Source organism: Rugamonas aquatica (assembly GCF_009380215.1).
Lineage (GTDB): Bacteria > Pseudomonadota > Gammaproteobacteria > Burkholderiales > Burkholderiaceae_D > Rugamonas > Rugamonas aquatica_B.
Genome location: NZ_WHUG01000001.1, coordinates 1 through 112157, shown reverse-complemented (window position 1 = coordinate 112157; position 112157 = coordinate 1). Strand labels below are relative to the sequence as shown.

Genomic DNA, 112157 nt, shown 5'->3' with positions numbered 1-112157 from the left:
TGGCGGCGCCGCCGAAGGTGCAGTACTTGCCGATCTTCGCGCTGCCGGCCACGCCGACGCAGCCGGCCATCGCCGTGTGCGCGCCGATATGGCAGTTGTGGCCGATCTGGATCTGGTTGTCCAGCTTCACGCCGTCTTCCAGTATCGTGTCGGCCAGCGCGCCGCGGTCGATGGTGGTGTTGGCGCCGATGTCCACATCGTCGCCGATCACTACCCGCCCGGTCTGCGGAATCTTGATGTAGACCCCGCCCTCGTTGGCGAAACCGAAACCGTCGGTGCCGATCACGGCGCCCGAATGAATGATGCCCCGCTTGCCGATCACGCAGCGCGCCTGGAAGGTCACGTTGGCGAACAACTGCGTATCCTCGCCGATGACGGCGTCGCGGCCGATGTAGCAGCCGGCGCCGATCACCGCGCGCTCGCCGATCACCGCGCCGCTTTCGATCACCACGCGCGCGCCCACGTGGGCGCTGGCGGCGATGCTGGCGTCATCGGCCACCACCGCGCTGGCGTGTACGCCGGGCGCCGGCACGATGGCCGTCAGGGATTCGAAATACTGCGCAGCGCGGGCGAAATACACGTACGGGTTGTTGGTGACGATGCGCGCGCCGCTGTAGCCGGCTGCGATGAAATCGTCGTCGGCGGCCGACACGATCAGTGCCGCCGCCTGGCTTTGCAGCGCCTGCGCGCGCAGTTTGCTATTGCTGAGAAAGCTGATGTGCGAAACGCCGGCGTCCGTCAGTGGCGCGATCCCGGTGACTACCAGGTTCGCGTCCCCCACCAACTGCCCGCCGAGGCGTTCGACCAATTCCCCTAGTCGAGTGCCCATCGGGTGATCCAATCTTGATGTGTTTTACTTGTCTTTATCCAGCGCGGCCAGCACTTTGTCGGTGATGTCGATGCGCGGGCTGGCCCAGACCGCATCCTGCAAGACGATGTCGAACCCTTCCACCGACGCCATCTGCTTGATGATCTTGGTGGCTTTTTCCGAGATCGCCTGGCGCTCTTCGCTGGTGCGCTGGCTCAGGTCTTCACGGAACTCGCGCTGGCGGCGCTGGTATTCCTTATCGAGCTCGAACACGTCGCGCTGGCGCTTGACGCGGTCGGCTTCGGCCAGCGTCGGCATGTCCTTCTCCAGCTTTTCCGACGCCGACTTCAGGCGCGCGGCCATATCCTGCATGGCTTTCTCGCGGCTCTTGAACTCTTCCTGCAGCTTCTCGCCGGCCAGCTTGGCCAGCTTGGATTCGTTGTAGATGCGCTCAGCGCTCAGCCAGGCGATGCGCGAGGCCGAGGTCTGGGCCTGCACCGGCGCCAATGCACACCAGCCCAGTGCAAGCACGGCGAGAGATTTGGTCAGGGTAGCGGACGCAGTCTTCAACTTGTTTCTCCGAAGTAAATATTAGTACTCAATGCCATCGCAGTATCAACCTGCCGCCTTAGAAGCCGGTACCCATCTGGAACTGGAAGCGTTCCAGACGATCGCCCGGCTTGGCGTTCAAAGGCTTAGCATAACTCAACTTGAGCGGACCCACCGGCGAAATCCAGCTGATGCCCAGACCCGAGGAGTAGCGCAACTCGGAATAACGCATCTTCTGGCCTTCCTGGTAGACCTGTCCGGTATCGAGGAAACCGAACCAGCGCAGGCTGCGGTCCTGGCCCGAACCCGGGAACGGCAGCTGCAGCTCGGCATTGCCGATCACGCGCGAGGCGCCGCCCAGGGCGTCGCCGTACACATTGTCGACCGCGCCCAGCGAAGAGCTCAGGTAGCCGCGCACCGAACCGATGCCGCCGCCGTAGAAGTTCTTGAACACCGGATAGCTGCTGTTGCCCAGGCCGTGGCCGTAGTCGATCTCGCCCTTCAGTGCCAGCGTGATCTTCGGCGTCAGCGGTTTGAACCAGTTGTGCTCATACACGGCGCGGTAGTATTTCTGGCGGCCTGCCACGTCCAGCTCGAAGTTGAAGCGCTGGTAGCGGCCCACGGTCGGCGTCAGCGCAGAATCGCGGCTGTCGCGCGCCCAGGCGGCGGTCAGCGGCAGCGCGTAGGTCGAGGCGGTACCGATGCCGTCCTTGGCGCCGGTGATGGTGGTGACGTATTCCTTGAAGCGCACCGGCGAGGTGGCGTCGGTGGTGATCTTCGAGCGCTCCACGCCGATACCGAAGAACACCGTATCGACTTCCGAGAACGGCACGCCGTAGCTGATGCGGCCACCGGTCTGGCGGATGGTGTAGCTACCGATGTTGAGCGCCGGCGGCTGCTGCGTACGCAGGTATACCTCGTAGGCGCGCGACACACCGTCGTCGGTGTAGTAAGGGTCGGTCTGCGAGAACGACACAGTGCGGCTGTACTTCGAGGTGTTGAATTCGACACCGACGGTGGTGCCCGAACCGGCGAAGTTGGCCTGCTGGATCGCCGCCTGGAAGGTGAACTTCTCCGACTGCGAGAACGCGCCGCCGATCTGGAAGTTACCGGTCGGGCGCTCGACCACGGTCAGGTTGACGTCCACCTGGTCGGACGTGCCCTGCGCTTCAGGCGTGTCGATGGTCACGTCCTTGAAGTAGCCCAGGCGGTCGACGCGGTCGCGCGAATACTTGATCTTGTTGGCGTCGTACCACGACGATTCGAACTGGCGGAACTCGCGGCGGATGACTTCGTCGCGGGTGGTGGTGTTGCCGGCGATGTTCATGTGGCGCACGTAGGCGCGCTTGCCCGGATCGATGAAGAAGGTGAACGCGACTTCGCGTTTCTTCTGGTCGATATCAGGGCTGGCGTTAACGTTGGCGAAGGCGTAGCCGAAGGTGCCCAGGCGATCCGAGATCAGCTTGTTGGTGGCGGTCAGGCGCTCGCCCGAATAGGTCTCGCCCTGGCGCAGCAGCACCAGCGAGCGCAGTTCCTCTTCGCGGCCGAAGGTCTCGCCTTCGAACTTGATGCCGGAGACCTTGTACTTCTCACCCTCGGTGATGTTGATCGTGATGTAGATGTCCTTCTTGTCCGGCGTGATCGACACCTGGGTCGAATCGATCTGCATCTCGATGTAGCCGCGGTTCAGATAGTAGGACTTGAGCGACTCGATATCGCCGGTCAGCTTGGTCTTGGAGTACTGGTCGGCCTTGGTGTACCAGCTGAACCAGCCGCCGGTGTTCAGGGCCAGCTGGTCTTTCAGCTCCTTGTCCGAGAACACCTTGTTGCCGACGATGTTGATCTGCTTGATCTTGGCGATGTCGCCCTCGTCCACCGCGAAGGTGATGTTGACGCGGTTACGCTCGATCGGGGTGACGGTGGTGACGATCTTCACGCCGTACAGGCCGTGCGACAGGTACTGGCGCTTGAGCTCTTGCTCGGCGCGGTCGACCGACGCCTTGTCGAAAATCTTGGTCTCGCCGACGCCGATGTCTTTCAGCGCCTTGACCAGCGTGTCTTTTTCAAATTCCTTGGTGCCGGTGAACTCCACCTTGGAGATGGCCGGACGTTCCTCGACCAGCACCACCAGCACGCCGCCGTCGGCTTCCAGCTTGACGTCCTTGAAGAAACCGGTGGCATACAGCGCCTTGATGGCGGTGATGGACTTGTCGTCGTTGAAGGTCTCGCCGACCCGTACCGGCAGGTAGCTGAAGACCGTACCGGCTTCCGTACGCTGGATCCCTTCGACGCGGATGTCTTTGATGACGAAGGGCTCGATGGCCATGGCGCTGCCGGCGCACAGCGCCAGGACAGCGGCGCCGATCAGGCTGCGGCGAAAGGAAGATGAAGTAATACGGTCAGAATATAATTTCATTGGGGTTATTCAATGGCTAAATCAACGAACTACTCATAAACATGGTCAAAGCGAAAACGGGCCTGCTACAGCAGCCGCGCGACGTCGTTAAACACCGCCAGCAGCATTAATGTCAGTAGCAAACCCATGCCCAGGCGCTGCGCAATCTCACCAAAACGCTCCGGCACAGAACGCCCAGTTAAAACTTCCAGCGAATAATACAGCAAATGCCCCCCATCTAGAACGGGAATTGGTAGCAAATTCATTACCCCCAAACTGATGCTGATGAAGGCGATGAAGCTCAAATAGCTGGCCGCGCCCATTCGTGCGGTCTGCCCGGCATAATCGGCGATGGTGATCGGGCCGGTGACGTTCTTCAGCGAGACTTCGCCGGTGGCCATCTTGCCGATCATTTTCACCGTCATGGTGCAGGTATCCCATACCCGCGCCAGCGCCTTGCCGACGGCCGCAATCGGGGACGATGGCACGCTGATCATATCCGGCAGCTGCGCGACGTAAGCGCTGATCTTACCGACTGTTACAGTTCCCTTACCGGTCTTTGCCTGCTCGGCCAGCGGCACCATGGACAGCACCAGTTCCTGGCCGGCGCGGCGCACCGCCACCTGCACGGTCTTGCCGGCGGCGGCGCGGATGATGTCGATGAAGGCGATGCCGTCGGCGACAGGCGTGCCATCCACCGACAGCAGCAGGTCGCCCTTGAGCAGGCCGGCGCGCGCGGCCGGGCCGCCCGCGACCACGTCCTGCACCACCGGCGCCGGACGGGCCACGCCCACCCCCAGCTTGCCGGGCACGTCGCCCTCCAGGTCCAGCGTCGCCAGCACGGCGGCCGGCAGCACGAAGGTGAAGCGGCCCTGCCCCGTGCGCTCGACGGCGACGCGGGCTTCGGTTTTGTCGATGGCCGATTGAATCAGGTTCCAGCGCAGCTCGGACCACACGGCCACCGGCTGCTCGTTGACGGCGGTGACCACGTCGCCGCTGCGCAGGCCCGCGCTCCACGCGGCCGTCGGCACGGCGGCCTCATTGGCGCGCACGCTGATCTTGCTGGTCGGTTCTTCGACGCCGTGCATATACAGGCCTGCGAACAGCACGATCGCGATCAGGAAGTTGGCCGCCGGACCGGCGGCCACGATGGCGATGCGCTTCCACACATTCTGGCGGGTGAATTCGCGTTTGAGGTCTGCAGGCGGCAGGTCGCCGAGATCGGCCTCGCGGGCATCGAGCATCTTGACGTAGCCGCCCAGCGGCAGCGCCGACACGGCCCATTCGGTCTGGTCCGGCCCGAAACGGCGCGACCACACCACCTTGCCCATGCCGACCGAGAAGCGCAGCACCTTCACGCCGCACCAGCGCGCCACCAGGTAATGGCCCAGCTCATGGAAGATAATCAGGGAGCCCAGGCAGACGATGAAGGCCAGCGCGGTTTGCAGGAAGTTCATTTTGCCAGTCCGGCGATATAGGTTTCAGCGGCGACGCGGGCGGCGGCGTCCTGCGCCATCACCGCCTCGATGCTGTGCGCCGCGCCGTGCGGCAGCGCCGCCATCACATGGGCGATCACGCGGTCGATCTGGCGGAAGCCGATCTTCAGATCGAGGAAGGCTTGCACCGCGATCTCGTTGGCCGCGTTCAGCAGTGCCGGCGCGGTGCCGCCGGCCTTGAGCGCGTCGAAGGCCAGCGCCAGGCACGGGAAGCGGTTGAAGTCCGGACGTTCGAATTGCAGCGTGGCGATCTGCGTCAGGTCCAGCTGGGCCACGCCGGATTCGATGCGCTCCGGGTAGGCCAGCGCGTGCGCGATCGGCGTACGCATGTCGGGATTGCCCAACTGCGCCAGCACCGAACCGTCGACATACGACACCATCGAATGGATCACCGACTGCGGATGGATCACCACCTCGATCTGCTCGGCCGGTGCGCCGAACAGCCAGTGGGCCTCGATCACTTCCAGGCCCTTGTTCATCATGGTCGCGGAATCGACCGAGATCTTGCGGCCCATCGACCAGTTGGGATGCTTGCAGGCCTGCTCCGGTGTGACCGCGTCCAGCGTGGCGACGTCGCGCGTCAGGAACGGACCGCCGGAAGCGGTCAGCAGGATCTTGGCGATGCCGGCCTTGGCGTCGCGCACTGCCGGCACGCGGCCGCCGAACTGCGGCATGCCCTGGAAGATCGCATTGTGTTCGCTGTCGATGGGCAGCAGCACCGCGCCCGCTTCGTGCGCGGCGTCGATGAACAGCTGGCCGGACATGACCAGCGCTTCCTTGTTGGCCAGCAGGACCTTCTTGCCGGCGCGGGCCGCGGCCAAGGTCGGCGCCAGGCCAGCGGCGCCGACGATGGCCGCCATCACGCTGTCGACTTCGGGCGCGCTGGCGATGCTGCACAGCGCCGCTTCGCCATATTCCACTTCGGTGTTGACGCCGGCGGCGCGCAGCAGCGCCGTCAGGCGGCCGGCGCCTTCTGCCGTGCCGACCACCGCGCGCGCGGGACGGAAGGCGATGCACTGGGCGGCCAGTTCGTCGATGCGGTTGTGGGCGGACAGCGCGTAGACCGAATAGCGCTCCGGATGACGGGCGAGCACGTCCAGCGTGGACACGCCGATCGAGCCGGTGGCGCCAAGGATGGTGATGCGTTGCATAGTGATTTCTTTCAGAACCAGGAGCCGATCAGCGCTGCCAGCGGCAGGACCGGGATCAAGGCGTCAATACGGTCAAGCACGCCGCCGTGGCCGGGCAGCAGGTTGCTGCTGTCCTTGATGCCGGCGCGGCGCTTGAGTTGGGATTCGAACAGGTCGCCGATGACCGAGGCGGCCACGATCAGCAGCAGCACCAGCAGCGCCAGCGTCCAGCCGAAGCGCGCTTGCAGCTGGTAGGCGAAGGTGTCCTGCAGCCACGGTGCGCCGGCGGCCAGCACGATGGAGAGCGACGAGATGGCCAGCACGGCGACGCCGCCGCCGATGGCCCCTTCCCACGATTTGCCCGGCGAGATAGACGGCGCCAGCTTGCGCTTGCCGAAAGCCTTGCCGGAGAAGTAGGCGCCGATGTCGGCGATCCATACCAGCACCATCACCGACAGCAGGTACAGCGGCGAATGCTGGTACAGGCCGACGATGGCGAAGAAACAGGCGAACACGGCGAAGCTGAAGGTGATGGCCAGCGACCAGTTGGCCGCGCCGCCCAGCGGCGGCAGGCCCAGGCCCAGCGACGGCGCATAGCGGATCAGCCACAGCAGGCAGGCCGCGCCGTACAGCGCGTTGACCGCGCCCGGCTTGGCCGCGTGCGTCAGCAGCACGGCAAACAGCACGGCGCCGGCGATGCCCACCAGGCGGGCGCGCATCTCGGCCAGGCCGAACAGGCGCGCGCCCTCCCACATCGCGGCGCCGACAAACAGCGTGACGACGACGGCAAACGCAGGGAAGTAGTTGAAGAACAGGACCGGCAGCAACACCGCCAGCAAGATCACAGCGGTAATAATCCTAGTTTTCAGCATCAGCTTGTCTTCTCGGCGAGTTGCGCGCCGGTGCGGCCGAAGCGGCGTTCGCGGTGCTGGTAGGAGGCGATGGCCTCGTCGAGGCTCTCGATGGAAAAATCGGGCCAGTAGGTATCGGTGAAGAACAGCTCGGTATAGGCGAGCTGCCACAGCAGGAAATTGGAGATGCGCTGCTCGCCGCCGGTGCGGACGAACAGGTCGGGCTCGGGTGCGTAGGCCATGGCCAGGTGCGGCGCCAATTGCTCTTCGGTGAAATCGCCGGCGCCCGGGTGGGCGGCGACCATCTTGCCGACGGCCTGCATGATGTCCCAGCGGCCGCCGTAGTTGGCGCACACGGTGACGGTCATGCGGGTGTTGTTGGCGGTCTTGCGCTCGGCGCTGGCGATCATGCTTTGCAGCTTGTCGTCGAAGCGGCTGAGGTCGCCGACCACCTTGAGGCGGATGTTATTGGCGTGCAGTTTGGAGACTTCGCGGTCCAGCGCCGTGACGAACAGGCGCATCAGCAGCGACACTTCCTCTTCCGGGCGGCGCCAGTTTTCGGAGCTGAAGGCGAACAGGGTCAGGTACTCGACGCCGCGGCGGGCGCAGGCCTCGACCACGGTACGCACCGCTTCCACGCCCTTGACGTGGCCCGCCACGCGCGGCAGGAAGCGCTTGGTGGCCCAGCGGCCGTTGCCGTCCATGATGATGGCAACGTGGCGCGGCACGGCCGGCGCGTCTGGAACCTCAGTAGTCGAACTCGTATATTTCATGAAGACTTTGGTGCCAAAGTATAAAGTATTGCAGGTGTGACGCAAAAAGACAAGACGCCCGAAACGTCATTCCCGCGAAGGCGGGAATCCATGGAACCTTAGCTCAGCATGGATTCCCGCTTTCGCGGGAATGACGGCGTCGGAGGTCGACGGCAACTTAAACCGTCAGAACTTCTTTTTCCTTTTCAGCGACCATCTTGTCGATGTCGACGATGAACTTGTCGGTCAGCTTCTGCACTTCATCGGTGCCGCGACGCTCGTCGTCTTCCGAGATGGCTTTGTCCTTGACCAGCTTTTTCATGCCTTCATTGGCATCGCGACGGATGTTGCGGACGGCGATCTTCGCGTCTTCCGCTTCGCTCTTGACCAGCTTGACCATTTCCTTGCGGCGCTCTTCGGTCAGAGGCGGGGTCGGCACGCGGATCATGTCGCCCTGCGACGATGGGTTCAGGCCCAGGTCCGCATCGCGGATGGCTTTCTCGATGGTAGCGGCCATCTTCTTCTCGAACGGCTGCACACCGATGGTGCGGGCGTCGATCAGGGTCACGTTGGCGACCTGGGTCAGCGCGGTCGGCGAACCGTAGTACTCGACCTGCACGTGGTCCAGGATGCCGGTGTGGGCGCGGCCGGTGCGGACCTTGGCCAGATCGGCGCGCAAGGTTTCCAGCGATTTGATCATGCGCTCTTGCGCACTCTTTTTAACGTCAGCTACGGACATTGCTGCTCTCCTGTGATCGGAATGTAATATAAACGTGAAGCGTTAAACGTGGACCAGTGTACCTTCATCCTCGCCCATGATGACACGCATCAGCGCGCCCGGCTTGGTGATGGAGAACACTTTGATCGGCAGTTTCTGGTCGCGGCACAGCGCGAAGGCGGTGGCGTCCATCACTTGCAGGTGCTTGGCGATGGCTTCGTCGAAGGTGATCGAGCTGTACAGCGTGGCGTTAGCATCCTTCTTCGGATCGGCGGTGTAGACGCCGTCGACCTTGGTGGCCTTGAGCACGATCTCCGCGCTCATCTCCGAACCACGCAGCGCCGCTGCCGTGTCGGTGGTGAAGAACGGGTTGCCGGTGCCGGCCGCGAACACCACGACCTTGCCTTCTTCCAGGTACTGCAGGGCTTTCGGGCGCACATACGGCTCGACCACCTGTTCGATGCCGATCGCCGACATCACGCGGGCGGTGATGCCGACATGGCGCATTGCATCCGCCAGCGCCAGTGCGTTCATGACGGTGGCCAGCATGCCCATGTAGTCGGCGGTGGCGCGGTCCATGCCCTGGGCGCCCGGGGCGACGCCGCGGAAGATGTTGCCGCCGCCGATGACGATCGCCAGCTCCACGCCCAGTTTCGCGACCTCGGCCACATCGGCGACCATCCGTTCGATCGTGCCGCGGTTGATGCCGTAAGGATCATCGCCCATCAGGGCTTCGCCGGACAATTTGAGGAGGACGCGCTTGTAGGCTGGTTTTGACATGAGACGAGGCTCCTAAGTTGGTTTATTCGGGTAAGGCTGCCGGCGCCTATGATACCTTGGACGACGCCGGGAACGACTGGTTGACTTACAGTGCTGCGGGTGAAACTTTGGCCAGGCTAAAAAAACGGGCCTCTCGGCCCGTTTTTCTTTGGTATTACGCTCCTTTGGAAGCAGCCATCTGAGCGGCTACTTCGGCGGCGAAGTCGTCAACCTTTTTCTCGATGCCCTCGCCTACCACGTACATGGTGAAGGCTTTAACGGTGGTCGATTTTTCTTTCAGCATCTGCTCGATCGATTGCTTGTCGTTTTTCACGAAAGCCTGGTTCAGCAGCGACACTTCTTTCAGGAACTTCTGTACCGAACCTTCCAGACGCTTGGCCAGGATTTCTGGCGATTGCGCTGGCTTGCCTTCGGCGGCAGCTTTGGCTGCATCTTCTTCAGCTTTCAGTTTTGCAACCGAACGCTCTTTTTCGATCAGTTCCGCTGGAACCTGCTCGGACGACAGCGACACTGGCTTCATTGCAGCGATGTGCATGGCCACGTCTTTACCAACTTGCTCGTCGGCGCCGTCGAAGTCGACGATCACGCCGATGCGCGCGCCGTGCAGGTAGGAAGCCAGCTTGCCGGTGGTTTCGAAACGCTGGAAGCGGCGGATCGACATGTTTTCGCCGATTTTACCGATCAGTGCTGCGCGCACTTCGTCCAGGGTCTTGCCGTCCAGCGGCAGCGCCAGCAGAGCGGCGACGTCGGCCGGGTTGTGCTCGACAACCAGGCGGGCGGCGTTGTTTGCCAGGGCCAGGAAGTCGTCGTTTTTCGCGACGAAGTCGGTTTCGGAGTTAACTTCAACCAGCGCGCCGACGTTGCCGGCGATGAAGGTTGCTACTACGCCTTCAGCGGTGATGCGTGCCGATGCTTTCGATGCCTTGCCGCCCAGTTTGACGCGCAGGATCTCTTCAGCACGACCCATGTCGCCTTCGGCTTCGGTCAGTGCTTTTTTGCATTCCATCATAGGCGCGTCAGTCTTCGCGCGCAGTTCGCCTACCATTGCTGCAGTAATAGCTGCCATGTGATTCTCCTGTATTCGGTGTTCGGGTGGGGTGGTGAGCGCTGCTCTAACCACTTACGTTAAAAAAAAGGGGGAGCTGTTGGCCACCCCTTTTTCCTTACAGCTTGTTACGAACGATTAAGCCTGTTCGTTAACTTCGACGAATTCGTCGCCAGCTGCAGCTTTAACCATTTCAACTACTTCGTTACCGGCAGCAGCACGGCCTTCCAGGATCGCATCTGCAACGCCGCGGGCGTACAGAGTGATGGCTTTCGACGAGTCGTCGTTACCTGGAATTACGAACTGAACGCCTTCTGGCGAGTGGTTGGTATCGACCACGCCGATAACTGGGATGCCCAGTTTTGCGGCTTCGGTGATGGCGCCTTTATGGTAGCCAACGTCAACGACGAAGATTGCGTCAGGAACGCCGCCCATGTCTTTGATGCCGCCGATCGATTTTTGCAGCTTGATCATTTCGCGTTGGAACATCAGCGCTTCTTTTTTCGACAGCTTCTCTACCGAACCGTCTTCGATCGAAGCTTCCATGTCTTTCAGGCGCTTGATCGAGGTCTTGATCGTTTTGAAGTTGGTCAGCATACCGCCCAACCAACGCTGGTCGACGAAAGGAACGCCTGCGCGTGCTGCTTCAGCAGCAATGATTTCGCGAGCTTGACGCTTGGTGCCGACCATCAGGATGGTGCCACGGTTCGAAGCGACCTGTTTCACGTGCTTCATCGCTTCTTGATACATACCCATCGTCTTTTCCAAGTTGATGATATGGATCTTGTTGCGGTGACCGAAGATGAACGGTGCCATCTTTGGGTTCCAGAAACGGGTTTGGTGGCCGAAGTGGACACCGGCTTCCAGCATTTCGCGCATAGTTACGGACATATTAAACTCCAGGGTTGGGTCTGGAATCCGATCAGTCACCATAGAGGCACCCTTGTCGACCGGATTCGCGTTTATTAATAGAAATTAACAACTTGATTTTGCAACATTGCTCAAACCGAATTCAAGCAACCCGAGATTCTACCCTGAAAACAGCCACTTAGGCAAGCGCCGCACGCCTCCCACCCGCCACCGCCCCAAACTGGTGCGCCGTTCCGAATTTCACCATGCTTGTTACAAATCAAGTAAAAGTGTAAATCTTTAAGCATTGCTGCCGAACTTGTAATATCATTGCCAAAATTAAAATTACATACCGTTAATAAATATTGATTTGCAAGACACGAATTGCAAGGCACACACCTTTGATAAAGGCGCACCACCATGTCCATCCTCTTCGCCGTGACGCTAGCCGCAGCCTCCACTGTTCAGCCAAGCTGCTCCTGGGACCACCCGGGCGTGAATCCGTACACCGGCAAGACGGCTGCGGCCATCGATCGCTACACCGACATCCCGGCCGCCGTGCGCAGCACGCTCAAGCGCCGCATGGAAGAAGGCCAGTCGGACGACAAGGTCATCATCACCCGCGACGGCATCAGCGGCAAGAGCCAGTACGATCCGGCCATCCGTGACATGCACTTCGGCGCCGCGTCGGTGTGCGCCACGGTCACCCGCAGCAAGTGGGCCGAGCAGCGCCAGGAACCGGGCGCCGTCTATTGCGTCGACCAGCACTGCATCCTGGTGCCCAAGATTTGCGGCAACGTCAGCCGCATCAACCGGGCGCCGGTCGCCGTCGCCAAGGCGCCAGTCGCGCCGCCACCGCCGGTCGCCAAACTGGGCGGCAAGCTGGGCGACAAAGACTTGGGCCTGGCCGATCCGGAGAAACACGATTCCGATGAGCCGAGCGTCGAAGAACTGGCCAAACGCGAGCACCTGCTGCGCCAGACCGCCCTGAACTCCGCCAAACCCAGGCTAGGCGTGGAAGAGTTCGACCTGCCCGAGGAATTCGACTTCGAGGGCGACATCGGCGACCGCGTGACCGGCGACATCGGCGGCCACCCGCTGCTGCCTCCGTTTATCGGCGACGACGACGGCATGTCGATCAACCCGGTCCCCGTGCCGGAAGCCGACACCTGGGCCATGCTGCTGGCCGGCCTGGGCATCCTGGGCGTGGTCGCGCGCCGCCGCAAACAGCGCAACCGGGGCTGAATCCCGCCGGCACGGGCCGCGCCCGTGCACTGTGCCGTGGCACTATCCTTGCATTCCCGAGCGGGGCCGTCCCGCGTCGTTTATAATTTCGACATATTTGCACGCCGCGAGCCGATTCCATCCGCTCGCCGCCTGCGTTTTTACCGTTTACTTTGCTGATTGCGATCCATTATGTCTATCTCCATTAAATCCGCCGAAGATATCGCCGGCATGCGCGTGGCCGGCCGCCTGGGCTCCGAAGTGCTGGACTACATCACGCCCTTCGTCAAACCCGGCGTGACCACGGGCGAACTGGATCGCCTCTGCCACGAATACATGGTCAACGTGCAGGGCACCATTCCGGCGCCGCTGAACTACTGCCCGCCGGGCTACACGCCCTACCCTAAAGCCATCTGCACCTCGGTCAACGACGTCATCTGCCACGGCATCCCGGGCGACAAGGTGCTGAAGAACGGCGACGTGGTCAACCTCGACATCACCGTCATCAAGGATGGCTACCACGGCGACAACAGCCGCATGTTCTTCATCGGCGAACCGTCGATCCTGGCCAAGCGCCTGTCCGACATCACCTACGAGTGCATGTGGCTGGGCATCGCCAAGGTCAAGCCGGGCGCGCACCTGGGCGACATCGGCCACGTGATCCAGCAGCACGCGGAAAAAGCCGGCTACAGCGTGGTGCGCGAGTTCTGCGGCCACGGCATCGGCAAGATCTTCCACGAAGAGCCGCAAGTGCTGCACTACGGCCGCCCAGGCACGCTGGATGAACTGCAACCGGGCATGATCTTCACCATCGAGCCGATGATTAACGCCGGCAAGCGCGAAATCCGCGAAATGGGCGACGGCTGGACCATCAAAACCAAGGACCGCAGCCTGTCGGCGCAGTGGGAACACACCATCCTGGTCACCGAGACCGGCTACGAAGTGCTGACCTTGTCGGCCGGCAGCCCGCCGCCGCCGGCGTTCATCACCAACGCCGCAGCCGTAGCAGCGTAAGCACCGGATGTCGACGGCGGCGATGAAGAAGGAACTGCGCGAGCAACTGAAGCGCCAGCTGAAGGCCGACCGCCAGGTCGTCATCGCCGGCTTCCAGGCCGACTGCATGCCCGAGAAGCTGTTGCGCAGCCTGCGCCAGAGCGTCGACGCGGTGCTGACCACGGCCTGGCACGAAGCCCGGCTGCCGGCCAACACCGCGCTGGTCGGCGTCGGCGGCTACGGCCGCGGCGAGCTGTTCCCCTATTCCGACGTCGATCTGCTGATCCTGCTGGAAAAAGCGCCGGACGCCGACACCACCGGCAAGCTGGAGGAACTGGTGCAGCTGCTGTGGGACCTGGGCCTGGAAATCGGCCACAGCATCCGCACCGTGGACGAATGCCTGAGCGAATCGGCGGCCGACATCACGGTGCAGACCAGCCTGCTGGAAGCGCGCATCATCTGCGGCGACGAAGCGCTGTTCGAGCAGCTGCAGCAGCGCTACCAGGCGGCGATGGACCCGCGCGCCTTCTACCACGCCAAGGTGCTGGAAATGCGCCAGCGCCACGCCAAGTACGAAGACACCGCCTTCAGCCTGGAACCCAACTGCAAGGAAAGCCCGGGCGGCCTGCGCGACCTGCAGGTGATCCTGTGGATGGTCAAGGCCGCCGGCCTGGCCAACTCCTGGCGCACGCTGGCCACCAGCGGCCTGATCACGCAGACCGAAGCCAAGCAGCTGATGGAAAAGGAACGCGCCTTCAAGGACATCCGCGTGCGCCTGCACCTGCACGCCAAGCGGCGCGAAGACCGGCTGGTGTTCGACGTGCAAACCGCGATCGCCGAATCGCTGGGCCTGACCGCCACCGGCAGCGGCGTCCACATGCGCCGCGCCAGCGAGTACCTGATGCAGCGCTATTACTGGGCCGCCAAGACCGTCACGCAACTGAACACCATCCTGCTGCAGAACATCGAGGAGCGGTTGTTCCCGAAATCGGGCGAGGCGGTGCGCATCAACGAGCGCTTCAACGATGTCAACGGCCTGATCGACATCAGCGAGGACGACACCTTCGCCACCACGCCGTCGGCGATGCTGGAGATCTTCGTGCTGATGACGGAGCGCCCTTCGCTGCAAGGCATGACCTCGCGCACCATGCGCGCGCTGTGGCACGAACGCTTCCAGATCGACGCCGCCTTCCGCGCCGATCCGGTCAACCGCGCGCTGTTCCTGCGCATCATGCAGGCGCCGGTGGGCATCATCCACGCGCTGCGCCGCATGAACGACATGTCCGTGCTGGGCCGCTACCTGCCCAACTTCCGCAAGATCGTCGGCCAGATGCAGCACGACCTGTTCCACGTCTACACGGTGGACCAGCACATCCTGATGGTGGTGCGTAATATGCGCCGCTTCACGATGGCCGAGCACGCGCACGAATACCCGTTCTGCAGCCAGCTGATGGCCAACTTCCCGCAACCGTGGCTGCTGTACCTGGGCGCGCTGTTCCACGACATCGCCAAGGGCCGTGGCGGCGACCACTCCAAGCTGGGCACGGTCGACGCCGAGCAGTTCTGCGTCGAGCACGGCATGAGCGCCGAGGACACCGAACTGGTGGTGTTCCTGGTCGAGAACCATCTGACCATGTCGCAGGTCGCGCAGAAGCAGGATCTGTCGGACCCGGACGTCATCGCCGCCTTCGCCAAGGTAGTGAAAGACGAGCGCCACCTGACCGCGCTCTACCTGCTGACCGTGGCCGACATCCGCGGCACCAGCCCGAAAGTGTGGAACGCCTGGAAGGCCAAGCTGCTCGAAGACCTGTACCGCATCACCTTGCGCGTGCTGGGCGGCGAGCCGCACAGCGCCGACCACGAACTGAAGAACCGCCAGCAGGAAGCGCTGGCCACGCTGCGCCTGTACGGCCTGCCGCCGGACGCGCACGTAGCGTTCTGGAAGCAGCTCGACGTCGCCTACTTCCTGCGCCACGACGCCTCCGACATCGCCTGGCAGACGCGCGCGCTGTACGACCGCTTCACCAGCGACAAGCCGGTGGTCAAGTGCCGCCTGGCGCCGATCGGCGAAGGCTTGCAGATCGCCGTCTACATCCAGGACCAGCCTGACCTGTTCGCGCGCATCTGCAGCTATTTCGACCGCAAGAACTTCAGCATCCTCGACGCCAAGATCCACACCACCCGCCACGGCTACGCGCTCGACACCTTCCTCGTCACCGAGCAGAGTTTCGCCAAGAGCTACCGCGACATCATCAGCCTGATCGAGCACGAACTGTGCGCGCTGCTGACCAACCCCGAGCCGCTGCCGGCGCCGGGCAAGGGCCGGCTGTCGCGCCTGTCGCGCACCTTCCCGATCCAGCCGACGGTGGACCTGCGGCCGGACGAGCGCGGCCAGTACTACCTGCTGTCGGTGGCCGCCAACGACCGCACCGGCCTGCTGTACTCGATCGCCAACGTGCTCACCAAGTACAAGATCAACCTGCACACCGCCAAGGTGATGACGCTGGGCGAGCGCGTCGAGGACGTGTTCCTGATCGACGGCGCCACACTCAGCAACGCCCGCAGCCAGATCCAGCTTGAAACCGACCTGCTGGACGCGATCAAGGTATAAACTCAGACTTAGTTTCAGGCTTACGCCGCACTTCACCTTTATAGAAAACGCATCATGTCCGAAGAATTATTACGCCTGTCCAAACGCATGTCCGAACTGGGCCTGTGCTCGCGCCGCGAAGCCGACGAGTGGATAGCGCGCGGCTGGGTACGGGTTGACGGCCAGGTCGTCTCCGAACTCGGCACCAAGATCTACCCGAGCCAGCGCGTCACCGTCGAGCGCCAGGCCGCCGCCGAGCAGTCCAAGCGCGTGACCGTGCTGATCAACAAGCCGATGGGCTACGTCAGCGGCCAGGCCGAGGATGGCTACCAGCCGGCCGTGGTGCTGGTCAAGCCGGAAAACCGCTGGGCGGACGATCCGTCGCCGGAGATCTTCCACCCGACCCAGCTGCGCTCGCTGGTGCCGGCCGGGCGCCTGGACATCGATTCGGTCGGCCTGCTGGTGCTGACCCAGGATGGCCGCGTGGCCAAGCACCTGATCGGCGAAACCACCGATGTCGACAAGGAATACCTGGTGCGCGTCGAGTACACCAAGCCGGGCAAGCTGCCGGACAGCGACCTGAAAAAGCTCAACCACGGCCTGTGGATGGACGGCAAGCCGCTGCTGCCGGCCAAGGTGCGCTGGCAGAACGACGACCAGCTCAGCTTCACGCTGCGCGAAGGCAAAAAACGCCAGATCCGCCGCATGTGCGACATGGTCGGTTTGAAAGTTGTTGGTTTGAAACGTGTACGCATCGGCAAGGTCAAACTGGGCGACCTGCCGGTGGGCCAGTGGCGCTACCTGCGGCCTGAAGAGCAGTTCTGACACAATCTCTAAATATTCTTGCTCTTTTGCAAGCCAAGATTGCGAATAGCCTGTAAACTGTGCGGACCGACCTCGCATTGTAGAGTCATTATCAAAGAGATATGCCGTCGTGAACGATCCAATTCCAAATGAATTTCGCCGCGGTCCTCCCAGCCTAAAAGACGCTGTGGAACCAATACCGGCGGGTTCGAAACCGCATGAAATGACCGATGAACATGACATCGGTGATTCCTTGACCCTGCTTGCCGAAAACGGCGATCCGATCTCGATTTATCCGTCCAGCACCACCAACGTGGTAATGGCGCGCATCAAGTCGGTCGATCCCGAAAATCCGCAATTTGTGCTGGAGCTGAACGAGGGTGAATTCATCCCGCCCGGCGACGCCGTGTTCGTGGCCTGGCTGCGCGCAGCCAAGATCCAGTTCAAGATCAGCTCACCGGACTGGGCCTGCACGCCCGGCGAACCTACGCTGATCCCGCTGGAATTCCCGCTCAAGTGCCATGTGCTGAACCGCCGCGCCTCGACGCGCCTGGAAACCCCGCTGGGCATTTACTACATGGCTTCGTTTGTCCTGAACGGCAAGCCGTATGAGCTGCAGCTGTACGACTTCTCGGCCGGCGGCGTCGGCATGCGCGCACCGCCGCGCGATTGCCAGGGCCTGTACGTGGGCCGCAAGCTGCAGCGCGTGCGGCTGGAGCTGGGTCCGGACTCGGTGATGATCGCCGACCTGGAAGTGCGGCTGTCGCGCACCTTCCGCTCCTTCCTGCTGGGCGAGCAGGTGCAGATCGGCTGCCAGTTCTCCAACCTGTCGCCGTCGATGCAGGAAGAGCTGGCCCGTCTGCTGGACAAGCTCAACCACGGCAAGCAGCGCTAAGCCTGGCGCGTCAGAACGACGGCAGCCGCAATCCCAGCTGGATCGCCAGCAACCGCACCACCACGATGGACACCAGGCCGGCGCCGAAAGCCCAGCGCGGCGGTGTGCCCGCCTTCTTCAGCAGGATGTACAGCAGGATGCCGGCGATGGCTGCGGTGGCGTAGATGTCCTGACGCAGTATCAGCGGCACCTTGGCGGCCAGGATATCGCGCACCAGGCCTCCTCCCACGCCGGTCAGGGTCCCCATCAGGATGACGATCAGCGCGCGGCAGCCCTGCGCCTCGGCCACCTTGGCGCCCGACATGGCGAACAGCGCCAGACCCAGTGCATCGGCGATCAACAGCGCGTCGGTAGGCACCGGCAGCACCTGCACCCACAGTATCGTGAACACCGCCGAAGCGACGATCACCAGCAGCGGCTTGGGGTCTTCGATCCAGAACACCGGATGGCGGTTCAGCAGCAAGTCACGCACCGTGCCGCCGCCGATCGCGGTCATCGCGGCCAGCACCATGATCCCCAACAGATCCAGATGCGAAGCCATCGCCGCCAGCGTACCACTGGCAGCGAATACGGCTACGCCGATCAGATCGAGGATATAAAAAAGCAAACGAAACTCCACAGCAAACCTGACAGATAAAAAAGGACCGTTACTTTATCAGCAATCTGCGGCGCGGCCAAATTCAGGCCGCTGGCTCAGTGCTGTTTTTCGACGGCGTGCGTGCTGATCTTCCGGCCTTCGGCGACGGCCAGCTTGATCTGCTCCGGCGACAGGCCCTGCGCCATGCGCTGCATGAAATCGTCGGTGAGCGGATTGGAGCCGTTGCGCGGATCGCCGCCAAGCAGCGCATCATAGTAGCCGTGGACTGCGGTCGCGTAGCGCAGCGCCGATAGCGTATGCTTTTTCGCCAGGTCGGGATCTTCGTTGTACTCGCCCACCAGCGTAATCATGCTGCTCAGACTGCCCCGCTCCGCCTGCATCTCCAGATAGCCAACCGCTTCCTCCTTCCAGGCCAGCACCAGCGGATCGTCCGGGCGCGACTCCAGCGCGGACGGATCGCCGAACGGGCCGGCCTTCAGGAACAGCAGATCGGCCGCGCTGACGCCGCCCCTGGCCGCCAGCACAAGGTGTTCGAGCCGCGTGGTCTTCATCCGTTCCGTGACGCCGCCGCATCGGCGCGCCTCCTCCACCTTTTCGGCGGCGGTCGCCGGCCTGAAGGCGTCGCCATCCTCGACGCGCAACTCGCCGGTGCGCGTGTAGTCCATGCAGGTCTGCACCAGCCAGTACGCCACATACGCATCCTGCGGGCGCCGCGTGGCGGCGAGCATGTCGACTTGCTGGGCCAGCGTGTAGCGCGCGTCCGGCGCGGGCAGGCGCGGTGCTGTCATCGGCGTGGCTGGCAGGCCACCGGCGTTGACGGCGCGTGCGGCGGCCTGTTTTTTCACTGGCCCGGCTTCATCGTCTGAACGGCTCGAAGCCAGGTACAGCGCCACCAGCAATACAGGCAGCAGCCAGAACGCGTTGCGCCACAGGTGCGGTTTCATGGCTTGCGCAATTCTGCGACCGCGCGGTCGAGCACCGGATCGGCGCCAGAACGCAGCGCGGCCACCGTGCGGCGCACTTCGACATCGGGCATGACACCCTTGCCGACAAAGAGGCTGCCGTCCGGGTAGACATCGCGCTTGACGCAGATGCGCGCATTGCCGCCGCCCGGCAGGCCAAAGAACAAAGGCTGGCCGGTGCTGCCACCGGTGGCCTCGCCGACGATGACGCCGCGCTTCATCAGCTTAAAGGCGACGGCAAAGTCTTCCGCCGCGGAGAATGTCTGGGCGCCGGTCAGCACCGCCACCGGGCCGTCGAACACATCCTTATGCTGCGCCCGATACGCCTCATCGCCGAAACCCGCAGGCACCCAGCGGATTATGACGCCTCCCCGCGCGCGGCTGGCGGCATCGTCGTCGCGCCGGTAGGACGCGGCGCTGATGACAGGCTGGCGGCTCAGCCAGGACAGTATCCTCAGGCCAAAGTAGCTGGAGCCGCCACCGTTGCGCCGCACATCGATCACCAGTCCCTTCGCTTTCAAAATCTCAGGTATCGCTTTCTCAAACGCCTTCACGCTTTCATCGCTCTCGAAATGATCGATGGAGATGTAGGCGATATCGCCCGGCAGGGTCTTGAAGACGAAACGTTCGGGCGCCTGATAAGAGCCGGTGCGCTCCACCATCTCGGTGCGTTCCGTCCCGTCCGCGGCGCGCACGCGCAGCGCCACAGGCTTGCTGACGTCCCCCATCAGCAGCTCATACGAATAGGTGCGCAGCGCACGGTCCTGCGGCGTGGATGCGCTGACAAAAGGCTCGATGTGCTGCCGCCCATACTGCAACGCCGGCTCGCCATCGATGGCGACGATCTCTTCGCCAACCCGCAAGCGCGCCTGCAGCGCCGGATTGCCCACCCGCTCAACCAGCACCTTGCCCTCCACCAGCGTGGTGCGCAGCGGCGGACGCGCATACAACTCGCCTTCCAGTTCGTCGGGCGGATAAATGTTGGTATGGCCATCCTGTAGCAGCGGCGCCAGTTGCATCATGATCCGGTAGTAGTCGCGCGTGGTGGGCGCGGCGATCACCTTGGCCAGATAGTCCATGTAGACCTGGTCCCAGTTCAGGTCCGGTACGTGGTCGAAGTGGACAAAGCCGCTGCGCGCTTCGGCCCAGAACAGCGACAGGCCGGCCACTTTCTCCTCCACTGTCAGCACAGGCTTGTACGGCGTGGCGATGGCGGCAGCTTTATACAGCCGGTCCGGCAGCGCCATCGTCCGCCGTACCGCCTTGAAGCGCGGCTCGTCACGCAGAGCGTCATATGTCGGCGCGTCCAGCTGCGGAACAAACGGCGCCGCCCACAACATGCCTTGCACGCGCTCCAGCGCAGACAAAGCCTCTTCCTTCATGCCCAGCCGCGCATACGTGCCGGCCAGCGGCAGCAGCAGATTGACATGCTCGGCGTACAGCGGCAGGTAACCGGTCGCATGTTCGGCCACCTGCGGCGTCGCCAGGTAGTCCAGCAGCTTCTGGTACTTTTGCGCTGCGCTTTGCAGGTCGCCCCTGGTCGCAGCGGCAGGTCCGCTCAGTCCCTGCGCCTCGCTGCGCAGCGTGCGCAGGTATTTGTAGATGGTTGCAGTGCTGGCGTCCGGCGGCGGCACTGCCACATCGGCCACCGCCAGCGGCGCAGCCAGCGCCAGCAACATCAGCAAGGCGGAGAGTTTAGGCTTCATGACATCCTTTTCGGTTGTGGAGGTGCTGGCGATGTTGGCATATATGCACGGGTAACGCAATGCCGGCCGCGACACGGAATTAATGGCACAATACCGGCTTACTTTTTCGGAGCCTCACCATGACCATCTTCGCCGCCCCCGTATTCGACGCCACCGTGATCTACGAAGGCAATGAGCTGTTCAAGGGCCAAGGCGCGGCACGCGGCTGGGCCGAAAAACTGGCGAAGGAGCTGGAGTGCGAAATCGGCGTCGAGAAGATCGGCACCGGCTGGGTGCTGACCGGCACCGTCGACGGCGAAGCCTGCAAATGGAGCATCGTCGGCCAGCGCCTCAAGCGCATGGACTAAAGCGTGCGTTAGCGCACAACATCGCCGGCCCTGGCCGGGTACGATCTGCGATCATCCGCCCACCAAGGACAACGATGAAACGCGACCTGCCCGATGCCGTCGATTCCACCGCCGCCGCCAGATCGGCCGGCCTGCGCTACGTGCACGACTACCAGCCCGGCATCGCCCGCCGCAAGCGCGGCAAGCACTTCCACTACGTCGACGCCGACGGCCATGCCGTCAAGGATGCCGACACGCTGGCCCGCATCAAATCACTGGTCATCCCGCCCGCGTGGAGCGATGTCTGGATCTGCAGCCATCCGCGCGGCCACCTGCAGGCCACCGGCCGCGACGCGCGCGGGCGCAAGCAGTACCGCTATCACCCGCTCTGGCGCAGCCACCGCGACGAATCCAAATACGACCGCATCCTCGGCTTCGGCAAGGCGCTGCCCGCGATACGGCGCGCGGTCGATGCCGCGCTCAGGTTGCCCGGCCTGCCGCGCGAGAAAGTGCTGGCCACCATCGTCTACCTGCTCGAAGCGACGATGATGCGGATCGGGAACGAGGAGTATGCGCGCGAGAACAAGTCCTTCGGCCTGACCACGCTGCGCGGCCGCCACGTGCGGCTGGATGGCAGCAAGGTTGAATTCCGCTTTCGCGGCAAGAGCGGCGTGCTTCTCGCCGTCGAGGTGGCGGACCGGCGCCTGGCCAACATCATCCGCCGCACGCGCGACCTGCCGGGCCAGGAGCTGTTCCAGTACATCGACGACGACGGCAATCCGCACGCCATCGGCTCGGCCGACGTGAACGACTACCTGCAGGCGATCGCCGGAGAGGACTACACCGCCAAGGATTTCCGCACCTGGTCCGGCACGGTCCTGGCGTCGGTGGCGCTGCGCGAACACGAGAAGTTCGACTCGCCAGCGCAGGCAAAAAGGAATGTGGTGCGGGCCATCGAATCGGTCGCGAAAAAACTGGGCAATACCCCCACCATCTGCCGCAAGTGCTACGTGCATCCCAGCGTGATCGCATCCTACCTGGACGGCAGCATGCTGAAGCCGCTCCACCACCGCGACCGCGAGCAGCTGCGGCGCGATGTGCATGCGCTGCGGCCCGAGGAGACGGCGCTGCTGGCGCTACTGCAGCAACACTCAGCGGCCAGCGGCGACCGGCGCTGAAGCCTCGGCGCGCAGGATGATGACGGCGGTGGCGATGTCCTCGTGGCGATTGCGCGCCGGCGAGTTGAGCGTCATGTAGATTTTCACCGCCGCCAGCGTCGCGTGGTCGCCGAAAAACGCGCCCTCGGCGTCGTAGCGCTCCGGGAAGTTCTCCTTGTTCAGTGGGCACGACAGCGATTCATTCTTCCCGCGATTCGGCCGCTTCTCGCATTTGACGTAGCTGTCGCCGTTGACGGCGGCGGCGACCAGATGATCTGTGGCCTGGTCCAGCATCACCGGAAAACTGAAGCGGCGCGCAACCCCGTCCACCTTCATCTCGAAACTGAGCACACCCTTGTAGGCCGGCAGATTATCGAGTTTCAGTTTGGCGTCCGATATTTTACCGGGCGGGATAAAGCCGTCGCCGCCAAGGCCGCCGCGGAAGGTCGCGTCGGTGCCGTCGACCTGGCGGTACTCCATGCTGCGGTGTATGAACAGCAGATTGTCGTAGGCCGATTGCGGAATCGGTTTATTGGCCGCCATGGCCTGGGCCTGGGCCTGGGCCATGATCGCCAGCATGCGCGCCTGCCGCTCCGCCGGTCCCGGCATCGGTCCGCGACTGGCCTCCACGTTCAACCGCACCTTCGACTCCTGGCCGACAAACAGATGCAGGTTGTCGCGCCGGCCCCACCATAATTCGCCAACCGGCCCGGTGCTGCCGGACTGCTCCCACGCCGCCGGGTCGTAGGTATCCTTCGGCGCCGGATCTTCACGCCCCAGGTCCGGATTGCGAAGTCCCACCAGCTTGCCGTCCTTGCTAAACGCCGCCATTTTTTGCGAGCTGCCGTAGTTGGTCGCGCCGACGCCGGCGTTGGACGAATACTGCGAACACACGTTCTGGCTGGCGCCGGCGGGCAGCCATGGTTTGGCCGCCGGCGGGCAGCGCTCCAGTGTTTCCGGGCCCGCTGCTGCGGGCAACGCCACGCACAGTGCTGCCAGTAACGGCAGGGTCGAGTACTTGTTTTTCATGCGGCGCAGGCTTGAGTTAAAAAATAATATTATATGCATGATAACAATCAGGCGTCGCACAATGCGGTGTTCGGAGTAGAATTTAGCTTTGACTATGCCGCCGGGTCGTTTCGCCATGCCTCAAGCACTGCCCTTTCAGCTTCGAAAAGAATGCCCGCCCGGCGCGTGCGAGTGCCGCCGCGACGAACTGCTGGAACAGTGGGACCAGGCGCCAGAGGAGACGGACATCCGCATCCTGCGCCTCACGCGCGATGAAGAAAAACTGCTGATTGCCAGGATAGAGAACATCGCCAGCTTCGAGGAGCTGGGCCGCATCGAGCAACGCATGCTGGAGCAGCTGGGCATACGCCTGACCATCACGCCCAGCCTGAACGGCGTGCGCACCGTGATGGGCTTGCAGATACGTCTGGCGGAGCAGCAGGGCCTGTGCCGCAAGACCCGCGAGCAAGTGCCCGCCGCCGTGCGGCGCTGCCTGCACAACCACCCCGATATCGTCTACGCGCTGCTGAACTCTCGCGACCTGCTGGGCGCAGGCTGACGCGCTCCCCTCTTAGCCGGGGTGCGCCAGCGCCGCGCCGGGCATGCTGCCGCCGGCCGTGCCGTCCGGGTAGATGTCGTGGAATTTGCTGTAGTCCAGTATCCGCACATTGCCCTCCAGTTTATCCGACATGATGTCGGCGAAATGGTGGTTGAAGTAGATGTGCTCCGCCGCGTAGGTCTGGCGCGCGTGGACGAAATCGTTGAGCGTGTCGTCGGTGCCGGAAACGGCCACCGACAAGGTCGCGCCTTCATTGTGCAGGTCTTGCTGCGACTTGCCCCAGAACGGACTCGATTCGTCGATCTTGTGCAGGATCGTCCACGTCAGCGCGAACACGCCGGAGTGCTCGCGCTCCAGTTGCAGGTCGTAGAAGCGCGTGAAGATCTGCCCTTCCATCGTGGTCTCGCGGCGTATCAGCGTGGCCCGCACCGAGGCTTCCAGTATCAGGTTGCCACGCTCATTCCCGGTCCTCAGCATCAGCGTCGGCACGCCGTTGAACGGCGTGATGACGGCGACATCGGAAAACATGATGCGCGAGGTCGGCCGCGAGAAGCGCGCGAACAGCAGCCCAGTCACCGCCGCCACTTCCACCATGCCGAGCAGGATTTCGGTCGAGGCGACGATGTGGCCGTAGGTCGAGCCGGGGTTCATATACCCGTAGCCGACGGTGGCCAGCGTTTCGATCGAGAAGAACACCGTGTCCAGGAAGTAGCCCGGCCGCGCATTCGAGATCGAACCGGGCACCAGGAAGAACGCCAGCGCGAACGCCAGGTTGGTGACCAGGTACAGCGCGCCGACCAGCAGGAAGAAATGCGTCCAGCTCAGGGTCAGCATCCAGTGGTAGATGTCGCCCCAGTGGCGGCGGCCCAGGCCCACCCGCTTGATCTGCGAAGTCCCCATCTGGAACACGCCGCGGTCATTGCCGACGCGTGGGCGAATGACCTTCTGCACCGGCTTGCGCACCGGACCTTCACTCATGGCCGGGCCTCAATCGTCGTCGTTGGGATCGAGGTCGGGGAACATCACCTCGGTAAAGCCGAACTTCGAAAAGTCGGTGATACGCATCGGGTACAGCACGCCGAGCAGATGGTCGACCTCATGCTGCACCACGCGCGCATGGAAGCCGTCGACATCGCGGGAGATAGGCTGCTTGAACTGGTCCACGCCCTCGTAGCGCAGCTTGACGAAGCGCGGCACGCTGCCGCGCAGGCCCGGCACCGACAGGCAGCCTTCGAAACCCTCTTCCTTTTCGTCGGACAGCGGCGTCAGGACCGGATTGATTAATACTGTTTCCGGCACCTGCGGCGCATCGGGATAGCGCGCGTTCTGCTTGAAGCCGAAGATCACCAGTTGCAGGTTGACGCCGATCTGCGGCGCCGCCAGGCCCGCGCCATTGGCCGCGTGCATGGTGTCGAACATGTCGGCGATCAGCTCGCGCATGGCGGGCGTGTCGAACTCCGTCACCGGCTCCGCCACGCGCAGCAGGCGCGGGTCGCCCATCTTCAGGATTTCGCGGACGGTCATTTGACGCCTCCGCCGTTGATCTCGCACTGCATGTCGCGCAGGAACTGGCAGTACTCGGCGCCGGTCTCAGGGTGCTTGAGGCCCATCGCCGTCATCGCCTTCAGGTAGCCCAGCTTGGAGCCGCAGTCGTAGCGCTGGCCGTCGTAACGGTAGGCCAGCACGCGCTCATCCTTCATCAGCGCGGCGATGCCGTCGGTCAGCTGGATCTCGCCGCCGGTGCCGGTACCGAGGTTTTCCAGGTATTGGAAAATCCGGCCCGACAGCACGTAGCGGCCCACCACCGCCAGCGTGGACGGCGCCACTTCGGGCGAAGGCTTCTCGACGATGCCGTGCACCAGTTCCAGCTTGGGCTGGTAGGCCGAGGCGCTGACGATGCCGTACTGGCGGGTGACGGCGCGCGGCACTTCCTGCACCGCCAGCACCGTGCAACGCTCGTAGGCGTACAGGTCGGTCATCTGCGCCAGCACCGGCTTGACGCCGTCGGCGGTGTCCATGAAGTCGTCCGCCAGCAGCACGGCAAACGGTTCGTCGCCGATCACCGGACGCGCGCACAGCACCGCGTGGCCCAGGCCCAGCGGCTCCGACTGGCGGATGTAGATGCAGTTGACGTTCTTCGGAATGACGTTCTGCACCAGCTCCAGCAAGGCTTTCTTGTCGGCCGCTTCCAGTTCCGCTTCCAGCTCGTAGGCTTTGTCGAAGTGGTCCTCGATGGCGCGCTTGTTACGGCCGGTGATGAACACCATCTCCGTGATGCCGGCGGCGACCGCCTCTTCGACCGCGTACTGGATCAGCGGCTTGTCGACGATGGGCAGCATTTCTTTCGGCTGCGCTTTGGTCGCTGGAAGAAAACGGCTGCCAAGACCGGCGACCGGGAATACTGCTTTTCTGATTTTGGACATGATAGCTATCTTGTTTTAACTGACGTCCAGCAGCGCCAACAGGCCTGCCTCGTCCAGTATGGTGACTTCGAGTTCCTGTGCCTTGGCCAGCTTGCTGCCGGCATCGGCGCCGGCAACCAGGTAATGGGTTTTCTTGGATACCGAGCCGGATACCTTGCCGCCCTGCGCTTCGATCATGGCGCCCGCCTGATCGCGGCTGAGGTTAGGCAGAGTACCCGTCAATACAAAGGTCTTGCCGGTCAGCGGGCCTTCGGCCGCCTGCTCCGGCAGTTGCGCCAGCAAATCCTTGCGCAACTGGTCCAGCGCGATCAACTGCTCGCGGTGGCCGGGTTCCGCCATCCACGTTTCCAGCGCTTCGGCCACGCCGGCCGGCAGGCCGAACACGGTGAACACCGGCAGGTGCGCCAGCACTTCCAGCGTCACTTCCTGTTCGACCAGCTGCTTGCTGCGTGGTTCCGTCAATTTCGGTATGCCCAGCGCTGCCATCAGCTTGACGGTGTCGAGCTTTTCGCGCAGCTTGGCGCTCGGCGCATGCTCGCCGGCCGGCGCGACGCCGGCGGCCAGCAAGGCGTCGATGGCCTCCTGGTTCTTCGGCTCGGCGAAGAAGTCGGCGATCGATTCGGCGACGATGCCGCCGATATCGGGCAGCACGCGCAGCAGCGCGGCCGGCACGCGGCGGATCAGATCGAAACGGCCCAGCCATTCGGCCAGCGTCTTGGCGGTCGATTCGCCGACGTGGCGGATGCCGAGCGCGAACAGCATGCGCTCCAGCGGCGGGTTCTTGCTGGCGGCGATGGCTTCCAGCAGATTGTCCGCCCACTTGGTGGCGATCTTGCCCTGCGCGACAGTCTCCGGCGTCGTGCCTTCGCGTTCGTCGGCCAGGCGCTTCATCTCCAGCAGGTCTTCCAGCTTGAGCGCGTACAGGTCGGCCACACGCTGCACCTGGCCATGCTCGACCAGATTGTCGATGTAGCGGTCGCCCAGACCTTCGATGTCCATCATGCGGCGGCCGGCGAAGTGGCGGATCGCCTCCTTGCGCTGGGCCGAGCAGAACAAGCCGCCGGAGCAGCGCGCAATCGCCTCGCCCTCTTCGCGCACGACGTGCGAGCCGCATACCGGGCAGGTCTTGGGCAGCACGTAGGCTTCCGGCTCCGGCGACAGGCGGCGCTCCAGCACCACGGACAGCACTTCAGGAATGACGTCGCCCGCGCGGCGCACGATGACGGTGTCGCCGATGCGTACGTCCTTGCGGCGCACTTCATCCTCGTTGTGCAGCGTGGCATTGGTGACGTTGACGCCGCCGACGAACACGGACGCCAGCCGCGCCACCGGCGTGATGGCGCCGGTGCGGCCGACCTGCACTTCAATCGCCAGCACGGTGGTCAGCGCTTCTTCGGCAGGGAACTTGTGCGCCAGCGCGAAACGCGGCGCGCGCGACACGAAGCCCAGCGTGCGCTGGTCTTGCAGCAGGTTGGCCTTGTAGACCACGCCGTCGATTTCGTATGGCATAGTCGGACGGGCTTCGCCGATCTGTTTGTAGTAGGCCATCAAACCGTCGTAGCCGCTAACCACTTTGCCTTCTTTCGCGACCGGCAGGCCCATGGTGCGGTACCAGTCCAGCAGCGCGGAGTGCGACAGCGGCATCTCCGCGCCTTCCAGCGCGCCGACGCCGTAGGCGAAGAAACTCAGGTTGCGGGAGGCGGTGATGCGCGAATCGAGCTGGCGCAGGCTGCCCGCCGCCGCGTTGCGCGGATTGACGAATTCCTTCTGGCCGGCTTCACGCTGGCGCGCATTCATCGCTTCGAAATCGCTCTTGAACATCAGCACCTCACCGCGCACGTCGAGTACCGCCGGCGGCGTCGGCGTGACGAGGCGCAGCGGGATGGTGCGGATGGTGCGGATATTGGCGGTGACGTCCTCGCCGGTGTAACCATCGCCACGGGTGGCGGCTTGCACCAGCAGGCCGTTCTCGTAGCGCAGGTTGATGGCCAGGCCGTCGTATTTGACTTCGGCCGCGTATTCAACGGCGGCCGCCGCATCCAGGCCTTCGCGCACGCGGCGATCGAAGTTCTCGATATCCTCGTCTGTAAAGCCGTTGTTCAGCGACAGCATCGGCACCGTGTGCGTGACCTGGTCGAACTGCGGCAGCGGCGCCGCGCCCACGCGCTTGGTGGGCGAATCGGGCAGCGCGAACTGCGGGTGCGCTTCCTCCAGCTTTTGCAACTCGACGAACAGCTTGTCGTACTCCGCGTCCGGTATGGTGGGCGCGTCTTCCACATGATAGGCGTGCAGGTGCTTGTTGAGCTCAGCGCTCAGCGACTCGATGCGCGCCTTGTAATCCACTTCAGTCATTCCACTTCCTGTCAGCTAAACAAACGCAGCGCGCGAATCGAACCTGCCGGAATATCGGCGTCGTTCATCTCGGCGTAGAAGTCCTGTACCTGGCCGGCGATCTCCGACAAGGCGGTGTCCGACAACGGCTGGTTGTAATCGTCGACGATGGTCGCGTCCAGGCGGCCCACCAGCGATTTGGCGCAAGCGACCATGGCGCCGAAGCCGTCGCGGGCCGGAGCCACGCACGGCACATCCAGCAGCAAGGTCAGTCGCGGCGTGGTCTCTTCGGCCAGCGTGACATTGGTCGACAGCGAGAACAGATGACCGCCCTCACCGTCCGGCATCACGTAGCGGCCGTCGGGACGCACGTCGAAGCCCTGCTTCTCCAATGCGCCCAGCAGCGTGGAGATGGCCCACGGCGCGCCGTTGGTTTGCAGGTTGACGCCCAGTTGCGCGTCGTGGCCGGCGACGAAGCGGTGCAGGTTGCGCGCTTCGGCCATCACTTCGATCATGTCCGGGATTTCCGGCTCGGCGCCGATTTCATCGGCCATCGCGCGCAGGCGCGTGACCAGTTCCGAGTATTCCAGTTCATTCAGCGCGGTGCTGCGGCTGGCCAGCTGCACGCCGCCTTGCAGCTTGGTGTAGACGCCGCCGTGGACGATGGGCTCCCAGTCGCCGCTGACGGCCAGGCCGATGTAGTGCACCGGCTTGTTGCCGACCATGCGCAGCGTTTGCAGCACCGGCAGCAGCTTGTCGCCGCGCGCCGCGCCTTCCAGCGCCAGCGGCAGCAGGCAATCGATCAGCGGGTCGACCAGCGCGGTGGCCTGTTCGGCGGCCGGCGTCACGTTGTTGGCGCGGGGCGCGGCCGGCGGCGCGGCCGGGTCGGCGGCATCGGTTTCGAATTCGGCGGCGACCGCTCCCAACGCGGCGGCTGCGGCGGAGGCTTCGCCACCGGCCACGCCAGGCGCCGCGCTGTCGAGCGAGAAACTGGGTTCGTGGCGCGCGCCGGACGCAGGCGGCGTGTCGCCGGTCCGCATCAGCACATCGTCATGGTCGGTCGAGAAGGCGCGTTCGACGCTCTTCTTGGCCTTGTATTCCTGGATTTTGTTGTACGTGAAAACGCCGGCGACGAATACGCCGGCGATCCCGATCAAACTTATTTGAAAGTCGTTCATGCTGCTTGTGCCTCGGAAGCGAAGTTTGCGGCGGATTCCATATCCACCGCCACGATGCGCGATACGCCCTGCTCTTGCATCGTCACACCGATCAGTTGATTGGCCATCTCCATCGCAATCTTGTTGTGCGAGATGAAGAGGAATTGGGTCTGGTCAGACATGCGCTTGACCATCCGGCAGAATCGTTCGGTATTGGCGTCGTCCAGCGGTGCATCGACCTCGTCGAGCAGGCAGAACGGCGCCGGGTTAAGTCGGAACATCGAGAACACCAGCGCCGTTGCGGTCAGCGCTTTTTCACCGCCGGATAACAGGTGAATGGTGGCGTTCTTTTTGCCCGGCGGCTGGGCCATGACCTGCACGCCGGAGTCGAGAATTTCATCGCCGGTCATAATCAGCTTCGCCTGGCCGCCACCGAACAGGATCGGGAACAGTTCGGAGAAGTGACCGTTGACGCGGTCGAAAGTGTCTTGCAGCAGATCGCGCGTCTCTTTGTCGATGCGGGCGATCGCGTCTTCCAGCGTGTTGATCGCCTCGGTCAAGTCGGCGTTCTGCGCATCGAGGAAGTTCTTGCGTTCGGAAGCCGTCGCCAGCTCGTCCAGCGCCGCCAGGTTGACCGCGCCCAGCATCGAGATCGCATTGGTCAGGCGCGTGACTTCACCTTGCAGGTACGAGGCCTTCATATCGGGGTGCAGCTTCTCGGCCAGCGCCGCTTCGTCGGCCTGCACTTCGGCCAGCTGCGCGGCGAACTGCTCCTGGTTCAGGCGCGCCGCCTGTTCCTTCAGCTGCATCTCCATGATCTTGTCGCGCTGCGGTTGCAGCGCGCGCTCGGTCGACATGCGGCCTTCCTCGAACATGCGCAGCTGCTGCGTGATCTGGTCGAGTTCATGGCGCGCGTCGGACAGCGCTTTTTCCTGGCCGGTGCGGCGGTCCAGCAGATCCTGCAAGCCTTCGTTGGCCTGGCCGGATTCGAGATTGGCCAGTTCGGCCTGTCCAGCTTCCAGGCTTTGCGTGACCTGCGCTACCTGCGCGGTCGCGGTGGCGATCGAGCGGCGGAATTCTTCGATCTTGCTGCGCTGGGACTTCTCCGCGAACTGCGCTTCCTGCGCGCCGCGTTCCAGGTCGCGCAAGGCTTCGCGGGCGTCGGCGAGGCGTTGCTCTTTTTCGAGGAACAGCGTCTGGCCCTCTTCGTGGTCGCCCTGGAGATTGCCGAGTTCCATATCGAGCTGCTCGAACTTTTCCTCGGACTCCATCTTGATCTGCGTTTGCTCTTCTTCCTGCGCGGCGATTTCGGCCAGGTCGGTTTCGATCTGGTTGCTGCGCTGGTTGAAGCGCGCTTCGATCTCCGACAGCTTGACCACGTCCAGCTGCAAGGTGTGCACCGATTGCTGAAGGCTTTGAAGCTTGGCGCGGTACTCGGTCAGGCGGCGCGTCAACTCGGCGACGGCGGCATCGGCGCGCACCGAACGGGCGCGTGCCTCGTCGGCCAGCATCTGCTGCGCGCGCAGCTGCTTGGTGATGTTGTCGATTTCCTGCTGGCGGCCCAGCATGCCGTCCTGCTCCGAGTCGGCGGCGTAGAAACGCACGCTGCCCTGCGTGACGGCGTGGCCCTGGCGCGTGACGAAGCAGGCGCCGGCCGGCAGCCTGGCGCGCTCGGCGAAGGCTTCAGCCGTGTCCTCGGCGATGTAGACGTTGTGCAGCCAGTCTTGCAGCAGGCCGCGCAGGCCCGGGTCATTCAGCTTGAGCAGATTCAGGAACGGCTTCAGGCCCGCCACTTCCACCGGCGCAGGCGGCACGGCGGTGGACGGCGCAAACAGCGCCAGCTTGGCCGGCGGCGCATCGCTGAAGAAGGCCTTGGCCCATTCGATGTTCGACATCTGCAAAGCCGAGGTGCGCTCGCGCAGCACGGATTCCAGCGCGGTCTCCCAGCCGGATTCGATGTTCAGCTTTTGCCACAGGCGCGGCAGCGTATCCAGCTCGTGCTTTTGCAGCCATGGCGTGACTTTGCCCTGCGTCTGCACGCGTTCCTGCAACTGGCGCAGCGCGTTCAAGCGCGCTTCAAGTTGGGCGTTGGCGGCGGTTTCGGTGTTGACCTGCTGCTGCGCGGTCTGGCGTTCCTCGTCCAGGCGCGGTTGCTGCTCCAGCGCTTCTTCCAGCAGGAAGCCTTGTTCTTCCAGGGCTTGCTGTTTCTCTTCCAGTTGCAGACGCAGGTTGTTCAGGTGTGCGCTGTCCGGCAGATTGAGGCCGCTCTTTTCCTGTTGCAGGCGCTCGCGCCGCACGGCCAGGCCGTTGAGGATGTTGTTGGCGTTGCGCTGGTGCGCCGATTCCAGCTCCAGCTGCTGCTGTGCCTGCATGATGCGGGCGCGCGATTCCGTGCTCTTGCCTTGCGCCTCGCGCCACAGCTGCTCCAGCATCGGCAGCGACTCGGCTTTTTGCTCGGCCATCATCTGCGACTGTTCGACCTTGGCCGACAGCTCTTCCAGCGTGAACTCGGCTTCCTCGATCTGGCCGCCGTATTCGCTGGCCTGGTTCTGCCATTGGTCGCGCTGCGCGGTCAGCGCGGCCAGCTGCGCTTGCAGGCGGCTGCGCGATTCGATGACGAACTTGATCTGCGCTTCCAGGCTGCCGATTTCGGCATTGGTCTGGTACAGGCTGCCCTGCGCAGTGTGCAGGCGGTCGCCGGCCGAGAAGTGCGCCTGGCGCATCTGCTCCAGCGACAGCTCGACATTGCGCAGCTTGGCGGTCTGTTCTTCCAGGTCGTTCTGCGCCTGCTCCATCTCGCGGAAGTACTTCTTCTGCTCGTTCTCGGCTTCGATCTTGCGCAGCAGCCAAAGCAGCTTCTGCTTTTCTTCCTGGTCCGACTGCAGCTGGTGGAACTTGGTGGCGACGGCCGCCTGGCCTTCCAGCTTTTCCAGGTTGGAGTTCAGCTCGCGCAGGATGTCGTCCACGCGCAGCAGGTTCTCGCGGGTGTCGTGCAGGCGGTTTTCGGTTTCGCGGCGGCGTTCCTTGTACTTGGAAACGCCAGCGGCCTCCTCCAGGAACACGCGCAACTCTTCCGGCCGCGATTCGATGATGCGGCTAATCATGCCCTGGCCGATGATGGCGTAAGCGCGCGGGCCGAGGCCGGTGCCGAGGAAGATGTCCTGGATGTCGCGCCGGCGCACCGGCTGGCCGTTGATGTAGTAGGTCGAGGTGCCGTCGCGGGTCAGCGTGCGCTTGACGGCGATTTCGGCATACTGGCCCCACTGGCCGGAGGCCTTGCCGTCGTTGTTGTCGAACACCAGTTCAACCGACGAGCGCCCGGCCGGCTTGCGGAGGGTCGAGCCATTGAAAATAACGTCCTGCATGGACTCGCCGCGCAGCTCGGAAGCCTTGGATTCGCCCAGCACCCAGCGCACGGCGTCGATGATATTCGACTTGCCGCAACCGTTGGGCCCCACCACGCCAACCAACTGACCCGGTACCTGAAAATTGGTGGGATCAACGAAAGACTTAAATCCCGACAATTTGATGGAAGATAGACGCACGTTGTTATCTGGTGTGTGGGCTGGAAAAGTTCACAATAATACCATTTTGCGCATCAAATCAGGCCGAAAACGCGTCATGGCGGAGCGTGCGCCTATCGTAGCGGGGATTTGGGTGTGCGCCAAATGTCGCGGGTATAGGGCTTGTCGTGGCCGGACAGGTACAGGGCCGCCTCGGTGATCCACATTTCGGCCGGCACCGGCTCGACGCGCGGGGCGATCAACACGATCGGAATGCACAGCAACACCAGCAGCCGGCTCAGCGCCATGTGGCGTTCGGTGCTGGCATACCAGATGAACACCGCCGCCACCGCCAGGCCCAGCAGGCAACCGGTGACGACTTCGGACACCGAATGGGCCTGGACGTAGACGCGCGAAACGCCAATCATCATCGCCAGCTGGACGCCGGCGAAGGTGGCCAGCCAGCGCAGCGGCTGCGACGACGAGCGGAAGGCCAGGAAACAGGCGACGGGGAACACGGCGGCGGCACGCATGGCATGGCCGCTGATGCCGGAAAACTCGACCGATTCCACGCCGATGCCCCAACCAACGAAAGCCATCTTGGTGGCCACCACCAGCGTCATGCCGATGCCGAACAGCGCGCACCAGGCCGCCGTCAGGCGCCAGGATTTGCCAGCCAGCAGCCAAACGGCGATCGCCACGCCTATCGGCCCGGTCACCGCCAGACTTCCCGTAATACTCAATCCCTGCCACCACATCATCTAAAGCGCCCTGTCGTTGTTTTGCACCGCATCATTAAAACACATGCGGGCGCATTCTATCGAAAATTGCCGTGCAACAACAGCTCAGACTGAATCCGGCAGTGGCCGACGCGTCCCGGCGTGTCGTGGCATACTGTTGCTCATGCTCACCATTCTTGGAAAATCCTCGTCCATCAACGTCCGCAAAGTGCTGTGGACTTGCGCGGAAATCGGCCTGGACTATCGGCTGGAACAGTACGGCAGCGGCTTCCTGCCGACCGCCACGCCCGGCTTCCTGCGCATGAATCCCAACGGTATGGTGCCGGTCATCATCGACGACGGGCACAGCCTGTGGGAATCCAACACCATCTGCCGCTACCTGGCCGGCAAGCATGGCCGCAGCGACCTGCTGCCGTCCGAGCCGATGGCGCGGGCGCAGGTGGAAAAGTGGATGGACTGGCAGGCGACCGAGTTGAACAATGCCTGGCGTTACGCCTTCATGGCCCTGGTCCGGCAAAGTCCGGCACATGGCGATGCGGCGGCGCTGGCGGCCAGCGTGGCGGAATGGAACCGTCTGATGGCCATGCTGGACGCGCAGCTGGCGGCCGGCGGACCTTACGTCTGTGGCGAAACGCTGACCCTGGCCGATATCGTGCTCGGCTTGTCGGCCAACCGCTGGCGCGCGGCGCCGATGGCGCGGCCGGTGCTGGCGGCCGTCGACGCCTGGTTTTCCCGTTTGAGCGAGCGCGCAGGTTTTCGCACCCATGGCTGTAACGGCCTGCCCTGACAATCTTTTTGGAGTTTAGCAATGACTGTATCGACCTGGCTGTTGTTCTTATCGGTTTCCCTGGCGGCGGCGTTCAGCCCGGGGCCGGGTGTGCTGATGGCGATCTCGACCGCGACCACCATGGGCGCGAAGCGGGCTTTCTACAGTTCGGCGGGCAATGCGCTGGGCGTGTTCATCGTGGCGACGACGGCGGTGGCCGGCCTGGGCCTGCTGCTGAAGACGTCGGCGCTGGCGTTCGGCGCATTGAAGGTGGCTGGTGCGGCGTATCTGATTTACCTCGGCATCAAGGCCTGGCGCAGCGCGGGCCTGGTGACGGCAACCGCCGAAGCGGCCGCAACGGCTGAAGCGGCGCCGGGCGCGGCCGAGGCCAGCCGCTTCGCCACCTTCCGCAGCGGCTTGCTGGTGGCGGTGTCCAATCCGAAGGCGATCCTGTTCTTCACCGCCGTGTTCCCGCAATTCATGCCGCCGGACCACGTGGACCCGGTGCGCTTCCTGCTGCTGACTTCGACGTTCACCAGCTGCACCTTGCTGTCGCACTTCTTCTACGTGGCGTGCGCGTCGTGGCTGAAGCGCAGCGTCAAGCAGAGCATCGCCCGCACCCGCCTGGCCAAACGCACCACCGGCGTGATCTTCGTCGGCATGGGCGGCGCCTTGCTGACGTTGACGAACTCGAAGTAACTGTAACGAAGGCCTAGCCAAACGCCGAGGCTGGCGGGTCGATGGAGGCGTCGTTATCGGCGTTGCGGGCCAGGGCTTGCGACAGGGCGACGGCGACCACGCCTTCGCTGCGCACCACTTGCACGCTCTGCTCGCGGAAGCGTTGAGCCAGCTGTTCGCCGGACATGGAGAACGCCTCCTGCCGCGCCGCCGTCGAGAAGATGTACAGCGTGCGTAGCGGACTGATCCAGGCTAGCTTGACCTTGCGGCTGCTACCATCCTCCTGCTCGAATTCCAGCCACATGCCACGCGTCAGACTGTCGACTTCGATGGCGGCCTCTTCCTCTTGCGGATCGACTTGCTGCAATGCGCGCGCCTCGGCTTCCGCTTGGGCGGCGGCTTCGGCTTTCGCTTGCAGTTCCAGGCGCCGTTCGGCGGCCTGCTGCGCCACCTGCATCGATATCTCCAGCTGACGCTCCGGCGACATCTCCAGCGGCGCACGCACGATGGACGCGTGGCACTCCGCCAGCTCGGCAAAGAATTGCAGGCGGTCGGCATCCTGCCACTTGATGATGTCCAGCCATTTGTTCAGCGTGCTCAGCAGCACCGGCAGCTTGGCGATCAACTGCTTGCGGTCGTCTGCGTTGAGCTTGGGGCGTACGCTCCAGATCAAATCGTCCATCGTCTTGGTGGCGTTGTTGACGGCGCCCGGCTTGTCATCCTCGATGCTGTAGGCGATGGTCAGCACGGACACCCAGCGCTGTTCGAGGAAGGCTTCAACCACGGCGATCACTTCGCCGGTGCCGATGCGCAGGGCGACGGCGTTCCGCGCCAGCTTGCCCGATTCGGCCATCTTCTCCTGCTTCAGCGCGGCGGCGACCGGCTCGGCGATGGCGGCCGCGGCGGCGCGCTCTTCGGCCTGGATCGAGGCTTCCAGTTCGTTGACCGCTTCGGTGAACACCGACAGCTCGTGATCGTAGTCGCGGCCGACGCGGTCGACGCTGCGCTGCATGGCCTGGAACAGCGGATCTTCCGGCCCCTTGCGCTGCTCCCAACCCATGCGCGACAGCAGGTCGATCAGGCGGCGCGCTGGATGGGCTTCCTGGAAGAAGAAGTTTTTATCGACCAGCGCCGCCTTCAAAACCGGGATTTGCAGGAAGCGGATCAGGTCGCGGATTTCCTGCGAGATGTTCTGGTCGCGGAAGACGGTGTCGAAGATCGCCGACAGCAAGTCGATGGTGCTCTCGTCGGTGCGCGACAGGCTGCCTTGCGGCATGCTGGCTTTGATGTTGGGCAGATAGAAGACGTTGCCGCCAGCCGCGCCTGCCGTTGCGGAGGATGCGGTGCCATCGGCGGCATGTGAGGACGGCAGCGGTGCAGCGCCGGCCACCGCGCCGAGCGTGCCGATAGATTCGTAAGGCACCGCTTTTTGCAGCTGCGCCAGATACGCCAGCAGCGGCTGCTTGGCGCCGATCTGCGACAGGCGCTGCGCGTCTTCGTTGCTCAAGGCGCCAGGCACCAAGCCTTGCGCCGGTCCCTGCACCCAGACGCCGGCCGTCCCCGGCACCGGCCCGGCCGGCATGAATCCGCCTGCGGCGACGGCCGGCACGCCGGCTGCGCCAGCGGCAAAACCGGCGGCCATCAACACACCTGCGCCGGATGAGCCAACGGCATGCGGCACCGCGCCGTGCGGGACTGCGGCCTGGGCGGGGCCAGTACCGGCACCGCCCTGCTCGCCAGCCTTCGGCACCCACACCGCGCCGGAATTCAGCGCCGACATCGGCAAATCGGGAATGCTCAAATCCACACCCTGCATCAGGCCATCGGCAATGTTGTCGACGATCTCGCCAGCAACCGAACCCGCCACATCGCTGGATGCGAAGAACTGCCGCAACTGCTGCGCCAGCGCCGCCTGGTTGCCGCGCACGCGCGACGGCGCTGCAGCCTTGGGCTTGTCCGCCTTGCGGCCCTGGTAGCCATCGACCGAGCCGGGCAACACGCCCTTGCTCTGCAAGGCCAGGTTCAACGCGTCGAGCATCGGCCCAAGCTCGATGAACATGCCCGGCTTGATTAAAGGCTGCAACAACGGCGCGGCATCGGCCTCGGTGTCGAACTCAACCCAGGCCTGCTGCAAAGCCACCAAAAACACTTCGGGACGGAATGGATTCTGGCTGACGCGCAAGATGTCGCGATCCAGCAGGAAGGCCAGGCGCACGTTCAGCGTTTGCAGTTGATCGGAATACAGACTCTCGAACGGTTTGCTGACGCCGCCGAGCGCGACCTTGTTATCCATTTCTTCGAACGGCACCAGCGACAGCGGCTGCTCGCTCAAGCGCGGCGCGCCCTTGACCGTCGGCGACAGCTCGGCGATCTCGCGCCGCAACGCCTTCTCCAGCGTGCTGGAAGCCAGATGCAGGAAGGCGAAGTTGCGGTTACGCAGCTGATTGCCGGCGCGTATGCGCTGCTGCATGGAGCGCGGGTCGCCACCGGTGGCGTCGATCAGCGCGCCGGCCAGTTTGTTGGCCAGGTCCAGATACTGGTCGCCCGCATGCTTGGTGGCGATGCCGATCAATTCTTCCAACAAGGCATGCCGCGGCGAGACCGGCTTTTTCGGCGCTGCGGACGTTGTGGAAGTTGCAACCATGATGTTACCTGCTGTGATAGAAGAGTCTGTTTACGCCATTCTTGCACATTCTTTCCACAAGGCAATACCGGAAAGGAAAGACTGTGCAATATTTCGCGTATTTTTCTGTTTTCCCACAACTTTTATGGCATGAAACCCAGCATTGACGGGACGCAAAGGACAAGGTTGAAGTTTCCCTAACATAACAAATTCCTACCGCCGCCGCCGAGACCCCGCCATGAAATTCCTGCATAACCTGGAAACTTCCAGCAAGCTGCTGGCCGCCTTCGCCACCCTGATCGGCCTGACCGCGTTGCTGAGCCTGAGCGCCCTGGCGCGCATGAGCCGCATCGACGATGCCTCCTCTGAATTGTCCGGCAAATGGCTGACTCAGACTATAGCAGTGCTGTCACTACGCAACGATTTGCAGGAAGTTCGCAAGCTGGAACATGTGGTCCTGGCCGATAAAGACAGCATCGCCGATGCCGATCGAAAACTGGACGTAGCCTTCGCGGCCTTGCGCAGCAATGCCGGCCAGTTGACGCGCCTGCTGGCCGGGACGGCGGATCAATCCCTGGGCGCCGAACTACTGCGCCTGATTGGCGACTACGCAGCCGAGCATGACCGCATGATCGCCCTGGCCGCCAACGGCAAAATAGACGAAGCCAAACCGCTGCTGAAGGGCCGCTCGCAACTGGCGCTGGATGCGGTGAACGGCCAGCTGGACAAGCTGCTGTCAGCACAACTGGCCGGCAGTCAGCAGGCAGCGCGCACGGCCGACGAGCTGTACAACGGCTCCCGCTTGATTACGCTGAGCACGCTGGGCGTGGCCGTGTTCGGCGGCGCACTGCTGACGTTGTGGCTGGCTCGTTCGATCTCCACGCCGTTAAAGCGGGCGACGCAAGCGGCGCAGCGCATCGCCAATGGCGACCTCGGCACACGCATCGGCGACAGCGCCAACAACGAGACCGGCAAGCTGCTGCAAGCGATGCAGCACATGAACGACAGCCTGCTGCGCATGATAGGCCAGGTGCGGCAAGGCGCCCGCGCCATCGACGGCGCCGCGCGCGAGATCGCCGAGGGCAATCTGAACCTGTCGACCCGCACCGAGCAACAAGCCGCGTCGCTGGAGGAAACCGCATCGTCGATGGAGCAGCTGACAGCCACCGTCAAGCAAAACGCCGAGCACGCGATGCAGGCCAATCAGTTGGCGCTGTCGGCGTCCGCCGTGGCGCTGCGCGGCGGCGCCGACGTTGAGCAAGTGGTGGGCACGATGGCGTCCATCAACGACAGCTCGAAGAAGATCGCCGAGATCATCGGCGTGATTGACGGCATCGCTTTTCAGACCAACATCCTCGCGCTGAACGCGGCGGTGGAGGCGGCCCGCGCGGGCGAACAGGGACGGGGATTCGCCGTGGTGGCGTCCGAAGTGCGCAACCTGGCCCACCGCAGCGCGGCGGCCGCCCGCGAGATCAAGGAGCTGATCGCCGATTCGGTCGACAAGGTGGCGCTCGGCACGCAGCTGGCCGACCAGGCGCGCAATACGATGGACGAGGTGGTCGGCAGCGTCAAGCGTGTTACCGGATTGATCGGTGAGATCGCCGACGCCAGCGCCGAGCAGACCGCCGGACTGGAACAGGTCAACCAGGCGGTGGCGGAAATGGACCAGGCCACCCAGCAGAACGCGGCGCTGGTCGAACAGGCGGCTGCCGCAACAGCCGCGATGCAGGGGGAGACCGCCAAGCTGAACGACGCGGTCGGCATGTTTTCCGGGGATGGCGATGCGGCGGCGCAGACGCCCGCCCTCGCCCTCCCCCTTGTTGCCGAGCTCGCCGCACCGGCCAAGCATATGGCGCCTGCGGGCGGCAACGCCAGCACCGGACCAAGCGCGCCGGCATCGGCGCGACGCAACGCCGCGCCCGCCATTCGTCCGGCACCAGGCGGCAAGGAAGTTGAGTGGGAAGAGTTCTGAGGGGAGCAGCAAGGCATGCTCCTACATGCCACCAAGACGAATTCCGATAGCGACCAGCGTATCGAACACGCATCATTGCGATACCAAAAACGCACCGGAATGCAAGTAGCGGCGCGTTTTTGGCGAGCACGTTCTTTCACTTTCGCAAAGGAATAGACATGAACTCGAATCAAAAAGGCAGTGGCAGCAAACAGGGCCAGAGCCCCGGCAGCAGCAAGCAGTCGGGCGACCAGGGTTCGTCCGGCGGTACGCGCGGCAGCAGCAGCGGCACGCAGGGCGGCACCCATGAGCAGCATGTGGAGGCCGGCCGTCAAAGCCACAAAAACGATGGCAAGCAGTCGGGTAATAAAAACCGCTAGTTAGGCCAGCGCGGTCCCTGCGGCGTCATCCCCGGGCGCCGCAGCGCCGCAACGTCAGATGTTGGCCACCCGCTGTCCGCGCGGCGGCACGAAATCCTTCACCGCATTGACCATCCCCACCGTCAAGCCCTCGGCCGCCGTCAGGTGCAGGTCCGAGTATTCGTGCGTGCGCCAGTGCTCGTCGGTGAACTGCACGTGCTCGCGCAGGATCTGTTCGGTGCGGGCGTCATCGGCCTGCAAGCCTTCGACGATGATGCGCAGCGCGTCCGGACGGGCGCCGTGCGGCGCGCTGGCGTGCGATTTGTGCACCATGAAACGCGCCGTGTCGCTGGCGTAACGCTCTTCGCCAGCCAGGAACAGAATCACGGCAATCGAGGCCACCGCGCCGGCGTTGTAGGTGACGATCTTGATCGGCAACTTGCTCAGGTAGTTGTACAGGCAGATGCCGTCGCTGACATAGCCGCCGTTCGACTGGATCAGGATGTGAGCGGTGGTGATGCGGTCCTCCGTCATGTCGGCCACGGCGTCAAAGACGCGGCGAACCATGTCGCTGTTGACGTCGCCGGACAGGGTGAACCACGCATGGCCCTCGTAAGTAGTGGAATCTTGGCTCATAACTGGGCTCTCGAATAAGTATGATTTATTCTAGCAAATAGTTGTTTTTCAAGCCTTATTATTGCATTTCATTCGTGCGCGGGGGCGATGCCCCGGAAATCAGGGTTCAGATTGACAACAAGGTGCTTCTGACATATATTCCCGAGTCTTGATCGGGAGAGGGCAAACCAGCGTTGCCGCCGAAGGGGCACTACCCAAAAACTCTCAGGCAAAAGGACCGATCAAGGGACCAGCGCGGCCGTATCAACGGGATGCCAACTGGACCAACTCTGGAGAGCGGTCGCGGCGCAAGCCGGCGGCCCACCGAAGGGGCGCACGGGAATCAGGAGCCCCCCTCCTCCCGTAATCTCTCAGGTACCAAGGACAGAGGGGTCTGCGATCATTGTGGAATCAGCTTTTGTTTAGCGTTTCCTTGTATGTTCTGTTAACCCCTATTCGATTTGGACCGAGGAATTATGACGCTCAAAGCCACCCCACTCAATAATGCCCACCGCGCCGCCGGCGCCAAGATGGTCGACTTCGGCGGTTGGGACATGCCGGTCAACTACGGCTCCCAGATCGAAGAACACAACGCCGTGCGCACCGACGTCGGCATGTTCGACGTCGCCCACATGTGCGTGGTCGACATCAAGGGCGACAATGTGCGCGGCTTCCTGCGCGGCCTGCTGGCCAACAACGTCGACAAGCTGCAGGTATCGGGCAAGGCGCTGTACTCGTGCATGCTGAACCCACAGGGCTTCGTCATCGACGACCTGATCGTCTACTTCATCAACGAGAGCTGGTTCCGCCTGGTGGTCAACGCCGGCACCGCCGAAAAAGACGTGGCCTGGATGCAGCAGCAGAACACCGCCACCAAGGCCGGCCTGACCATCACCCAGCGCCGCGACGGCGACACCGCTGAAGGCGCCCCGATGGCGCTGATCGCCGTGCAAGGTCCGAACGCCCGCGCCAAGGTGTGGGAAGTCATCCCTGAATCGAAAGAAGGCACGGCCGACATGAAGCCGTTCAACGTCGCCTTCGCGCAAAGCCCGACCTTCGGCGAGGCGATGATCGCCCGCACCGGCTACACCGGCGAAGACGGTTTTGAAATCGGCGTCGCCGCCGCACAGGCCGAGAACCTGTGGAACGCGCTGGTCGCCGCTGGCGTCAAGCCGGCAGGCCTGGGCGCGCGCGACACGCTGCGCCTGGAAGCCGGCATGAACCTGTACGGCCAGGACATGGACGAAACCGTCAACCCGCTGGACGCAGGCCTGGCATGGACCATCGACCTGGTGTCCGAGCGCGACTTCATCGGCAAATCGGCGCTGCAAGCGATGGGCCAGAACGCCCAGTTCGTGGGCCTGATCCTGCGCGAAAAAGGCGGCGTGCTGCGCGCCCACCAGAAGGTGGTTGTAGCGGGCACCGACGCCACCGGCGAGATCACCAGCGGCACCTTCAGCCCGTCGATGCAGCAGGCGATCGCGCTGGCGCGCGTGCCGAACGGCGTGGCCGTCGGCGACACCGTGCACGTCGAGATCCGCGACAAGAAACTGGCCGCGTCGGTGGTCAAGTTGCCGTTCGTGCGCAACGGTAAAATCCTGGCTGTTTAATTTTCGTATCACCTAACTACCCTTCTGGAGCCTTACATGAACATTCCTGCCGACCTGAAGTACACCGAATCCCACGAATGGGTACGCGCTGAAGCTGACGGCACCGTCACCGTCGGCATCACCGAGTTCGCACAGGATGCGCTGGGCGACATCGTCTTCGTCGAACTGCCGAAAGTGGGCGCAACCTTCGGCGCCGGCGACGACGCCGCCGTGGTGGAATCGGTCAAGGCAGCCAGCGACATCTACGCGCCGATCGCCGGTGAAGTAGTCGCCGTCAACGACGACGTGGTCAACGCGCCTGAATCGATCAACGCCGACGCCTACGCCAACTGGCTGTTCAAGATCAAGCCGGCCGACGCCGCCGCGATCAACGGCCTGCTGGACGCCGCCGCTTACGGCAAGACCACCGAAGCGTAATTCGCCGCAGTCATTCCCGCGCACGCGGGAATCCATGCTGAGCTGGCTCCGGCCACTCGGCATGGGTCCCCGCTTTCGCGGGGACGACGTATCGCACCACTCCTCATACTGCCCTCGCCCATATCATGACCCGCATCAGCCTGACCCAACTCGAAGCCCGCGACGCCTTCATCGCCCGCCACATCGGCCCTGACGCCGCAGAACAGGAAGCCATGCTGTCGGTACTCGGCTACGCCTCGCGCGCAGCCCTGATCGACGCACTGGTCCCATCCAACATCCGCAACAAAGGCGCACTGCCGCTGGGCGCGTACTCGCAGCCGATGCCGGAACAGGAAGCGCTGTCCAAGCTGAAGAAGATCGCCTCGAAGAACAAGGTGCTCAAGTCGCTGATCGGCCAGGGCTACTACAACACCGTCACGCCTGGCGTGGTGCTGCGTAACATCTTCGAAAACCCGGCCTGGTACACCGCCTACACCCCGTACCAGCCGGAGATCTCGCAAGGCCGCCTGGAAGCGATCCTGAACTTCCAGCAGACCATCACCGACCTGACCGGCATGGGCATCGCCAACGCGTCGATGCTGGACGAAGGCACCGCCGCCGCTGAAGCGATGACGCTGATCCAGCGCGTGGGCAAATCGAAATCGCTGACCTTCTACGTGGCCGACGACGTGCTGCCGCAAACCCGCGAAGTGGTCGAGACCCGCGCCAAGCCGCTGGGCATCGAAGTGAAGACCTTCCACCCGGCCGAACTGGCCGCCGTCGGCGACTGCTTCGGCGTGCTGCTGCAGTACCCGGGCGTGAACGGCGTGGTGCGCGACTACAAGGCCGGCGTTGAAGCGGTCAAGGCCAAGGGCGCGATGGTTGTCGTCGCCGCCGACCTGCTGGCGCTGACCATGCTGACGCCTCCAGGCGAATGGGGCGCGGACGTGGTGGTTGGTAACAGCCAGCGCTTCGGCGTACCGCTGGGCTTCGGCGGTCCGCACGCAGGCTACCTGTCGACCCGCGACGAATTCAAGCGCAGCATGTCCGGCCGTCTGGTCGGCGTCACCATCGACGCACAGGGCAACAAGGCTTACCGCCTGGCGCTGCAAACCCGCGAACAGCACATCCGCCGCGAAAAAGCCACCTCCAACATCTGCACCGCGCAGGTGCTGCTGGCGGTGATGGCGTCGATGTACGCCGTCTACCACGGCCCGAAAGGCCTGCTGCAGATCGCCCAGCGCGTGCACCGCTACACCGGCGTGCTGGCCGCTAACCTGAAGACGCTGGGTTACACCGTCACCAACGACACCTTCTTCGACACGCTGACCGTCGCCGTCAAGAGCGCCGAACAGCTGCATGCATCGGCCCACTCGCACGGCGTCAACCTGCGCGTGATCGACGCCACCCACGTCGGCGTATCGCTGGACGAAACCACCAGCCGCGAAGACATCGCGCTGCTGTGGACCGTGTTCGCCCACCCTGTCGGCGGCCCGGCCCACGGCCCGGACTTCGATGGCGTGGAAGCTGCCGTTGCACAGGCCTTCCCTGAGGCGCTGTCGCGCACCAGCGAGTACCTGAGCCACCCGGTCTTCAACCGCTACCACTCCGAAACCGAAATGCTGCGCTACCTGCGCAGCCTGGCGGACAAGGACCTGGCGCTGGACCGCACCATGATCCCGCTGGGTTCGTGCACCATGAAGCTGAACGCGACTTCGGAAATGATCCCGGTCACGTGGCCTGAGTTCTCCAACATCCACCCGTTCGCGCCGGACGCGCAGACCGTCGGCTACCGCGAAATGATCTCGCAGCTGGAAGAGATGCTGTGCGCGCTGACCGGTTACGCCGCTGTCTCGCTGCAGCCTAACGCCGGTTCGCAGGGCGAGTACGCCGGTCTGCTGGTGATCCAGGCTTACCACCAATCGCGCGGCGAAGGCCATCGCAACATCTGCCTGATTCCATCGTCGGCGCACGGCACCAACCCGGCATCGGCCAATATGGTCGGCATGCAGGTGGTCGTCACCGCTTGCGACGCCAGCGGCAACGTCGATCTGGCCGATCTGAAAGCCAAAGCTGAACTGCACTCGAAGAACCTGGCCTGCGTGATGGTGACTTACCCATCGACCCACGGCGTGTTCGAAGAAGGCATCCAGGAACTGTGCGAAATCATCCACGGCCACGGCGGCCAGGTCTACATCGACGGCGCCAACATGAACGCGCTGGTCGGCGTCGCGGCTCCGGGTTCGTTCGGCGGCGACGTCTCGCACCTGAACCTGCACAAGACCTTCTGCATTCCTCACGGTGGTGGCGGCCCAGGCGTCGGCCCTATCGGCGTGGGCGCGCACCTGGCGAAGTTCCTGCCTAACCAGCGTTCGAACGGCTACATCCGCGACAACGCCGGCATCGGTTCGGTCAGCGCCGCGCCGTACGGTTCGGCCAGCATCCTGCCGATTTCGTGGATGTACATCGCGATGATGGGCGCGGAAGGCCTGACCGCCGCGACCGAAACCGCGATCCTGAACGCCAACTACATCGCGCGCCGCCTGTCGCCGCACTTCCCTGTGCTGTACTCGGGCCACGACGGCCTGGTGGCGCATGAGTGCATCATCGACCTGCGTCCGCTGCAGGATGCCACCGGCATCAGCAACGAAGATGTGGCCAAGCGTTTGATGGACTTCGGCTTCCACGCGCCGACCATGAGCTTCCCGGTACCTGGCACGCTGATGATCGAGCCGACCGAAAGCGAATCGAAGGTCGAGATGGACCGCTTCATCGATGCGATGATCGCCATCCGCGGCGAGATCGCCAAGGTTGAAAGCGGCGAGTTCGATAAGCTGGACAACCCGCTGAAATTCGCGCCGCACACCGCCGAGGTGCTGACCGCCGACAAGTGGGAGCGCAAGTACAGCCGCGAAGTGGCGGCCTACCCTGTGCCGTCGCTGCGCAAGCAGAAGTACTGGCCGCCGGTCGGCCGCGCCGACAACGTCTACGGCGACCGCAACCTGTTCTGCGGCTGCGCGCCGATGAGCGACTACGAGTAAGCGTGTAAGTAACTGAGGGCTGCGCGGTTCGCCGCGCCGTCTGAAGAACGCAGGCGAACCACCCGGTTCGGCCTGCGTTTTTTTATGTCTGCGCCGCGCGCGCCAGTGCGATGCCGCCGATGATGAACAGCGCCAGCCAGGAGATGTGTCGCCCGCGCGTGAACACCAGCGGCAGCACGCCGGCGGCGATCAGCGTCCAGCCCAGCGTCTGCGCGGCAGTCGTCGCGGTCAGACGGCCCTGCGCCAGTTGGACCAGCAGCGCGGCGAAGCCCCACAGCGCGACGGTGGTTTCGTGCCACACGAAGCGCAGCGTGCCGATGGTGAAGGCGGTACCGCCCAGCAGCTGCGGCAGGTTATCGCGCCGGAACAGACGGATCAGGATGTAGCGCTCGCCGAGGATGGAGTGCGCGAGGCCGAGGGCGACGGCAAGCGAGGCGGCAAAATAAAGCAGCGGTGTCATGGGAATCCGGTCAGGTCGGTGCGACCGCTTCATTCTAGCCGATTTGGCAACTTGAATTTATGTTTGACTTCATTTCATATGTCAGATATTCTTTACACATGAAATCGAAAACGCCTACTCCCAGCGGAGATCAATTGTTGAGCATGCTCGCGGCGCTGTCCAACCCGCACCGCCTGCGCATCGTTGCGATGCTGAAGTCCGGCGGACGCAATTATGTCAGCCAGCTGGCGCGCGAGCTGGGCATCAGCCGGCCCTTGCTGCATCTGCACTTGCAGAAGCTGGAGGATGCCGGCCTGGTCGTCAGCCAGATGGAGCTGTCGCAGGATGGCAAGGCGCTGAACTATTTTGACGTAAGCAATTTCGACTTCGAACTGACTCCGGCCGTGATCGCCGAGGCGGTCAAGTCGCTGTCCAACAACCCTGAACAATAGAGGCAATTATGGCTGAGCATGTATATCTTTTGACGATCTGCCTCCCCCTGCTGGCGATCGTCATCATCGCGGCGATGCGGCATTTCTCCGCGATCCAGCAGGCCAAACTGCGCTTTGCCCACGAGGAAGCGTATCGCGTGATCGCCGAGAAGGCCGTCGCGGCGCACACCGAGGCTGCTGCCTCGCTGGCCTCGATGGATGCCACTTTGTCGGAGTTGAAATCGCGCGTGACGGCGATTGAAAAGATTCTGAAAGAAGTCGAGTAATCCCCTACCACCACCTGGAGCCACAAATGAACGAAGTTTCATTAGTACGTCTGTATATGCTGAGAGCCGTGTATCTGATTATCGCTGTGGGTCTGGGTCTGGTCATCTGGCCTGGCGTGATCCATCACGACAAGCCCTGGAGCCTGATGGGCGGCGTGGTCAATTGCATGCTGGCGGCGTTTGGCGTCTTGTGCGCGCTGGGTGTCCGCTATCCCTTGCAGATGCTGCCGGTGCTGCTGTGGGAACTGACGTGGAAAGTCATCTGGGCGCTGGTGGTCGCACTGCCGGCGTGGCGCTCCGGCACGCTGGACGAAGGCACGACCGAAATCCTCGTGCAGTGCCTGGTGGTGGTAATCATCCCGATCGCCATGCCCTGGGGCTACGTCTTCAAGAAATACCTGCGCCAATCCGGCGACCGCTGGTCGAGCGCACAGAAAGCCTAGTCAGTTCAATTGCGCACCGACGCCAGCCGCAGGCGCACCACACGCGGCGTGCCCGCCGGCAGTTTGGGTGGCGGTGGCTCCGCGCCCTCGTCCAGTTTGAACATCGCCACCGCCTCCGACAAGTTGACCGCCTGCCGCTGCAAGCTCGATGCCGCGCTGGCGGCCTGTTCGACCAGCGCCAGCTTCTGCTGCGTCACCTGATCCATCTCGACGATGGCCTGCTGCATGCCCTGCAAGCCCTGCGCCTGCTCCGCGCTGGCCGCGCTGACCTGGCCGATGATATCCCCCACCTGCTGCACCGACGCCACGATCTCCGCCATGCTGCTGCCGGCTTCCTCCACCGAACGGCTGCCGCCCTCGATCTCCGCCATCGACTCCGCGATCAGGGCCTTGATCTCCTGCGCCGCCACGGCCGAACGCTGCGCCAGTGCGCGCACCTCGCCCGCCACCTGCGCGAAGCCTTCGCCATGCTCGCCCGCGCGCGCCGCCTCCACCGCCGCGTTCAAGGCCAGCAGGTTGGTCTGGAAGGCGATGCCGTCCATCACGCTGACGATCTCCACCACCTTGCGCGAGCTGCCGCGTATCGCCGCCATCGTCACCACCAGCCGCTGCACCACGCTGCCGCCGCGCACCGCGAAATTGGTGGCGCAGCGCGCCAGCTGATTGGCGAGCTGCGCGTTGTTGGCCGTTTTGGTGACGGTGGCGCTCAACTCCTGCATCGAACTGCTGGCCTCTTCCAGCGTGCTGACCTGCGCCTCGGTGCGCTGCGTCAGGTCCACATTGCCCAGCGCGATCTCGCGCGACGCCGTGTCGATCGACTGCGCCGACGCCAGTATCGTCTTCAGCGTGGTGTTGAGATTGCGGATGCTGGTGTCCAGCGCGCGCGCCGTCTCGGCGATTTCGTCCTTGCCGTAGACGCGGTTCTTCACCGTCAGATTACCCTCGGCCAGATCGAGGGCGGCCGCGCCGATCTCGCCGACTTCCTTCAACAGCGCCCGCCGCACCGCCATCGTCACCAGCAGCGACAGCGTGATCGACAGCACCACCACCGACGGCATCACGGTCTGCAGGGTCTTGAACTCGGCCTCCGCGTCGCTGTAGGCCCGTGCGCTGAGCGACTGCTCCAGCCGCGACAACTCCTCCAGCCGCTTCGCCACCACGTCGAAACCCCGCTCGGCCTTGGACATGGCGTTGGTCGCCATCGACTGGTCGGCCATGCTCAACTCGATGACATCGGCAATCGACTTCACGTACAGGGCGTACGCCGCCTGCGACTGGGCGACGAAGCGACGCTCGGCCGGATTGTTCTGGGTCGCCATCTCCAGCTGCGCGAACTGGCGGTCCAGCGCAGCGTGGCGGGCGTGGATGTCGCGCACCAGCGCATCGATGCGCGGCGGCGAGAAGCTGGCGTTGATCCAGGTGAGCAGCTGGTAGATTTCGGTATGCGCGCGGTTGGCGCCGGCCACCAGGTCGGCCGCCGCCTTGAGCCGCACGGCGCGCTGCTGCACCATGTCTTCCAGCCGGTGGTGCTGCCGTACCAGCCCGACGAAGGCGCCCGCCGACAGCGCGATCAGCAGGATCAGCACCACGCCCGGCGCCAGCAGCAGCTTGGGGCCTATCCGCAGTTTGCTGAGCATGTCCACGGCTCAGTGCTTGTAGATGCCGGCTTCCAGCGCCACGTCGCCGACCCGCAGCACATAGGTGCTCTTGGCTTCCACCTTGCCGGTCTGCGGGTTGCGGAACTTGTAGTCGACCCAGCCATAGCCCTTGCCCCGGGCCAGCGCCAGCATCTCCTGGCGGAACGGCTTGCCATCGGCGTCCGGCACGTCCAGCAGGTTCTTGCCGATCAGCGCCGTGGTAGGATGGGCGATGGTGATGCCGTCCATGTCGCGCATCGCCAGGTACAGCGTGCCCTGGTTGAATTCCGGATCCTTGCGGTTGATGCGGACGATCATCTCGGCCTTGCCGTGCGCGCGCACGAACTGCGCGCCCTTCTCGGCCAGCGCGACCGCATCCTTTTCGTTGGGGGTGGCCTGGGCGTGCAGCGTGCAGCACAACAAAACGATACCGAATACAGCGCGCATGATTCCCTCCGGCAGGTAAGATGGTGTACTGTACGTCGCATGCAGCGGCGCAATCTTGCGTTTAGTCAACGGAGCACCATGAAAGCATCGATCAAAGCCGCGCTGATTTCGGCCCTGCTGTTCCCCGGATTGGGCCACCTGTTTTTACGGCGCGGCATGCGCGGCCTGTTGTTCATCGTGCCGACGCTGCTGGCGGCCGGCTACCTGCTGCGCGCCACGCTGGCGCTGGCCGCTACCCTGGTGGCCGACATCGAGAGCGGCAAGCTGCCGCTCGATCCTATCCTGATCCTCGAACGCGTGCACAGCTCCGGCATCGACAATCCCGCCACCAACGGCGCCGCATTGATCTGCATCGTTTGCTGGATCGGTTCCGTGGCCGATGCATTGTGGCTGGGGCGCCACCGCTAGCATCGCGCGCCGGCGTACAATCGGTCGGCACCCGCCGCTTTCCCTCACCAGAAAGGATACGCCATGCCCGCTGCCCCGCACGTCCGCCATGCCCTGCCCCTCCTGATCGCCATCCTGCTGGCCGGCTCCGCCCAGGCCCAGGCCTCCGGCATCCGCCGCACCGTGGTCCAGAAGGCCGACGTCTCGGTGCCGGGGCGCGAGGCCGTCGTCGCCCGGGTTGAACTCGACGCCGGCGCCACCGCCGGCCGCCACACGCATCCGGGCGACGAGATCAGCTACGTGCTGGAAGGCGAAGGCGAATTGCGCATCGACGGCGAAGACCCGCGCCGCGTCAAGGCCGGCGAATCCTTTGTCATCCCGGCCGGCACCATCCACGACGCGCTCAACGTCGGCAGCGGCACGCTCAAGCTGGTCGGCGTGTACGTGGTCGAAAAAGGCAAGCCGCTGGCCACGCCGGCCAAATAGTGTCATCACAGTTTCATCTGGCGGCGCTACAGTGGCGGCGCCACCATTGAATACTGACCGCCGATGACTTTTCCGCCTCCCCGGGCCGCCTTGTACGCGCTCGCATGCCTGCTGGCCTGCCCCGCCGCCCAAGCCGGCCGTCCGATGACGGTCGACGATGCCGCCATCGCCGCCCCCGGCCAATGCCAGCTGGAGACCTACGCGCTGCGCGCCGACGACCTGGCCGAATACTGGGCCACGCCGGCCTGCAACGTGGGCGGCAATTGGGAGCTGGCGTTCGGCGGCGCCTGGGCCGACGACACTTCCGGCCCGCACAGCCGCACCACGCATTACGGCCGCCTGCAGGCCAAGACCGTGTTCAAACCGTTGGAGACCGACGGCTGGGGTCTGGGCCTGGTGCTGGCCGACCAGTTCCGCGCAGGGCGAGGCGGAGATGGCGACCTGTCGATCAACGTGCCGTTCAGCGTATCGCTGCGCGGCGACGCGCTGCTGCTGCACTTCAACCTGGGCCTGATGCACCTCGAAAGCGTGCGCCGCCACTACGCCACCTGGGGCAGCGGCGCCCAGTTCAAGCTGGACGACCGCCACACGCTGACGGCCGAAGTGTACGGCCGCCAGCACAACGGCTCGCGCTACCAGTTCGGCATCGCCCGCGCACTGATTCCCGACCGTCTGCAAATCGACGCCACCTGGGGCCGCAGACTGGCGCGCGGCGCCGCCGAACCGGTGGTGACGTTGGGGCTGGTGTTCCAGTCCAACTAGCAGCCCTCAGGCCAGTAAGCGGCCCGCCGGCAGTACCGGCGGCAGTGTCATCAAGCGCTGCCAGCGCCACCGCAGCATCAACAGGCTGGCCAGCGCTATCGCCGCGCCGATGCAGAACAAAGGGAACGGCTGCACATGGCGCTCGACGCTAATCAGGATCAGGTAAGCCACGGTCGCCAGGAAGGTGCCGACCAGCGTCGCCATCTGCGACGGCGATGGCGGCAGCTCCGCATAATTGCGCAGCAGCGCACAGGAGAACGGCAGCAGCGCGGCCGACAGCACACAGGTCGACGCGTACAGCTGCGGCGCTCCTTGGATCAGCATGTCGAGACCCGCCGCACACAGCACCGCCACCAGCCACACGCGCATGAAGCGCTTCAGCAGGGCCGCCCCCATTACGCGGTTGAGCTGCGCAGCCGACGGCGCTGCCGGCGCAAGGCTGTAGATGGCCTGCTCGGCGCCGTGGCGGGTCGCGCCCTTCACCAGCTCGAATGCATACATCATCACGCCCACCAGTACGCAAGCCTGCATCATCGACGCACGCATCAAATCCCTCACCACAAACGTGTCGCTGCCCGAGCACAGCACCGCCAGCGTCGCCGCCAGTGTGACCAGCAGCGCGTAGGCGTGGTAGCCGCCTTCATGCGCCGCCGGCCCGAAGGTGTGCAGCAGCATACTGCCGGGCGCGGCGCCGCCCCGGCTATCGCGCCGCAGCGCGGAGCGGTAGCCCACGCGCAGCAGCATGCTCCAGCGGCTCCAGTTGCCGCTCTCGCCGCGCTTGGGCGCATCGCCCTGCAAGCGGCGCTGCAGCATGGCGTGGCGCGCATGCCAGGCCCAGTGGCTGTCGCCGCCGCGCGGGAATATCTGCTGCAATGCCGCGCCGCCCAACGCCGCCGCCGCCAGCAGGCCGATGCCGGCCAGCGCGGGTTCGCCCAGCGGGCCAATCACGTCCCACAGCGCGTGCAAGGGCTGCTGCAACACCGATACCGAGCCGAGGATCAGCAGCGACGGCAGGAAGGCCAGCGCCGAGTAGCGCTGCACGTACAGCATGTAGCAGAAAAAGAAGGCGGCGGCGACCAGCAGGTAGCCGAAATGACCGACCACCGCTGCCGCCAGGCCGGCCACCAGCATCACGCTGACGGCCCACACCACCGTGGTCAGCACGATCAGGCGACGCCGCAGCTGCGGCACCAGGCAGGCGTAGGCTGGATGGTTCTGCTGGACGGCGCTCTTCAGGAAGGAGCCGCACCACATCAGGATCAGGAAGGCAGGCGCTCCCGCCATGACTGCCCAGCCCACGTCGCGGCGGTCGATCATATTGGTCCCGATCGGCGTCAGCACGGCCAACGCCAGCACCAGCACCGTCATGCGCTTCATCATGCGGCTGGTGCAGCCGTCGCGCAGCACCTGCAGCAGCAACTGGGAGTAGGCTCCGCTCATTTCGTCACCTCGACAAACAGGTCTTCCAGGCTCAGGGTTTCCACGCGCAGATCGGGGCCGGCGCGCAGATCGGCGGCTTCCTGTCCGTTCAGCCGCGCCAGGATGCTGACGCCGCCGCTGCGGTCCTGCTGGCGGCGGATCTCGTCGCGGAACTGCAGGCGCGCCAGTGCCGCCGCCGTGCCGGTGATGCGGTGCGCGCTTTCCAGCAGCTCGTCCAGCGGCGCCTGCAGCGTGATCTTGCCGCCCTGGAGGAAGGCCACGTCCAGCGCCACCCGCTCCAGGTCCGACAGGATGTGGGTCGAGAAGATCACCGTCGTATCGCGCTCGATCACACCGTCCACCAGTTCGTGCAGGAAGTCGCGGCGGCCGACCGGATCGAGGCTGGCCACGGGTTCGTCCAGCACCAGCAAGGCCGGATCGTGCGCCAGCGCGCGGATGATGGACAGGCGCTGCTTCTCGCCGCCGGACAGGCGGCCGATCTGCGTGTGCCGCGCCTCGCCGGCGAAGCCCCAGCGCTCCAGCAGACCGGCTACCTTGTCGGCGTTCCAGCGCGGGTACAGGACCTTGAAGTAGTCCAGCATCTGCACCGGCGTGAGCCACTCGAACAGCTCCGACTTCTGCGGCACGTAGCCGATGGCCGCGCGCACCTGGTCGCCCAGCGCGGTGGCGGGCTGGCCGAACAGCGTGCTGGCGCCGCTGTCGGCTTCGCGCAGGCCAAGCAGGCATTCGAGCAGCGTGGACTTGCCGGCGCCGTTGCGGCCCAGCAGGCCGATCACCTTGCCCTGCGCGATATCCCAGTTCACACCCTGCAGCACCTGCTGGCTGCCGAAGGATTTATGCAGGTTGGCGATGTTGACGATCGATGGTTTCATGCTTGTTCCTTCAGGATTTTTTTGAACAGGGCGAGGACGGCGTCGGGATCGAGTTCCAGCTGGCGGGCTTCCACGGCGGCCCGCTCCAGCGTGGGCCGCAGCAGGGCTTCGCGTTCGTGGGCGCTGTGCGCATGCGCCCTGCGCTCGGCCACCAGCATGCCGATGCCGCGGCTGCGCGACAGCAGGCCTTCGGTTTCCATCATGTTGTAGGCCTTGGAGACGGTCATCGGATTGATGGCCAGCGCCAGCGCGACCTCGCGCACCGAGGGCAGCACATCGCCCGGCGCCAGCACGCGGGCCGCCACCAGGCGGCGGGTCTGCTCGATCAGCTGACGGTAGATCGGCTCGGCCGAACCGGTGGCGATCGAGTACAGCGAGGGGGTATGGGAAGTCATCGCCTTTTTGTATCAGTGTATTAGTTGACTAATACATTAATCCGCAAAACAGGCGTTGTCAAACAAAATCGTTACATCAGAAGGGATGGGAGCGGCGTTGGCCGGGTTGCCACAACACGCGCGAGATGGTGCGCAGCGAGATGCCGGCGGCGGCAAAGTAACTGATCGCGTCGATATGGCCACGCAAGGCGTAGATGGCCAGGCCGTTTTCCACCAGCCGCGCCATTTGCTTGTCGGGGCGCGCCACCAGCCGCAAAGGCTGGCGCGGCAGGTGCGCCATCGGACGAGCCGGGGCGGCGTGTTGTATGCGCTGGGCGTGGATGATGCCCACCACGCGTCCGGTTGTACGCTGTTCCATGATCGTCTCCGATAAGCTGGCATGCTCAATAGCTCCAGCATAGAGCGATCACGGCGGCGGGTATGTGCGGCGGCGCACCGTGCGCCGCCAGCACTGCCCCATACCTTACACCAGCTTGGCCGAGTGCTCGCGGGTGGCGTGGAATTGCAGTTTAGGCCAGCGCTCCTGCGTCAGGCGCAGGTTGACGCTGGACGTGGCCAGGTAGGCCAGGTTGCCGGCGGCGTCGTAGGCGACGTTGTGGCCCAGCGCATCTTCGAAGTCCGACAAGGCTTTCTTGTCGTCGCTGGAAACCCAACGCGCGCTGCTGATGCTGGTGCCTTCGAACACGGCGTCGACGCCGTACTCGTTCATCAGACGGCTGGCGACCACCTCGAACTGCAGCACGCCGACCGCGCCCAGCACGAGCTCACCGCCCTGCACCGGCTTGAAGACCTGTACCGCGCCCTCTTCGCCCAGCTGCTGCAAGCCTTTGTGCAGCTGCTTGATCTTCAGCGGATTACGGATGCGCACCGAGCGGAAGAAGTCCGGCGCGAAGTACGGGATGCCGGTAAAGGTCAGCAGCTCGCCCTCGGAGAAGGAATCGCCGATCTGCATATTGCCGTGGTTCGGCAGGCCGATGATGTCGCCGGCGTACGCCTCTTCCACCTGCTCGCGCGAGGATGCCATGAACGTCACCACCGACGACACCTTGATCTCGCGGCCCAGACGCAGGTGCTTGACCTTCATGCCGCGCTCGAAACGGCCCGAGCACACGCGCAGGAAGGCGATGCGGTCGCGGTGAGCCGGGTCCATATTGGCCTGGATCTTGAACACGAAACCGGTGAACGGCTCTTCCTTTGGATCGACCGCGCGCACGGTGGCGTCGCGCTCGCGCGGCGCCGGGGCCCAGTCGACCAGCGCCGACAGAATCTCGCGCACGCCGAAGTTGTTGATCGCGGAGCCGAAGAACACCGGCGTCTGCACGCCGGCCAGGAACTGCTCCAGGTCGAACGGATGCGAGGCGCCGTGCACCAGCTCCACTTCCATTTTCAGCTGGTCCATCTCCAGCGGGAACATCTCCTGCAGGCGCGGATTGTCGATGCCCTTGATGATCTCGAAGGCGCCGTCGGCCTTTTCCTCGCCGGCCTTGAACAGCATGATGGTGTCGTTCAGCAGGTGGTACACACCGCGGAAGTTCTTGCCCATGCCGATAGGCCAGGTCACCGGCGCGCACTGGATCTTCAGCACCGATTCCAGCTCGTCGAGCAGTTCCAGCGGATCGCGGGTTTCGCGGTCCATCTTGTTCATGAAGGTGACGATGGGCGTGTTGCGCATGCGGCAGACGTCCAGCAGCTTGATGGTCTGCGCTTCCACACCCTTGGCGGCGTCGATCACCATCAGCGCCGAGTCGACCGCCGTCAGCACGCGGTAGGTATCTTCCGAGAAGTCCTGGTGGCCGGGGGTGTCGAGCAGGTTGACCACGTGGTCGCGGAACTCGAACTGCATCACCGACGAGGCGACCGAAATGCCGCGCTGCTTCTCGATTTCCATCCAGTCGGAGGTGGCGTGGCGGCCGCTCTTGCGCGCCTTGACCGTGCCGGCCATCTGGATCGCGCCCGAGAACAGCAGCAGTTTTTCCGTCAGCGTGGTTTTACCCGCATCCGGGTGGGAAATGATGCCGAAGGTGCGGCGGCGCTGGACTTCACGCGCGATCAGGGCCGGCGTGCGGGCGCTGGACGTGGAGCCGGCGTCGTCGTTATTCTCGGGTGTTACGTTTTCGATATCGTTGACCATTTGTTCGCGATCTGAGGCGGGGCTGCAAAACCCTCGATTTTACCGATAGTTGGCCCCGCCGTGTGAACTGTTTGCCCGGGTTTGCCCGGGCCAGCCCCGCTTTTACTCCCCTTTCACCCTGCGCCAGCCCGTGCGGTGGGCGTCGGCCGAGGTCTGCTCGGCCAGCGGCGAGGTCTTGTTGGTGCCGTCGGCCAGCGTGGTAATCATCTTCAGTTGGCCATTCGGCAGGCGGATGATGATGAAACCGACCGCCGCCGAGGTGTTCGACAGCGTCGCCCCCACCGGATGGCTGCCGATCGCCTGGCCGTTGCAGACGTTGACCTGGTACAGATTGCTGGACCCGCCCACCGAGCACGACGACGACGAGGTCGGCAGGTTGGTGACGACGTTGGCCACGCCGCTGACGATCTGCGGATCCAGGTTCATACGCTCGCCGGCGTTGACCGACCAGTCGAAATACCAGCCCTCTTTCTGCGTCAGGTCGACCGGGTTGTTGGTCACTTGATAGGTGTTGACGTTGCTGCTGCTGCCCAGCAGGCTCAGCGTCTGCTGCACCATGGTCGAACCGCGGATGTTGGTGATCTGGCTGCCGGTGTCCTTCAACAGGTACAGGCTCTGCACCGAGGTGTCCGAGGTGTCGGGCACGTCCAGCAGGCGGCCGGTGCCGAACAGCACCACCCGCACGCCGGACGTGGTGACGGTCGATACACCGCCGACGACGGAAACCACCTGCACCGCGCAGGTGGTCACGTCCGGCCGCGTGGTGATCGGCTTGGACACGCCGGCATTGCCCATCAGGTTGACGGTGATGGTGCCGGACGGATCGCTGAGGTTGAAGCGCCACATCTGGCCCTGGTTGTCGCCGCCGTAGACGAACTGGATGCGCGGATCGGCGCCGGGGTCGTTGCTGATGGCCGAGATCTTGGCCAGGCCGGATGGCGTGACGGTGTCGCCCGAGTTGTTGCTGATCTTGTTGAGCAGCTCGCCGGTGTAGGCGTCCAGGATGTACAGGAAACCCTTGCCGGTGCCGGTGCCGACGCCGTCGGTGCCGGGCACGTTGTTGTAGCCCGAGGTCAGGAACACCACCCAGCGGCCGTTGGCCAGCGTGCCGAACTGCGGATTGCCGAAGGTCAGGCCGAGGTCGCCGTCGCTGAGCGGGCAGACGGTGCTGTCGGCGCAGAACTCCCACAGCTGCTTGGGATTCTTGGTGTCGGTGATGTCGAGCGCATAGTAGCCGCGGCCGCCGCCGTTCAGGCCGGCCACCAGCACGGTGCGCCAGCCCAGCGAGCCGGCCTTGATGTCGGCCACTTCCGGCGAGCCGTCGGTGGTGAACTGGTGGTTGGTGCCGTAGGTGGTGCCGGCCAGCGCGTACAGCTTCTTCATCGTGATGCGCGGCACATAGGCCCACAGCTCGACGCCGGTGGCGGAATCGAAGGCGTGCAGCATGCCGTCATTGGCGGCGGTGAACACGGTGCCGGTGCGGTACTTGGCGCTGGCCGGGTTGCCGTAGGTATCCTTGAAAACAGCGTAGTCCGGGTCGGGGAAATTGTTGCGCGGGTCGCGCACGAAGGCCGGCTTGGACGAGGCGATGTCGCCCAGCACGATGGGGATAGGACCGGCCGCGCCGGACGGCGTGTTGGCCGTCAGCGTGTAGGCGCGGAACAGGCTGTCGTCGGCATACTGCTGCTGGCCGCGCAGGTAGTTGACCAGGTTGTTGCCGTCGTTGACGATGGCCTTGTCCGATGCCGACAGCAGCACGCATTGCGCCAGCGCCGTGCACTTGTTGGAGAACCAGCCGCCGGCCGGCCCCTTCATGTTGGCGTAGCGGAATTCATCGGGCGTGCTGGCGTTGGCGCCGGACGTGTTGTACATGTAGATGGTGCGGGTGTCGCTGCTGTTGCCGACCTTCTTGCCCAGCGTGTCGCTGGTGGTCCAGGTGTTGGCGTTGCCGACGCTGCCGTCGGTGCTGTCGATCTTCTTGTCCGACAGTTCGCCATACCATTTCACGGTGGTGAAGGTGTCGGAGAAGATATCGTTGTCGGTCAGCGTGATGTTCGGCGTCGACGTCGCCGCAGCGGCGGCCGCGCCGACGTGCACCTGCATATTCGACAGCGCCTCGCTCAGGCCGCTGACCACGTCTTTCGGATCCTGGGCGCTGAAGTATTTGCCGTGGCCGTTGATGGCCGCATGCCACAAATCGTCGACCCGCTCCTGCACCGTGCTGGCGCCGTTGGTCACGTCGGGATCAGGCCAGACGTAGGCGCCGTTGCCGTTCCAAGGGCAGCCGCTGGTGGCCGCCGTGATCAGGTTGTAGAAGTCGCCGCCGGCCTTGGGCGCGCTGTCGTAGTTGGGTTCGTAGGTCATCACGCCATCCACGCCCAGGCCCAGCGTGTAGGTGTTCATGTGCAGGTGGGTGTTCTCGCCGCCGGCCGCCGGCACCGAGCCGGGCTTGCTCATATCCGGCTCCAGCGACGGCCGCAACGACACCGTGCCGGTGCTGGATCCGCCGTTGTACCAGTGCAGCGCCACGTCCGAAATCGACGGCTGCGACTGCGCCCGCGTATCGACGCAGCCGCGCGCCTGGGTGCAGAAGCGCGAGGCGTTTTCGACGTTGTCGTTGTTGACCACGTTGGCGGTCGAAGTACCGTTCCAGTAGCCGTCGGTGGTCAATATCATGAAGTTCTGCTGGCACGGGTACTGCACCACTTCCTGGCCGGCCGCGTAGTTGTACGGCGTCAGGTTGGCGTACATGCGGCCGACGTTGTCCATCGCGGTGCGGATCGGCGTCGAGCCGGAGGTGGTGGTGTTGTACAGCGTGGTGTACCAGCTGGAGCGCGCGCTGCCGGTGAAGTCGGCCGGCTTCTGGTCGATGGCGGCGCTGGCGCCGGCGTTCGACAGCTTGACGTAGCCGACCTTGTAGTTGGCGGTGATGGCCGAGAAGGCGATGCCGACCGAGGTCTTCATCATTTGCAGCCGGCTCTTGTAGTACACATACCAGTTGGCGAAGTTGTTCATCTCCTCGGCATAGGTGCAGGTGGTGCCGGCGCAGTCGGTGCGGTCGACCGATTTCGGATAGGTCTGGCCGCTGACGATGTTGACCCGCACGAAGGGATTGGGCGCGCCGGAACCGGCCGACAATGCCGCGGTGGTGGTCGGAATGGTGTCGTTGACGGCCGCCACGTAGCCGCTGGAGCCGGTCTTGGTCCAGCTGACCGTGCCCTGGTTGTCCATCGTGAATGCGCTGATGACACCGGTGTTGTCGGTCGCGCCCCAGTTCAGCAGGCAGACGCTGGTGTTGTTGTAGCCGCTCGGGCAATTGCTGCTGCTGCCCAGGTAGGCCTTGATGGTGTTGCCGGTGCCGATGAAATTGGCCAGTTGCGTGGCGACCTGCGTCGGCGACTGGGTCTTGCCCAGGCTCAGATAGGCCGGGCTGCCGCCGGAGGTGGTGCCGACCAGCGCCGTGCCGGCATAGCTGAGGCTTTTGAGGATGGCGGTCAGCGACGACGAGGTGGTGGTGCCGGTAAAGCTGATCACCGCCTTGGCCGGCGCATAGGCCGTCACGACGGCGGTCGGCGCGGTGACGGCGATGCCCCAGCCGGCGCGCGAGTTGTCCGAGAAGGTCACGCAATTGTTGACGCTGACGCTGCCGGTGCAGCTGACCGGCAGCACGGCCACCACATTGTCGGCGCTGAGCGTGATGCCGAAGACGCTGCAGGCCGGCACCGTGGCCTGGCCGGTCGGGGTCTTGACGCAGGCGTAGTACAGGCTGGTGGAGGCGGCGCCCTTGCCCACCGAGGTGGCGATGATGTTGGCCGCCAGCGCGCTGGCCAGCGTCTGCTGCTTGATCAGGCTGTTGGTGCCGGTCGGTGCGTTGACGGCGGCGTTGGTGATGGTGGTGCTGCCGTTGACCACCACGTTGCTGATGTTGAGCGAGGTGGCCGTAGCCGAGGCGCCGATGGCGATGGTGCCGTAGGAGGCGGTGGCGCCGGCCGGCTTCGAATACGCCGGATAGATGAAGGCGCCTACCCGCTTGCCCTGGCACTGGGTCAGCAGCTTGTCGCTGCACCAGCGCACCTTGGCCGCCACCGGATAGCCGGACGGCGCCGCCGCGCCGATCGCGGTCGACTGGCACACCTTCATGGTGTCGTCGGTGCAGAACTGGCCGACGCCGATGGTGTAGTAGTACGGGCCGGTGGTGATCGCGGTCGCGGTCTGGTAGGTGGCGTCCGGATAGGTATAGCTGGCGGTGTTGAACTGGCAAGTGCCGCCCGAGCACCACTTCAGGTCGGGGAAGCCGGTCACCAGATTGATGTTGGCCGACACCGTGTTGCCGAACATATCGGCCTTGTGGGCGCCGAAGCCGTCGCCGCTGACCGAAGTCCAGTTGCTGGTGTTGGCGGCGTTCTGCTCGGGGTAGTAGCTGCCGTCGTACTTGATCGGCACCACGTAGCGTATCGCCGGGTTGTAGTACTGCTTGTTGAAGTCCGGGCTCATGAACGGCGGGTGGCCGACCGCGCAGGCGGTCACGCCGGCCTGCAGCGTGGCGGCGCTGCGGCACAGGTTGTCGTTGACGTAGTCCGGCGTGTAGGTCTGGTCCATCGAGCCGGAGTTATCGAACAGCAGCATCAGATTGGGCTTGACGGTGCCGGTGCCGGTGATGTTCAGCAGCGGCACCTGGGCGATCTGGGTGGTCGCGGCCGGGGCCAGCAACGGGGCGCACAGGGCCAGGCCGGCCAGCGTGGAGAAGAGCTTGTTCATGACGGTTCCATTCAAAAAAACGGCGGCCTCACGGCCCTTTCATGACGACGGCTTGCGTGACCACATTGCCGCCACGGGCGCCGACGATGCGCGCCGTCACCACGTAGTGCAGCTGCGGCTGGTCCAGGTAGTTGGGGCTGTCGGAGCGGCCGCTCTTGCCGTAGGGGACGCCCGACTTGGAATTCGGCCGCGCCGAGGTCAGCAGGCAGCGGTTGCCGGGCGCGTTGAAGGCGCCGGCGAAATCGCACAGCCGGTGGATCACGTACTCGACCCGGTTGCCCGAGGGATCGGGCGCCAGCGTCACCGAACCGAGCCAGAAGGCCGGGTTGCTGGCGGTCCAGTTCGGCGACAGCGTGGCGACATAGCCGTTGGCCGGCTGGTTGTTCTCCAGCAGCGAGGCGCTGGGCATGGCGCGCAGGTAGGCGAACGCGGTGTGGATGCCGAGGTCGGTCGCCTTGCTCAGCGACGCGTCGTAGGCCAGGTTGGACGTGGTCAGCGTGGTCGAGGTGCTGGACTTGAGCAGGTAGATGCTACTGACCAGCATCACCGTCAGCATGATGAGCATGATGGGCAGCGCGATGCCGCGTTGTCGGGTCTGCGGGCGCATCAAGGCCTCCATTGAGCGTTGCGGATCTGCACGATGGTTTCAAACACGCGGTAGCGATAGCACTGCCACGACACCGTGTCGCCGGCCACCGCCACGTTGACCTGCACCGGCACCGCCGCCACGCCGGTGGGCACGCTGCTGCCGAACACCGTGGGCGCCACCGGCGTCGCGGTGCACTGCCCTGCCGAATTCGGCTTCTCGGTATTTTTGCTGCGCGCCACCACGGCGATGCGCACGGCGGCGATGCGCTGGTAGTCGCCGGGGCTGCCGGCAGTGCCGTCGCTGTCGGCGTCGATCATGCTGCCGCTCCAGGCGGTGATCTGCATGCCGTCGGCGCCGGGGCTGGGGTTGTAGGGATTGGGGCCGGGCGGGCGGGTGTCGAACCCGTACTGGGCCTTGATGCTGACCACGTTGTCGGTCACGGACACGCCGGCCGCTTCGGCGCCGGCCAGCTCGGTGGCGCGCAGCAGCAGCACGCCGTTGGCCACCGTCCAGGTGTGGAAGTGCATCAGCGCCGGCGAGCCGAGGTTGTAGATGTAGGCCAGGTTTTGCTTGTACGGATTGGCCAGGCCGGCGATGCCGTTGAAACGGTAGGCGCCGCCGCTGTTGACCAGAATGGTGCTGTTGGGCGGCGGGCCGAAGCCGGACAACTGGAACAGCGTGCACTTGCCGCTGCCCGGCGTCAGCGGCGCGATCACCATCACGTCGCCGTTGTTGAAGCCGTAGGGATTCTTGCTGTCGACGGTGAGGGTGTTGCCGACCGTGTAGTCGGCGAACAGCTTGATCGAACCGGCGCCGGCTTGCGAGGTGCCGCTGTTGAACGAGATCAGGTCGGGATTGGCGCCGTTCGACTGGATCACCACCGGCGCCAGCGGCGTGATGCTGGCGCCGGCGCGCGGCATGGCGGGCAGCACGTAGCCGCTGGCGTCGGAGAAGCTGGTGTCGCAGCCGGCCACCATCGGATCGTTCAGGCCCCAGCCGGCCGCCGTGGCGTCGCTGCTGAGCGAGAACAGCGCCAGCATGCCGTTCTGCATGCTGTCGGAACCGCCGACGGCGGCGTCCTTGTTTTTCTCGCCGCTGACGATCAGGCGGGTGGCGAACAGCAGCGCCAGCAGGCCGATCACCACGCTGACCATCAATTCCACCAACGAGAAGCCGCGCCGGCGGCGGGAGAGAGAGGCGTTCATATCAGATCGCAATATAGGAAGTGACCAGATGCTGATTAGGGGCGTCGCCGGCCTTGCGTTTCCACTTGATGGAGATGTCCACCTGCACCCGCAGCTGCTGCGGCGTGACCGTCACGCCGATGACGGAGCCCGGTATCGCGAGCTGGGTTTCATCGACCCAGGGCTTGATGGCGGCGGTCGGCGTCCCGCCCTCCGTGACGCTGTAGTTCAGCACGTTGTTGCTGTCGGCATTCATCACGCCCAGCAGTTTTTCGCCGGCCAGGGTGGCTTCGGCGCGCTGGCTGGCGTCGGACAGCGCCGCATAGGCGCGCGCCTGCAAGCCGATGGTGCCGACCAGGCCGATGCCGAGGATGACGATGGCCAGCATCGCCTCCAGCAGCGCGATGCCGCCCTGGCGCCGGTGGGGCCGGCAGGTCGTGGCGGCGCGGTGGGGGGTGGTTTTCATGGCGGACAGGCCCTGGTATCGTTGGCGGGAGCGTGCGGATCGCACTTGCTGGCCATGCCGGCCAGCGTAATCACCAGCGCCACCGCCGGCACGTCGCTCGCATACTGGGAGGCCGGGTTCAGGCGCAGGCTGGTCATGCGCTGGGCGAAGCGGGTGTCGACCCAGCCGACCGGCGTGTAGTACACCTGCGAGCTGCCTTCCGGCAGCGTGCTCGGCAACAGCACTTCGGAACTGGGCAGCGCATCGGCGGCGCGGTACACGGACTTGTAGCCGGCCACGCCTTCCGGATCGTTGGCGGCGGCGACGTTGACGGTCGACCATCCGGGCTCGGCCGCGCCGCACTGGGTGAGCGGCGAGACGAAGCAGATGTCGACCTGCCAGTCCATCTGCCCGGTGTTGACGTTGGGGGTCAGCGAGATTCGGCTGAAGCTGTTGTGCATGACGGCCTGGCGGCGCGCCATGCTGAAGCCGTCGGCATAGAACTCGCTGGCGCCGCGCGTGCGGTTGCTCAGCAGCCAGCTGCTGGCGTTCGGTATGCCGATCGCCAGCATGAAGGCGAAGATGGTCAGCGCCAGCAGCAGCTCCAGCAGCGTGAGGCCACGCATGCTGTGCCGGGGCGGCGGCGTCAGTTGGAACATGCGCCACCTTTATGGTCCACCCAGCACGAACCGCTGATGCCCCAGCCGGCCGGACTGCCGGTGGTGGTGTGGGTGCCGTTCTGGTCGATGGTGTAGACGAAGCCGGTCATCTTGCCGATGCCGGTGGCCGTCAGCGTGTAGCTGGAGGCGGTGGCCGCGCTCAGCGCGTAGGTGAAGTTGGCGGTATTGGGGGGGAAGTTGCTGGCGCCGTTGAAGCCGATGTAGGTGCGGTTGTTGGACCAGAACTGCTCGGCCGCCGGCTGCGCGCCGCCCAGGCCGGTGAACGCTTCGCTGAGCCGGCCGCGTATCACGTAATCGCTGTAGGCCGGGATCGCGACCGCCATCAAGATGCCGACAATGGCCACGGAGACCATAATCTCGATCAAGGTAAAGCCTTTTTGTGCACGCTGCATGGCCCGCTCCCGGTGAGTTTTCTATGCACTGGAGTGTAGCGGGCCAAGCTTGCATTACCCTGAGGAAACGCTGACAAATTCCTGACAACGGTGAAAATCAGCAAAAATGCACGGAAAATAGTGCGCCATGGCCGCCGGCGGCGTCGGTGATGGTCAGGCTGGCGCCGTGGACGGTGGCGATGTCGCGCACGATGGCCAGGCCCAGGCCGCTGCCGGTGGTCTTGTCGTCCAGCCGCACGTAGCGGCTGAACACCTGCTCGCGCTTGGCCGGCGGGATGCCGGGGCCGTTGTCCTCGACGGTCAGCCAGCCGCCCTCGCCGTCCGGCCGGCAAGCCACCGTGACCGTGCCGCGCGCCGGCGTGTAGCGGATGGCGTTGTCGATCAGGTTGTCGATCAGGTCGCGCAGCAGGAAGCGGTCGCCCAGCACCGTCACCGGCTGCAGGTCGAAGCCGAGGTCGATGGACTTCAGCGTGGCCTGGTCGACGAAGGATTGCACCGCGTCTTCCACCAAAGCGTTCAGCGCCACCGGTTCCAGCCGCGTTTTTTCGAAGTGGCCGGGTTCGGCGCGGGCCAGCGCCAGCAGCTGATTGGTCTGCCGTATCATGCGCTCGGTGGCCGACAGCATCAGCTTGAGCGATGGCGCGGTCTCCGGCCCGGCGTGGCGCTCGCCCAGCCATTCGAGCTGGGTCTTCAAGCCCGCCAGCGGCGTGCGCAGCTGGTGCGCGACATTGGCCAGGAATTCCTGCCGCGCCTGCGCGCCCTGGCTGACCTTGTCCAGCAGGCCGTTGAAGGCGGCCACCACGGGCTCCAGTTCGTAGGGCACTTCGGCTGGGGCGATCGGTTCGAAGTTGTCGCCGTCGCGCGCGTTCAGGCCGGCGCGCAGGCGGTTCAACGGCAGCAGGCCGTTGCTGACCGAGAACCAGATCAGGCCGACGCAGGCCAGCGCGAACAAGGATTCCAGCAGCACCAGCGCACGCACCACGGCCTGGCGGATCTGGGTGCGCTTGCGCAGCGTCTTGGCGACGCCGATGTAGGCGTGCACCGGGGCGGCGTTGGCGTTCAGCGTCAGCCGCAGCGCGACGCCGCGTACGGCTTCGCCACGCACGCTGCCGTCGAAGGCTGCAGCTGGCTTGCCCGCGCGCACGGCGCCGCCCAGAGCGGCTTGCGACAACGGCGGGAAATCGGCGTCGCCGGCGATGGTCACTCCGGCCTCGTCGCGCACGACGAAATAGACGGCGTCGCTATCGTCGGTACGCAGCACCTGCTCGGCCTGGCGCGGCAGGTCGATGCGCAACTGGCTCTGGTCGGCGGCCAGGCGTGCGCCCAGCGCGGCGGCGGCGTCGGACAGGCTCTGGTCGAAGGCCAGCTGGGCCGGCAGCCAGGCCAGCATATAGGTCAACGCGCCGCCGGCCAGGTTAATCAGCAGGATGGGCCCGATCAACCACTTCAGCAGCCGCAGCCGGATGCTATTCATGCGCGGCCGGAGTCTGCTCCAGCATGTAGCCGAAGCCGCGTATGGTGCGGATCGACACGCCGGCATCGGCGATCTTCAATCGCAGGCGGGAAATGTAGACCTCCACCGCATTCAGGGTGAGGTCGTCGCCCCACGGCAGGATGGCGTCGATGATCTGCTGCTTGGACACCACGCGCGCGCCGTGCTGCAGCAGGTACTCCAGCACCGCCCACTCGCGCACCGACAGTTCGATGATCTTGTCGCCCACGCGGGCGCGCTTGGCCGACAGGTCGAGCGCCAGATCGCCCAGCGCCAGCACGGCCGGCTTGGGCGTATTGCGCCGCGCCAGCGCGCGCAACCGCGCCACCAGCTCGGCCGTGGCAAAGGGCTTGACCAGATAATCGTCGGCGCCCAGCTCCAGGCCGCGCACGCGGTCCTCGATGGCGTCACGCGCCGTCAGCAACAGCACCGGCACCTGGGTGCCGCGCGCACGCAGCCGCCGCACCACTTCGAAGCCGTCGATGCCGGGCAGGCCGATGTCGAGCACCACCACCTCGGTATGCTCGGCGCGCTGCAGCAGCGCGTCGGCCTGGGTGCCGTTGCCGACCACCTCGACCGCCATGCCATGCCCGCTCAAAACACGGCTCAGGCCATCGGCCAATACGGCGTCATCTTCCACTACAAGTACATGCATGATCTGTGCGCCAGTCGAAGTGATTTTGTGCATTATGCACGCGCCCCTCGGAGAAAAATAGGGGTCGTGTAGGACCAAGACTACAAAGTGCCATGTTGCAAGCCTACATTTGTGCGTCTGCTCCTCTTATGTTCGCAATCTAACAAAACCCCTAAAGTTATACCCACACCGCAGCACAGCTACGGTGCTCTTGTATAGCCAGATTGTGAGGAACAAAATGAACAACACCCAACTTAACGCAACCGAAAAAACCACCGCGCCACGCATGGCGCCTGGTTCGAAAGAATTCAACGTTGCGTCGCGGCCTGTTGTCAGCTACAGCGGCGCCCAGCAGAACGAACTGCTGGCCGCACTCCCGCGCGAGGTGCTGGAATCGCTGTTTGAACACCTGGAACTGGTGACCCTGCCCTTCGGCAAAGAATTGTTTGAATTCGGTGGCGCGATGGAGTACGTGCATTTCCCGACCACCGCCATCGTCTCGCTGCTGTACGTGATGGAAGACGGCGCCACCACCGAGATCGCCGTTGTAGGACACGAGGGCGTCGTCGGCGTCTCGCTGTTCGAAGGCGAGCGCGCCATGTGCAGCGCCGTGGTGCAAGCGGCCGGCTACGGCTATCGCATGAAGGCCCAGCATCTGCGCGACGCGTTCAACCAGGGCGGCGCCCTGCCCGCGCTGCTGATGCGCTACAACACCGCGCTGTTCGCGCAGATGGCGCAGAACGCCGTCGGCGGCCGCCACAGCTCGATCGAACAAAAGCTGTGCCGCTGGCTGCTGGACCGCCTCGACCGCTCGCCATCGAACGAACTGAAAGTAACACAGGAAATGATTTCCATCATGCTGGGCGTGCGCCGCGAAAGCATCACCGCCGCCGCCGGCAAGTTGCAGGACGACGGCCTGATTACCTACCGCCGCGGCAACATCACTGTGCTTGATCGCTCAGGCTTGGAGGCGTATGCGGGTGAGTGCTATAAGGTGGCGAAGACGGAATACGACCGTCTGCTGGTGGATGTAGCACGCTGCTAAGCACTTCGGCGATGGCCGGAGGCAGCGCCACGGCCGCATCGGCACGGCGCTCTTCCGCCGGCGCGCGGTTGCGCAGTGGGATGGAAACTTCGATGCAGGTGCCTGCATCGTTACGGCCGCGACGGATCGTCAGCGAGCCACCGAGCAACAGAGCGCGTTCGCGCATGCCCAGCAGTCCGTGCGACATGGGCTTGACGATGGTGTTGGAGGCGATGCCGATGCCGTCATCGATAATGCGCAGCACCAGGCCGTCGTGGTTGCGGTTCAACGTGACAGTGACGCGGCTGGCCTTGGCGTACTTGCGGATATTGGTCAACGATTCCTGCACGATGCGGAACAGGGCGATCGACAGGTCGCCCGAATTGCGGGCCGTGTTTTCGATATCGGCGCTGACATCGCAATCGCAGCGCACCTGGGCCAGACGGCTGAACTCGTTGCAATAGCTTTCGATGGCGGCGCACAGGCCCAAATTATCCAGCAAACTCGGACGCAGGTTTTCGACGATGCGGCGCTTCATTTCCACCGTTTCCACCAGCGTGGCACGGGCGCGCTTGAGTTGCGCCGCCAGTTCCGGATCGGTCTTGTTCAGCTGCTGGGTGACGGCCGCGATATCCATGCTGATCGAGGTCAGGTTGGCGCCCATCTCGTCGTGCAGTTCGCGCGACAGCCGCACCTTCTCTTCCTCGCTGATGCTGATCAGGTGGCGCGACAGCACCGACAACTGCTCGGTACGCTGCTCGACCTGCGATTCCAGATTCTCGTTGGCGCTTTGCAGCGCGTGCTCAACCTGCGCGCGGTTGGCGAAGCTGCGCCGCACCAGCTGGTAGAACATAATCAGCACGACGATGGCGACGGCGTTGATGCCCATGCCCAGCAGCACCGCCTTTTGATATTCCTGGTAGAACATGGCGCTGCGCGAGGCCATGGTTTCGTTCTGCTCCTGCTCCATGATGACGACCTGCAGGCGGATCTCGTCCATGCTGGCGCGACCATCGCTGAGCTTGGCGATCTTGACGATCTCGTCCAGCCCACCCTCGCGGTAGACATCGATGGCCTGGCTCATGATGCTCAGGCGGCGGCGCACCAGCGTGTGCAGTTGCGCCAGGTTCTTCAGCTGCGACGGATTATCGGCCAGCAGCTTTTCCAGCTCTTTGAATTCGATTTCGGTTTCCGCCAGCGCGGTCTTGGTCGGCCCAAGGTAGGCGTCGCGGCCCGACAGGAAGTAGCCGCGCATGCTGCTCTCGGCGTCGAGCACCAGCACGTTCAGGTATTGCAGACGATCGGCCACGCGCGCGGTCTGGCCCAGCAGAACCTGGGCGCCGCGCAGAGCCTGCAGATTGTGGAACAGGCTAAATCCGTTGACGATCAGCAGCAGCGCGCAGGTCACGCACAAGACGGTCTTGTACAGCGGCAGGCGATGATGCGGCGCTGCTTCGACAGTGAAATACATCCTGATGAGTTTCCTTCACTTGGGTTAATCCGGGGCGGACATACGCCACACTAGCCGAATTATAGACCGATGAAGGATGGGATGCGCTTTGAGGCGCGCGGCAAACGTGCGCGCCCCGGAGGAATCAATCGAGCAGATTGTTCTTCATCGCGTAGTACGTCAGGTCCGAATTCGACTGCATGCCCATTTTTTCCATGATGCGGGTGCGGTAGGTGCTGACGGTTTTAATGCTCAGCGACAGCGCCACGCCGATGTCGGACACGGTGGCGCCGCGCGCCAGGCGCAGGAAGACCTGGAATTCACGGTCGGACAACTCGGTATGCAGCGCCGTGTTGGGATCGCGGTCGAAGCTTTGCGCCAGCAGTTCGCCGACGGTGGAGCTGACATAGCGCCGGCCCTGGTACACGGTACGCACGGCGGTCATCAGCTCGTCCGCCTCGCATTCCTTGTTCAGGTAGCCGTTGGCGCCCATTTTGAACAGGTTCAGCGCGTACTGCTGGGCCGGATAGCCGGACAGTATCAACACCGGCAGGTCGGGCTGCCCCTGGCGGATGGTACGCAAGGTATCGATGCCGCTCTGGTCGGGCATGGCGATATCGAGCAACAGCACGTCGCAAATCTCACGGCGTGCGATATCCAACGCTTCGCGGCCGGTACCGGCTTCCGCCACCACGTCGAAGTCGTCCGCCGATGAAAAAATCTGTTTGAATCCCGCTCTTACTATCTGATGGTCGTCACAAATGGCAACGCGTATCATTGTTTCCCCTCGTCTTGTCCGGTCGATGCGGCTTGGGCCCCACCGGACTGCACGCCACCGTTCATCATCGCTGATGAATGACTAATGTTGAAATTATAGCAGCAATCATCCCGCTAGCTGCGCTACGCGGCAGCAGTGCACCTTACGCTTGCTTGAGCAAGCTCAAAATAGCCTGTAATTCACCGCGTATCATGTCGCGGTCCAATGGCGCCGGGAGCTCCGCCGACGGCACACCGCCGACGGCCAAGCCACCATCATACTCCGCCGCCGCGCCATCGTACGCACGACTGTCGAGCTTATTGCGGGCGCCGCTGATCGTGAAGCCCTGCTCGTACAGCAGCTCGCGGATGCGGCGTATCAGCAGCACCTCGTGGTGCTGGTAGTAGCGGCGGTTGCCGCGCCGTTTGACCGGCTTGAGCTGCGTGAACTCCTGCTCCCAGTAGCGCAGCACATGCGGCTTGACGCCGCACAGCTCGCTCACTTCACCGATCGTGAAATAGCGCTTGGCCGGGATCGGCGGCAGCACAACCAGTTCGGATTTGGCGAGGCGGTCATTCATCACGGCTCAGTCCCACTCAGGCGGCGCGCGCCATCGGATTGCTCTCTTCGACCATGCCCTTGAGTTTTTGGCTGGCATGGAACGTCACCACGCGGCGCGCCGTGATCGGAATTTCTTCGCCGGTCTTCGGGTTGCGGCCCGGACGCTGCGGCTTGTCGCGCAGCTGGAAGTTGCCGAAACCGGACAGCTTGACGGCTTCGCCGCGCTCCAGCGCATTGCGAATCTCGTCGAAGAAGGTTTCCACCATGTCCTTGGCCTCGCGCTTGTTCAAGCCGACCTGTTCGAACAACAGTTCGGCCAGCTCCGCCTTGGTCAGCGTAGGCAAATCTTTTTCTGCATCCTGGCGTACCTTGGCCACCTGCATGGCCCGATGCAAATCGGCAGCCAATGCGGATTGGAGTACGGCGGAATCGACGTCGTTATTATTAATTTTCCTGCCCTGCCTTATCTAAGAACGAATGAGTCCGGCACAGGCCGGACTCCCAAATGGTCAAAAATGACGATTTTACAACAAGTTGTCGTGCCAGCTTACGTACGCAGACGCGCGCCGTGTTTTTGCTTGGCGGCGTCGCCCACAGCACTCATCACAGCCTCGACCACGTCGTCTTGCAGCGTATTTTGAGTATCTTGCAAGCTAAAGCGGAAAGCAAGCGATTTTTCGTCCGCCTCCAGTCCTTTACCACGATATTCATCAAACAAAACAATGGCTTGCACGATCTTGCCATGCGGATTTACTTGCACGGCAGCATTAAATGCATCCAGCAGATCTTGCGCCGGAACGTCTTGCTTGACGACGACGGCCAGATCGCGGGTGGCGCCCGGGAACTTGGAGATCTCTTCATATTCTGGCACAGATCGTTGCTGCAAAGCAATCGCATCGACCTCGAACACGACCGGCGCGTGCGGCAGCTCGTACTTCTGCAGCCAGCGCGGGTGCAACTCGCCGATGAAGCCGATGACCTTGCCGTCCAGCAGCACGTGCGCCGAGCGGCCCGGATGCAGCGCCGGATGCTCCGCCTTGACAAAGCGCAGCGACAGCGGCGCGAACAGGTGCTCCAGGTCGGCCTTGAGGTCGAAGAAATCGACCGCGCGGTTGTCCTGGCCCCACTGCTCGTCGGCCACGTTACCGTAGGCCATGGCGGCCACGCGTTTCGGCTGGTGGTAGCCGGCCACGGTCAGCGGGCCGTCCGGAATGCTGTCGTCGCGCAGATAGATGGCGCCGACTTCGAACAGACGCACGCGGCTGGTCTTGCGGTTCAGGTTGTAGCGCACGTTGGCCACCAGGCTGCCGATCAGCGTCGAGCGCATCACGTTCATCTGGCTGGCGATCGGGTTCTGCAGCTTGATCGGGTTGGCGTTGCCGCCGAAGTCCTGCTCCCAGGCCGACTCCACAAAGCTCATATTGACCACTTCCTGGAAGCCCAGGTCGGCCAGCTGGTGGCGCACGGCGAACAGCGAACGGGTGTTTTCCGGCGCCAGGATCATGGTGTTGGCGGCCACCGGCGCCACGGTCGGGATGTTCTCGAAACCGTAGACGCGCGCGACTTCCTCGATCAGGTCTTCCTCGATCTCGATGTCGAAGCGGTACGACGGCGACGTCACCGAGAACACTCCCCCGTTCGGGCCGTCGGCTAACGTATAGGGCAGCGCCAGGCGGGTGAAGATGTCGGCGATGGTCTGGTCGTCCAGCGCGACGCCGATCACTTTCTGGGCGCGGGCGGTACGCATCTGCACCGGCGCGCGCTTCGGCACGTTGACGATCTGGTCGTCTACCGGACCTACCTGCGTGGTCGGCGTGCCGCAGATTTCGATCAGCAGCGAGGTGATGCGCTCGATGTGCTCGACGGTGGTGGCGTAGTCGACGCCGCGCTCGAAGCGATGTGCCGCGTCGGTCGAGAAGTTGTACTTGCGAGCGCGGCCCTGGATGGCGTTCGGCCACCAGAATGCGGCTTCCAGATAAATCGATTCGGTCTCCAGCGAGACGGCCGTGGCGTCGCCACCCATGATGCCGGCCAGCGATTCGATTTCCTTGTCGTCCGAGATCACGCCTACCCATTCGTCGATGGCGACGGTGTTGCCGTTCAAGAGCTTGAGCGTTTCGCCGGCTTTACCCCAGCGCACGTTCAGGCCGCCGTGAATCTTGGCCAGGTCGAACACGTGGGTAGGACGGCCCAGCTCCAGCATCACGTAGTTGGAGATGTCCACCAGCGCCGACACCGAGCGCTGGCCGCTGCGCTCAAGGCGCTGCTTCATCCAGTCCGGCGTGGCGGCCTTGGCGTTCAGGTTGCGGATCACGCGGCCGGAGAAGCGGCCGCACAGGTCCGGCGCCGAGATCTTCACCGGCAGCACTTCGGCGCTGTTGACGGCGACCGGGCGGAACGACGGCACTTGCAGTGCAACGCCGGTCAGCGCCGACACTTCGCGCGCCACGCCCAGCACCGACAGGCAGTCCGCCTTGTTCGGGGTCAGCTTGATGGTGAACTTGAGGTCGTTGAGCGCGTAGTAGTCGCGGAAGTTCTGGCCGACTGGTGCGTCGTCCGGCAGTTCCAGCAGGCCGCTGCCCTCTTCCGACAATTTCAGTTCCTTGGCCGAGCACAGCATGCCTTGCGACTCGACGCCGCGCAGCTGGCCAACCTTGATTTCAAACGGCTTGCCGTCGGCGCCAGGCGGCAGCACGGCGCCGGCCATCGCGCACACGACCTTCAGGCCAGGGCGCACGTTCGGCGCGCCGCAGACGATGTTGAGCAAGGTGCCGGTGCCGACATCGACCTGGCAGACATTCAGGCGGTCCGCGTTCGGATGCTTGGCCATGTCGCGCACGTGGCCGACGACCACGTTGGAGAACGGCGGCGCCACGGCTTCGACTTCTTCCACTTCCAGGCCGGACATCGTCAGCAGATGGGCCAGTTCGTCCGAAGTCATCTTCGGATCGACCATGGTACGGAGCCAGTTTTCGGAGAATTGCATAGTCAGTCTTTCTAGTTATCGCCGCCGTCATTCCAGCGCAAGCGGGAATCCATAGAACGCGGGCGGAATCGCCTCAGCATGGATTCCCGCTTTCGCGGGAATGACGACGATATCCGTATTAGTTGAACTGCTTCAGGAAGCGCAGGTCGCCTTCGTAGAACAGGCGCAGGTCGCTGACGCCGTAACGCAGCATCGTCAGGCGTTCCAGGCCGGAGCCGAACGCGAAGCCGATGTACTTTTCCGGGTCGAGGCCGAAGTTGCGCACCACCGACGGGTGCACCTGGCCCGAGCCGGAAATCTCCAGCCAGCGGCCCTTCAGCGGACCGGAACCGAAGGCGATATCAATCTCGGCCGAAGGCTCGGTGAACGGGAAGTACGATGGACGGAAACGCACTTGCAGGTCGTCGGTCTCGAAGAAGGCCTTGACGAAGTTCAGGTACACGCCCTTGAGGTCGGCGAAGCTGATGTTCTCGGCGATCCACAGGCCTTCGACCTGGTGGAACATCGGCGAATGCGTGGCGTCGCTGTCGACGCGGTAGGTGCGGCCCGGCGCGATCACCTTGATCGGCGGCGTGTGGCTGCGGGCGTAACGCACCTGCATCGGCGAGGTGTGCGTGCGCAGCAGCAGCGGCTTGCCTTCGCTGTCGTTGCCTTCGATGTAGAAGGTGTCTTGCATGGAACGGGCTGGATGGTTTTCCGGGCTGTTGAGCGCCGTGAAGTTGGTCCAGTCGTTTTCGATTTCGGGGCCGTCGGCCACATCGAAACCGATGGAGCGGAAGATCTCTTCCACGCGCTCCCAGGTCCGCATCACCGGGTGGATGCCGCCGCCGGCGCGACCGCGGCCAGGCAGCGAGACATCGATGGCCTCGGCGTTCAAACGGGTTTGCATCTGGGCGTCGGCCAGCGCGTCGCGCCGGGCCGTCAGCGCCGCTTCAATCTGCCCTTTGGCAGCATTGATCAGGGCGCCCTGCGCCTTGCGCGCTTCAGGGTCGAGCTTGCCCAGACCCTTCATCAATTCGGTGATCTGGCCGGTCTTGCCCAGATATTTGGCTTTGGCATTTTCCAGTGCGGCGGCGTCATCTTTGACCGCGTCGAAATCCTGCACTGCTGAGGCGACGAGTTGTTCCAGGGAGTCCATGCGTTTTTCTTATCCTCAATCAAAAACGGGGCACAGGTATATACCTTTGCCCCGTTCTCAGTCGTTATCCCGTGACCGGGATACGGCGTCTAATCATTGCGTATTAAGCAGCGATTTTTGCTTTCACAGCGTTGACAATCGCAGCGAACGCTGGCTTGTCCATCACTGCCATATCGGCCAGGACTTTACGGTCCAGTTCGATCGAAGCTTTCTTCAGACCATTCATGAAGACGCTGTAGGTAACGCCATGCTCACGGGAAGCAGCGTTGATACGAGCGATCCACAGACGGCGGAAGACGCGCTTCTTGTTACGACGGTCGCGGTAAGCGTATTGGCCAGCGCGCATAACTGCTTGCTTGGCAATACGGTATACCTTGCTACGACGACCGCGGTAGCCTTTGGCCAGGTTTAATACTTTTTTATGACGGGCACGAGCTGTAACCCCACGTTTTACTCTAGGCATAGTAACTCCTTAAAAGTGTGAGATTAAGCGGTTGGCATCATACGCATGACGGACGTTACATCCGAAGCGTTGATGTTACGGGTGCCGCGCAGCTGACGTTTGTTTTTGGTGGTCTTCTTGGTCAGAATGTGGCGTTTGAACGCCATACCCGATTTAACAGTACCACCTGGACGCACGCGAAAACGTTTTTTCGCGGAGCTTTTGGTTTTCATTTTTGGCATAGCAATCTACCCTCTTGGGTAGCTCCATATCAAACAGGATTGCAGGTGGTGACACTACGTCACGCTTAGATGCCTGCTTTCACTTGTTTTTGCAGCAGATGCGAGTCCACTACATTACAACAGCCGACAATTATAGACCAGTTGCTGCAATTCTGCACCACAAATTATAAGAGGCGCCGCAGCGCCTCTTATCTTGCCGTTACAGCAGGATTACTTCTTTTTCTTCGGAGACAGCACCATGATCATCTGGCGGCCTTCCATCTTCGGGAACTGCTCGACCTGGCCGTAAGGCTCCAGATCGGCTTTCAGACGTTCCAGCATGCGGAAGCCAATATCCTGGTGCGCCATTTCACGGCCGCGGAAACGCAGCGTGATCTTGGTTTTATCGCCTTCATCGAGGAACTTGATGAGGTTACGCAGCTTGATATTGTAGTCGCCGTCATCGGTACCCGGACGGAATTTGACTTCCTTCACGGCGATGATTTTCTGCTTCAATTTCGCTTCGTGAGCCTTCTTCTGCTCCGAATACTTGAATTTGCCGTAGTCCATCAAACGGCAGACCGGCGGGACCGCGGTAGGCGCGATCTCGACCAGGTCGACGTTTGCTTCTTCCGCCAGGCGGAAGGCTTCGGCCAAACTCACGATACCGAGAGGCTCGTTATCGACCCCACTTAAACGCATTTCAGGGGCAGTGATTTCGCCATTGATGCGATGCGACTTGTCAGTAGCTATGGTGATTCCTTTTAAAATCTAATGAAGAACTGTGCGATCAGGCTTTGTTGGCGACATCTTGCTGCAGTCGCTCGATCAGGGCATCGATGGACATGACGCCCAAATCGACATTACCCCGTGCCCGCACAGCTACGGTGTTGGCATCCCGCTCTTTATCGCCGACTACAAGGATGTAGGGCAGTTTTTGGACGGAATGTTCACGTATTTTATAGGTTATTTTCTCGTTGCGCAAATCGGTCTGCACGCGGAACCCGCTCCGGCGCAGCTTTTCAGCCACTTGCGCCACATATTCGGCCTGCGAATCGGAGATGTTCAACACCGACACTTGCACCGGCGCCAACCATGCCGGCAAGGCGCCCGCGTAGTTCTCGATCAGGATGCCGATGAAGCGCTCCATCGAACCAACGATCGCACGGTGCAGCATGACCGGCACCTGGCGGCTGTTGTCGGCCGCCACGTACTCGGCGCCCAGACGCTCCGGCATGAAGAAGTCGACCTGCATCGTGCCGACCTGCCATGGGCGGCCCAGCGAATCCTTCAGGTGGTACTCGATCTTCGGACCATAGAACGCGCCCTCGCCCGGCAATTCGGTCCAGGTCACGCCGCAGGCGCGCAGACCCGAGCGCAGCGCATCCTCGGCCTCATCCCAGACTTCGTCGGTGCCGATGCGGTTGTCCGGACGCAGCGCCAGCTTGACTTCGATGTTATTGAAGTCGAAGTCCTTGTAGACTTCCATCGCTTGCGTGTGGAAAGCCACGACTTCCGGCTCGATCTGCTCTTCGGTGCAGAAGATGTGGCCGTCGTCCTGGGTGAAACCGCGCACGCGCATGATGCCGTGCAGCGCGCCCGAAGGCTCGTTGCGGTGGCACTGGCCGAACTCGCCGTAGCGCAGCGGCAGGTCGCGGTACGAACGCATATTGCTGTTGAAGATCTGCACGTGGCCCGGGCAGTTCATCGGCTTCAGCGCGTAGGAGCGGTTTTCCGACTCCGTCACGAACATGTTTTCGCGGTAGTTGTCCCAGTGGCCGGTCTTGCCCCACAGGCTGGAATCCAGAATCTGCGGCGCCTTGACTTCCTGATAGCCATTGACCTGGTATTTGTTGCGCATGTATTGCTCAACCTGCTGCCAGATGGTCCAGCCCTTCGGGTGCCAGAACACCAGGCCCGGCGCCTCGTCCTGGAAGTGGAAGAAGTCCAGCTGCTTGCCCAGCTTGCGGTGGTCGCGCTTTTCCGCCTCTTCCAGCTGGAACAGGTATTGTTCTTGATCTTCTTTCTTGACCCAGGCGGTGCCGTACACACGCTGCAGCATTTCGTTCTTGCTGTCGCCGCGCCAGTAGGCGCCGGCCAGCTTCATCAGCTTGAATACTTTCAGCTTGCCGGTCGATGGCACGTGCGGGCCGCGGCACAAGTCGGTGAAGCTGCCTTCGGTGTACAGCGACACATCCTGATCGGCAGGAATCGACGAGATGATCTCGGCCTTGTAGGCCTCGCCGATGGACTTGAAGTAGGCAACCGCCTCGTCGCGCGGCAGCACCTTGCGAGTGACCGGCTCATCCTTCTTGGCCAGCTCGGCCATTTTCTTTTCAATCGCAACCAGATCGTCAGGCGTGAACGGACGCTTGTACGAGAAGTCGTAGTAGAAACCGTTTTCGATGACCGGGCCGATGGTCACTTGCGCATCAGGGAACAGCTCCTTGACGGCGTAGGCCAGCAAGTGGGCGGTCGAGTGGCGGATCACGTCCAGACCTTCAGGGTCCTTATCGGTGATGATGGCCAGATCGGAATCTTTCTCGATCAGGAAAGAGGTATCCACCACTTTGCCATCAACCTTGCCGGCCAGTGCGGCCTTGCCCAGGCTGGTTGCGATGCTGGACGCCACTTGTGCAACGGTGACTGGGCCGTCGAATTCACGGGCAGAACCATCAGGAAGGCGAACTGAAAGCATAACGATCTCCATTTAGGCGCGGGCGCCGGGTAGTGGTACAACAAATGATAATAAAAACGCGGACGAAAAAAAACGCGGGCTAGCCGCGTTTTCTCTTTTTTTGAGCAAAAGAATCCCGATCGACTAGCGTCACTCCCAAAGCTTGGTAGTAGTTCGCGGTGTCATAACCGGATTGCCTTTCTCGCTCTTACATGTTCTGGTGGGCGGTGCAGAATTCGAATCTGCGACCCCTTGGATGTCGACCAAGTATTCTAACCAGCTGAACTAACCGCCCGGGGGTACTACTCAATACTGCTATTTTACTGCGCTTTTACTACTGTGCTACGTAATCTGGTGGGCGGTGCAGAATTCGAATCTGCGACCCCTTGGATGTCGACCAAGTATTCTAACCAGCTGAACTAACCGCCCGAAGACCAGCATTATAGAGAGCGATTCGAAGAAAAACAAGGGCATAATTCGGAAACATTTACAAAATGCACTATGACGATGCGATACGCGACTTGGCCGCATCCATTAAACTATGGCTGTTCCCACCTCAACAAGAAGCCGATGCAAGCCGAAACCCGCGCCAGTACTAGCGTAGAGCTGCCCCCCTCCCCGTCCGCCCACCTGCACGAGCACCGCGACGGCGACGCCAAACATGTGCACTTCAATATACAGCGCAGCCAATCGGTGCTGGCGTGGTCACTGGCGTTGACGCTGGGATTCGCTGTCGTCGAAGTCGTGACGGGCTTCATGTCCAATTCGCTGGCCTTGATTTCCGACGCCGGCCACATGGTGACGGACGCCGCCGCGCTGGGCCTGGCCTTGCTGGCGCAGTTGATCGCCAAGCGGCCGCCGTCGGCGCGCCATTCCTTCGGCTTCGGCCGCGCCGAGGCGCTGGCCGCTTTCGTCAACAGCCTGGTGCTGTTGTTGCTGGTGGGCTGGATCGGTTACGAGGCGGTGCAACGCTTCTCGCAACCGCAGCAGGTGCAGGGCGGCACGGTCTTCATCGTCGCCGGCATCGGCCTGCTCATCAACCTGGTGCTGGCCTACATACTGTCCCGTGGCGACAGCAATATGAATACGCGCGCCGCGCTGGTGAATGTCATCGGCGACTTGCTGGGTTCGGTGGCCGCGCTGATCGCCGGCGCCGTCATCTATTACACGGGCTGGATGCAGATCGATCCGCTGCTGTCGATCTTTGTCGCGCTGCTGATTTTAAAGTCCACCATCGACGTGCTGCGCGAGTCCTATCACTTCCTGATGGAAGGCGTGCCCGACCACATCGACTATATGGAGGTGGGTGCCGACCTGGAACAGATCGACGGCGTGCGCTCGGTGCACGACCTGCACGTGTGGGACATGTCGCCAGGCCAGCCGGCATTGATCGGCCATGTCGAGATCGACGACCTCGCCCGCTGGCCCGACATCCTGCACGCCATCAAAGCCATGCTGCTGGAAAAGCATGGCATCGACCACATCACCCTGCAGGCTGAAGTCGCATCGCAGTAATGCTTGCAATGCGGGGCGTCCTGCTTATACTGCTATCAGTGATATCACTCTAAGAGGCAGACCATGTCGCAGTTACTGGTTCGTGATCTGGACGATGAGATCGTTGATGCGCTAAAACGCTCGGCGGCGGCCAATGGGCGTAGCGCGGAAGCTGAACATCGCGAGATTCTGCGTGCTCATCTGATCAAACATCCGAAGAAGCGTTCTTTCAAAGAAGCTCTGGCTGAGATGCCCTACTTTGGCGATGACGATCTGTTTGACCTCAGGTAGCAATGTTTTTGATTGATACAAACGTGCTTTCCGAGTACTGCAAGGGCAAGAAGGCCAATGCGGGCGTAATACAGTTCTTCGCCGCCGCAGAGAGCAGCGCCTTATTTTTACCGCCCCAAGTAATAGGCGAAATTCAGGCTGGCATCTCGAAGTTGCGCCGCGCCGGAGGCACACAGGCCATGCAACGGGCTGAAAAGTACGAGCTTTGGCTGGATCGTGTGCTAGCCGAGTTCGGCGAGCACATTTTGAAGTTCGACATTGAGGCAGCCCGCATGTGGGGCTCCCTGCTTTCCAGCGATCAGAAAGATCCTCATACGATCGACAAGCAAATCGCGGCGATCGCTTTAATTTATGACTTGGTCGTGGTTACACGCGACAAAGGCGATGCATTTTCACGCACACCCAATTTAAAAATACTTAATCCATTCAGCTAGATCCTACATGCACAATTTTGAAAAACGCCGCGACCGATACAACGCCTTTGCTTCCTTTGAAAACCCGCTGGTCAACCTGAGCTTCGAACTGGAAGTGCCGGACTTTCGGCCTTTCTGCAAAGCGAACCAGCTGCCGCCGTTCCATGTCTTCCTGTACTGCGTACTCAACTCGCTCAAGGAGATCGACAACTTCATGTACCGCGTCTTTGAGGGCGAGGTCATCAAGATCGATGATTTCATGGCCTCGTACACCGTGCTCAACCAGGACAACAACTTGAACTTCGCGCGCTTCCAGCGTTCGTCGGATCTGCGCGAATTCGTCGCGCGCAGCCTGGAGGCGAAAAAGTTCGCCGAATCCAGCGATGTGCTGGTCAACAGCACCGAAGCGCTGAGCCCGCTGGACAAAAGGCGCAACGTCCACATCACCTGCATGCCGTGGCTGAAGCTGGTGGCGATCGAACATCCGATCTATCAGCACAAGAGCTACGACATTCCATCGCTGGCCTGGGGCCGCTTCAGCGATCCGCGCGACGATGGCAAGTTAAGCGTGAACATGTCGGTACTGGCCCACCATGGCTTCGTCGACGGCTACCACGTGCACCTGCTGGCCCAGGCCATCGCGGCGCGGGCGGCGCACATCATCGGCTAAGACCATCAAGAAAAGTTTGCACGGCGGCCGATGCGCTACCCGCCTGCGAACTGACAAGGCCAAACTCCCGATACTGGCGCGGCTCCAATTGCATGACGCGCAGGCCGCGCCTGTCTTCCGGCAGCGCGGATTCGGGAATGATGGACAGGCCCAGCCCTTCCCTCACCAGCACCGCCGCACTGCCGAGATCACGCACCGTGACGCGAATATCCGACAACATCAAGCCCTCCTGCCTGACCAGGCTACGCGCGTTGACCTCGCAGCCGCCGGTCGCCAACACGAAAGGCTGGCCCGCCAGTTCATCCAGCGCCACGCCCTGCTCGCTTGAACGGCGTCCCAGCGCATGATGGGACGGCAGCACCGCCACCCACGCGTCGCGCCCGATGATGACCGCCTGCCGCTGCGGCGCCGGATTCAGCACCACGCCCAGCTCTATCGTATCGGCCGCCAGCCATTGCTCGACTTCCTCGTCCGTACCCTCCAGCGCCACGACATCAATGCCGGGATGGCTGCGCTTGAAGGCGCTCAGCAAAGGCGGCAACACCGTCGTCAGCACGGACGGGAAACTGGCCAGCCGGATGCGGCCCGCATGCAAGCCTTGCGCGGCGTGCGACAGCGAACGGATCGCATCGAACTGCGCCAGCATCGCGCGCGCATGCCCAACCACCTGTTCGCCGAACGCGGTGACACCGACTGCGCGTCGATCGCGCACCAGCAACGGCGCACCCAGCGACGCCTCCATCTGAGCGATCGCCTGGCTGGCGCCCGACTGCGTGATGCCAACCTGCTCCGCCGCCCGCGAGATATTGCCGGCGTCCACAGCCGCAACCAGCACGCGCCAATGGGACAAATTCATCATTAGAAAACCTGATACCTGGTTTATGGAGCATTAATTTTACAGCCAGGCAGCGGATGCCTACAGTGAGGACTCATCATTTTTATGGAATCCGACATGAAGCTATATTTCGCACCGCACACCTGCTCGCTCTCGCCACACATCGTGTTGCAGGAACTGGGGCTGGCCTATGAACTGATACGCGTCGACAATCAAACCAAGCTGACCGCCGACGGCAGGGACTTCCGCAGCATCAACCCGAAGGGCTATGTCGCGGCGCTGGAACTGGGGAATGGAGAAGTGCTGACCGAGGGCTCGGCCATCGTGCAATACCTGGCGGACTTGAAGCCGACGGCGGAACTGGCGCCGCCGCAGGGCAGCTGGCAGCGCGTGCGGCTGCAGGAATGGCTGGGCTTCATCAGCAGCGAGATCCATGCCGGCGCCGCGCCGCTGTTCAACAGCGCCTTGCCGGAAGCGGCACGCGCCATCTTCCGCGACAAACTGGCGAAGCGCGTGGCGCTGCTGGAAACCACGCTGCAGCGCCAAGCCTATCTGCTGGGCGAAAAGTTCAGCATCGCCGACGCCTACCTGTACACGGTGCTGGGCTGGTTCAAGTTCTTCGACATTAGCCTGAACCAGTGGCCGGCGGTCGCCGCCTACGAAAGCCGCATCGCCGCCCGCCCCTCGGTGCAGGCGGCGCTGCGGGCCGAAGCCGAAGCTGGTTAAGCGCGGCGGGCTTCCTGCACGCCGCCGACTTCGGCGATGGCGTTCAGCGCTTTCTGCAGCTGCGCGGTCGCGCCGATCTCGGCCGTGAAGGTCATGCGCGCAAAGCCTTTCGCGCTCTGCGTGTTGACGCCGATGACGTTGATTTTCTCGCGCGAGAAAATCTCCGAAATATCGCGCAGCAGGCCCTGACGGTCGCCCGCCAGGATGAAGATGTCAACCGGGTAGACCGTGTCCGATCCGGCACGGCCCCACTCGGTCACGATCACCCGCTCCGGCGCCTTGGCGCGCATCTCGGCGAAGTTCTTGCACGTGGTGCGGTGGATCGAAACCCCCTTGCCGCGCGTAACGAAGCCGACGATGCCATCCGGCGGCGCCGGCTTGCAGCACTTGGCCAGCTGCGTCATCAAGCCATCGGTGCCGACCACCAGCACGCCCGACTTGGCGCCCTGGTCCACGCTCGATGCCTTGCTCTTGCCCAGCACCACCGCGTCTTCCGGCTCGGTCGGTTCACCCGTGTCGTGCAGCGCCTGCTCGACATGGCGCAGACTGAACTCATCCTTGCCCACCGACAGGAACAGATCGTCCACCTTGGCGAAGCCCAGCTTGTTAGCCAGCGCTTCCAGGTTGACCGCCGTCTTGCCTTCGCGCTGCAGGGATTTCTCCACCATCGCGCGGCCGTGCGACAGCGTTTCCTGCATGTCGATGGCGTGGAACCAGGCGCGGATCTTGGAGCGCGTGCGCGTGGCCACCGTGTACTCATCGCTGAGCCAGTCGCGCGACGGACCCGCCGTGCCCGGCGCGCCCTTGGCGGTGATGATCTCGCAGGTCTGGCCGTTTTTCAGCGGCGTGTTCAGCGGCACCATCACGCCATCGACGCGCGCGCCACGGCAGCGGTGGCCGACATCGCTGTGCAGGTGATAGGCGAAGTCGACCGGCGTTGCGCCGACCGGCAGTTCCAGCACCCGCGCCTGCGGCGTCAGCACGAAGATGCGGTCATCCAGCGCGGCGGACTTGAGCTTCTCCACCCACTCGCGCTGCTGCTCTTCCTGCCCGACCACCGCATCGGCGACATCGGTCTTCCACGCCAGCAGCTGACGCAGCCAGGCGATTTTCTCGTCGTACTTCTGGCCGGCGAAGTTGGAACCGCCGGCCTCCTTGTAGCGCCAGTGCGCCGCCACGCCGTACTCGGCGAAGCCGTGCATCTCCTGCGTGCGGATCTGCACTTCCAGCGGCCGGCCGTCTTCCGCCGTCACCACCGTGTGCAGCGACTGGTAGCCGTTCGATTTCGGCCGCGAGATGTAGTCGTCGAATTCTTTCGGGATCGGCGTCCAGATGTTGTGCACCACGCCCAGCACCGTGTAGCAGGTCTTGACGTCGGCCACGATCACGCGGAAGGCGCGCACGTCGTACAGGTCGGTGAAGTCCAGCTCCTTGCCCTTCATCTTGCTCCAGATGGAGTAGATGTGCTTGGGCCGTCCGAACACTTCGGCCTGGATGCCGGCCGCCGACATTTCCGATTGCAGGCGCGCGATCGACGAGGTGACGAAACCCTCGCGCATCATGCGCTTCTCTTCCAGCATCTTGGCGATGCGCTTGTAGGCTTCCGGCTCGATGAAGCGGAACGACAGATCCTCCAGCTCCCACTTGAGCTGCCAGATCCCCAGGCGGTTGGCCAGCGGCGCGTACAGGTCCAGCGTTTCGCGGCCGTAGGCGCAGGTCATGTCGTTGAACAGCTTGATGTCGGCGAAGTAGCGCAAGGTCGTCACGCAGGACGCCAGGCGCACCAGCACCACGCGCATGTCCGAGGCCATCGCCAGCAGCATCTTGCGCAGCGTTTCGACTTGCGCCACCGCCATCTGCGCGGCGTTGCGGCCGCGTGAAGCGGCGCCTTGCGGGCCCTGGGTTTGCGTCAGTTCGCGCAACCGTATCAGCTGGCGCACGCCGGCCACCAGCTCGCTGACGTCATGGCCGAAACGCGGTTCGATGATGGGTGCTTGCGCCGTGTCGAGCAGGGTCAGTTCGAACATCAGGCCGGCGATGCGGGTCTCGACGTCGGTACGCATAAAGGCCAGCGTGCTGGCCACGCCGACGGCGAAGTCGATAGCTGGCTGGCCGCTGACGCAGACCTTGTCGCCGTAGGCATCGCTGGCGAAATCCAGCGCCGCCAGCATGCGCGCGCTATCGTCGGGCGACAGGCCCTGGACCAGCTGCTCCGACGTGACGCTCGTAAGCGCGGTGATAGAAACCATGATGCCCCTAGCGCTGCGCCGCGACGACGATGATCTCCACGCGCCATGCCGGATCGGCCAGTTTGGCTTCCACCGTGGCGCGCGGCGGCGTGTGGCCGCTCGGCACCCAGGCGTCCCACTCTTCGTTCATGCCGGCGAAATCGGCCAGGTCGGCGATGTAGATGGTGGTGCTGAGGATGCAGGTCTTGTCGCTGCCGGCCTCGGCCAGCAGGCGGTCGACGTGGCCCAGCACTTCGCGGGTCTGGCCTTTGATGTCCTGCGTTTTGTCGTCGGCGATCTGGCCAGCCAGATAGACGGTGCCGTTGTGGATGGCCACTTCGGACAGGCGTTTGCCTACATGCAGTCGTTTGATTTCCATACTTTTCTTCTTTACATTAACCCAACAGGAATTGCTTAACTATCGCGATCTGGTCGTCGTGGATGAAGGTCGGCGCGTGGCCGACACCGGCGATTTCCACCAGCTGGGCTTTCGGGCCGCGCTGGGTCATCAGGGCCGCGGTTTCCGGCGACAGCAGGTCGGACTCGGCGCCGCGCACCAGCAAGGTCGGGCAGCGGATCGCATCGTAGGCGGCCCACAGCATCGCCTCATCGGCTTCGGCCGATTCCGGCGTCGCCGAGCGGAACGGCAAGGCCAGGCCCATATCGTAGTGGCGCACCCATTTGCCGTCTTTATCCTGGCGCAGCACGTCGGTCGCCAGTTTATGCCATTCCTCCTCGGTGTGCTCGCCGAAGGTCAGCGAGACGTCGCGGATGAACTTGGCCGCCTCATCGAAGGTGTTGAAGCGCAGATCCTGGCCGATGTAGTCGCCGATGCGCTGCAACGCCATCGGCGCCAGCACCGGGCCGATGTCGTTGAGGATCAGCTTGCGGACCGGATTGTCCGGCAGCGAGGCCAGGCCGAGACCAATCAAGCCGCCCATCGACGTGCCGAACCAGTCGACGCTGGATTTTTCACCGTCGGGCAGCACGCGCGCCAGCAGCGTGACGATGTCGCTGACATACTGGGGAATGCGGTACAGCTGCGGATTCTTCAGCCAATCGGAACGGCCGCGGCCGACGACGTCGGGGCAGATCACGCGATAGTCATTGGCCAGCGCGCGCGCCATGGCGTCGAAATCGTCGCCGACGCGGGTCACGCCGTGCACGCACATCAGTACGTTGGGGTTGCTCTCATCACCCCATTCCTTGTAAGACATGCGGTGCAAACCAGCCAGAGACAGACATTGAACAGACTTTATTTTTGCTTCGAACATGCGGCTTCCTTGGTGGTTTTTATAGTGTTTTATGTAATGATGTTCAGAAATACCATTTTACCGGGCGTTACGCTTAAAATCCTACCGAAGTGTAGCGCAGCAGGACTTTAATCTCCAACCCTCCAGAGGACACTATGGCAAACAAGACTTTGAGCGGCAAGACGGCGCTGGTGACAGGCTCCACCTCCGGCATCGGCCTGGGCATCGCCCGCACGCTGGCGGCAGAAGGCGCCCACGTGCTGCTGAACGGCTTCGGCGACGCCGCCGAGATCGCCCAACTGCAAGTTGACCTGGCCAAGGAATTCGGCGTGCAGGTCGCGTATCACAACGCCGACATGTCCAAGCCGGCCGAGATCGAGAACATGATCGCCTTCGCCGGCGACAAGTTCGGCGGCGTCGATGTGCTGGTCAACAACGCCGGCATCCAGCACGTGACCAATGTCGAAGACTTTCCGGTCGAGAAATGGGACGCCATCATCGCCATCAATCTGACTTCTGCGTTCCATACGTCGCGGCTGGTGCTGCCGCGCATGCGCGCCAACAACTGGGGCCGCATCATCAACCTGGCGTCCACCCACGGGCTGGTGGCTTCGGCCGGCAAGTCGGCCTATGTCGCCGCCAAGCATGGCCTGATCGGGCTGACCAAGGCCGCCGCGCTGGAGACCGCCACCACCGGCGTCACCGTCAACGCCATCTGCCCCGGCTTCGTGCTGACGCCGCTGGTGCAGAAACAGGTCGACGCCCGCGCCGCCAAGGACAGCATCAGCAACGAGGACGCCAAGAAAGCGCTGCTGGCCGACAAGCAGCCATCCGGCGAATTCGTCACGCCGGAAGAGCTGGGCGCGCTGGCCGTGTTCCTGTGCAGCGACGCCGCGAAACAGGTGCGCGGCGTGGCATGGAATATGGACGGCGGCTGGGTCGCTCAATAAGTCTTACATAAGAGATATCACAGTTGTGAATGCGGTTAACCACAATAGTGATGTCTGATATTTTGACGGATGATGGTCTCCTCACCAGAAACGCGAGGAGACCCCGTGAAAAAGCCGTTCTACAAAATTCTCTATGTGCAGGTGTTGTTCGCCATCGCCTGCGGCATCCTGCTAGGCATCTTCTACCCATCCGACGCCGTCGCGATGAAACCGCTTGGCGACGGCTTTATCAAGCTCATCAAGATGATCATCGCGCCGGTGATTTTCTGCACCGTGGTCTCCGGCATCGCCGGCATGCAGGACGTTAAAAAGATCGGCCGCGTCGGCGGCAAGGCGCTGTTGTACTTCGAGGTGGTCTCCACCTTCGCGCTGGTGATCGGCCTGTTCGTCGCCAACATCGTGCGCCCAGGCGCCGGCTTCAACGCCGACCCGGCCACGCTCGACACCAAGTCCATCGCCGAATTCACCGAAAAAGCCAAGCACCAGTCGACCATCGACTTCGTGATGAACATCATCCCGAACACTGTGATCGATGCCTTCGCCAAGGGCGACATCCTGCAAGTGCTGCTGATCGCCATCCTGTTCGGTTTCTCGCTGTCGCTGCTGGGTGAGCGCGGCAAGCCGGTCACCAAGCTGATCGACGACCTGTCGTCGGCCATCTTCGGCGTGGTCGGCATCGTCATGAAAGTCGCCCCGATCGGCGCGTTCGGCGCGATGGCCTTCACCATCGGCAAATACGGCATCGCCTCGCTGAAACCGCTGGCCACGCTGATGGGCTGCTTCTACCTGACCTGCGGCCTGTTCGTGGTAGTGGTGCTGGGCACCGTGGCCCGCCTGACCGGCTTCTCGATCTTCAAGTTCATCGCCTACATCAAGGAAGAACTGCTGATCGTACTGGGCACCAGCTCGTCGGAAAGCGCCCTGCCTTCGCTGATGACCAAGCTGGAACGCCTGGGCTGCTCCAAGTCCGTCGTCGGCCTGGTGGTTCCGACCGGCTACTCGTTCAATCTGGACGGCACCAACATCTACATGACCATGGCCGCCCTGTTCGTGGCCCAGGCCACCAACACCGACCTGACCCTGACGCAGGAACTGACCATCCTCGGCGTGGCGATGCTGACCTCGAAGGGTGCATCGGGCATCACCGGCGCCGGCTTCATCACGCTGGCGGCGACGCTGGCCGTCGTGCCGACCATCCCGGTGGCGGGCATGGCGCTGATCCTGGGCATCGACCGCTTCATGAGCGAATGCCGCGCGCTGACCAACTTCGTCGGCAACGGCGTGGCCTCGGTGGTGGTCTCGCACTGGGAAAAAGAGCTGAACCATGACACGCTGCACAAGGAGCTGAACAATCCCGGCTCGACCGTGACCGATCCCGACCTGCAGCCGCTGACGCGCCACGCGCACTGACCAGCCATCGCCCGACCCGCGCCCCGCACGCCGCACAACGGCTTGCGGGGCGTTTTCATATATATTCAAGGCATGAAACCCAACTCCCTGCGCATCAAGACCGCCGCCCTGCTATGGCTGGGCTGCGGCATCGCCGGCGCCGCCGAGCCGGCGCCCAAGGTCGACGCGGCTTATCTGGCCGCGCGCCACGTCGCCTATAGCGGCAAGCTGGTCGAGGCCAGGCGCGTCGACGACCGCGACGGCGAACATCTGCTGGTGCTGAGCCGCAAGGCCGGCCCCTCGCAAATGCAAAATGCCGACAGCGACGAAGACTATCTCGAACTGGCCGCCACCTATTACGGCAACAGGGATGGGCGCTGGCGGGTCGAGTGGACCGTGCGCGACAATGTCGATTGCCCCATCCTGGACCACAACGCCGAATTCTTCCTCTCCGACATCAGCATCACCGACCTGAACCACGACGGCCGTAGTGAAGTCACCATACCGTATAAACTGTTTTGCAGCGGCGGCGTCGACTATTCCACCGTCAAGGTGATCCTGCGCGAAGGCGCCACCAAGCTGGCGATACGCGGCGAGCTGGAGTTTCACGACCACGCGCCTGCGCTGCAAGGCAAGCGGCAATACGACGCCGCCCTGCTGCAACCAGCCAACGCCGCCTACAAGCGGCATATGGACGCGATCTGGAAAACCATCGCCCGCCGCCGTGAATGAAAACGCTGCGCCGGCCGCATAAAAAAAGGCACGCCGCGGCGTGCCTTGTTGCTTGCGAATCCAGCTTTACACGGCCGAGGTATCCAGCTCCACGCCGGTCGCTTCCTGGATCTGCGCCTTGGTGACGCCGGGCGCCAGCTCGGTCAGCTTCAAGCCCTTGTCGGTCACTTCCATCACGCCGAGGTCGGTGACGATCAAGTCCACCACGCCGACGCCGGTCAGCGGCAGGTCGCATTGCTTGAGCAGCTTGTGCGAAGTCGAGCCGTCCTTGGCGGTGGCGACGTGCTCCATCAGCACCACCACCCGCTTGACGCCGGCCACCAGGTCCATCGCGCCGCCCATGCCCTTGACCATTTTGCCCGGGATCATCCAGTTGGCCAGATCGCCTTTTTCCGACACCTGCATCGCGCCCAGGATCGCCAGGTTGATCTTGCCGCCGCGGATCATGCCGAACGAGTCGGCCGAGCTGAAGTAGGCCGCGCCGGGCAGCGCCGTCACGGTCTGCTTGCCGGCGTTGATCAGGTCGGCGTCGACTTCATCGTCGGTCGGGAACGGGCCGATGCCCAGCAAGCCGTTCTCCGATTGCAGAAACACTTCCATGCCGGCCGGTACGTAGTTCGCCACCAGCGTCGGCAAGCCGATGCCGAGGTTGACGTAGTAACCGTCCTGCAATTCCTTCGCCGCGCGCGCGGCCATTTCGTCACGAGTCCATGCCATGATATGTGTTCTCCGTTGTTCTTAGTTGGCGCGCACGGTGCGCTGCTCGATGCGTTTTTCCGGCGTGGCGTTGACCACGATGCGGTGCACGAAGATGCTCGGCAGATGCACGGCGTCCGGGTCGATCTCGCCGATTTCCACCAGCTGCTCGACTTCGACGATGGTGATCTTGCCGGCCATCGCGGCATTCGGGTTGAAGTTGCGCGCGGTCTTGCGGAACACCAGGTTGCCGGCCTTGTCGGCCTTCCAGGCTTTGACCAGGGCCACGTCGGCCACCAGGCTGCGTTCCATCACATATTGCTCGCCGTCGAATTCGCGGATTTCCTTGCCCTCGGCGACGATGGTGCCGACGCCGGTCTTGGTGAAGAAGGCCGGGATGCCGGCGCCGCCGGCGCGCAGCTTCTCGGCCAGCGTGCCTTGCGGCGTGAATTCCAGCTCCAGCTCGCCGGCCAGGTACTGGCGCGCGAACTCTTTGTTTTCGCCCACGTAGGAAGCGATCATTTTTTTAATCTGGCGGGTTTCCAGCAGCTGGCCGAGGCCGAAGCCGTCCACGCCGGCGTTGTTGGAGATCGCGGTCAGGCCGGTGACGCCGGAATCGCGCAGCGCGCCGATCAGTGCCTCGGGAATGCCGCACAGGCCGAAGCCGCCGACGGCGATGGTTTGCCCGTTTTGTACGACGCCCGCCAGCGCGGCGGCGGCGTCAGGATAGATTTTATTCATGGGTGTCCCTTATAGTTTGTTGCTAAATCCGTTGCTAACATTGTTAAATGCACTAGCGACGAGGCGTCTCAGCATAGAATACGCAAATCAAAAGCACAATACCGTAGAACTACCTGCCGCCCCCACACATGAACAACGCTCCGGTCATCGATTACGAATCCATTTTCCTGCACGCGCCGGTCGGCATGTGCATCTCGGAAAACCGCGTCATCCAGTCCTGCAACGAGGCGCTGGCCGCGATGTTCGGCCACACCCGCGCGCAGCTGGAGGGCTTGTCCTTCCTGGTGCTGTACCCGACCATGGACGAGTTCCTGCGCACCGGCGACCGCATCATCCCCATCATGAACGCCAAGGGCCGCTATTCAGACGAGCGCATCATGCGCCGCGCCAACGGCGAATTGTTCTGGTGCCACGTCACCGGCCATTCGATGAAGGCGTCCGAGCCGCTGGGGCCGGGCATCTGGACCTTCGAGGATGTCAGCGAAAAACGCCCGGTCACGGCCGAGCTGACGCCGCGCGAGCGCGAAATCGCCGCCTTGCTGGTCGAAGGCAAGACCAGCAAGACCATCGCCCGCCAGATCGACCTCAGCCCGCGCACGGTGGAAATGCACCGCGCCAAGCTGATGCGCAAGTTCTCGGCCGCCACCTCGTCGGAACTGGTCCACAAGCTGGTCGGCCTCCAACTCTAAGCTGTTACGTTGCGGTCATGCCGTCATCGGCCGAAATAATCGCGCCGTTGATGAAGCTGGAATCCTCGCCGGCCAGCAGCAACAGCAGGCCGTCCAGGTCTTCCGGCTTGCCCGGACGCTTGCGCGGCAGCATATTGATCAGCTTCTGGCCCTGTTCGCTGGCGAAGTATTCCTCGTTGATCTCGGTCGAGATATAGCCCGGGCAGATGGCGTTGGTGTTGATGCCGTACTTGCCCCACTCCACCGCCATGGCCTTGGTCATCTGCACCACGCCGGCCTTGCTCATGCAATACACGCCGATCTGCGGCAGCACCCGCAAGCCCGCCACCGAGGCGATGTTGATGATGCGGTGCTGCTTGCCCGGGTCGCCCTTGGCGCGCGCGATCATGCGCTTGGCGGTCTGCTGGGCCACGAAGAAGGCGCCGCGCAGATTGGTGTCCATGACAAAAGCGTAGTCTTCCGGCGTGACATCGACCAGGCGCTGGGTGGTCGACACGCCCGAGTTGTTGACCAGGATGTCGATCGGTCCGGCCTCGGTCTCGGCATGGGCGATGGCCGACTTGATGCTGGCGTAGTCGGTCACGTCCAGGCTGACCACATGGGCGGCGCCGCCGTCGGCCTCGATTTCGGCGCGTAATTCCTTCAGGCGCTCGGTGCGGCGCGACGCCAGCACCACCTGGGCGCCGGCCTGGGCCAGCACTTTGGCAAACCGGGCTCCGAGACCGCTGGAGGCGCCGGTGATCAGCGCAATTTTTCCCTCAAAGTTAACTTCTATGCCCACGAGCTACTCCTAGTGTTTGGTATAAGTGACGAATTGCCGACAGCCAGGCTGTCGTCTCGTTATGATTACACAAATTGCCAGTATTAGATTGCAGTGTCTAATAATGTCCCTCAAAATGGCGCCCACATTGCATTTCGGACGAAAAAGAAGCACACTCGTGCTTAAATTTTCTTCCCTCCTTATTGACCACTATAAGAACAGACCATGACACAGCCACAAAATCTAGTAGAACAGTACGGTCCGCGCGACGCGATGGAGTATGACGTCGTGATCGTCGGCGGCGGCCCGGCGGGCTTGTCGGCGGCCATCAAGATCAAGCAACTGGCCGCGGAAAAAGGCCAGGAAGTGTCGGTCGTCGTGCTGGAAAAAGGCGGAGAACTGGGCGCCCACATCCTGTCCGGCGCGGTGATGGACCCGAAGGCCCTGACCGAGCTGATCCCAGACTGGAAGGAAAAAGGCGCGCCGCTCAACACCGAAGTCACCGAAGACCGCGTGCTGTTCCTGACCGAAACCAAGGCCATCAAGACCCCGAACTTCCTGCTGCCGGCCTGTTTTGAAAACCACGGCAACTATGTGATCTCGCTGGGCAACGTGGTGCGCTGGCTGGGCCAGCAGGCCGAGGCGCTGGGCGTGGAAATCTTCCCGGGCTTCCCTGCCGCTGAAATCCTGTACAACGACGACGGCTCCGTCAAGGGCGTCGCCACCGGCAATATGGGCGTCAAGCGCGACGGCGAAGCCGGCTCGGACTTCCAGCTGGGTATGGAACTGCACGGCAAGTACACGCTGTTCGCCGAAGGCGCGCGCGGCCACCTGGGCAAGCAGCTGATGGCCAAGTACGACCTGAACAAGGGCAAGGATCCGCAATCCTACGGCATCGGCATCAAGGAACTGTGGGAAATCGATCCGGCCAAGCACCAGCCCGGCCTGGTGGTCCACACCACCGGCTGGCCGCTGGACAGCAAGACTTACGGCGGCTCCTTCCTGTACCACCTGGAAAACAACCAGGTCATGGTCGGCTACGTGGTCGGCCTGAACTACGAGAATCCTTATCTGTCGCCGTACGAGGAATTCCAGCGCTACAAGACCCACCCGGCCATCAAGACCTTCTTCGAGGGCGGCAAGCGCATTTCCTACGGCGCCCGCGCGATCACCGCCGGCGGCCTGCAATCGCTGCCCAAGCTGGTCTTCCCGGGCGGCGCGCTGATCGGCTGCGACGCCGGCTTCCTCAATATGAGCCGCATCAAGGGCAGCCACGCGGCGATCAAGTCCGGCATGCTGGCCGCCGAGTCGGTATTCGAAGCGCTGGGCGCCAGCCGTCAGCACGATGAGCTGGCCACCTACCCGGTCGCGTTTGAAAAATCCTGGCTGCATGAAGAACTGCACGTGGCGCGCAACGTCAAGCCTTGGCTGAACAAGGGCCTGTACCTCGGTTCGCTGATGACCGGCATCGACCAGCTGGTGTTCCGCGGCAAGGCGCCATGGACGCTGCACCACAGCCACGCCGACCACGAATGCCTGAAACCGGCGTCGCAGTTCGCGCCGATCAGCTATCCCAAGCCGGACGGCAAGCTGACCTTCGACCGCCTGTCGTCGGTGTTCATTTCCAACACCAACCACGCCGAAGACCAGCCGATCCACCTGACGTTGAAAAATCCGAGCGTGCCGGTGGATGTCAACCTGGCCCAGTACGCCGGTCCGGAAGCGCGCTACTGCCCTGCCGGCGTCTACGAATTCGTCAAGACCGACGAAGGCGCGGACCGCCTGCAGATCAACGCCCAGAACTGCGTGCACTGCAAGACCTGCGATATCAAGGATCCGACCCAGAACATCGTCTGGGTGACGCCGGAAGGCGGCGGCGGCCCGAACTATCCAAATATGTAAGACTGAAAAGCAACAAAATCACCACAGCGCGTCCTCCGGGACGCGCTGTTTTTTTATCCGGGGAACAATTTGGAACACTTTTTTTGTGCCAACATCGCAAAACCGGACCATAATCGAGCCGTGGAAAGGCCGCACACCGGGCTGGAATGGGCTTTACCGGGTCCCCGTTAGAAAATATTTTAGAAATTTCCACAAAGCATTTAATGTCCTCCCAGATATGGTCGTCTTGTACTTGGGAGAGCACAAAGGATCCGTTGCTCCGAACTGAATCCACCTACCAGGAGTTATTTCATGCTGAGCCTTCACACTAACGCTGCGGCCCTTTCCGCACAGAACTCGATCTCCCGCACCCAGATGGCGCTGTCGAACTCGCAGACCCGCCTGAGCACCGGTTTCCGTGTCAATTCGGCCATGGACGATGCTGCGGGCCTGCAAATTGCAACCCGTCTGAAAGCACAGACCAGCGGTATGGCCATGGCCATGCGCAACACCCAGAACTCGATCTCGATGCTGCAAACCGCCGAAGGCGCGTTTGACGAAGTCACCAACATGCTGGTTCGCATGAAAGATCTGGCCACCCAGGCAGCCGACCAATCGTCCTCCGCCACCGACCAGACCGCTCTGCAATCGGAATACGATGCACTGGGTAAAGAACTGAACAACATCATGAACAACACCACTTTCGGCGGCCAAGCTCTGCTGAAAGGCGGCACCATCGCCGGTTCGATGCAGTTCCAGATCGGCGCCAGCAAAACCGAAACCATGACCGTTGACCTGAGCACCGACATGGGCACCACGCTGGAAAACGCACTGACCGCCGTCAGCGCCCAGTACACCACCCCATCGGCAACCGCCGGCGCCGAAGTATCGGGCGCCAACCAGGCAGCCGGTGCTACCGCTGCAGGCACCTCGATCAAGAACATCTCCGACGCGCTGGACGCAGTCGGTTCGATCCGTTCGTCGCTGGGTGCAGCCGCTAACCGTCTGGACCACATCTACAACAACTTGTCGAACATTTCGACCAACACCAAAGCTGCAACTGGCCGTATCATGGATACCGACTTCGCCGCTGAATCGTCGAACATGACCTCCAGCCAGATGCTGCTGCAAGCTGGTACCGCCATGTTGAAACAATCGAACAGCACGTCGTCCCTGGTTATGTCCTTGCTGCAATAATCGTAGCGCCTTCCTGATCTGCTCGCGGGTCAGGAACACAAGGAGCCAACCGGAGTATCGGTTGGCTTTTTTTTCATCGGATTTTTTCGAGAGCGAGCTTGATGGCTTTAGACCGCATCGGACCTACTTCCCGCCCGCTGGGCATCCCGGACCGGCAGCCCACGCAGCCAGGCCCGGTTGCGCGCGCGCCCGGCGAAGTGCCGTTCGATGCCGACTATCCGGTCGGCCCGCTGGCCCCGAGCGGCCCCGGCGCCATCGGCGTGCTGCTCGACGGCCCGGAAGGCATGCCCCTGCCGCATTCCGGCGTCGAGGCGCTGGCCGCCGCCCTGGCCGAGGTGCCGAACGGCGCCGACCCGGCCGCGATGCGGCCCAACCAGGTCTTTTTATCGCGCCAGCTGGTCTGGCAACCGCCCGACACCCAGATGATGGCCGCCTCCTGGCAGGTCATGGTGCGCACCTACGGCGAACAACGCGCCGCCTGGCTGGAACAGGCCAGCGGCCAGCATGTACCGTCCAGCCTGTTCATGGCCGACCACACGCCCTCCGCGATGCGCGACGGCCGTCCCGGCCTGCCGCTGGTGACGGAGATGGAACCGTGGCGCTTTGCCGTCTACGCCTGGGGCGCCGAGCGGCTGGTATTGAAGGTCATCGTCAAGGATGACGAGGAACAGGAGCGCGGCAACCGCCGCCGCCGTTCGCGCGTGGCGCTGCGGCTGGAACTGATGCTGCCGGGCGTGGGCCGGGTGGTGATCCAGATGGAGCCGGCCACCGGCAACGGCGTGGTGCTGGAAGTGGGCGCGGCGCAGACCTCGGCCATGCAGCACATGCGCGAGATGCTGCCGCAGCTGGCGGCCACGGTCAGCCGCTCCGGCCTGACGATCTTGCGCTGCCGCCTGCGGCGCGAACTGCCGCCGTCCAGCGGCGAGCACTCCCACCCTACCCGCCTGCACACGGCGGCGCTGACCCAGGCCATCTTCAAGGCGATGGCCGAGCTGGCCGTGCTGCTGTCGCAGCCGATGCCGCCGGACGAGCTGTTCACCGAGACGGCCTGAGCCCGGCCATAAAAAAACCCGCCGAGCGCTGCCGCCGGGCGGGTTCTTTCATGGCCTGTTAAGGCCGTAAACTGTTTAGCTGTTTTGACGACGACGGGCGATCGCGCCCACTGCCACCAGGCCCAGCAACATCATGGCGTAGCTCGAAGGCTCCGGCACGGCGCTGACATAGCCGATGGTGAAGCTGCCCGAATCCCACTGGCCGTCGGCCTCGCCTGGGTTCAGGTCCTTATAATTTTCGCTGAATTCGATGCGCAGCTTGCCGTCGGCGCCCACTTTGAAATCCAGGCCCAGGTCCACCAGGTTGGCGCTGCCTTCGGAATGCTCGGAGCCGGCTTCTTGAGTCAAACTCGGGGTGAATACCACGCCGTCGTTGCCTGCGCTGGGGCTGAAGTGCACTTCCATGTCAGACAGCCAGCTGGGATCGAAGGCGGTGTAGTTGACGTTCCAGGTGATGCTGGTGATGTGGGCCAGTGCGCCCAGGTTCAATTCGATGACGGTATTGCCCGCTTCACCGTACAGATCGTAGCTCTGTATCCCGGCAACGTTGACCACCTTGGTACTATCGGCCGCTTGGGCGGCGCCCCCGGCAAGCGCCGCGGCAACAGCGGCAAAGAACATCAAAGCGCGCACAAATTTCAGATTTCTCATTTTTCGGCTCTTTCAGTGTGGTACTACGGTTGGGGATGATGAAAAGATATCATGCTTATTAAAAAATCAGTGCACGATTACCAACAACTGACGAAAAAGCAACAATCGTCCCCACCCCATACCCCCACTGCGGCCAGGCGGCTCAGCCGACCGTGCCGATGATGCTCACTTCGCGGTTCTCCGGTATCTCGTTGTACGACAGCACATGCAGGCCGGGCGCGAACAGGCGCGCGTAGCGCGCCAGCAGCGGCCGGATCTGCGGCAGCACCAGCAGCAGCGGCGGCGTGGCCTGCTGCTTCATCTGCTCGCGCGCCACCGGCATATTGACCTGCAGTTGCGCCAGCAGATGCGGATCGATAGGATAGTTGTCCAGCACCACCTTGCCGCTCTGGCGCGCCTGGTTCAGCGAGCCCAGCAGCATGTTCTCCAGGTCGCCGCCCAGGTTGAAGGCCTGCATCTCCGTCTTCTGGCCGAACAGGCCGGTGACGATCTGGCGCCGCAGCGCGCAGCGCACCTCGGCCGCCAGCAGGATGGGATCCTTGGTGGTTTCGGAACTATCGACCAGCGTGGTGGCGATCGGCACGATATCCTTCAGCGACACGTTTTCCGCCAGCAGCACGCGGAACACGCGCAGCATCTGCGTGTGGGTCAGCGCCTTGTCCAGCGAGGACGCCAGCTTGGGCGACAGCGCCGCCAGCCGGTCCATCAGCGCCGGCACGTCTTCGTGGCGGAACAGTTCCGGCAGGTATTCGCGGATCAGCTTGGACAAATGGGTGGCGATCGCGCTCGGCGCCTCCACCACCTGATAACCGAGGCCCAGCGCGTTGGCCTTCTCGCTGGTTTCGATCCATGTCACCGGCATGCCGTAGGCCGGCTCGATGCCGGGGATGCCGTCGATCTGGCCGTAGATGTTGGGCGACGGGATGGCCATCAGGCGGTCGGCAAACACCTCGGCCTGGGCCACCACGCTGCCCGACAACATCACCGAATACTGCGAAGGCTTCAGGCCGAGGTCGTCGCGCACGATGATCGGCGGCAGCAGCAGGCCCATCGCTTCGGACAGGCTCTGGCGCACGCCCTTGACGCGCTTGGTCAGCGGCTCGCCGTGGGCCTTGTCGATCAGGCCGACCAGCTTGTAGCCCAGCGCCACCTGCAATTGCTGCACGGCCGGCAGGCTGTGCCAGTCGAGGTCGGGCGCGCGGTCGTCGCGCAGCGCGGCCTCGATGGCGTCGAGATTGGACGTGTCGGGCGCCTTGACCCGCTGGAACAGCCGGTAGCCGACATAGGCCAGCACCAGCGCGAACGGGCCGAACATCTGCCATGGCATGCCCGGCACCAGCGCCAGGATCAGCATCATGCCCGAGGCGCTCATCATCACCTGCGGCGAGGCCAGCACCTGGTCGCCGACTTGCTGTTCGAAGTCGCCGGAGTCCGAGATACGCGTGACCAGGATGGCCGCTGCGGCCGACAGCAGCAGCGCCGGGATCTGCGCCACCAGGCCGTCACCGATGGTCAGCAGCGCGTACTGCTTGAAGGCGTCGCCGAAGGACATATCGTGCATCAGCGCGCCGATGGCCACGCCGCCGACCATATTAATGATCAGGATCAGGATGCTGGCGACGGCGTCGCCGCGCACGAACTTGGAAGCGCCGTCCATGGCGCCGTAGAAGTCCGCCTCGGCGGCGACGTCGAGGCGGCGGGCCTGGGCTTTTTCCTGGTTGATCAAGCCGGCGTTGAGGTCGGCGTCGATCGCCATCTGCTTGCCGGGCAAGGCGTCCAGCGTGAAACGCGCCGACACTTCGGAGATCCGCTCGGCGCCCTTGGTGACGACCATGAAGTTGATGATCATCAGGATCACGAACACCACGATACCGACCACATAATTGCCGCCGATGACGACATTGCCGAAGGCTTCGATCACATGGCCGGCCGCGGCCGTGCCTTCGTTACCGTGCTGCAGCACCACCCTGGTCGACGCCACGTTCAGCGTCAGCCGCATCATGGTGGTGGCCAGGATCACGGTCGGGAACACCGAGAAGTCCAGCGGCCGGCGCGCCGAGACCGACACCAGAATGACGATCAGGGCCAGCACGATGTTGAACGTGAACATCACGTCCAGCAATACCGGCGGCAGCGGTAGCATGATCATCGCCAGGATGACCAACAGGAATGCCGGCGTGGCGAACTTATGGCGACGCGCTTCGGCGACCAGCCTGTTCAAAAAATTCATGACTGCTTAACCTCGCTCATGGATGTGGGGACATCGACTTCTCTTGGATAGACCGGCTCGGCGTTACGGCGTCCGGTACGGAATGCTTTCAATTGCAATACATAGTTCAGCACCTGCGACACCGCCTGGTACAGCTGGACCGGGATCTGCTGGTTGACCTGGCTGGTGTTGTAGATGGCGCGCGCCAGCGGCGCCAGCGGCATCACCTCGATCTTGAACTCGGCCGCCAGCTGGCGGATGTACAAGGCCATCTCGTCGATGCCCTTGGCCACCACATACGGCGCTTCGGCGCGGTCGTGGTCATACTTGAGCGCGACCGCGTAGTGCTCCGGGTTGACGATCACCACGTCGGCGGTCGGCACCGTCTTGCGCGCGCTGCGCCGCGCCATCGCCCGCTGCAGCTGGCGGATGCGGCTCTTCACTTCCGGCCGGCCCTCGGTCGACTTGTGCTCTTCCTTCTGGTCCTGCTTGGACATGCGCTGGTTCTTGGCGAAGAAATACGCCTGCGCCGGCACGTCGATCAAGGCGAAGATGATAAACACCGCGACCAGCGACATCAAGCCGTCCAGCATCAAATTCGACCCCGCCAGCATGGCCTGGCCCATCGGCATGTGCTGCAGCTGGGTGTAATCCTGCACCGTCGAGCGCGCCACATGGATCAGCGTGGCGATCAGCACGCCGGCCTTGCCCAGCGAGACCAGGAACTCGAAACCGTGCTTGGCGCTGAACAAGCGCCCCAGGTTGGCCGCCGGGCTCAGGCGCTCCATCTTCGGTTCCCAGTGCTTGGTGCTGACCACCCAGCCGCCCGGCACCATCGCGCCCAGCACGATGAAGAAGGGCACGATGAACAGCGGCAGCAGCATCTTCACCAGCAGCCACATCGAGGTGCTGAACACGGTCGACATGGCGTTGTCGATCGCGCCCGTCGAGTCCAGCGGCGCAAAGCTCTGGTGGAAGATTTCGTGGAACTCGGCCATGTAATCGGGCAGCAGGTAGACGAACAGCTTCAGGCTGACCAGGATGCCGATCGCGGTCGACAGGTCGCGCGAACGCACCACCTGCCCTTCCTGGCGCGACTTCTTGAGCTTCTGCTGTGAAGCCTTTTCTGTTTTATCGGCGCTGTCCTGGTCAGCCATGGAGCGCCACCTGCATCTGCTGGCGTATCAGCTCCAGCACCATATTGGTCATGCGCACATAGTGCTCGGGGATGAAGCGCACCACCTGCGCCAGCATCATCAGGCCGAAGATGGTAATCACCGAAAAGCCCAGCGCAAACAGGTTCAGCGCCGGCGCCACGCGGTTCAGGAAACCAAAGCCCAGCTGCACCACCATGGTGGAAAACACGATGGGGATGGCCAGCAGCATGGCGGCGGAAAATATCCAGGCGACGTTGTAGGCCACCGCATTCAACAGCAGCGGCTGGTAGCCGTGGCCCAGCGGCCAGGCCTTGAAGCTCTGGCCGATGACGTTGGCGATCACCAGATGGCCGTCGATGGCGAAGAAGACGATGATGGACAGCACCGACAGCAGCGCCGACACCACGTCCGACGACTGGCCGTTCATCGGGTCATTCATCACCGCCATCGAAAAGCCCATCTGCGAGGACACCAGATAGCCCAGCACGCCGATCACCGACATGCTGAAGTGGAAGGCCAGGCCCAGCACGAAGCCGATCAGCGCCTGCTCGATGCTGGCCACCACGCCGTGCATGGAAAACGGATCGATGGGGGCGCCGGTCGTGGTCAGCGGCAGCATCAGCACCGCCAGCACCAGCGCGATCAAAATGCGCACGGTGACCGGCGTGACCGCCTCGCCCAGCACCGGCGCGCCGATGAACATCGCCAGGATGCGGCAGAACGGCCACCACAGCGCGGTCAGCATCGGCAGCAACTGGCTCAGTATCGGTTCCATGGCGATGGCTGGGCCAAGCTAGCCGACCAGCGTGGCCGCGCGGGTGAAGATGGAAACGCAGAAATCCATCAGGTAGCCGGCCATCCAGCGTCCCATCAGGATGATCGCCAGCAGCGTCACCAGCAGCCTGGGCAGGAAGCTCAGCGTCTGTTCATTGATCTGCGTGGCGGCCTGCACCAGCGCCACCACCAGGCCGGTGATCAGGCCGGGCACGACCAGGATCACCACCAGCAGCATGACGATGTGCAGCGATTCGACCACCAGGTCGACGGCAACTTCGGGAGTCAGCATCAGGGTCGCCTCAGTTTCAGTACGCCTGCACGCTCGTGACGAGCGTGTTGACAGTCAGGGTCCAGCCATCCACCAGCACAAACAGCAGCAGCTTGAACGGCAATGAAATCACCAGCGGCGACAGCATCATCATGCCCATCGCCATCAGCACCGACGACACCACCAGGTCGATCACCAGGAAGGGAATGAACAGCATGCAGCCGATCTGGAAAGCGGTCTTCAGCTCCGACAGCACGAACGCCGCCAGCTTGACGGTGAACGCGTGCTGCGCGGGCACGGTGATCTTGTCCTCGCCGGCCAGGTGGGCGATCTGCTGCAGGGCCGCCTTGCTGGTCTGCGCCAGCATGAAGCGCGACACCGGCTTCTCGGCGATCTGCAGCGCGGTCTCCAGGCCGATCTTGTCCTGGTCGTAAGGCACGAAGGCTTCGGTCCAGATCTGGTCGCCGATCGGCCGCATCACCAGCAGGGTCAGGATCAGCGCGACGCCGGTGATGATGCGGTTGGGCAGGCCCTGCTGCAAGCCCAGCGCCTGGCGCAGCAGCGACAGCACGATGACGAAGCGGGTAAAGCTGGTCATCATCATGACCATCACCGGGAGCAAGCCCAGCAAGGTCATGATGATCAGGATCTGGGTCTTGACCGTCAGCTCGGTTTTCGCGCCGGGCACCACGTTGGCCAGCAGGTCGACCGCGTGGGCCGACTGGCAGCAGAGCACCAGCGCGCCCCCGGCCAGTATCGACGCAGCCAGCAACAGGCGCCGGCGCGCAGGCATCCTCCAGATCATGGAGTCATCATGTCGAGATTGAGGCCGTCCAGGTCGATCACTTTGAGGCCGTAGTTTTCGCCCGCCACCACCACTTCGGCGCGGCCGATGGCGGTGCCGTTGACCTTGATGACCAGCGGTTCGCCGGCCAGCACGTCGAGCTCGACCACGCTGTCGGGGCCGATCGCCATCAGGTCTTGCAGCGAGATCCGGGCCGAGCCCACCTCCAGCGTCAGCGTCACCGGGATCTTGCGCATCATCGCCGGCAGGTCGCGCCGCGCCGGCGAGGCTGGCACGTCGGCCAGCTCGGTGCCGACCTGGTCGATGATCATCTCTTCGGACAGGTCTTCCAGCAGGGCGTCGCTAGGGTTGGCTACGTTCATGTTCATCATGTTATTCGGCGTCTTCAAAAGAGGTTAAACAGAGTTTGCCTTTGTGCTCGGTGACGGCGGCCGTGAAGAGGCGGGAATCTTCGAGCAGCACGTCTGCTCTGTTCAGGCTGATCGGGATCACGTCGCCGACCTGTAAATCGTACAAGCTGCCCAGCGCGATTTCCTTGCTGGCCAGGCGGCCGACCAGGCCCACCTGCAGGCGCTGGGCCAGCGGCGCGGCGGCCTTGCCCTTCTTGCCATTGCCGCTGTCGCGGTCGCGCAGCAGGCCGCGCAGCACGCTGGCCATCAGCACCTTGTCCAGCGCGAACCAGTACTTGCCGGTGGCGCCGCTGGCGATGTCGGCCAGCGTGACGGTGATGATCCAGCTGCCCTTGGCGGGATGGGAACCGGGGGCCGGCTTGAATTCGCTGTCGGCCTCGGTTTCGCCTTCGGCCGGGGCCGGCTTGTCGAGCACGGGGAGGTTTAATTCGATGCGGCCGGCCAGCGTACCGGCCAGTTGTTGCCCGAGTACAACAGCCAGGCGTTCCTCGGTGGCCGTGACCCGCACCGCGCTCTCGTCCAGCGCGGCGGCGTCGGCCTTGCCGCTGCCGTAGCGATAGTTCAGTACGCTGAGCAGCACCTTGCGTTCCAGCGAAAAGGCGATCTGTCCGGCCGGCGCCGCGAAGCTGAGCCAGCGGCTGCGGCTTTCGTTGCCTTCGAGCCGGCTGAACGCGACATCCTCCACCTGGAAACCGCCCCAGTAGCGGCGGTTCATATTCAGCCGCATCGACTGCGACAGGTCGTCGCGCAACTGGGCCGCAAAGATGTGCAGCAGATGCACCGGCCGCCCCAGCAGGCATGGGTCCAGAACTTGAGGTGGCGCTGTCTGTTTTGTCGTTGTCATGTTTTCGCCATGTCGGATTTCTTCGCTACTCCACCATCATCTCACTATCCAGCTAAAAACTGGTTACTTCGAACGCACTATTTGGGGAATATTACCTATCGTAACTTAAAGTCAGCCGATATCGATAGCACAGCATACATCAAAATTCACATTATTGCCAAACAACAATATTTAACTGAACAATTCCACCGGGCAAATAAGTCTTTACAAGAATATTGCTAGCCGGTAAGCTTATCCCAGCTCCAGCAGTCTGACGCTGCCCCGCAACACACATGAATAAATGGCGCTTAGTGAATGATTTATAACGATATTTGCCGCAGGAAAACTGTTTCGGCGGCGCTGCCGCCGCCAGGCGCCCTTCTTCACTCCAGGAAACAATCAAGCATGACTGCCACCCCGCTGGGAAGCATACCAGTTGGGGTCTGATCATCCTGCATACGCTGCCATTCTTACAAGACTGTGACATCGACAGCGTGGTGTCGCTTGATTGGGAACAGCGACCAACAGATAAACAACGCGGGGCTTGCTGCTTTCTGGCAATCTGGATATGGTAGACATATGGGACTAACGTTGCATGAACGGGAGATAGCAAGATGAGTAACGGAATCTCTAACCTGATACAAGCGGACCTCGCGTCGCTGACCAACGCGGCGCAAAACCTGGCCAATCAGAGCATCGCCCCGGCCGCGCAATTCGGCGCCGGCGCCAGCGACGTCCAGCCCGCCTTCTCCTTCGCGCAATCGATGAAGGATGCGGTGCACAAGGTCAGCGATGCCGACGCCAACGCCGCCCAGCAGATGTCCGATGTCGATTCCGGCAAGAGCGACGATCTGGTCGGCGCCATGCTCTCCAGCCAGGAAGCCAGCCTGTCCTTCTCGATGTTGATGCAAGTGCGCAACAAAGTGATGGGCGCCGTGGACGAACTCATCAAATTACCGCTGTAACGGCCCGCCCGGTTCAACGCGAAAGCAAACAACGTGATCAATCCCCTCAAGTCCGCCTTCGAGCGCTGGCGCGCCAGCCCCGTCGCGCTGTCGCTGCCTCCCAATCTGCTGAAAAACCTGTATCCGCTGCTGCTGCTGGCGATCGGCGTGACGGCCATGGTGCTGATGTATCTGTGGAGCGACCAGTCCGGCTACAAGCCGGTGTTCGGCGCGCGCGAAAAAGTCGCCGCGGCCGACATGATGACGGTGCTCGACGCCGACCACATCCCTTACCGCCTGCATCCGGAAAGCGGCCAGGTGCTGGTGCCCAACTCCATGCTGGGCAAGGTACGCATGCTGCTGGCCGCCAAGGGCGTGACCGCGCAGCTGCCGGCCGGCCTGGAGCTGATGGACAAGAACGACCCGCTGGGCGTGTCGCAATTCGTGCAGGACGTGCGCTTCCGCCGCGGCCTGGAAGGCGAGCTGGCGCAATCGATCATGACGCTGGACGCGATCGCCCATGCGCGCGTGCACCTGTCGATCGCCAAGTCGACCTCCTTTGTTTCCTCGGACGGCGAGAAATCGTCGGCCTCGGTGGTGGTGGCGCTCAAGCCCGGCCACACCATGTCGCCTGAGGCGATCGCCGCCGTCGTCAACATGGTGGCCGGCAGCGTCGCCAGCCTGAACCCGCAGCGCGTCAGCCTGGTCGATCAGACCGGCAACCTGCTGTCGTCCCACATCGACCTGGCCGACGGCTTCGACGCCGGCGCCGCCAGCAATGAAAACGGCAAGCGCATCCAGGACGAGGTCAAGGCCAACGTCCGCAACCTGCTGGGCCCGGTCATCGGCGACGACAACTTCCGCATGAGCGTGATGGCCACCGTCGACAACGACAAGGTCGAGGAAACCGTCGAGAAGTATGGCGCCGATCCGAAAGTGACCAGCGAAGCGATGCGCGAAGAACAGGACCGCAACCGCGTGGCCATGGGCGTGCCGGGCACGCTGTCGAACCGTCCGCCGCCGGCCAACGCCAACCCGGCCGACGCCAACAAGCCGGCCGCCGCCAACGATCCGGGCAACCCGGGCGAAGGCACGGCGCGCAAGAACGCCACCACCCGCCAGTACGCCTACGACCGCAGCATCATCCAGACCAAGCGCAGCCGTGGCCGCCTGGAGAAGCTCAGCGTCGCCGTGGTGCTGGCGCAAGCCGCCTCGCCGACGCCGAAGACCGGCTGGAGCGCCAACGAAATCGCCAACATCGACAAGATCCTGCGCAACGGCCTGGGCATCAACACCGAGCGCGGCGACCAGCTGGTGGTGTCGGTCATGAACTTCCCGCCGAAAGCGGCCGTCACCCCATGGTGGCAGGAGCGCGACAACGTGGTCGACATCAGCTCCTACGTGATGTACGGCGTGGGCATCATCCTCGGCTACTTCCTGCTGCTGCGTCCGCTGATGCGCCTGGCCACCGTGCGCCTGACGCCGGCGCCGCAGGAACTGGCCCGCATCGCCGCCGAACGCCGCGCCGCCGAACAGGCCGCCGTGGTGGCCGCCAAGGAAGCCAAGGAGGCAGCCGCCGCTGCCGCCGGCACGCCGGCCATCGCCGGCGCCCATGCGCCGGGCACGCCGGGCGCCGCCCCTGCCCTGCCGGGCGCCGCCGCCACGCCGGGCATGCCGGTGGTGCCGCTGCTGGAAAACTACGATCTGCCGCCGCCAGGCTCGGCCGTCGACGTCATGGTCGACCACCTGAAAGTCCTGGCCGCCAAAGAACCGGAACGTGTCGCCGAAGTCGTCAAACAATGGATGCAGAAAAATGGCCGAACTCAATAACCCCGACGATGAAGATTACGGCAACGCCGTCCGCAATGCGCAACTGTCGCCGGTGGAACAAGCCGCGATTGTGCTGCTGAGCATAGGCGAGGAGCCGGCCGCCGCCGTGCTGCGCTGCCTGAGCCGCGAGGAATTGCTGGAAGTGACGCAGGTGATGTCGCGCATGAGCGGCATCAAGGTCGAGTCCGTCAAGACCGCGATGCAAACCTTCTTCGACGATTACCGCCAGCAGTCCGGCGTGCACGGCGCCTCGCGCAGCTACCTGAAGCGCTCGCTGGACCTGGCGCTGGGCGGCGACCTCGCCAACACCGTCTTGAACAACATCTACGGCGACGAGCTGCGGCCGAAGATGGCGCGGCTGCAATGGGCGTCGCCGAAGTGGCTGGCCGAATACATTTCCAACGAACACGTGCAGATGCAGGCGGTGTTCCTGGCCTTCCTGCCGGCCGCGCTGGCCGGCCAGATCATCGACGCCCTGCCGGCCGACGGCCGCGACCTGGTGCTGCTGAACCTGGCCCGCATGGAGGAAGTCGACCGCGACCTGCTGGTCGAGCTCGACGAACTGGTGGTGCGCTGCCTGTCGTCCTTCGATTCGCAGAGCACCAGCGTGGAAGGCATACGCCAGGCCGCCGAAATCCTCAACCGCCTGCCCAGCAACCGCGCGCAGATGGTCGAGCTGCTGCGCGCCCACGATCCCGAGGTGGTGTCCAAGATCGAGCTGTCGATGTACGACTTCTTCATCCTCGGCAACCAGTCGGAAGTGGCGATCACCCGCATCATCGAGGAAGTGCCGCTGGAGCAATGGGCGATCGCGCTCAAAGGCGCCGAAGTGTCGATCCGCGACGCCATCCTCAAGACCATGCCGAAACGCCAGGCCCAGGCCTTCGAGGACATGATGCGCCGCGCCGGCCCGATGCCGCTGTCGCGCATCGAACAAACCCGCCAGGAAATCATGGCCACCGTCAAGGCCCTGGCCGACGCCGGCGAAGTCGAGATCCAGCTGTTCGCCGAACAGGTGGTCGAATGAAGTCGTTCCGCGCCTACCGCTTCCCGCCGCTGGCCCAGTTCACCAACCTGGCGCACCAGCGCGCCGTGGCGCACAGCCACAGCCAGGGCGGCGACGGCGGCGCCCAATGGGCCGCCTCGGTCAGCGAGGGCTTTGAACAAGGCCAGCGCGACGGCTACGAAATCGGCCTGGCGCGCGGCCAGGAAGACGGCTTCGAAGCCGGCCGCAGCGCCGGCCAGGAACAGGGCCGCGAAGAAGGCCGCCACGAAACCCTGGTGGCCTACGACCAGATGGCGCGCCCGGTCGACGCCATGCTGAAAAGCCTGAAAAAACTGCGCTCCGACTACCGCGCCGCCCAGCGCAAGGAAGTGGTCGACCTGGTGGCCAAGGTGGCGCGCCAGGTGATCCGCGCCGAACTGGCGCTGCAACCGGTGCAGCTGATGGCCCTGGTCGAGGAAACGCTGGCGTCGATGCCCCCGACCCGCGAGGAAATCGATGTCTTCCTGAACCCGGAAGAATTGAAGCGCATCGCCGAACTGGACCCGAAACGTTCCAAGCGCTGGAACCTGATCCCCGACGCCCGCCTGGAAGTGGGCGAATGCCGCATCAAGGCCGGCGACAACGAAGTCGACGCCGGATGCCATCAACGTCTTGCGGCTGTCATGGAACAGGTCGATAATCAACTTCAAGCTGCCGACGGCGGCGACGAACCGGAGAGCGAAGAGTGATCGCTGACGCCTTACGCAATCTCGAACTGGGTTCCGTACCCATGGCGACCCCGACCGGTCGCCTGGTGGGGGCGTCCGGTTTATTGCTTGAGGCCGTCGGTTGCCCTCTGCACACGGGCCAGCGTTGCCAGATTGAGACAGTCACCGGCGAATGGCTGGACGCGCAAGTGGTCGGTTTCCGCGACAAGCTGTCCTTCCTGATGCCGTTCAAGAAAGCCATCGGCCTGACCACCGGCGCGCGCGTGCTGCCGCTGCCGGAAAAAGTCAGCCTGCAGATCGGTTCCGGCTGGCTGGGCCGCATGGTCAACGGCCTCGGCGAACCGATCGACGGCCTCGGCAAGCTGGGCGGCGATTTCCCGCTCGAAGCGCAGCCGCCGCGCATCCATCCCTTGAAAAAGAAACCCGTCACCGAGGCGCTGGACGTGGGCGTGCGCGCCATCAACGCCATGCTGACCCTGGGCAAGGGCCAGCGCGTCGGCCTGATGGCCGGCTCCGGCGTCGGCAAGTCCGTGCTGCTGGGCCTGATGACCCGGCAGACCGTGGCCGACGTGGTGGTGGTCGGCCTGATCGGCGAACGCTCGCGCGAGGTGCGCGAATTCGTCGAAATGTCGCTCGGCAAGGAAGGCTTGTCCAAGGCCGTGCTGGTGATCGCGCCGGCCGACGAGAGCCCGCTGATGCGTATCATGGCCACCGAGCTGTGCCACTCGATCGCGGCCCACTACCGCGACCAGGGCAAGAATGTGCTGCTGCTGGTCGATTCGCTGACCCGCTACGCCATGGCGCTGCGCGAAGTGGCGCTGGCGCTGGGCGAGCCGCCGGCCACCAAGGGTTATCCGCCGTCGGTGTTCTCGGCGCTGCCGCAGCTGATCGAATCGGCCGGCAACGGCGAAAACCAGACCGGCAGCATGAGCGCGATCTACACCGTGCTGGCCGAGGGCGACGACCAGCAGGATCCGGTGGTCGACACCGCCCGCGCCGTGCTCGACGGCCACATCGTCATGACCCGCGAGCTGGCCGAACGGGGCCACTATCCGGCGATCGACATCGCCGCCTCGATCAGCCGCTGCATGACCCAGGTCATCACCCACGAACACATGCTGGCGGCGCGCGCGCTCAAGGCCAGCATGGCGCGCCACGACCGCGTGCGCGACCTGATCCCGCTGGGCGCCTATGTGCCGGGCGCCGATCCGGTCACCGACAAGGCGGTGCAACTGCATCCGCGGGTCGAAGATTTCCTGTGCCAGGGCACCAAGGAAGAAGCGCCCTTCGCACCGTGCGTCCACCAACTTGAAAAGCTGATGACATGAGCCAACACAACATCCGCAATCTGACCACGCTGGTGGCCCTGCGCAACACCGAGGTGGAGCGCCTGCAGACCGAGCTGGCTGAAAAGGAAAGTTTGCGCGAGCGTTATCAGAAAAACCTGGAGCGCCTGACCGGGCTCTACACGAATAGCGGCGCCAGCGGCAAATTGCATCCCGCGCTGGCCGGCAACTGCGGCGACTACAAGCAGGCCGTGATGCAGATGGCCGACAGCCACCGGCTCGACCTGCACATGCACGAGGCCGACATGGCGGTGTCGCAGAAGGCGCTCAACGCGGCCTGGGCCAAGCGCGAAGTGCTGGGCAAGGTGCTGAGCAAGCAGCAAAAGGTGGTCCTGCAACAGCAAAATGTGCAGGAACGCAAGCAACATGATGAATTAGCAACGCAACTCTGGATACGCGGCCAGAAATAAACGCCGCCGCGAAAAAATAGTTAGAAATATTTTCATAGGGAAACGATTAAGGTCGCCTTATATCAGGGTACACTTCAATCATCCTTACCGGGAGCACGATCATGTCCGTCATCAGCAGTCCTAACTACGATCCGCAGACCACGGCCGAGAAACTGGCGAACGCCTATGTCGCGCCGACCAAGGCCATACTGGACAGCCGCAACACCAAGGCCACCGCCACCGTCGCCGCGCTCGGTACGCTGGGCACGGCGCTGAGCGCCTTCCAGTCCACGCTGCAAGCGCTGGTCACCGGCACGTCCACCGTCAGCGCCGCCGCCGCCACCAGCAGCAATACCGCGATCGCCACCGGCACCGCCAGTTCCACCGCCGTGGCCGGCACTTATTCGTTCTACGTCGAGCAGCTGGCCACCGCCGGCCAGGTGTCCTACAACGTCAGCGACAGCGCCGTCACCGGCGCCGGCGCCGGCTCGATGAAGGTGATGCTGGCCGACGGCACCAACTTCCAGATCGACCTGGCCACCGCCGACAGCAATATGGACGGCAAGTTGTCGGCCAAGGAAATCGCCGCCGCCATCAATGTCGCGGCCAGCAACAACTCGCGCGTCACCGCCTCGACCCTGACCATCAACGGCCAGCCCAAGCTGGTGCTGACCGCCACCCAGACCGGCGCCAACAACGCCATCGCTACGCTCGATGTCTCGGGACTGGGCGACCCGGCGCTGCAATCCGACCTGTCGACGCAAAAGGTGGAAGCGACCGCCAAGGACGCCATCGTCTGGATGGGCGACCAGAACACCGGCACCAAGGTGACGCAGGCTTCGAACACCTTCACCACCATCGACAACGTCAAGTTCACCGTCAAGCAGGCGCAGCTGGCCGGCGCCACCCCGGTGCAACTGACCATCGGCCCGGACAACAGCACCACCGCCGCCAACGTGCAGACCTTTGTCGACGCCTACAACAAGCTGCTGGCGGTGTTCAACACCGTCACCGCGCCGGGCGACCACAGCCCCACGTCGGCCACCGACAGCACGCCGAAGTCGGTCGACGCCGCGCTGTACAACGATTCCGGCGTCACCGCGCTGCGCGCCAGCCTGAGCGCGATGCTGCGCAGCGCCACCGGCGGCAAGTCGCTGATCAGCTTTGGCATCACCGCCGCGCGCGACGGCACGCTGTCGCTCGACAGCGCCCGCCTGCAGAAAACCATCGCCGCCGATCCGGGCAAGATGGACCAGCTGTTCGGCCGCGCCGGCATCGGCGTCGACAGCGGCGTGCTGGGCTCGATGAACAAGCTGGTCAACACCTGGACCAATTCCGCGACCGGCCTGATCGGCGGCCGCAAGACCGCCGCCACCAAGGTGGTCGATGACGTCGCCAAGCGCCAGGTCACGCTGCAGACCCAGTTCGACAATTCCTACAAACGCTACCTGGCGCAGTTCAGCGCGCTGCAGCAGTTGCAGGCGTCGATGACCAGCACCTCCAATATGTTCGAGGCGATGTTCGCGTCGAACAACAGCAATTAAGCCTCAACCCCAGCACTAACGACCATTACGGTGAACACCATGTTGAACCAGGAAGCCTACAGCAGTTACCACTCCACCAATCTGGACGCCCAGGTGGCACGGGCGTCGCCGATCGAACTGGTGCTGGTGCTGACCGACGGCTTGCTCGAAGAGCTGGCCCGCGCGCGCGGCCACATCGTCGGCAAGCGCTACGAGCTCAAGGCCAACAGCCTGAACAAATGCACCGACATCATCAACGGCCTGGCCAGTTCGCTGGACTTCGACAATGGCGGTGAAGTGGTGGAAAACCTGGGGCGCCTGTACGACTACTGCGCCGGCCGCCTGTACACGGCCGGCGTCAGCCTGGATCCGACCATCGTCGATGAAGTCACGACGCTGCTGACCACCATCAAAAAGGGCTGGCTGGGAGTACAGGCCAAAAATGGATAGGCAACGCACCTTGCTGCAAATGGCGCAGAAAATGAGCGCCGCCATCGCTTCGCAGGACTGGAAGATGCTGGCGGCGATTAACACGTTAATGGCGACGACGCTGCCGCAGATGGCGGCCCAGGGCCCGTGGAGCAGCGCCGAGTGGGCCGCGCTGGCGGCCCTGCGCCAGGTACATGAGCAAGCGGTGGAAGCCTGCAACGCCGCCACCGGGGATCTGGACCGGCGCTTGCAGGAAATGCAGACCAATAAAGAAGGCTGGCTGGCATATGCGCTGGACAGCGAACAGTTAGAAACCGGAATCCAAGCATGACCATGACACTCTCCAGCGCTACGGCCGCGGCAAAAGCCGCGCAAGCCGAACTGACCGCTCCGGTGGCCTCCAATCACGGCGGCCTCGACAGCATGCCGACGGCCGCGCAAAGTCATAACGCCGACGCCAGCACCGGCAGCCGGGTTCCGGCGAAATCGCCTCCGCTGACCGGCAACAACAAGAATCCGGTCACCGCCAATGGCAAGTCCCAGCCGAACGGCAACAACCGCACGCCGCTGGCCAGCAACCAGGCCAAGCCGGCGCCGCGCAGCGCCACGCCGTCCAGCCAGAACGATCCGGTCAGCTACCCGGGCCGCGAGCAGGCCGAGCCGGCCGCCGATGAAGCGGTGGCCGTCGCGCCGCTGTTTGCGCAACTGCTGAACCTGGCCGACCAGGCCGCCGGCGCCGAACTGGCCGCCGTCGATGCCGGCACCGACAGCGGCGCCGACGGCAAGACCGACAGCACCACCGGCAGCGGCAGCGCCAGCACCGCCACCCTGATGCCCGCCATGTTCGGCGCGCTGCTGGCCCAGGCCGCACCGCTGGCCGCCCCGGCGCCGGCCACCGGCGCCAGGGCGGC

109 protein-coding genes, 2 tRNA genes, 1 pseudogene and 2 riboswitches (1 of these 114 running past the window's edge) are annotated in these 112157 nt (G+C 63.5%); of the genes and pseudogenes, 44 read left to right on the top strand and 68 right to left on the bottom strand.

The annotated features are described in order from the left end of the window. The 11 genes from lpxD to rpsB form a co-directional block, all read right to left on the bottom strand. On the bottom strand, nucleotides 1-829 hold the 5' portion of the coding sequence (gene lpxD / locus GEV02_RS00560; protein ID WP_152836021.1) for a UDP-3-O-(3-hydroxymyristoyl)glucosamine N-acyltransferase. 227 nt of this gene lie to the left of the window's left edge; the window shows 829 of its 1056 coding nt (coding positions 1-829); the start codon lies at nucleotides 827-829; the stop codon falls past the left edge of the window. A 24-nt stretch (nucleotides 830-853) separates the two neighbouring features. Beyond that, complete coding sequence (locus GEV02_RS00555) at nucleotides 854-1378, bottom strand: OmpH family outer membrane protein (RefSeq protein WP_152800701.1); 525 nt, start codon at nucleotides 1376-1378, stop codon at nucleotides 854-856. A gap of 58 nt (nucleotides 1379-1436) precedes the next feature. Further along, nucleotides 1437-3773 carry an outer membrane protein assembly factor BamA gene (gene bamA, locus GEV02_RS00550; RefSeq protein ID WP_152836020.1) on the bottom strand — a complete coding sequence of 779 codons (2337 nt, stop codon included), beginning with the start codon at nucleotides 3771-3773 and terminating at the stop codon, nucleotides 1437-1439. A 65-nt stretch (nucleotides 3774-3838) separates the two neighbouring features. Continuing rightward, entirely contained in the window at nucleotides 3839-5209 is a 1371-nt protein-coding gene (rseP, locus tag GEV02_RS00545; RefSeq protein WP_152836019.1) for an RIP metalloprotease RseP, read from the bottom strand. After that, on the bottom strand, nucleotides 5206-6399 hold the full coding sequence (gene ispC, locus GEV02_RS00540) for a 1-deoxy-D-xylulose-5-phosphate reductoisomerase (protein ID WP_152836018.1): 1194 nt from the start codon (nucleotides 6397-6399) through the stop codon (nucleotides 5206-5208). Before ispC ends, rseP begins: the two co-directional genes overlap by 4 nt. An 11-nt stretch (nucleotides 6400-6410) precedes the next feature. Further along, nucleotides 6411-7250 carry a phosphatidate cytidylyltransferase gene (locus tag GEV02_RS00535; RefSeq protein ID WP_152836017.1) on the bottom strand — a complete coding sequence of 280 codons (840 nt, stop codon included), beginning with the start codon at nucleotides 7248-7250 and terminating at the stop codon, nucleotides 6411-6413. Further along, the gene (uppS, locus tag GEV02_RS00530) at nucleotides 7250-8002 is read right to left on the bottom strand and encodes a polyprenyl diphosphate synthase (protein ID WP_152836016.1); all 753 of its coding nucleotides are present in this window, start codon (nucleotides 8000-8002) and stop codon (nucleotides 7250-7252) included. The genes GEV02_RS00535 and uppS overlap by 1 nt, the downstream gene beginning before the upstream one ends. A 157-nt stretch (nucleotides 8003-8159) precedes the next feature. Further along, nucleotides 8160-8720, bottom strand: coding sequence for a ribosome recycling factor (gene frr / locus GEV02_RS00525; protein ID WP_008449292.1), 561 nt, complete (start codon nucleotides 8718-8720; stop codon nucleotides 8160-8162). A gap of 42 nt (nucleotides 8721-8762) precedes the next feature. Beyond that, on the bottom strand, nucleotides 8763-9479 hold the full coding sequence (pyrH, locus tag GEV02_RS00520) for a UMP kinase (protein ID WP_008449294.1): 717 nt from the start codon (nucleotides 9477-9479) through the stop codon (nucleotides 8763-8765). A gap of 154 nt (nucleotides 9480-9633) precedes the next feature. Next, entirely contained in the window at nucleotides 9634-10545 is a 912-nt protein-coding gene (gene tsf / locus GEV02_RS00515; protein WP_008449296.1) for a translation elongation factor Ts, read from the bottom strand. Nucleotides 10546-10662: 117 nt separating this feature from the next. Beyond that, complete coding sequence (gene rpsB, locus GEV02_RS00510; RefSeq protein WP_008449298.1) at nucleotides 10663-11415, bottom strand: 30S ribosomal protein S2; 753 nt, start codon at nucleotides 11413-11415, stop codon at nucleotides 10663-10665. A 378-nt stretch (nucleotides 11416-11793) separates the two neighbouring features. Between rpsB and GEV02_RS00505 the strand changes: the two genes are divergently transcribed. The 5 genes from GEV02_RS00505 (at nucleotide 11794) to GEV02_RS00485 (ending at nucleotide 17879) form a co-directional block, all read left to right on the top strand. Next, complete coding sequence (locus GEV02_RS00505) at nucleotides 11794-12618, top strand: MHFG family PEP-CTERM protein (protein ID WP_152836015.1); 825 nt, start codon at nucleotides 11794-11796, stop codon at nucleotides 12616-12618. Nucleotides 12619-12786: 168 nt separating this feature from the next. Then, a complete protein-coding gene (gene map, locus GEV02_RS00500; RefSeq protein ID WP_043482003.1) occupies nucleotides 12787-13611 on the top strand; it encodes a type I methionyl aminopeptidase in 825 nt (274 codons plus the stop codon). Between the two features lie 22 nt (nucleotides 13612-13633). Continuing rightward, nucleotides 13634-16201 (top strand): [protein-PII] uridylyltransferase, encoded by a 2568-nt coding sequence (locus GEV02_RS00495; RefSeq protein ID WP_152836014.1) that lies wholly within the window; start codon nucleotides 13634-13636, stop codon nucleotides 16199-16201. A gap of 54 nt (nucleotides 16202-16255) precedes the next feature. After that, nucleotides 16256-17005: a pseudouridine synthase gene (locus tag GEV02_RS00490; RefSeq protein WP_174998907.1), complete on the top strand. Its 750-nt coding sequence runs from the start codon at nucleotides 16256-16258 to the stop codon at nucleotides 17003-17005. Between the two features lie 202 nt (nucleotides 17006-17207). Beyond that, complete coding sequence (locus tag GEV02_RS00485; RefSeq protein ID WP_152836013.1) at nucleotides 17208-17879, top strand: flagellar brake protein; 672 nt, start codon at nucleotides 17208-17210, stop codon at nucleotides 17877-17879. A 10-nt stretch (nucleotides 17880-17889) separates the two neighbouring features. Here the strand turns inward: GEV02_RS00485 and GEV02_RS00480 are convergent, their stop codons facing one another. From GEV02_RS00480 to GEV02_RS00470, 3 genes are all read right to left on the bottom strand, one after another. Next, complete coding sequence (locus tag GEV02_RS00480) at nucleotides 17890-18486, bottom strand: trimeric intracellular cation channel family protein (protein ID WP_152836012.1); 597 nt, start codon at nucleotides 18484-18486, stop codon at nucleotides 17890-17892. A gap of 86 nt (nucleotides 18487-18572) precedes the next feature. Then, the gene (locus GEV02_RS00475) at nucleotides 18573-19421 is read right to left on the bottom strand and encodes a hypothetical protein (RefSeq protein ID WP_152836011.1); all 849 of its coding nucleotides are present in this window, start codon (nucleotides 19419-19421) and stop codon (nucleotides 18573-18575) included. After that, the gene (locus GEV02_RS00470; protein WP_152836010.1) at nucleotides 19418-21145 is read right to left on the bottom strand and encodes a S41 family peptidase; all 1728 of its coding nucleotides are present in this window, start codon (nucleotides 21143-21145) and stop codon (nucleotides 19418-19420) included. The genes GEV02_RS00475 and GEV02_RS00470 overlap by 4 nt, the downstream gene beginning before the upstream one ends. Nucleotides 21146-21264: 119 nt before the next feature. On the opposite strand from GEV02_RS00470, the gene GEV02_RS00465 reads away from it, so the two are divergent. Then, on the top strand, nucleotides 21265-21492 hold the full coding sequence (locus tag GEV02_RS00465; protein WP_070359967.1) for a hypothetical protein: 228 nt from the start codon (nucleotides 21265-21267) through the stop codon (nucleotides 21490-21492). Nucleotides 21493-21566: 74 nt separating this feature from the next. Beyond that, nucleotides 21567-22649, top strand: a complete 1083-nt coding sequence (locus tag GEV02_RS00460; protein ID WP_152836009.1) for a DNA topoisomerase IB — start codon at nucleotides 21567-21569, stop codon at nucleotides 22647-22649. Here GEV02_RS00460 and GEV02_RS00455 read toward each other — a convergent pair. Continuing rightward, complete coding sequence (locus GEV02_RS00455) at nucleotides 22623-23657, bottom strand: hypothetical protein (protein WP_152836008.1); 1035 nt, start codon at nucleotides 23655-23657, stop codon at nucleotides 22623-22625. The genes GEV02_RS00460 and GEV02_RS00455 overlap by 27 nt on opposite strands. Nucleotides 23658-23772: 115 nt before the next feature. On the opposite strand from GEV02_RS00455, the gene GEV02_RS00450 reads away from it, so the two are divergent. After that, a complete protein-coding gene (locus tag GEV02_RS00450; protein WP_152800665.1) occupies nucleotides 23773-24195 on the top strand; it encodes a hypothetical protein in 423 nt (140 codons plus the stop codon). Between the two features lie 12 nt (nucleotides 24196-24207). Here GEV02_RS00450 and GEV02_RS00445 read toward each other — a convergent pair whose 3' ends face one another. The 7 genes from GEV02_RS00445 to GEV02_RS00415 all read right to left on the bottom strand — a co-directional run bounded on the left by GEV02_RS00445 (nucleotide 24208) and on the right by GEV02_RS00415 (nucleotide 34370). Continuing rightward, the gene (locus tag GEV02_RS00445; protein WP_152836007.1) at nucleotides 24208-25173 is read right to left on the bottom strand and encodes an ion channel; all 966 of its coding nucleotides are present in this window, start codon (nucleotides 25171-25173) and stop codon (nucleotides 24208-24210) included. A 9-nt stretch (nucleotides 25174-25182) separates the two neighbouring features. After that, complete coding sequence (def, locus tag GEV02_RS00440) at nucleotides 25183-25719, bottom strand: peptide deformylase (protein ID WP_152836006.1); 537 nt, start codon at nucleotides 25717-25719, stop codon at nucleotides 25183-25185. Continuing rightward, nucleotides 25716-26618 carry a UTP--glucose-1-phosphate uridylyltransferase GalU gene (gene galU / locus GEV02_RS00435; protein ID WP_152836005.1) on the bottom strand — a complete coding sequence of 301 codons (903 nt, stop codon included), beginning with the start codon at nucleotides 26616-26618 and terminating at the stop codon, nucleotides 25716-25718. Before galU ends, def begins: the two co-directional genes overlap by 4 nt. 15 nt (nucleotides 26619-26633) lie before the next feature. Next, complete coding sequence (gene ligA / locus GEV02_RS00430) at nucleotides 26634-28970, bottom strand: NAD-dependent DNA ligase LigA (protein WP_152836004.1); 2337 nt, start codon at nucleotides 28968-28970, stop codon at nucleotides 26634-26636. 11 nt (nucleotides 28971-28981) lie between these two features. Beyond that, complete coding sequence (locus GEV02_RS00425) at nucleotides 28982-30127, bottom strand: cell division protein ZipA C-terminal FtsZ-binding domain-containing protein (RefSeq protein WP_152836003.1); 1146 nt, start codon at nucleotides 30125-30127, stop codon at nucleotides 28982-28984. Next, complete coding sequence (smc, locus tag GEV02_RS00420; protein WP_328595678.1) at nucleotides 30124-33651, bottom strand: chromosome segregation protein SMC; 3528 nt, start codon at nucleotides 33649-33651, stop codon at nucleotides 30124-30126. The genes GEV02_RS00425 and smc overlap by 4 nt, the downstream gene beginning before the upstream one ends. A gap of 92 nt (nucleotides 33652-33743) precedes the next feature. After that, the gene (locus GEV02_RS00415; RefSeq protein WP_152836002.1) at nucleotides 33744-34370 is read right to left on the bottom strand and encodes a phosphatase PAP2 family protein; all 627 of its coding nucleotides are present in this window, start codon (nucleotides 34368-34370) and stop codon (nucleotides 33744-33746) included. A 142-nt stretch (nucleotides 34371-34512) separates the two neighbouring features. Between GEV02_RS00415 and GEV02_RS00410 the strand changes: the two genes are divergently transcribed. Continuing rightward, nucleotides 34513-35136 (top strand): glutathione S-transferase family protein, encoded by a 624-nt coding sequence (locus tag GEV02_RS00410; RefSeq protein WP_152836001.1) that lies wholly within the window; start codon nucleotides 34513-34515, stop codon nucleotides 35134-35136. A 21-nt stretch (nucleotides 35137-35157) separates the two neighbouring features. Then, a complete protein-coding gene (locus GEV02_RS00405; protein WP_152836000.1) occupies nucleotides 35158-35814 on the top strand; it encodes a LysE family translocator in 657 nt (218 codons plus the stop codon). A 13-nt stretch (nucleotides 35815-35827) separates the two neighbouring features. On the opposite strand, the gene GEV02_RS00400 is transcribed toward GEV02_RS00405, so the two are convergent. Next, a complete protein-coding gene (locus tag GEV02_RS00400; RefSeq protein WP_152835999.1) occupies nucleotides 35828-38437 on the bottom strand; it encodes a DUF1631 family protein in 2610 nt (869 codons plus the stop codon). 217 nt (nucleotides 38438-38654) lie between these two features. Between GEV02_RS00400 and GEV02_RS33655 the strand changes: the two genes are divergently transcribed. After that, nucleotides 38655-40388: a methyl-accepting chemotaxis protein gene (locus GEV02_RS33655; protein WP_152835998.1), complete on the top strand. Its 1734-nt coding sequence runs from the start codon at nucleotides 38655-38657 to the stop codon at nucleotides 40386-40388. Between the two features lie 158 nt (nucleotides 40389-40546). After that, nucleotides 40547-40747, top strand: coding sequence for a hypothetical protein (locus tag GEV02_RS00390; RefSeq protein ID WP_152835997.1), 201 nt, complete (start codon nucleotides 40547-40549; stop codon nucleotides 40745-40747). Nucleotides 40748-40801: 54 nt separating this feature from the next. On the opposite strand, the gene GEV02_RS00385 is transcribed toward GEV02_RS00390, so the two are convergent. Continuing rightward, complete coding sequence (locus GEV02_RS00385) at nucleotides 40802-41362, bottom strand: ATP-dependent Clp protease proteolytic subunit (protein WP_152835996.1); 561 nt, start codon at nucleotides 41360-41362, stop codon at nucleotides 40802-40804. A 143-nt stretch (nucleotides 41363-41505) separates the two neighbouring features. Further along, nucleotides 41506-41592, top strand: a riboswitch (glycine riboswitch). Between the two features lie 29 nt (nucleotides 41593-41621). Further along, nucleotides 41622-41739, top strand: a riboswitch (glycine riboswitch). Between the two features lie 78 nt (nucleotides 41740-41817). On the opposite strand from GEV02_RS00385, the gene gcvT reads away from it, so the two are divergent. The 3 genes from gcvT to gcvP all read left to right on the top strand — a co-directional run bounded on the left by gcvT (nucleotide 41818) and on the right by gcvP (nucleotide 46388). Next, complete coding sequence (gene gcvT, locus GEV02_RS00380) at nucleotides 41818-42951, top strand: glycine cleavage system aminomethyltransferase GcvT (protein ID WP_152835995.1); 1134 nt, start codon at nucleotides 41818-41820, stop codon at nucleotides 42949-42951. Between the two features lie 36 nt (nucleotides 42952-42987). Further along, nucleotides 42988-43368, top strand: coding sequence for a glycine cleavage system protein GcvH (gene gcvH / locus GEV02_RS00375; protein ID WP_070271636.1), 381 nt, complete (start codon nucleotides 42988-42990; stop codon nucleotides 43366-43368). Nucleotides 43369-43493: 125 nt separating this feature from the next. Next, nucleotides 43494-46388 (top strand): aminomethyl-transferring glycine dehydrogenase, encoded by a 2895-nt coding sequence (gene gcvP, locus GEV02_RS00370; protein ID WP_152835994.1) that lies wholly within the window; start codon nucleotides 43494-43496, stop codon nucleotides 46386-46388. Between the two features lie 82 nt (nucleotides 46389-46470). On the opposite strand, the gene GEV02_RS00365 is transcribed toward gcvP, so the two are convergent. Beyond that, nucleotides 46471-46848: a hypothetical protein gene (locus GEV02_RS00365; protein ID WP_152835993.1), complete on the bottom strand. Its 378-nt coding sequence runs from the start codon at nucleotides 46846-46848 to the stop codon at nucleotides 46471-46473. Nucleotides 46849-46991: 143 nt separating this feature from the next. On the opposite strand from GEV02_RS00365, the gene GEV02_RS00360 reads away from it, so the two are divergent. The 3 genes from GEV02_RS00360 to GEV02_RS00350 are packed head-to-tail and all read left to right on the top strand — an operon-like array spanning nucleotide 46992 to nucleotide 47988. Continuing rightward, the gene (locus tag GEV02_RS00360) at nucleotides 46992-47279 is read left to right on the top strand and encodes an ArsR/SmtB family transcription factor (RefSeq protein ID WP_229212341.1); all 288 of its coding nucleotides are present in this window, start codon (nucleotides 46992-46994) and stop codon (nucleotides 47277-47279) included. An 8-nt stretch (nucleotides 47280-47287) separates the two neighbouring features. After that, nucleotides 47288-47545: a hypothetical protein gene (locus tag GEV02_RS00355; protein ID WP_070359953.1), complete on the top strand. Its 258-nt coding sequence runs from the start codon at nucleotides 47288-47290 to the stop codon at nucleotides 47543-47545. Nucleotides 47546-47571: 26 nt separating this feature from the next. Continuing rightward, the gene (locus GEV02_RS00350) at nucleotides 47572-47988 is read left to right on the top strand and encodes a hypothetical protein (RefSeq protein WP_152835992.1); all 417 of its coding nucleotides are present in this window, start codon (nucleotides 47572-47574) and stop codon (nucleotides 47986-47988) included. 5 nt (nucleotides 47989-47993) lie between these two features. Here GEV02_RS00350 and GEV02_RS00345 read toward each other — a convergent pair whose 3' ends face one another. After that, nucleotides 47994-49625 carry a methyl-accepting chemotaxis protein gene (locus GEV02_RS00345; protein ID WP_152835991.1) on the bottom strand — a complete coding sequence of 544 codons (1632 nt, stop codon included), beginning with the start codon at nucleotides 49623-49625 and terminating at the stop codon, nucleotides 47994-47996. 9 nt (nucleotides 49626-49634) lie between these two features. Beyond that, nucleotides 49635-50072 (bottom strand): cache domain-containing protein, encoded by a 438-nt coding sequence (locus tag GEV02_RS00340; protein WP_152835990.1) that lies wholly within the window; start codon nucleotides 50070-50072, stop codon nucleotides 49635-49637. 78 nt (nucleotides 50073-50150) lie between these two features. Here GEV02_RS00340 and GEV02_RS00335 point away from each other — a divergent pair, with 78 nt between their 5' ends. From GEV02_RS00335 to GEV02_RS00325, 3 genes are all read left to right on the top strand, one after another. Next, nucleotides 50151-50480 carry a DUF6677 family protein gene (locus GEV02_RS00335; protein WP_152835989.1) on the top strand — a complete coding sequence of 110 codons (330 nt, stop codon included), beginning with the start codon at nucleotides 50151-50153 and terminating at the stop codon, nucleotides 50478-50480. A gap of 63 nt (nucleotides 50481-50543) precedes the next feature. Beyond that, nucleotides 50544-50945 (top strand): cupin domain-containing protein, encoded by a 402-nt coding sequence (locus GEV02_RS00330; RefSeq protein WP_152835988.1) that lies wholly within the window; start codon nucleotides 50544-50546, stop codon nucleotides 50943-50945. 63 nt (nucleotides 50946-51008) lie between these two features. Then, nucleotides 51009-51707, top strand: a complete 699-nt coding sequence (locus GEV02_RS00325; protein ID WP_152835987.1) for a hypothetical protein — start codon at nucleotides 51009-51011, stop codon at nucleotides 51705-51707. A 6-nt stretch (nucleotides 51708-51713) separates the two neighbouring features. Here the strand turns inward: GEV02_RS00325 and GEV02_RS00320 are convergent, their stop codons facing one another. From GEV02_RS00320 to GEV02_RS00260, 13 genes are all read right to left on the bottom strand, one after another. Beyond that, nucleotides 51714-53147, bottom strand: coding sequence for a hypothetical protein (locus tag GEV02_RS00320; protein ID WP_152835986.1), 1434 nt, complete (start codon nucleotides 53145-53147; stop codon nucleotides 51714-51716). Then, nucleotides 53144-54019 carry an ABC transporter ATP-binding protein gene (locus GEV02_RS00315; protein ID WP_152835985.1) on the bottom strand — a complete coding sequence of 292 codons (876 nt, stop codon included), beginning with the start codon at nucleotides 54017-54019 and terminating at the stop codon, nucleotides 53144-53146. Before GEV02_RS00315 ends, GEV02_RS00320 begins: the two co-directional genes overlap by 4 nt. Then, complete coding sequence (locus tag GEV02_RS00310) at nucleotides 54016-54414, bottom strand: GntR family transcriptional regulator (RefSeq protein ID WP_152835984.1); 399 nt, start codon at nucleotides 54412-54414, stop codon at nucleotides 54016-54018. The genes GEV02_RS00315 and GEV02_RS00310 overlap by 4 nt, the downstream gene beginning before the upstream one ends. A gap of 76 nt (nucleotides 54415-54490) precedes the next feature. After that, a complete protein-coding gene (locus GEV02_RS00305; protein WP_152835983.1) occupies nucleotides 54491-54772 on the bottom strand; it encodes a hypothetical protein in 282 nt (93 codons plus the stop codon). Nucleotides 54773-54877: 105 nt separating this feature from the next. After that, on the bottom strand, nucleotides 54878-56545 hold the full coding sequence (locus GEV02_RS00300) for a peptide chain release factor 3 (protein ID WP_008449383.1): 1668 nt from the start codon (nucleotides 56543-56545) through the stop codon (nucleotides 54878-54880). A 102-nt stretch (nucleotides 56546-56647) separates the two neighbouring features. Beyond that, complete coding sequence (locus GEV02_RS00295) at nucleotides 56648-61303, bottom strand: pilus assembly protein (protein WP_152835982.1); 4656 nt, start codon at nucleotides 61301-61303, stop codon at nucleotides 56648-56650. A 28-nt stretch (nucleotides 61304-61331) separates the two neighbouring features. Continuing rightward, nucleotides 61332-61910 carry a hypothetical protein gene (locus GEV02_RS00290; protein WP_152835981.1) on the bottom strand — a complete coding sequence of 193 codons (579 nt, stop codon included), beginning with the start codon at nucleotides 61908-61910 and terminating at the stop codon, nucleotides 61332-61334. Then, nucleotides 61910-63097: a PilW family protein gene (locus tag GEV02_RS00285; RefSeq protein ID WP_152835980.1), complete on the bottom strand. Its 1188-nt coding sequence runs from the start codon at nucleotides 63095-63097 to the stop codon at nucleotides 61910-61912. The genes GEV02_RS00290 and GEV02_RS00285 overlap by 1 nt, the downstream gene beginning before the upstream one ends. Nucleotide 63098: 1 nt before the next feature. Continuing rightward, entirely contained in the window at nucleotides 63099-63542 is a 444-nt protein-coding gene (locus GEV02_RS00280) for a type IV pilus modification PilV family protein (RefSeq protein WP_152835979.1), read from the bottom strand. Continuing rightward, nucleotides 63539-64180 carry a prepilin-type N-terminal cleavage/methylation domain-containing protein gene (locus GEV02_RS00275; RefSeq protein WP_152835978.1) on the bottom strand — a complete coding sequence of 214 codons (642 nt, stop codon included), beginning with the start codon at nucleotides 64178-64180 and terminating at the stop codon, nucleotides 63539-63541. Before GEV02_RS00275 ends, GEV02_RS00280 begins: the two co-directional genes overlap by 4 nt. Further along, a complete protein-coding gene (locus tag GEV02_RS00270) occupies nucleotides 64168-64593 on the bottom strand; it encodes a type IV pilin protein (protein WP_152835977.1) in 426 nt (141 codons plus the stop codon). The genes GEV02_RS00275 and GEV02_RS00270 overlap by 13 nt, the downstream gene beginning before the upstream one ends. 97 nt (nucleotides 64594-64690) lie before the next feature. Further along, nucleotides 64691-66067, bottom strand: a complete 1377-nt coding sequence (locus GEV02_RS00265) for a sensor histidine kinase (protein ID WP_152835976.1) — start codon at nucleotides 66065-66067, stop codon at nucleotides 64691-64693. Then, entirely contained in the window at nucleotides 66060-66740 is a 681-nt protein-coding gene (locus GEV02_RS00260; protein WP_152835975.1) for a response regulator transcription factor, read from the bottom strand. Before GEV02_RS00260 ends, GEV02_RS00265 begins: the two co-directional genes overlap by 8 nt. 217 nt (nucleotides 66741-66957) lie before the next feature. Here GEV02_RS00260 and GEV02_RS00255 point away from each other — a divergent pair, with 217 nt between their 5' ends. Then, entirely contained in the window at nucleotides 66958-67764 is an 807-nt protein-coding gene (locus GEV02_RS00255; protein WP_152835974.1) for a Crp/Fnr family transcriptional regulator, read from the top strand. On the opposite strand, the gene GEV02_RS00250 is transcribed toward GEV02_RS00255, so the two are convergent. The 12 genes from GEV02_RS00250 to GEV02_RS00195 all read right to left on the bottom strand — a co-directional run bounded on the left by GEV02_RS00250 (nucleotide 67661) and on the right by GEV02_RS00195 (nucleotide 78404). Next, the gene (locus tag GEV02_RS00250) at nucleotides 67661-69214 is read right to left on the bottom strand and encodes a CHASE3 domain-containing protein (protein ID WP_152835973.1); all 1554 of its coding nucleotides are present in this window, start codon (nucleotides 69212-69214) and stop codon (nucleotides 67661-67663) included. The two genes, GEV02_RS00255 and GEV02_RS00250, sit on opposite strands and share 104 nt — an antisense overlap. Nucleotides 69215-69338: 124 nt before the next feature. Continuing rightward, the gene (locus GEV02_RS00245) at nucleotides 69339-69971 is read right to left on the bottom strand and encodes a response regulator (RefSeq protein WP_152835972.1); all 633 of its coding nucleotides are present in this window, start codon (nucleotides 69969-69971) and stop codon (nucleotides 69339-69341) included. A gap of 142 nt (nucleotides 69972-70113) precedes the next feature. Next, nucleotides 70114-70530: a MerR family transcriptional regulator gene (locus GEV02_RS00240; RefSeq protein WP_152835971.1), complete on the bottom strand. Its 417-nt coding sequence runs from the start codon at nucleotides 70528-70530 to the stop codon at nucleotides 70114-70116. Nucleotides 70531-70546: 16 nt separating this feature from the next. After that, the gene (locus GEV02_RS00235; RefSeq protein WP_019919772.1) at nucleotides 70547-70894 is read right to left on the bottom strand and encodes an integration host factor subunit alpha; all 348 of its coding nucleotides are present in this window, start codon (nucleotides 70892-70894) and stop codon (nucleotides 70547-70549) included. 164 nt (nucleotides 70895-71058) lie between these two features. After that, nucleotides 71059-73497 carry a phenylalanine--tRNA ligase subunit beta gene (gene pheT / locus GEV02_RS00230; RefSeq protein ID WP_152835970.1) on the bottom strand — a complete coding sequence of 813 codons (2439 nt, stop codon included), beginning with the start codon at nucleotides 73495-73497 and terminating at the stop codon, nucleotides 71059-71061. 118 nt (nucleotides 73498-73615) lie between these two features. Continuing rightward, nucleotides 73616-74635, bottom strand: coding sequence for a phenylalanine--tRNA ligase subunit alpha (gene pheS, locus GEV02_RS00225; RefSeq protein WP_008449402.1), 1020 nt, complete (start codon nucleotides 74633-74635; stop codon nucleotides 73616-73618). A 103-nt stretch (nucleotides 74636-74738) separates the two neighbouring features. Further along, nucleotides 74739-75098, bottom strand: coding sequence for a 50S ribosomal protein L20 (gene rplT / locus GEV02_RS00220; protein ID WP_008449404.1), 360 nt, complete (start codon nucleotides 75096-75098; stop codon nucleotides 74739-74741). Nucleotides 75099-75121: 23 nt separating this feature from the next. Beyond that, nucleotides 75122-75319: a 50S ribosomal protein L35 gene (gene rpmI, locus GEV02_RS00215; RefSeq protein ID WP_008449407.1), complete on the bottom strand. Its 198-nt coding sequence runs from the start codon at nucleotides 75317-75319 to the stop codon at nucleotides 75122-75124. Nucleotides 75320-75529: 210 nt separating this feature from the next. Further along, nucleotides 75530-76069 carry a translation initiation factor IF-3 gene (gene infC, locus GEV02_RS00210; RefSeq protein ID WP_071658961.1) on the bottom strand — a complete coding sequence of 180 codons (540 nt, stop codon included), beginning with the start codon at nucleotides 76067-76069 and terminating at the stop codon, nucleotides 75530-75532. Nucleotides 76070-76088: 19 nt separating this feature from the next. Then, the gene (gene thrS / locus GEV02_RS00205; RefSeq protein WP_152800595.1) at nucleotides 76089-77996 is read right to left on the bottom strand and encodes a threonine--tRNA ligase; all 1908 of its coding nucleotides are present in this window, start codon (nucleotides 77994-77996) and stop codon (nucleotides 76089-76091) included. 197 nt (nucleotides 77997-78193) lie between these two features. Next, nucleotides 78194-78270 (bottom strand) — tRNA-Val (locus GEV02_RS00200). A gap of 57 nt (nucleotides 78271-78327) precedes the next feature. Next, nucleotides 78328-78404, bottom strand: a tRNA-Val gene (locus tag GEV02_RS00195). 141 nt (nucleotides 78405-78545) lie between these two features. Here GEV02_RS00195 and GEV02_RS00190 point away from each other — a divergent pair. From GEV02_RS00190 to GEV02_RS00175, 4 genes are all read left to right on the top strand, one after another. Further along, on the top strand, nucleotides 78546-79490 hold the full coding sequence (locus tag GEV02_RS00190; RefSeq protein ID WP_152835969.1) for a cation diffusion facilitator family transporter: 945 nt from the start codon (nucleotides 78546-78548) through the stop codon (nucleotides 79488-79490). Between the two features lie 63 nt (nucleotides 79491-79553). Continuing rightward, nucleotides 79554-79760, top strand: a complete 207-nt coding sequence (locus GEV02_RS00185; RefSeq protein WP_152835968.1) for a FitA-like ribbon-helix-helix domain-containing protein — start codon at nucleotides 79554-79556, stop codon at nucleotides 79758-79760. 2 nt (nucleotides 79761-79762) lie between these two features. Beyond that, the gene (locus tag GEV02_RS00180) at nucleotides 79763-80194 is read left to right on the top strand and encodes a type II toxin-antitoxin system VapC family toxin (RefSeq protein ID WP_152835967.1); all 432 of its coding nucleotides are present in this window, start codon (nucleotides 79763-79765) and stop codon (nucleotides 80192-80194) included. 7 nt (nucleotides 80195-80201) lie between these two features. Then, nucleotides 80202-80843, top strand: a complete 642-nt coding sequence (locus GEV02_RS00175) for a CatA-like O-acetyltransferase (RefSeq protein ID WP_008449415.1) — start codon at nucleotides 80202-80204, stop codon at nucleotides 80841-80843. Here the strand turns inward: GEV02_RS00175 and GEV02_RS00170 are convergent. Beyond that, nucleotides 80833-81702: a LysR family transcriptional regulator gene (locus GEV02_RS00170; RefSeq protein WP_152835966.1), complete on the bottom strand. Its 870-nt coding sequence runs from the start codon at nucleotides 81700-81702 to the stop codon at nucleotides 80833-80835. The two genes, GEV02_RS00175 and GEV02_RS00170, sit on opposite strands and share 11 nt — an antisense overlap. A gap of 93 nt (nucleotides 81703-81795) precedes the next feature. On the opposite strand from GEV02_RS00170, the gene gstA reads away from it, so the two are divergent. Further along, the gene (gstA, locus tag GEV02_RS00165) at nucleotides 81796-82404 is read left to right on the top strand and encodes a glutathione transferase GstA (protein ID WP_152835965.1); all 609 of its coding nucleotides are present in this window, start codon (nucleotides 81796-81798) and stop codon (nucleotides 82402-82404) included. On the opposite strand, the gene GEV02_RS00160 is transcribed toward gstA, so the two are convergent. The 3 genes from GEV02_RS00160 to GEV02_RS00150 are packed head-to-tail and all read right to left on the bottom strand — an operon-like array spanning nucleotide 82401 to nucleotide 85906. After that, nucleotides 82401-84653, bottom strand: a complete 2253-nt coding sequence (locus GEV02_RS00160) for a RelA/SpoT family protein (RefSeq protein ID WP_152835964.1) — start codon at nucleotides 84651-84653, stop codon at nucleotides 82401-82403. The genes gstA and GEV02_RS00160 overlap by 4 nt on opposite strands. Before the next feature lie 7 nt (nucleotides 84654-84660). Beyond that, nucleotides 84661-85011 carry a RidA family protein gene (locus GEV02_RS00155; RefSeq protein WP_152835963.1) on the bottom strand — a complete coding sequence of 117 codons (351 nt, stop codon included), beginning with the start codon at nucleotides 85009-85011 and terminating at the stop codon, nucleotides 84661-84663. Nucleotides 85012-85027: 16 nt separating this feature from the next. Beyond that, the gene (locus GEV02_RS00150) at nucleotides 85028-85906 is read right to left on the bottom strand and encodes an alpha/beta fold hydrolase (protein ID WP_152835962.1); all 879 of its coding nucleotides are present in this window, start codon (nucleotides 85904-85906) and stop codon (nucleotides 85028-85030) included. Nucleotides 85907-86040: 134 nt separating this feature from the next. Here GEV02_RS00150 and GEV02_RS00145 point away from each other — a divergent pair, with 134 nt between their 5' ends. The 3 genes from GEV02_RS00145 to GEV02_RS00135 all read left to right on the top strand — a co-directional run bounded on the left by GEV02_RS00145 (nucleotide 86041) and on the right by GEV02_RS00135 (nucleotide 88956). Beyond that, a complete protein-coding gene (locus GEV02_RS00145) occupies nucleotides 86041-86835 on the top strand; it encodes a 3-hydroxybutyrate dehydrogenase (RefSeq protein WP_152835961.1) in 795 nt (264 codons plus the stop codon). A 72-nt stretch (nucleotides 86836-86907) separates the two neighbouring features. Beyond that, nucleotides 86908-88245, top strand: a complete 1338-nt coding sequence (locus GEV02_RS00140; RefSeq protein ID WP_152836685.1) for a dicarboxylate/amino acid:cation symporter — start codon at nucleotides 86908-86910, stop codon at nucleotides 88243-88245. Nucleotides 88246-88317: 72 nt separating this feature from the next. Then, a complete protein-coding gene (locus GEV02_RS00135) occupies nucleotides 88318-88956 on the top strand; it encodes a M949_RS01915 family surface polysaccharide biosynthesis protein (RefSeq protein ID WP_152835960.1) in 639 nt (212 codons plus the stop codon). A 66-nt stretch (nucleotides 88957-89022) separates the two neighbouring features. Here the strand turns inward: GEV02_RS00135 and GEV02_RS00130 are convergent, their stop codons facing one another. Then, a complete protein-coding gene (locus GEV02_RS00130; protein ID WP_152835959.1) occupies nucleotides 89023-89673 on the bottom strand; it encodes a CoA transferase subunit B in 651 nt (216 codons plus the stop codon). 21 nt (nucleotides 89674-89694) lie between these two features. Continuing rightward, nucleotides 89695-90393: a CoA transferase subunit A gene (locus tag GEV02_RS00125; RefSeq protein WP_008449436.1), complete on the bottom strand. Its 699-nt coding sequence runs from the start codon at nucleotides 90391-90393 to the stop codon at nucleotides 89695-89697. 128 nt (nucleotides 90394-90521) lie between these two features. Here GEV02_RS00125 and GEV02_RS00120 point away from each other — a divergent pair, with 128 nt between their 5' ends. Further along, nucleotides 90522-91082: a LuxR C-terminal-related transcriptional regulator gene (locus GEV02_RS00120; RefSeq protein WP_008449438.1), complete on the top strand. Its 561-nt coding sequence runs from the start codon at nucleotides 90522-90524 to the stop codon at nucleotides 91080-91082. A 4-nt stretch (nucleotides 91083-91086) separates the two neighbouring features. Here GEV02_RS00120 and GEV02_RS00115 read toward each other — a convergent pair whose 3' ends face one another. Further along, nucleotides 91087-91863 carry an SDR family oxidoreductase gene (locus tag GEV02_RS00115; protein ID WP_008449440.1) on the bottom strand — a complete coding sequence of 259 codons (777 nt, stop codon included), beginning with the start codon at nucleotides 91861-91863 and terminating at the stop codon, nucleotides 91087-91089. A 252-nt stretch (nucleotides 91864-92115) separates the two neighbouring features. On the opposite strand from GEV02_RS00115, the gene GEV02_RS00110 reads away from it, so the two are divergent. The 3 genes from GEV02_RS00110 (at nucleotide 92116) to GEV02_RS00100 (ending at nucleotide 95972) form a co-directional block, all read left to right on the top strand. After that, nucleotides 92116-93744, top strand: coding sequence for an electron transfer flavoprotein-ubiquinone oxidoreductase (locus GEV02_RS00110; protein ID WP_152836684.1), 1629 nt, complete (start codon nucleotides 92116-92118; stop codon nucleotides 93742-93744). 291 nt (nucleotides 93745-94035) lie between these two features. Beyond that, entirely contained in the window at nucleotides 94036-94920 is an 885-nt protein-coding gene (locus GEV02_RS00105; RefSeq protein WP_152835958.1) for a flagellin N-terminal helical domain-containing protein, read from the top strand. A gap of 101 nt (nucleotides 94921-95021) precedes the next feature. After that, nucleotides 95022-95972, top strand: a complete 951-nt coding sequence (locus GEV02_RS00100; RefSeq protein ID WP_174998954.1) for a hypothetical protein — start codon at nucleotides 95022-95024, stop codon at nucleotides 95970-95972. Between the two features lie 75 nt (nucleotides 95973-96047). Here GEV02_RS00100 and GEV02_RS00095 read toward each other — a convergent pair whose 3' ends face one another. The 9 genes from GEV02_RS00095 to GEV02_RS00055 form a co-directional block, all read right to left on the bottom strand. Next, on the bottom strand, nucleotides 96048-96623 hold the full coding sequence (locus tag GEV02_RS00095; RefSeq protein ID WP_152835957.1) for a PEP-CTERM sorting domain-containing protein: 576 nt from the start codon (nucleotides 96621-96623) through the stop codon (nucleotides 96048-96050). Between the two features lie 142 nt (nucleotides 96624-96765). Continuing rightward, entirely contained in the window at nucleotides 96766-98853 is a 2088-nt protein-coding gene (locus tag GEV02_RS00090; protein WP_152835956.1) for a flagellar biosynthesis protein FlhA, read from the bottom strand. Beyond that, a complete protein-coding gene (locus tag GEV02_RS00085) occupies nucleotides 98850-99989 on the bottom strand; it encodes an EscU/YscU/HrcU family type III secretion system export apparatus switch protein (RefSeq protein WP_152835955.1) in 1140 nt (379 codons plus the stop codon). Before GEV02_RS00085 ends, GEV02_RS00090 begins: the two co-directional genes overlap by 4 nt. Continuing rightward, nucleotides 99982-100764: a flagellar biosynthetic protein FliR gene (locus tag GEV02_RS00080; protein WP_152835954.1), complete on the bottom strand. Its 783-nt coding sequence runs from the start codon at nucleotides 100762-100764 to the stop codon at nucleotides 99982-99984. Before GEV02_RS00080 ends, GEV02_RS00085 begins: the two co-directional genes overlap by 8 nt. Before the next feature lie 18 nt (nucleotides 100765-100782). Further along, the gene (gene fliQ, locus GEV02_RS00075) at nucleotides 100783-101055 is read right to left on the bottom strand and encodes a flagellar biosynthesis protein FliQ (RefSeq protein WP_008449457.1); all 273 of its coding nucleotides are present in this window, start codon (nucleotides 101053-101055) and stop codon (nucleotides 100783-100785) included. A gap of 16 nt (nucleotides 101056-101071) precedes the next feature. Next, nucleotides 101072-101839, bottom strand: coding sequence for a flagellar type III secretion system pore protein FliP (gene fliP, locus GEV02_RS00070; protein WP_152835953.1), 768 nt, complete (start codon nucleotides 101837-101839; stop codon nucleotides 101072-101074). Beyond that, nucleotides 101836-102207, bottom strand: coding sequence for a FliM/FliN family flagellar motor switch protein (locus GEV02_RS00065; RefSeq protein ID WP_174998903.1), 372 nt, complete (start codon nucleotides 102205-102207; stop codon nucleotides 101836-101838). The genes fliP and GEV02_RS00065 overlap by 4 nt, the downstream gene beginning before the upstream one ends. A gap of 4 nt (nucleotides 102208-102211) precedes the next feature. Further along, a complete protein-coding gene (locus tag GEV02_RS00060; RefSeq protein ID WP_152835951.1) occupies nucleotides 102212-103093 on the bottom strand; it encodes a FliM/FliN family flagellar motor switch protein in 882 nt (293 codons plus the stop codon). A gap of 151 nt (nucleotides 103094-103244) precedes the next feature. Further along, on the bottom strand, nucleotides 103245-103475 hold the full coding sequence (locus tag GEV02_RS00055; protein ID WP_152835950.1) for a hypothetical protein: 231 nt from the start codon (nucleotides 103473-103475) through the stop codon (nucleotides 103245-103247). Between the two features lie 211 nt (nucleotides 103476-103686). Here GEV02_RS00055 and GEV02_RS00050 point away from each other — a divergent pair, with 211 nt between their 5' ends. The 10 genes and pseudogenes from GEV02_RS00050 to GEV02_RS00005 all read left to right on the top strand — a co-directional run. Further along, nucleotides 103687-104037, top strand: coding sequence for a flagellar hook-basal body complex protein FliE (locus tag GEV02_RS00050; protein ID WP_152835949.1), 351 nt, complete (start codon nucleotides 103687-103689; stop codon nucleotides 104035-104037). Nucleotides 104038-104070: 33 nt separating this feature from the next. Beyond that, complete coding sequence (fliF, locus tag GEV02_RS00045) at nucleotides 104071-105846, top strand: flagellar basal-body MS-ring/collar protein FliF (protein WP_328595676.1); 1776 nt, start codon at nucleotides 104071-104073, stop codon at nucleotides 105844-105846. Continuing rightward, nucleotides 105830-106873 carry a flagellar motor switch protein FliG gene (locus GEV02_RS00040; RefSeq protein WP_152835948.1) on the top strand — a complete coding sequence of 348 codons (1044 nt, stop codon included), beginning with the start codon at nucleotides 105830-105832 and terminating at the stop codon, nucleotides 106871-106873. Before fliF ends, GEV02_RS00040 begins: the two co-directional genes overlap by 17 nt. Continuing rightward, nucleotides 106870-107580 carry a flagellar assembly protein FliH gene (gene fliH / locus GEV02_RS00035; protein WP_152835947.1) on the top strand — a complete coding sequence of 237 codons (711 nt, stop codon included), beginning with the start codon at nucleotides 106870-106872 and terminating at the stop codon, nucleotides 107578-107580. The genes GEV02_RS00040 and fliH overlap by 4 nt, the downstream gene beginning before the upstream one ends. After that, nucleotides 107577-108887 (top strand): flagellar protein export ATPase FliI, encoded by a 1311-nt coding sequence (gene fliI, locus GEV02_RS00030; RefSeq protein ID WP_328595675.1) that lies wholly within the window; start codon nucleotides 107577-107579, stop codon nucleotides 108885-108887. Before fliH ends, fliI begins: the two co-directional genes overlap by 4 nt. Continuing rightward, nucleotides 108884-109315, top strand: a complete 432-nt coding sequence (fliJ, locus tag GEV02_RS00025; RefSeq protein ID WP_008449472.1) for a flagellar export protein FliJ — start codon at nucleotides 108884-108886, stop codon at nucleotides 109313-109315. Before fliI ends, fliJ begins: the two co-directional genes overlap by 4 nt. 101 nt (nucleotides 109316-109416) lie before the next feature. Continuing rightward, nucleotides 109417-110838, top strand: a complete 1422-nt coding sequence (fliD, locus tag GEV02_RS00020; protein ID WP_152835946.1) for a flagellar filament capping protein FliD — start codon at nucleotides 109417-109419, stop codon at nucleotides 110836-110838. A gap of 39 nt (nucleotides 110839-110877) precedes the next feature. Continuing rightward, nucleotides 110878-111267, top strand: coding sequence for a flagellar export chaperone FliS (gene fliS / locus GEV02_RS00015; RefSeq protein WP_008449474.1), 390 nt, complete (start codon nucleotides 110878-110880; stop codon nucleotides 111265-111267). Beyond that, nucleotides 111260-111577 carry a hypothetical protein gene (locus GEV02_RS00010; RefSeq protein ID WP_152800558.1) on the top strand — a complete coding sequence of 106 codons (318 nt, stop codon included), beginning with the start codon at nucleotides 111260-111262 and terminating at the stop codon, nucleotides 111575-111577. Before fliS ends, GEV02_RS00010 begins: the two co-directional genes overlap by 8 nt. Further along, nucleotides 111574-112157 (top strand): annotated as a pseudogene (locus tag GEV02_RS00005) (flagellar hook-length control protein FliK); the annotation flags it as partial. The gene GEV02_RS00010 and the pseudogene GEV02_RS00005, both read left to right, overlap by 4 nt.

Excerpts from the sequence above, each read along its gene's own strand:
- bamA (WP_152836020.1), bottom strand. The coding sequence starts at position 3,773 with ATGAAATTATATTCTGACCGTATTACTTCATCTTCCTTTCGCCGCAGC.
- rseP (WP_152836019.1), bottom strand. The coding sequence starts at position 5,209 with ATGAACTTCCTGCAAACCGCGCTGGCCTTCATCGTCTGCCTGGGCTCC.
- ispC (WP_152836018.1), bottom strand. The coding sequence starts at position 6,399 with ATGCAACGCATCACCATCCTTGGCGCCACCGGCTCGATCGGCGTGTCC.
- GEV02_RS00535 (WP_152836017.1), bottom strand. The coding sequence starts at position 7,250 with ATGCTGAAAACTAGGATTATTACCGCTGTGATCTTGCTGGCGGTGTTG.
- uppS (WP_152836016.1), bottom strand. The coding sequence starts at position 8,002 with ATGAAATATACGAGTTCGACTACTGAGGTTCCAGACGCGCCGGCCGTG.
- frr (WP_008449292.1), bottom strand. The coding sequence starts at position 8,720 with ATGTCCGTAGCTGACGTTAAAAAGAGTGCGCAAGAGCGCATGATCAAA.
- pyrH (WP_008449294.1), bottom strand. The coding sequence starts at position 9,479 with ATGTCAAAACCAGCCTACAAGCGCGTCCTCCTCAAATTGTCCGGCGAA.
- tsf (WP_008449296.1), bottom strand. The coding sequence starts at position 10,545 with ATGGCAGCTATTACTGCAGCAATGGTAGGCGAACTGCGCGCGAAGACT.
- rpsB (WP_008449298.1), bottom strand. The coding sequence starts at position 11,415 with ATGTCCGTAACTATGCGCGAAATGCTGGAAGCCGGTGTCCACTTCGGC.
- GEV02_RS00505 (WP_152836015.1), top strand. The coding sequence starts at position 11,794 with ATGTCCATCCTCTTCGCCGTGACGCTAGCCGCAGCCTCCACTGTTCAG.
- GEV02_RS00495 (WP_152836014.1), top strand. The coding sequence starts at position 13,634 with ATGAAGAAGGAACTGCGCGAGCAACTGAAGCGCCAGCTGAAGGCCGAC.
- GEV02_RS00490 (WP_174998907.1), top strand. The coding sequence starts at position 16,256 with ATGTCCGAAGAATTATTACGCCTGTCCAAACGCATGTCCGAACTGGGC.
- GEV02_RS00485 (WP_152836013.1), top strand. The coding sequence starts at position 17,208 with ATGACCGATGAACATGACATCGGTGATTCCTTGACCCTGCTTGCCGAA.
- GEV02_RS00475 (WP_152836011.1), bottom strand. The coding sequence starts at position 19,421 with ATGAAACCGCACCTGTGGCGCAACGCGTTCTGGCTGCTGCCTGTATTG.
- GEV02_RS00470 (WP_152836010.1), bottom strand. The coding sequence starts at position 21,145 with ATGAAGCCTAAACTCTCCGCCTTGCTGATGTTGCTGGCGCTGGCTGCG.
- GEV02_RS00465 (WP_070359967.1), top strand. The coding sequence starts at position 21,265 with ATGACCATCTTCGCCGCCCCCGTATTCGACGCCACCGTGATCTACGAA.
- GEV02_RS00460 (WP_152836009.1), top strand. The coding sequence starts at position 21,567 with ATGAAACGCGACCTGCCCGATGCCGTCGATTCCACCGCCGCCGCCAGA.
- GEV02_RS00455 (WP_152836008.1), bottom strand. The coding sequence starts at position 23,657 with ATGAAAAACAAGTACTCGACCCTGCCGTTACTGGCAGCACTGTGCGTG.
- GEV02_RS00450 (WP_152800665.1), top strand. The coding sequence starts at position 23,773 with ATGCCTCAAGCACTGCCCTTTCAGCTTCGAAAAGAATGCCCGCCCGGC.
- GEV02_RS00445 (WP_152836007.1), bottom strand. The coding sequence starts at position 25,173 with ATGAGTGAAGGTCCGGTGCGCAAGCCGGTGCAGAAGGTCATTCGCCCA.
- def (WP_152836006.1), bottom strand. The coding sequence starts at position 25,719 with ATGACCGTCCGCGAAATCCTGAAGATGGGCGACCCGCGCCTGCTGCGC.
- galU (WP_152836005.1), bottom strand. The coding sequence starts at position 26,618 with ATGTCCAAAATCAGAAAAGCAGTATTCCCGGTCGCCGGTCTTGGCAGC.
- ligA (WP_152836004.1), bottom strand. The coding sequence starts at position 28,970 with ATGACTGAAGTGGATTACAAGGCGCGCATCGAGTCGCTGAGCGCTGAG.
- GEV02_RS00425 (WP_152836003.1), bottom strand. The coding sequence starts at position 30,127 with ATGAACGACTTTCAAATAAGTTTGATCGGGATCGCCGGCGTATTCGTC.
- GEV02_RS00415 (WP_152836002.1), bottom strand. The coding sequence starts at position 34,370 with ATGATGTGGTGGCAGGGATTGAGTATTACGGGAAGTCTGGCGGTGACC.
- GEV02_RS00410 (WP_152836001.1), top strand. The coding sequence starts at position 34,513 with ATGCTCACCATTCTTGGAAAATCCTCGTCCATCAACGTCCGCAAAGTG.
- GEV02_RS00405 (WP_152836000.1), top strand. The coding sequence starts at position 35,158 with ATGACTGTATCGACCTGGCTGTTGTTCTTATCGGTTTCCCTGGCGGCG.
- GEV02_RS00400 (WP_152835999.1), bottom strand. The coding sequence starts at position 38,437 with ATGGTTGCAACTTCCACAACGTCCGCAGCGCCGAAAAAGCCGGTCTCG.
- GEV02_RS33655 (WP_152835998.1), top strand. The coding sequence starts at position 38,655 with ATGAAATTCCTGCATAACCTGGAAACTTCCAGCAAGCTGCTGGCCGCC.
- GEV02_RS00390 (WP_152835997.1), top strand. The coding sequence starts at position 40,547 with ATGAACTCGAATCAAAAAGGCAGTGGCAGCAAACAGGGCCAGAGCCCC.
- GEV02_RS00385 (WP_152835996.1), bottom strand. The coding sequence starts at position 41,362 with ATGAGCCAAGATTCCACTACTTACGAGGGCCATGCGTGGTTCACCCTG.
- gcvT (WP_152835995.1), top strand. The coding sequence starts at position 41,818 with ATGACGCTCAAAGCCACCCCACTCAATAATGCCCACCGCGCCGCCGGC.
- gcvH (WP_070271636.1), top strand. The coding sequence starts at position 42,988 with ATGAACATTCCTGCCGACCTGAAGTACACCGAATCCCACGAATGGGTA.
- gcvP (WP_152835994.1), top strand. The coding sequence starts at position 43,494 with ATGACCCGCATCAGCCTGACCCAACTCGAAGCCCGCGACGCCTTCATC.
- GEV02_RS00365 (WP_152835993.1), bottom strand. The coding sequence starts at position 46,848 with ATGACACCGCTGCTTTATTTTGCCGCCTCGCTTGCCGTCGCCCTCGGC.
- GEV02_RS00360 (WP_229212341.1), top strand. The coding sequence starts at position 46,992 with ATGCTCGCGGCGCTGTCCAACCCGCACCGCCTGCGCATCGTTGCGATG.
- GEV02_RS00355 (WP_070359953.1), top strand. The coding sequence starts at position 47,288 with ATGGCTGAGCATGTATATCTTTTGACGATCTGCCTCCCCCTGCTGGCG.
- GEV02_RS00350 (WP_152835992.1), top strand. The coding sequence starts at position 47,572 with ATGAACGAAGTTTCATTAGTACGTCTGTATATGCTGAGAGCCGTGTAT.
- GEV02_RS00345 (WP_152835991.1), bottom strand. The coding sequence starts at position 49,625 with ATGCTCAGCAAACTGCGGATAGGCCCCAAGCTGCTGCTGGCGCCGGGC.
- GEV02_RS00340 (WP_152835990.1), bottom strand. The coding sequence starts at position 50,072 with ATGCGCGCTGTATTCGGTATCGTTTTGTTGTGCTGCACGCTGCACGCC.
- GEV02_RS00335 (WP_152835989.1), top strand. The coding sequence starts at position 50,151 with ATGAAAGCATCGATCAAAGCCGCGCTGATTTCGGCCCTGCTGTTCCCC.
- GEV02_RS00330 (WP_152835988.1), top strand. The coding sequence starts at position 50,544 with ATGCCCGCTGCCCCGCACGTCCGCCATGCCCTGCCCCTCCTGATCGCC.
- GEV02_RS00325 (WP_152835987.1), top strand. The coding sequence starts at position 51,009 with ATGACTTTTCCGCCTCCCCGGGCCGCCTTGTACGCGCTCGCATGCCTG.
- GEV02_RS00320 (WP_152835986.1), bottom strand. The coding sequence starts at position 53,147 with ATGAGCGGAGCCTACTCCCAGTTGCTGCTGCAGGTGCTGCGCGACGGC.
- GEV02_RS00315 (WP_152835985.1), bottom strand. The coding sequence starts at position 54,019 with ATGAAACCATCGATCGTCAACATCGCCAACCTGCATAAATCCTTCGGC.
- GEV02_RS00310 (WP_152835984.1), bottom strand. The coding sequence starts at position 54,414 with ATGACTTCCCATACCCCCTCGCTGTACTCGATCGCCACCGGTTCGGCC.
- GEV02_RS00305 (WP_152835983.1), bottom strand. The coding sequence starts at position 54,772 with ATGGAACAGCGTACAACCGGACGCGTGGTGGGCATCATCCACGCCCAG.
- GEV02_RS00300 (WP_008449383.1), bottom strand. The coding sequence starts at position 56,545 with ATGGTCAACGATATCGAAAACGTAACACCCGAGAATAACGACGACGCC.
- GEV02_RS00295 (WP_152835982.1), bottom strand. The coding sequence starts at position 61,303 with ATGAACAAGCTCTTCTCCACGCTGGCCGGCCTGGCCCTGTGCGCCCCG.
- GEV02_RS00290 (WP_152835981.1), bottom strand. The coding sequence starts at position 61,910 with ATGCGCCCGCAGACCCGACAACGCGGCATCGCGCTGCCCATCATGCTC.
- GEV02_RS00285 (WP_152835980.1), bottom strand. The coding sequence starts at position 63,097 with ATGAACGCCTCTCTCTCCCGCCGCCGGCGCGGCTTCTCGTTGGTGGAA.
- GEV02_RS00280 (WP_152835979.1), bottom strand. The coding sequence starts at position 63,542 with ATGAAAACCACCCCCCACCGCGCCGCCACGACCTGCCGGCCCCACCGG.
- GEV02_RS00275 (WP_152835978.1), bottom strand. The coding sequence starts at position 64,180 with ATGTTCCAACTGACGCCGCCGCCCCGGCACAGCATGCGTGGCCTCACG.
- GEV02_RS00270 (WP_152835977.1), bottom strand. The coding sequence starts at position 64,593 with ATGCAGCGTGCACAAAAAGGCTTTACCTTGATCGAGATTATGGTCTCC.
- GEV02_RS00265 (WP_152835976.1), bottom strand. The coding sequence starts at position 66,067 with ATGAATAGCATCCGGCTGCGGCTGCTGAAGTGGTTGATCGGGCCCATC.
- GEV02_RS00260 (WP_152835975.1), bottom strand. The coding sequence starts at position 66,740 with ATGCATGTACTTGTAGTGGAAGATGACGCCGTATTGGCCGATGGCCTG.
- GEV02_RS00255 (WP_152835974.1), top strand. The coding sequence starts at position 66,958 with ATGAACAACACCCAACTTAACGCAACCGAAAAAACCACCGCGCCACGC.
- GEV02_RS00250 (WP_152835973.1), bottom strand. The coding sequence starts at position 69,214 with ATGTATTTCACTGTCGAAGCAGCGCCGCATCATCGCCTGCCGCTGTAC.
- GEV02_RS00245 (WP_152835972.1), bottom strand. The coding sequence starts at position 69,971 with ATGATACGCGTTGCCATTTGTGACGACCATCAGATAGTAAGAGCGGGA.
- GEV02_RS00240 (WP_152835971.1), bottom strand. The coding sequence starts at position 70,530 with ATGAATGACCGCCTCGCCAAATCCGAACTGGTTGTGCTGCCGCCGATC.
- GEV02_RS00235 (WP_019919772.1), bottom strand. The coding sequence starts at position 70,894 with ATGCAGGTGGCCAAGGTACGCCAGGATGCAGAAAAAGATTTGCCTACG.
- pheT (WP_152835970.1), bottom strand. The coding sequence starts at position 73,497 with ATGCAATTCTCCGAAAACTGGCTCCGTACCATGGTCGATCCGAAGATG.
- pheS (WP_008449402.1), bottom strand. The coding sequence starts at position 74,635 with ATGGACTCCCTGGAACAACTCGTCGCCTCAGCAGTGCAGGATTTCGAC.
- rplT (WP_008449404.1), bottom strand. The coding sequence starts at position 75,098 with ATGCCTAGAGTAAAACGTGGGGTTACAGCTCGTGCCCGTCATAAAAAA.
- rpmI (WP_008449407.1), bottom strand. The coding sequence starts at position 75,319 with ATGCCAAAAATGAAAACCAAAAGCTCCGCGAAAAAACGTTTTCGCGTG.
- thrS (WP_152800595.1), bottom strand. The coding sequence starts at position 77,996 with ATGCTTTCAGTTCGCCTTCCTGATGGTTCTGCCCGTGAATTCGACGGC.
- GEV02_RS00190 (WP_152835969.1), top strand. The coding sequence starts at position 78,546 with ATGCAAGCCGAAACCCGCGCCAGTACTAGCGTAGAGCTGCCCCCCTCC.
- GEV02_RS00185 (WP_152835968.1), top strand. The coding sequence starts at position 79,554 with ATGTCGCAGTTACTGGTTCGTGATCTGGACGATGAGATCGTTGATGCG.
- GEV02_RS00180 (WP_152835967.1), top strand. The coding sequence starts at position 79,763 with ATGTTTTTGATTGATACAAACGTGCTTTCCGAGTACTGCAAGGGCAAG.
- GEV02_RS00175 (WP_008449415.1), top strand. The coding sequence starts at position 80,202 with ATGCACAATTTTGAAAAACGCCGCGACCGATACAACGCCTTTGCTTCC.
- GEV02_RS00170 (WP_152835966.1), bottom strand. The coding sequence starts at position 81,702 with ATGATGAATTTGTCCCATTGGCGCGTGCTGGTTGCGGCTGTGGACGCC.
- gstA (WP_152835965.1), top strand. The coding sequence starts at position 81,796 with ATGAAGCTATATTTCGCACCGCACACCTGCTCGCTCTCGCCACACATC.
- GEV02_RS00160 (WP_152835964.1), bottom strand. The coding sequence starts at position 84,653 with ATGGTTTCTATCACCGCGCTTACGAGCGTCACGTCGGAGCAGCTGGTC.
- GEV02_RS00155 (WP_152835963.1), bottom strand. The coding sequence starts at position 85,011 with ATGGAAATCAAACGACTGCATGTAGGCAAACGCCTGTCCGAAGTGGCC.
- GEV02_RS00150 (WP_152835962.1), bottom strand. The coding sequence starts at position 85,906 with ATGTTCGAAGCAAAAATAAAGTCTGTTCAATGTCTGTCTCTGGCTGGT.
- GEV02_RS00145 (WP_152835961.1), top strand. The coding sequence starts at position 86,041 with ATGGCAAACAAGACTTTGAGCGGCAAGACGGCGCTGGTGACAGGCTCC.
- GEV02_RS00140 (WP_152836685.1), top strand. The coding sequence starts at position 86,908 with ATGGTCTCCTCACCAGAAACGCGAGGAGACCCCGTGAAAAAGCCGTTC.
- GEV02_RS00135 (WP_152835960.1), top strand. The coding sequence starts at position 88,318 with ATGAAACCCAACTCCCTGCGCATCAAGACCGCCGCCCTGCTATGGCTG.
- GEV02_RS00130 (WP_152835959.1), bottom strand. The coding sequence starts at position 89,673 with ATGGCATGGACTCGTGACGAAATGGCCGCGCGCGCGGCGAAGGAATTG.
- GEV02_RS00125 (WP_008449436.1), bottom strand. The coding sequence starts at position 90,393 with ATGAATAAAATCTATCCTGACGCCGCCGCCGCGCTGGCGGGCGTCGTA.
- GEV02_RS00120 (WP_008449438.1), top strand. The coding sequence starts at position 90,522 with ATGAACAACGCTCCGGTCATCGATTACGAATCCATTTTCCTGCACGCG.
- GEV02_RS00110 (WP_152836684.1), top strand. The coding sequence starts at position 92,116 with ATGGAGTATGACGTCGTGATCGTCGGCGGCGGCCCGGCGGGCTTGTCG.
- GEV02_RS00105 (WP_152835958.1), top strand. The coding sequence starts at position 94,036 with ATGCTGAGCCTTCACACTAACGCTGCGGCCCTTTCCGCACAGAACTCG.
- GEV02_RS00100 (WP_174998954.1), top strand. The coding sequence starts at position 95,022 with ATGGCTTTAGACCGCATCGGACCTACTTCCCGCCCGCTGGGCATCCCG.
- GEV02_RS00095 (WP_152835957.1), bottom strand. The coding sequence starts at position 96,623 with ATGAGAAATCTGAAATTTGTGCGCGCTTTGATGTTCTTTGCCGCTGTT.
- GEV02_RS00090 (WP_152835956.1), bottom strand. The coding sequence starts at position 98,853 with ATGAATTTTTTGAACAGGCTGGTCGCCGAAGCGCGTCGCCATAAGTTC.
- GEV02_RS00085 (WP_152835955.1), bottom strand. The coding sequence starts at position 99,989 with ATGGCTGACCAGGACAGCGCCGATAAAACAGAAAAGGCTTCACAGCAG.
- GEV02_RS00080 (WP_152835954.1), bottom strand. The coding sequence starts at position 100,764 with ATGGAACCGATACTGAGCCAGTTGCTGCCGATGCTGACCGCGCTGTGG.
- fliQ (WP_008449457.1), bottom strand. The coding sequence starts at position 101,055 with ATGCTGACTCCCGAAGTTGCCGTCGACCTGGTGGTCGAATCGCTGCAC.
- fliP (WP_152835953.1), bottom strand. The coding sequence starts at position 101,839 with ATGATCTGGAGGATGCCTGCGCGCCGGCGCCTGTTGCTGGCTGCGTCG.
- GEV02_RS00065 (WP_174998903.1), bottom strand. The coding sequence starts at position 102,207 with ATGAACATGAACGTAGCCAACCCTAGCGACGCCCTGCTGGAAGACCTG.
- GEV02_RS00060 (WP_152835951.1), bottom strand. The coding sequence starts at position 103,093 with ATGACAACGACAAAACAGACAGCGCCACCTCAAGTTCTGGACCCATGC.
- GEV02_RS00050 (WP_152835949.1), top strand. The coding sequence starts at position 103,687 with ATGAGTAACGGAATCTCTAACCTGATACAAGCGGACCTCGCGTCGCTG.
- GEV02_RS00040 (WP_152835948.1), top strand. The coding sequence starts at position 105,830 with ATGGCCGAACTCAATAACCCCGACGATGAAGATTACGGCAACGCCGTC.
- fliH (WP_152835947.1), top strand. The coding sequence starts at position 106,870 with ATGAAGTCGTTCCGCGCCTACCGCTTCCCGCCGCTGGCCCAGTTCACC.
- fliJ (WP_008449472.1), top strand. The coding sequence starts at position 108,884 with ATGAGCCAACACAACATCCGCAATCTGACCACGCTGGTGGCCCTGCGC.
- fliD (WP_152835946.1), top strand. The coding sequence starts at position 109,417 with ATGTCCGTCATCAGCAGTCCTAACTACGATCCGCAGACCACGGCCGAG.
- fliS (WP_008449474.1), top strand. The coding sequence starts at position 110,878 with ATGTTGAACCAGGAAGCCTACAGCAGTTACCACTCCACCAATCTGGAC.
- GEV02_RS00010 (WP_152800558.1), top strand. The coding sequence starts at position 111,260 with ATGGATAGGCAACGCACCTTGCTGCAAATGGCGCAGAAAATGAGCGCC.